This is a genomic window from Wolbachia endosymbiont (group A) of Pherbina coryleti, from assembly GCF_964026875.1.
GTDB classification, from domain to species: domain Bacteria; phylum Pseudomonadota; class Alphaproteobacteria; order Rickettsiales; family Anaplasmataceae; genus Wolbachia; species Wolbachia pipientis.
In genome coordinates this window covers 346,029-461,371 of sequence record NZ_OZ034706.1, presented here as the reverse complement: position 1 = coordinate 461,371, position 115,343 = coordinate 346,029, and the positions used below count along the sequence as shown (strand labels likewise).

At 34.9% G+C, this 115,343-nt stretch carries 105 protein-coding genes, 2 tRNA genes, 2 rRNA genes and 8 pseudogenes (1 of these 117 only partly in view); 68 read left to right on the top strand and 49 right to left on the bottom strand.

The window, feature by feature from the left end; genetic code table 11:
* From AAGD87_RS02340 to AAGD87_RS02330, 3 genes are all read right to left on the bottom strand, one after another.
* Positions 1–7,266, bottom strand: partial view of an ankyrin repeat domain-containing protein gene (locus tag AAGD87_RS02340; protein WP_341817711.1) — the 5' portion only. Its footprint begins 513 nt before the window's first position; only the first 7,266 of its 7,779 coding nucleotides appear in the window; it begins with the start codon at positions 7,264–7,266; its stop codon lies beyond the left edge, outside the window.
* A 60-nt stretch (positions 7,267–7,326) separates the two neighbouring features.
* Positions 7,327–8,526: an OTU domain-containing protein gene (locus tag AAGD87_RS02335; protein WP_341817710.1), complete on the bottom strand. Its 1,200-nt coding sequence runs from the start codon at positions 8,524–8,526 to the stop codon at positions 7,327–7,329.
* Between the two features lie 188 nt (positions 8,527–8,714).
* Complete coding sequence (locus AAGD87_RS02330; protein ID WP_264376371.1) at positions 8,715–9,971, bottom strand: hypothetical protein; 1,257 nt, start codon at positions 9,969–9,971, stop codon at positions 8,715–8,717.
* A gap of 650 nt (positions 9,972–10,621) precedes the next feature.
* Here AAGD87_RS02330 and AAGD87_RS02325 point away from each other — a divergent pair.
* The 4 genes and pseudogenes from AAGD87_RS02325 to AAGD87_RS02310 all read left to right on the top strand — a co-directional run bounded on the left by AAGD87_RS02325 (position 10,622) and on the right by AAGD87_RS02310 (position 17,873).
* A pseudogene (locus AAGD87_RS02325) lies at positions 10,622–11,931 on the top strand (IS4 family transposase).
* A 256-nt stretch (positions 11,932–12,187) separates the two neighbouring features.
* Positions 12,188–13,915, top strand: coding sequence for an ankyrin repeat domain-containing protein (locus AAGD87_RS02320; RefSeq protein WP_236515005.1), 1,728 nt, complete (start codon positions 12,188–12,190; stop codon positions 13,913–13,915).
* A 68-nt stretch (positions 13,916–13,983) separates the two neighbouring features.
* Positions 13,984–16,419, top strand: a complete 2,436-nt coding sequence (locus AAGD87_RS02315) for an ankyrin repeat domain-containing protein (RefSeq protein WP_341817709.1) — start codon at positions 13,984–13,986, stop codon at positions 16,417–16,419.
* A gap of 125 nt (positions 16,420–16,544) precedes the next feature.
* Positions 16,545–17,873 (top strand): IS4-like element ISWosp9 family transposase, encoded by a 1,329-nt coding sequence (locus AAGD87_RS02310; RefSeq protein WP_155969615.1) that lies wholly within the window; start codon positions 16,545–16,547, stop codon positions 17,871–17,873.
* A gap of 36 nt (positions 17,874–17,909) precedes the next feature.
* Here AAGD87_RS02310 and rmuC read toward each other — a convergent pair whose 3' ends face one another.
* The 6 genes from rmuC to AAGD87_RS02285 all read right to left on the bottom strand — a co-directional run bounded on the left by rmuC (position 17,910) and on the right by AAGD87_RS02285 (position 21,534).
* A complete protein-coding gene (gene rmuC, locus AAGD87_RS02305; protein WP_151807714.1) occupies positions 17,910–19,241 on the bottom strand; it encodes a DNA recombination protein RmuC in 1,332 nt (443 codons plus the stop codon).
* Positions 19,242–19,497: 256 nt separating this feature from the next.
* On the bottom strand, positions 19,498–19,668 hold the full coding sequence (locus tag AAGD87_RS07780; protein ID WP_080717647.1) for a DDE-type integrase/transposase/recombinase: 171 nt from the start codon (positions 19,666–19,668) through the stop codon (positions 19,498–19,500).
* A 255-nt stretch (positions 19,669–19,923) separates the two neighbouring features.
* A complete protein-coding gene (locus AAGD87_RS02300; RefSeq protein WP_080717648.1) occupies positions 19,924–20,070 on the bottom strand; it encodes an IS3 family transposase in 147 nt (48 codons plus the stop codon).
* 59 nt (positions 20,071–20,129) lie between these two features.
* Complete coding sequence (locus AAGD87_RS02295; RefSeq protein ID WP_259349141.1) at positions 20,130–20,264, bottom strand: hypothetical protein; 135 nt, start codon at positions 20,262–20,264, stop codon at positions 20,130–20,132.
* The gene (locus AAGD87_RS02290) at positions 20,261–20,395 is read right to left on the bottom strand and encodes an IS3 family transposase (RefSeq protein ID WP_007548354.1); all 135 of its coding nucleotides are present in this window, start codon (positions 20,393–20,395) and stop codon (positions 20,261–20,263) included. Before AAGD87_RS02290 ends, AAGD87_RS02295 begins: the two co-directional genes overlap by 4 nt.
* 209 nt (positions 20,396–20,604) lie before the next feature.
* Complete coding sequence (locus AAGD87_RS02285) at positions 20,605–21,534, bottom strand: AEC family transporter (protein ID WP_141456821.1); 930 nt, start codon at positions 21,532–21,534, stop codon at positions 20,605–20,607.
* A gap of 463 nt (positions 21,535–21,997) precedes the next feature.
* Here AAGD87_RS02285 and AAGD87_RS02280 point away from each other — a divergent pair, with 463 nt between their 5' ends.
* Positions 21,998–23,161, top strand: coding sequence for a multidrug effflux MFS transporter (locus AAGD87_RS02280; protein WP_341817708.1), 1,164 nt, complete (start codon positions 21,998–22,000; stop codon positions 23,159–23,161).
* A gap of 54 nt (positions 23,162–23,215) precedes the next feature.
* On the opposite strand, the gene prfA is transcribed toward AAGD87_RS02280, so the two are convergent.
* The gene (prfA, locus tag AAGD87_RS02275) at positions 23,216–24,268 is read right to left on the bottom strand and encodes a peptide chain release factor 1 (RefSeq protein ID WP_341817707.1); all 1,053 of its coding nucleotides are present in this window, start codon (positions 24,266–24,268) and stop codon (positions 23,216–23,218) included.
* A gap of 98 nt (positions 24,269–24,366) precedes the next feature.
* On the opposite strand from prfA, the gene yihA reads away from it, so the two are divergent.
* The 4 genes from yihA to AAGD87_RS02255 all read left to right on the top strand — a co-directional run bounded on the left by yihA (position 24,367) and on the right by AAGD87_RS02255 (position 27,448).
* Positions 24,367–24,960 carry a ribosome biogenesis GTP-binding protein YihA/YsxC gene (yihA, locus tag AAGD87_RS02270; RefSeq protein WP_151807719.1) on the top strand — a complete coding sequence of 198 codons (594 nt, stop codon included), beginning with the start codon at positions 24,367–24,369 and terminating at the stop codon, positions 24,958–24,960.
* A gap of 4 nt (positions 24,961–24,964) precedes the next feature.
* A complete protein-coding gene (gene argB, locus AAGD87_RS02265; RefSeq protein WP_182309211.1) occupies positions 24,965–25,876 on the top strand; it encodes an acetylglutamate kinase in 912 nt (303 codons plus the stop codon).
* A 414-nt stretch (positions 25,877–26,290) separates the two neighbouring features.
* Complete coding sequence (gene dut / locus AAGD87_RS02260) at positions 26,291–26,752, top strand: dUTP diphosphatase (protein ID WP_006279458.1); 462 nt, start codon at positions 26,291–26,293, stop codon at positions 26,750–26,752.
* A gap of 78 nt (positions 26,753–26,830) precedes the next feature.
* Positions 26,831–27,448 carry a hypothetical protein gene (locus AAGD87_RS02255; protein ID WP_231115830.1) on the top strand — a complete coding sequence of 206 codons (618 nt, stop codon included), beginning with the start codon at positions 26,831–26,833 and terminating at the stop codon, positions 27,446–27,448.
* A gap of 237 nt (positions 27,449–27,685) precedes the next feature.
* On the opposite strand, the gene AAGD87_RS02250 is transcribed toward AAGD87_RS02255, so the two are convergent.
* The 8 genes from AAGD87_RS02250 to yidC all read right to left on the bottom strand — a co-directional run bounded on the left by AAGD87_RS02250 (position 27,686) and on the right by yidC (position 32,514).
* Positions 27,686–28,159: a transposase gene (locus AAGD87_RS02250; RefSeq protein ID WP_250296353.1), complete on the bottom strand. Its 474-nt coding sequence runs from the start codon at positions 28,157–28,159 to the stop codon at positions 27,686–27,688.
* Positions 28,160–28,374: 215 nt separating this feature from the next.
* A complete protein-coding gene (locus tag AAGD87_RS02245; RefSeq protein WP_264339149.1) occupies positions 28,375–28,611 on the bottom strand; it encodes a transposase in 237 nt (78 codons plus the stop codon).
* Between the two features lie 207 nt (positions 28,612–28,818).
* Complete coding sequence (locus AAGD87_RS02240; protein WP_338481864.1) at positions 28,819–29,211, bottom strand: transposase; 393 nt, start codon at positions 29,209–29,211, stop codon at positions 28,819–28,821.
* Positions 29,212–29,230: 19 nt separating this feature from the next.
* On the bottom strand, positions 29,231–29,431 hold the full coding sequence (locus AAGD87_RS02235; RefSeq protein ID WP_010082383.1) for a hypothetical protein: 201 nt from the start codon (positions 29,429–29,431) through the stop codon (positions 29,231–29,233).
* Entirely contained in the window at positions 29,415–29,744 is a 330-nt protein-coding gene (locus AAGD87_RS02230; protein ID WP_007548762.1) for a transposase, read from the bottom strand. Before AAGD87_RS02230 ends, AAGD87_RS02235 begins: the two co-directional genes overlap by 17 nt.
* A 172-nt stretch (positions 29,745–29,916) precedes the next feature.
* The gene (nusB, locus tag AAGD87_RS02225) at positions 29,917–30,399 is read right to left on the bottom strand and encodes a transcription antitermination factor NusB (RefSeq protein ID WP_341817706.1); all 483 of its coding nucleotides are present in this window, start codon (positions 30,397–30,399) and stop codon (positions 29,917–29,919) included.
* Positions 30,399–30,827, bottom strand: a complete 429-nt coding sequence (locus AAGD87_RS02220; RefSeq protein ID WP_341817705.1) for a 6,7-dimethyl-8-ribityllumazine synthase — start codon at positions 30,825–30,827, stop codon at positions 30,399–30,401. Before AAGD87_RS02220 ends, nusB begins: the two co-directional genes overlap by 1 nt.
* Positions 30,805–32,514, bottom strand: a complete 1,710-nt coding sequence (gene yidC, locus AAGD87_RS02215) for a membrane protein insertase YidC (protein ID WP_341817704.1) — start codon at positions 32,512–32,514, stop codon at positions 30,805–30,807. Before yidC ends, AAGD87_RS02220 begins: the two co-directional genes overlap by 23 nt.
* Positions 32,515–32,648: 134 nt before the next feature.
* Here yidC and AAGD87_RS02210 point away from each other — a divergent pair, with 134 nt between their 5' ends.
* Positions 32,649–33,164 carry a TIGR02281 family clan AA aspartic protease gene (locus tag AAGD87_RS02210; protein WP_006279648.1) on the top strand — a complete coding sequence of 172 codons (516 nt, stop codon included), beginning with the start codon at positions 32,649–32,651 and terminating at the stop codon, positions 33,162–33,164.
* Between the two features lie 6 nt (positions 33,165–33,170).
* Here AAGD87_RS02210 and secF read toward each other — a convergent pair whose 3' ends face one another.
* The 5 genes and pseudogenes from secF to AAGD87_RS02185 form a co-directional block, all read right to left on the bottom strand.
* Positions 33,171–34,046 (bottom strand): protein translocase subunit SecF, encoded by an 876-nt coding sequence (secF, locus tag AAGD87_RS02205; RefSeq protein ID WP_264339180.1) that lies wholly within the window; start codon positions 34,044–34,046, stop codon positions 33,171–33,173.
* Between the two features lie 200 nt (positions 34,047–34,246).
* On the bottom strand, positions 34,247–35,149 hold the full coding sequence (locus AAGD87_RS02200; protein ID WP_341817703.1) for a hypothetical protein: 903 nt from the start codon (positions 35,147–35,149) through the stop codon (positions 34,247–34,249).
* 183 nt (positions 35,150–35,332) lie between these two features.
* Positions 35,333–36,642, bottom strand: a pseudogene (locus AAGD87_RS02195) (IS4 family transposase).
* A 57-nt stretch (positions 36,643–36,699) separates the two neighbouring features.
* A complete protein-coding gene (locus tag AAGD87_RS02190; protein WP_341817702.1) occupies positions 36,700–37,608 on the bottom strand; it encodes a hypothetical protein in 909 nt (302 codons plus the stop codon).
* A gap of 173 nt (positions 37,609–37,781) precedes the next feature.
* Entirely contained in the window at positions 37,782–39,785 is a 2,004-nt protein-coding gene (locus AAGD87_RS02185; protein ID WP_341817701.1) for a heme lyase CcmF/NrfE family subunit, read from the bottom strand.
* 22 nt (positions 39,786–39,807) lie between these two features.
* Here AAGD87_RS02185 and AAGD87_RS02180 point away from each other — a divergent pair, with 22 nt between their 5' ends.
* The 13 genes and pseudogenes from AAGD87_RS02180 (at position 39,808) to AAGD87_RS02115 (ending at position 58,283) form a co-directional block, all read left to right on the top strand.
* Complete coding sequence (locus AAGD87_RS02180) at positions 39,808–39,996, top strand: hypothetical protein (protein WP_022626229.1); 189 nt, start codon at positions 39,808–39,810, stop codon at positions 39,994–39,996.
* Positions 39,997–40,076: 80 nt separating this feature from the next.
* Positions 40,077–40,820 (top strand): hypothetical protein, encoded by a 744-nt coding sequence (locus tag AAGD87_RS02175; RefSeq protein WP_341817700.1) that lies wholly within the window; start codon positions 40,077–40,079, stop codon positions 40,818–40,820.
* A 20-nt stretch (positions 40,821–40,840) separates the two neighbouring features.
* Positions 40,841–41,416 carry a hypothetical protein gene (locus AAGD87_RS02170; RefSeq protein ID WP_341817699.1) on the top strand — a complete coding sequence of 192 codons (576 nt, stop codon included), beginning with the start codon at positions 40,841–40,843 and terminating at the stop codon, positions 41,414–41,416.
* Positions 41,417–41,530: 114 nt separating this feature from the next.
* Positions 41,531–42,856 carry a dihydroorotase gene (locus AAGD87_RS02165; RefSeq protein WP_264339174.1) on the top strand — a complete coding sequence of 442 codons (1,326 nt, stop codon included), beginning with the start codon at positions 41,531–41,533 and terminating at the stop codon, positions 42,854–42,856.
* A 198-nt stretch (positions 42,857–43,054) separates the two neighbouring features.
* On the top strand, positions 43,055–44,239 hold the full coding sequence (locus AAGD87_RS02160) for a dicarboxylate/amino acid:cation symporter (protein ID WP_155968759.1): 1,185 nt from the start codon (positions 43,055–43,057) through the stop codon (positions 44,237–44,239).
* Between the two features lie 3 nt (positions 44,240–44,242).
* The gene (gene pyrE / locus AAGD87_RS02155; protein ID WP_006279657.1) at positions 44,243–44,839 is read left to right on the top strand and encodes an orotate phosphoribosyltransferase; all 597 of its coding nucleotides are present in this window, start codon (positions 44,243–44,245) and stop codon (positions 44,837–44,839) included.
* Positions 44,840–44,944: 105 nt separating this feature from the next.
* On the top strand, positions 44,945–46,774 hold the full coding sequence (gene typA, locus AAGD87_RS02150) for a translational GTPase TypA (RefSeq protein WP_265023827.1): 1,830 nt from the start codon (positions 44,945–44,947) through the stop codon (positions 46,772–46,774).
* 62 nt (positions 46,775–46,836) lie between these two features.
* A pseudogene (locus AAGD87_RS02145) lies at positions 46,837–47,082 on the top strand (PD-(D/E)XK nuclease family transposase); the annotation flags it as partial.
* Positions 47,083–48,051: 969 nt separating this feature from the next.
* The gene (gene clpB / locus AAGD87_RS02140) at positions 48,052–50,613 is read left to right on the top strand and encodes an ATP-dependent chaperone ClpB (RefSeq protein WP_264339172.1); all 2,562 of its coding nucleotides are present in this window, start codon (positions 48,052–48,054) and stop codon (positions 50,611–50,613) included.
* A 27-nt stretch (positions 50,614–50,640) separates the two neighbouring features.
* Positions 50,641–55,383 (top strand): NAD-glutamate dehydrogenase, encoded by a 4,743-nt coding sequence (locus AAGD87_RS02135; protein ID WP_341817794.1) that lies wholly within the window; start codon positions 50,641–50,643, stop codon positions 55,381–55,383.
* A 4-nt stretch (positions 55,384–55,387) separates the two neighbouring features.
* Positions 55,388–55,684 carry a hypothetical protein gene (locus AAGD87_RS02130; protein WP_010082258.1) on the top strand — a complete coding sequence of 99 codons (297 nt, stop codon included), beginning with the start codon at positions 55,388–55,390 and terminating at the stop codon, positions 55,682–55,684.
* Positions 55,656–57,038, top strand: coding sequence for a PleD family two-component system response regulator (locus AAGD87_RS02125; RefSeq protein ID WP_264339171.1), 1,383 nt, complete (start codon positions 55,656–55,658; stop codon positions 57,036–57,038). The genes AAGD87_RS02130 and AAGD87_RS02125 overlap by 29 nt, the downstream gene beginning before the upstream one ends.
* A 281-nt stretch (positions 57,039–57,319) precedes the next feature.
* Positions 57,320–58,283: pseudogene (locus AAGD87_RS02115) on the top strand (IS630 family transposase).
* Here the strand turns inward: AAGD87_RS02115 and AAGD87_RS02110 are convergent.
* The 4 genes from AAGD87_RS02110 to AAGD87_RS02095 form a co-directional block, all read right to left on the bottom strand.
* Entirely contained in the window at positions 58,278–58,442 is a 165-nt protein-coding gene (locus AAGD87_RS02110) for a hypothetical protein (protein ID WP_341817698.1), read from the bottom strand. The pseudogene AAGD87_RS02115 and the gene AAGD87_RS02110 sit on opposite strands and share 6 nt — an antisense overlap.
* Positions 58,443–58,586: 144 nt before the next feature.
* Positions 58,587–59,309, bottom strand: a complete 723-nt coding sequence (gene recO / locus AAGD87_RS02105) for a DNA repair protein RecO (protein WP_065094880.1) — start codon at positions 59,307–59,309, stop codon at positions 58,587–58,589.
* A 66-nt stretch (positions 59,310–59,375) separates the two neighbouring features.
* Positions 59,376–59,516 carry a hypothetical protein gene (locus tag AAGD87_RS02100; RefSeq protein WP_007548500.1) on the bottom strand — a complete coding sequence of 47 codons (141 nt, stop codon included), beginning with the start codon at positions 59,514–59,516 and terminating at the stop codon, positions 59,376–59,378.
* Positions 59,516–60,547: a YhcG family protein gene (locus tag AAGD87_RS02095; protein WP_341817697.1), complete on the bottom strand. Its 1,032-nt coding sequence runs from the start codon at positions 60,545–60,547 to the stop codon at positions 59,516–59,518. The genes AAGD87_RS02100 and AAGD87_RS02095 overlap by 1 nt, the downstream gene beginning before the upstream one ends.
* Before the next feature lie 172 nt (positions 60,548–60,719).
* Between AAGD87_RS02095 and AAGD87_RS02090 the strand changes: the two genes are divergently transcribed.
* From AAGD87_RS02090 to AAGD87_RS02075, 4 genes are all read left to right on the top strand, one after another.
* A complete protein-coding gene (locus AAGD87_RS02090) occupies positions 60,720–61,340 on the top strand; it encodes a hypothetical protein (RefSeq protein ID WP_264339167.1) in 621 nt (206 codons plus the stop codon).
* Between the two features lie 202 nt (positions 61,341–61,542).
* Complete coding sequence (locus tag AAGD87_RS02085; protein WP_007548762.1) at positions 61,543–61,872, top strand: transposase; 330 nt, start codon at positions 61,543–61,545, stop codon at positions 61,870–61,872.
* Complete coding sequence (locus tag AAGD87_RS02080) at positions 61,856–62,056, top strand: hypothetical protein (RefSeq protein WP_010082383.1); 201 nt, start codon at positions 61,856–61,858, stop codon at positions 62,054–62,056. Before AAGD87_RS02085 ends, AAGD87_RS02080 begins: the two co-directional genes overlap by 17 nt.
* Before the next feature lie 19 nt (positions 62,057–62,075).
* On the top strand, positions 62,076–62,468 hold the full coding sequence (locus tag AAGD87_RS02075; protein WP_338481864.1) for a transposase: 393 nt from the start codon (positions 62,076–62,078) through the stop codon (positions 62,466–62,468).
* Positions 62,469–62,769: 301 nt separating this feature from the next.
* Here the strand turns inward: AAGD87_RS02075 and AAGD87_RS02070 are convergent, their stop codons facing one another.
* A complete protein-coding gene (locus AAGD87_RS02070) occupies positions 62,770–63,108 on the bottom strand; it encodes an outer membrane protein assembly factor BamE (RefSeq protein ID WP_006279908.1) in 339 nt (112 codons plus the stop codon).
* A 131-nt stretch (positions 63,109–63,239) separates the two neighbouring features.
* Between AAGD87_RS02070 and AAGD87_RS02065 the strand changes: the two genes are divergently transcribed.
* From AAGD87_RS02065 to tsaB, 3 genes are all read left to right on the top strand, one after another.
* Complete coding sequence (locus tag AAGD87_RS02065) at positions 63,240–64,229, top strand: ribonucleotide-diphosphate reductase subunit beta (protein WP_155969016.1); 990 nt, start codon at positions 63,240–63,242, stop codon at positions 64,227–64,229.
* Between the two features lie 138 nt (positions 64,230–64,367).
* On the top strand, positions 64,368–65,498 hold the full coding sequence (locus tag AAGD87_RS02060; protein WP_264339318.1) for a dicarboxylate/amino acid:cation symporter: 1,131 nt from the start codon (positions 64,368–64,370) through the stop codon (positions 65,496–65,498).
* Positions 65,498–66,082, top strand: a complete 585-nt coding sequence (gene tsaB, locus AAGD87_RS02055; RefSeq protein WP_155969018.1) for a tRNA (adenosine(37)-N6)-threonylcarbamoyltransferase complex dimerization subunit type 1 TsaB — start codon at positions 65,498–65,500, stop codon at positions 66,080–66,082. The genes AAGD87_RS02060 and tsaB overlap by 1 nt, the downstream gene beginning before the upstream one ends.
* Here tsaB and AAGD87_RS02050 read toward each other — a convergent pair.
* Positions 66,077–66,700 carry a hypothetical protein gene (locus tag AAGD87_RS02050; protein ID WP_341817696.1) on the bottom strand — a complete coding sequence of 208 codons (624 nt, stop codon included), beginning with the start codon at positions 66,698–66,700 and terminating at the stop codon, positions 66,077–66,079. The two genes, tsaB and AAGD87_RS02050, sit on opposite strands and share 6 nt — an antisense overlap.
* Before the next feature lie 280 nt (positions 66,701–66,980).
* Here AAGD87_RS02050 and AAGD87_RS02045 point away from each other — a divergent pair, with 280 nt between their 5' ends.
* The 5 genes from AAGD87_RS02045 (at position 66,981) to AAGD87_RS07775 (ending at position 68,694) form a co-directional block, all read left to right on the top strand.
* Positions 66,981–67,691, top strand: coding sequence for a class II aldolase/adducin family protein (locus AAGD87_RS02045; protein ID WP_155969022.1), 711 nt, complete (start codon positions 66,981–66,983; stop codon positions 67,689–67,691).
* Positions 67,692–67,796: 105 nt separating this feature from the next.
* Positions 67,797–67,931, top strand: a complete 135-nt coding sequence (locus tag AAGD87_RS02040; protein ID WP_007548354.1) for an IS3 family transposase — start codon at positions 67,797–67,799, stop codon at positions 67,929–67,931.
* Positions 67,928–68,062 carry a hypothetical protein gene (locus AAGD87_RS02035; RefSeq protein WP_259349141.1) on the top strand — a complete coding sequence of 45 codons (135 nt, stop codon included), beginning with the start codon at positions 67,928–67,930 and terminating at the stop codon, positions 68,060–68,062. Before AAGD87_RS02040 ends, AAGD87_RS02035 begins: the two co-directional genes overlap by 4 nt.
* A gap of 59 nt (positions 68,063–68,121) precedes the next feature.
* The gene (locus AAGD87_RS02030) at positions 68,122–68,268 is read left to right on the top strand and encodes an IS3 family transposase (protein ID WP_080717648.1); all 147 of its coding nucleotides are present in this window, start codon (positions 68,122–68,124) and stop codon (positions 68,266–68,268) included.
* A gap of 255 nt (positions 68,269–68,523) precedes the next feature.
* Positions 68,524–68,694, top strand: coding sequence for a DDE-type integrase/transposase/recombinase (locus AAGD87_RS07775; protein WP_080717647.1), 171 nt, complete (start codon positions 68,524–68,526; stop codon positions 68,692–68,694).
* A 176-nt stretch (positions 68,695–68,870) separates the two neighbouring features.
* Here AAGD87_RS07775 and AAGD87_RS02025 read toward each other — a convergent pair whose 3' ends face one another.
* The 4 genes from AAGD87_RS02025 to pstC form a co-directional block, all read right to left on the bottom strand.
* Positions 68,871–69,050 carry an ankyrin repeat domain-containing protein gene (locus AAGD87_RS02025; protein ID WP_238514246.1) on the bottom strand — a complete coding sequence of 60 codons (180 nt, stop codon included), beginning with the start codon at positions 69,048–69,050 and terminating at the stop codon, positions 68,871–68,873.
* Positions 69,051–69,476: 426 nt separating this feature from the next.
* Positions 69,477–69,821 (bottom strand): F0F1 ATP synthase subunit epsilon, encoded by a 345-nt coding sequence (locus AAGD87_RS02020; RefSeq protein ID WP_006279902.1) that lies wholly within the window; start codon positions 69,819–69,821, stop codon positions 69,477–69,479.
* Positions 69,822–69,833: 12 nt separating this feature from the next.
* Entirely contained in the window at positions 69,834–71,261 is a 1,428-nt protein-coding gene (gene atpD / locus AAGD87_RS02015) for a F0F1 ATP synthase subunit beta (protein ID WP_264339588.1), read from the bottom strand.
* 101 nt (positions 71,262–71,362) lie between these two features.
* On the bottom strand, positions 71,363–72,451 hold the full coding sequence (gene pstC / locus AAGD87_RS02010; protein ID WP_038199744.1) for a phosphate ABC transporter permease subunit PstC: 1,089 nt from the start codon (positions 72,449–72,451) through the stop codon (positions 71,363–71,365).
* A gap of 107 nt (positions 72,452–72,558) precedes the next feature.
* Between pstC and rpmH the strand changes: the two genes are divergently transcribed.
* The 3 genes and pseudogenes from rpmH to AAGD87_RS01995 all read left to right on the top strand — a co-directional run bounded on the left by rpmH (position 72,559) and on the right by AAGD87_RS01995 (position 73,385).
* Entirely contained in the window at positions 72,559–72,693 is a 135-nt protein-coding gene (rpmH, locus tag AAGD87_RS02005; protein ID WP_006279898.1) for a 50S ribosomal protein L34, read from the top strand.
* Between the two features lie 67 nt (positions 72,694–72,760).
* A pseudogene (rnpA, locus tag AAGD87_RS02000) lies at positions 72,761–73,036 on the top strand (ribonuclease P protein component); the annotation flags it as partial.
* 85 nt (positions 73,037–73,121) lie between these two features.
* Positions 73,122–73,385, top strand: a complete 264-nt coding sequence (locus AAGD87_RS01995; protein ID WP_077188558.1) for a hypothetical protein — start codon at positions 73,122–73,124, stop codon at positions 73,383–73,385.
* Positions 73,386–73,470: 85 nt separating this feature from the next.
* Here AAGD87_RS01995 and rrf read toward each other — a convergent pair.
* Positions 73,471–73,577: ribosomal RNA gene (gene rrf, locus AAGD87_RS01990) — 5S ribosomal RNA — on the bottom strand.
* Between the two features lie 66 nt (positions 73,578–73,643).
* Positions 73,644–76,409, bottom strand: a 23S ribosomal RNA gene (locus AAGD87_RS01985).
* Positions 76,410–76,744: 335 nt separating this feature from the next.
* Between AAGD87_RS01985 and AAGD87_RS01980 the strand changes: the two genes are divergently transcribed.
* The 3 genes from AAGD87_RS01980 to guaA all read left to right on the top strand — a co-directional run bounded on the left by AAGD87_RS01980 (position 76,745) and on the right by guaA (position 82,225).
* Positions 76,745–77,821: a methyltransferase domain-containing protein gene (locus AAGD87_RS01980; protein ID WP_341817695.1), complete on the top strand. Its 1,077-nt coding sequence runs from the start codon at positions 76,745–76,747 to the stop codon at positions 77,819–77,821.
* 58 nt (positions 77,822–77,879) lie between these two features.
* Positions 77,880–79,664, top strand: a complete 1,785-nt coding sequence (locus tag AAGD87_RS01975; protein ID WP_341817694.1) for a ribonucleoside-diphosphate reductase subunit alpha — start codon at positions 77,880–77,882, stop codon at positions 79,662–79,664.
* A gap of 998 nt (positions 79,665–80,662) precedes the next feature.
* Positions 80,663–82,225: a glutamine-hydrolyzing GMP synthase gene (guaA, locus tag AAGD87_RS01970; RefSeq protein ID WP_341817693.1), complete on the top strand. Its 1,563-nt coding sequence runs from the start codon at positions 80,663–80,665 to the stop codon at positions 82,223–82,225.
* Between the two features lie 326 nt (positions 82,226–82,551).
* On the opposite strand, the gene AAGD87_RS01965 is transcribed toward guaA, so the two are convergent.
* Positions 82,552–83,235 (bottom strand): TerC family protein, encoded by a 684-nt coding sequence (locus AAGD87_RS01965; protein WP_341817692.1) that lies wholly within the window; start codon positions 83,233–83,235, stop codon positions 82,552–82,554.
* A 397-nt stretch (positions 83,236–83,632) separates the two neighbouring features.
* Here AAGD87_RS01965 and AAGD87_RS01960 point away from each other — a divergent pair, with 397 nt between their 5' ends.
* From AAGD87_RS01960 to AAGD87_RS01930, 7 genes are all read left to right on the top strand, one after another.
* On the top strand, positions 83,633–83,815 hold the full coding sequence (locus tag AAGD87_RS01960; protein ID WP_006279522.1) for a hypothetical protein: 183 nt from the start codon (positions 83,633–83,635) through the stop codon (positions 83,813–83,815).
* 185 nt (positions 83,816–84,000) lie between these two features.
* Entirely contained in the window at positions 84,001–84,816 is an 816-nt protein-coding gene (locus AAGD87_RS01955; RefSeq protein ID WP_264339309.1) for an ankyrin repeat domain-containing protein, read from the top strand.
* A 275-nt stretch (positions 84,817–85,091) separates the two neighbouring features.
* On the top strand, positions 85,092–87,602 hold the full coding sequence (mutS, locus tag AAGD87_RS01950; protein WP_341817793.1) for a DNA mismatch repair protein MutS: 2,511 nt from the start codon (positions 85,092–85,094) through the stop codon (positions 87,600–87,602).
* 703 nt (positions 87,603–88,305) lie between these two features.
* Positions 88,306–88,440, top strand: a complete 135-nt coding sequence (locus AAGD87_RS01945; RefSeq protein WP_010962423.1) for a hypothetical protein — start codon at positions 88,306–88,308, stop codon at positions 88,438–88,440.
* Positions 88,441–88,477: 37 nt separating this feature from the next.
* Positions 88,478–89,656: a ribonuclease D gene (locus tag AAGD87_RS01940; RefSeq protein WP_264339586.1), complete on the top strand. Its 1,179-nt coding sequence runs from the start codon at positions 88,478–88,480 to the stop codon at positions 89,654–89,656.
* Positions 89,657–89,951: 295 nt separating this feature from the next.
* A complete protein-coding gene (gene coaE / locus AAGD87_RS01935) occupies positions 89,952–90,539 on the top strand; it encodes a dephospho-CoA kinase (protein WP_264329792.1) in 588 nt (195 codons plus the stop codon).
* Positions 90,540–90,888: 349 nt separating this feature from the next.
* Positions 90,889–92,292: an NAD(P)H-dependent flavin oxidoreductase gene (locus AAGD87_RS01930; RefSeq protein WP_341817691.1), complete on the top strand. Its 1,404-nt coding sequence runs from the start codon at positions 90,889–90,891 to the stop codon at positions 92,290–92,292.
* Positions 92,293–92,424: 132 nt separating this feature from the next.
* Here the strand turns inward: AAGD87_RS01930 and AAGD87_RS07770 are convergent, their stop codons facing one another.
* From AAGD87_RS07770 to AAGD87_RS01905, 6 genes are all read right to left on the bottom strand, one after another.
* On the bottom strand, positions 92,425–92,652 hold the full coding sequence (locus AAGD87_RS07770; protein WP_410541885.1) for an IS3 family transposase: 228 nt from the start codon (positions 92,650–92,652) through the stop codon (positions 92,425–92,427).
* The gene (locus AAGD87_RS07765) at positions 92,645–92,806 is read right to left on the bottom strand and encodes a DDE-type integrase/transposase/recombinase (protein ID WP_010082071.1); all 162 of its coding nucleotides are present in this window, start codon (positions 92,804–92,806) and stop codon (positions 92,645–92,647) included. The genes AAGD87_RS07770 and AAGD87_RS07765 overlap by 8 nt, the downstream gene beginning before the upstream one ends.
* Before the next feature lie 3 nt (positions 92,807–92,809).
* On the bottom strand, positions 92,810–93,157 hold the full coding sequence (locus AAGD87_RS01920; protein WP_082246251.1) for an IS3 family transposase: 348 nt from the start codon (positions 93,155–93,157) through the stop codon (positions 92,810–92,812).
* A 71-nt stretch (positions 93,158–93,228) separates the two neighbouring features.
* The gene (locus AAGD87_RS01915; protein WP_007548709.1) at positions 93,229–93,522 is read right to left on the bottom strand and encodes a transposase; all 294 of its coding nucleotides are present in this window, start codon (positions 93,520–93,522) and stop codon (positions 93,229–93,231) included.
* Positions 93,523–93,692: 170 nt separating this feature from the next.
* Positions 93,693–94,865: a porin gene (locus AAGD87_RS01910; protein ID WP_141456814.1), complete on the bottom strand. Its 1,173-nt coding sequence runs from the start codon at positions 94,863–94,865 to the stop codon at positions 93,693–93,695.
* A 62-nt stretch (positions 94,866–94,927) separates the two neighbouring features.
* The gene (locus AAGD87_RS01905) at positions 94,928–95,743 is read right to left on the bottom strand and encodes a hypothetical protein (protein ID WP_338481429.1); all 816 of its coding nucleotides are present in this window, start codon (positions 95,741–95,743) and stop codon (positions 94,928–94,930) included.
* Positions 95,744–95,976: 233 nt separating this feature from the next.
* Here AAGD87_RS01905 and AAGD87_RS01900 point away from each other — a divergent pair, with 233 nt between their 5' ends.
* Complete coding sequence (locus AAGD87_RS01900) at positions 95,977–96,762, top strand: enoyl-ACP reductase (protein WP_182309896.1); 786 nt, start codon at positions 95,977–95,979, stop codon at positions 96,760–96,762.
* Between the two features lie 16 nt (positions 96,763–96,778).
* Here AAGD87_RS01900 and secD read toward each other — a convergent pair whose 3' ends face one another.
* The gene (secD, locus tag AAGD87_RS01895) at positions 96,779–98,134 is read right to left on the bottom strand and encodes a protein translocase subunit SecD (protein WP_264329758.1); all 1,356 of its coding nucleotides are present in this window, start codon (positions 98,132–98,134) and stop codon (positions 96,779–96,781) included.
* On the opposite strand from secD, the gene AAGD87_RS01890 reads away from it, so the two are divergent.
* Positions 98,121–98,402: a hypothetical protein gene (locus tag AAGD87_RS01890; protein ID WP_039964338.1), complete on the top strand. Its 282-nt coding sequence runs from the start codon at positions 98,121–98,123 to the stop codon at positions 98,400–98,402. The genes secD and AAGD87_RS01890 overlap by 14 nt on opposite strands.
* A gap of 129 nt (positions 98,403–98,531) precedes the next feature.
* Here AAGD87_RS01890 and AAGD87_RS07760 read toward each other — a convergent pair whose 3' ends face one another.
* From AAGD87_RS07760 to rsmA, 5 genes are all read right to left on the bottom strand, one after another.
* On the bottom strand, positions 98,532–98,702 hold the full coding sequence (locus tag AAGD87_RS07760) for a DDE-type integrase/transposase/recombinase (RefSeq protein ID WP_080717647.1): 171 nt from the start codon (positions 98,700–98,702) through the stop codon (positions 98,532–98,534).
* Positions 98,703–99,267: 565 nt separating this feature from the next.
* The gene (locus AAGD87_RS01885; RefSeq protein ID WP_007548509.1) at positions 99,268–99,402 is read right to left on the bottom strand and encodes a hypothetical protein; all 135 of its coding nucleotides are present in this window, start codon (positions 99,400–99,402) and stop codon (positions 99,268–99,270) included.
* Positions 99,399–99,533, bottom strand: a complete 135-nt coding sequence (locus AAGD87_RS01880) for an IS3 family transposase (protein ID WP_007548354.1) — start codon at positions 99,531–99,533, stop codon at positions 99,399–99,401. The genes AAGD87_RS01885 and AAGD87_RS01880 overlap by 4 nt, the downstream gene beginning before the upstream one ends.
* Positions 99,534–99,596: 63 nt before the next feature.
* Entirely contained in the window at positions 99,597–101,090 is a 1,494-nt protein-coding gene (gene guaB / locus AAGD87_RS01875; RefSeq protein ID WP_341817689.1) for an IMP dehydrogenase, read from the bottom strand.
* 116 nt (positions 101,091–101,206) lie between these two features.
* Complete coding sequence (gene rsmA / locus AAGD87_RS01870) at positions 101,207–102,019, bottom strand: 16S rRNA (adenine(1518)-N(6)/adenine(1519)-N(6))-dimethyltransferase RsmA (protein WP_264339302.1); 813 nt, start codon at positions 102,017–102,019, stop codon at positions 101,207–101,209.
* Positions 102,020–102,097: 78 nt separating this feature from the next.
* On the opposite strand from rsmA, the gene AAGD87_RS01865 reads away from it, so the two are divergent.
* Both AAGD87_RS01865 and AAGD87_RS01860 read left to right on the top strand, forming a co-directional pair.
* Positions 102,098–102,170 (top strand) — tRNA-Thr (locus tag AAGD87_RS01865).
* Between the two features lie 24 nt (positions 102,171–102,194).
* A complete protein-coding gene (locus AAGD87_RS01860) occupies positions 102,195–102,923 on the top strand; it encodes a triosephosphate isomerase (RefSeq protein ID WP_182309892.1) in 729 nt (242 codons plus the stop codon).
* A 74-nt stretch (positions 102,924–102,997) separates the two neighbouring features.
* On the opposite strand, the gene dprA is transcribed toward AAGD87_RS01860, so the two are convergent.
* Complete coding sequence (gene dprA, locus AAGD87_RS01855) at positions 102,998–104,086, bottom strand: DNA-processing protein DprA (RefSeq protein WP_264339300.1); 1,089 nt, start codon at positions 104,084–104,086, stop codon at positions 102,998–103,000.
* Positions 104,087–104,147: 61 nt separating this feature from the next.
* Between dprA and AAGD87_RS01850 the strand changes: the two genes are divergently transcribed.
* The 16 genes and pseudogenes from AAGD87_RS01850 to metK all read left to right on the top strand — a co-directional run bounded on the left by AAGD87_RS01850 (position 104,148) and on the right by metK (position 115,248).
* Complete coding sequence (locus AAGD87_RS01850; RefSeq protein ID WP_010082601.1) at positions 104,148–104,522, top strand: ferredoxin family protein; 375 nt, start codon at positions 104,148–104,150, stop codon at positions 104,520–104,522.
* Between the two features lie 364 nt (positions 104,523–104,886).
* Complete coding sequence (locus tag AAGD87_RS01845; RefSeq protein WP_007548762.1) at positions 104,887–105,216, top strand: transposase; 330 nt, start codon at positions 104,887–104,889, stop codon at positions 105,214–105,216.
* Entirely contained in the window at positions 105,200–105,400 is a 201-nt protein-coding gene (locus AAGD87_RS01840) for a hypothetical protein (RefSeq protein ID WP_010082383.1), read from the top strand. Before AAGD87_RS01845 ends, AAGD87_RS01840 begins: the two co-directional genes overlap by 17 nt.
* 19 nt (positions 105,401–105,419) lie before the next feature.
* On the top strand, positions 105,420–105,827 hold the full coding sequence (locus AAGD87_RS01835) for a transposase (protein ID WP_007548764.1): 408 nt from the start codon (positions 105,420–105,422) through the stop codon (positions 105,825–105,827).
* 270 nt (positions 105,828–106,097) lie between these two features.
* Positions 106,098–107,043, top strand: a pseudogene (locus tag AAGD87_RS01830) (D-alanine--D-alanine ligase).
* A complete protein-coding gene (locus tag AAGD87_RS01825; protein WP_341817688.1) occupies positions 107,024–107,782 on the top strand; it encodes a cell division protein FtsQ/DivIB in 759 nt (252 codons plus the stop codon). Before AAGD87_RS01830 ends, AAGD87_RS01825 begins: the two are co-directional and overlap by 20 nt.
* Before the next feature lie 833 nt (positions 107,783–108,615).
* Positions 108,616–109,722, top strand: a complete 1,107-nt coding sequence (locus AAGD87_RS01820; protein ID WP_010082605.1) for a D-alanyl-D-alanine carboxypeptidase family protein — start codon at positions 108,616–108,618, stop codon at positions 109,720–109,722.
* A gap of 114 nt (positions 109,723–109,836) precedes the next feature.
* Complete coding sequence (locus AAGD87_RS01815; protein ID WP_341817687.1) at positions 109,837–110,136, top strand: DMT family transporter; 300 nt, start codon at positions 109,837–109,839, stop codon at positions 110,134–110,136.
* A gap of 15 nt (positions 110,137–110,151) precedes the next feature.
* Positions 110,152–110,496, top strand: a complete 345-nt coding sequence (locus AAGD87_RS01810) for a multidrug efflux SMR transporter (protein WP_341817686.1) — start codon at positions 110,152–110,154, stop codon at positions 110,494–110,496.
* Between the two features lie 266 nt (positions 110,497–110,762).
* A pseudogene (locus AAGD87_RS07755) lies at positions 110,763–110,893 on the top strand (IS4 family transposase); the annotation flags it as partial.
* Positions 110,894–110,955: 62 nt separating this feature from the next.
* Positions 110,956–111,815 (top strand): IS630 family transposase gene (locus AAGD87_RS01805; protein ID WP_264705388.1). Its coding sequence is split into 2 segments (ribosomal slippage): positions 110,956–111,280 and positions 111,280–111,815, totalling 861 coding nucleotides; the frame shifts between segments, so codons are not numbered across the junction.
* A gap of 27 nt (positions 111,816–111,842) precedes the next feature.
* Positions 111,843–112,434: pseudogene (locus AAGD87_RS01800) on the top strand (transposase); the annotation flags it as partial.
* A 915-nt stretch (positions 112,435–113,349) separates the two neighbouring features.
* On the top strand, positions 113,350–113,652 hold the full coding sequence (gene rplU / locus AAGD87_RS01795) for a 50S ribosomal protein L21 (protein WP_006279565.1): 303 nt from the start codon (positions 113,350–113,352) through the stop codon (positions 113,650–113,652).
* 10 nt (positions 113,653–113,662) lie between these two features.
* Positions 113,663–113,932 carry a 50S ribosomal protein L27 gene (gene rpmA, locus AAGD87_RS01790; RefSeq protein WP_006279564.1) on the top strand — a complete coding sequence of 90 codons (270 nt, stop codon included), beginning with the start codon at positions 113,663–113,665 and terminating at the stop codon, positions 113,930–113,932.
* Positions 113,933–113,941: 9 nt separating this feature from the next.
* Positions 113,942–114,018, top strand: a tRNA-Ile gene (locus tag AAGD87_RS01785).
* Between the two features lie 57 nt (positions 114,019–114,075).
* Positions 114,076–115,248 carry a methionine adenosyltransferase gene (gene metK / locus AAGD87_RS01780; protein WP_341817685.1) on the top strand — a complete coding sequence of 391 codons (1,173 nt, stop codon included), beginning with the start codon at positions 114,076–114,078 and terminating at the stop codon, positions 115,246–115,248.
* The last annotated feature ends 95 nt before the right edge of the window (positions 115,249–115,343 follow it).

Here is a 115,343-nt window from a genome sequence, read left to right as displayed (position 1 = left end):
CCTTCTAATCAATAAGTCAAATAAAGTTATTGTACCATTAAAGTCAACCTGTGATAGATAGTGATCTCCCATTTCTAATATTGTATTTCTATCCTTAGGCTTAAATTTAACAGGTGCTTGCCTTTCACACATTCGTTTTAGATTTGCATTTACATAATCGACGTTGTCTCGAAAGAAACCTCCATTTTCTTGTCTTTTATCTGTACCATCAGATGGTAGTGTGGTACCTGTGAAACTACTATTACTTATCGACGCTTTGGCAAATTGCCCATCAACTTGTGATAATGAACTTGCAGTCCCCTCAGATTTAGAACTCAATAATCTACCTACAGAGCTTTTCACCCGACTAAATAAATCATTTATCCATGAAGATGGTTTTGCGCCACTGCTTGTTGCTATCTGAGGTTGGTCTATAGCAAGGGGTTTGCGTGATAAGTTATGAGAATTGTGATCTCCATGGTGATGACGGCGTTTGCGTTCTCCTCTTCCTCCCCTGAGCTTTTTTTCTAAGTATTCCACAATATTATTGTGCCCCTTGTCTTTCGCAATATCTAGCGGTGTTTTACCGTAATTACCTTTAGCACCAAGATTAGCATGAGCATCGACAAGAACTTTTACTATATCAGGACTGTTGGTATCAGCACCATAATGTAAAGGTGTCCAATTGTCTTTGTCTTCAGCGTTAACATTTGCACCACGATTAAGAAGTAATTTGACTACATCTATCCTGTAGTTTTCAACCGCTCCATGCAATGGAGTTGCTTGATATTCTCCGTTTTTAGCTTCAATATTAGCACCGTTATCAAGAAGGAGTTTAACTAGGTTTAAATCACCGATTTCAGCAGCTGAATACAGTAGTGTATTACCGTTCTTGTCATTGGTATCAATGTTAGCACCCTGAGCAATAAGACCTTTAGCTTCATTAAAACCACCGCTTTCCACAATAGTCAACAATTTTCTATCTAATTGTACTTGCTTCAAAATTCCTGCTATATCTAGGTAACCTTTTCGAGTAGCCAAATCTAAAGATGTTTGGTTATAAATATCTCTAACTTCAATATCAGCACCTCTGCCAAGAAGGAGTTCGACTGTATTTAATTTGTTTCCTTGTATAGCTACATGCAATGGTGTCCAACCATTATTGGTTATATTATTAATACCGCTAATATCCTTGTCTAAAAGAAACTTAACTATTTCAAGACTACTACTGTACTGGGCAGCTACATGTAATGGTGTATTACCATACACATCTTTAGCATTAATATTAGCATTGTTATTGAAGAGAAACTCAACTACACTAAGTTTATCACGAGAAGCAGCAAAGTGTAAAAGCGTCCAACCGTACATGTCTTTAGCATTAATATTAGCCTTCTGATTAATAAGATCTTTAACTTCATTAAGACCTGCATCTTGCACTGCAGCTAACAATTTTTTATCTAATTCCGTTTGCTTTAGAAACTCTGCTACATTTGTGTCATTCTCTTGAGCAGCTAAGTCTAAAGGTGTTTTACTATCCTTATCTTTAACACTGATATCAGCTCCTTTGTTCACAAGAAATTTTACCACATCTAAAGCATTGTAATATACAGCATAGTGTAGAGGTGTCCAATCACTACTGTCTTTAGTATTAATCATAGTTTCTTTATCTGAAAGAAATTGAAATATATCATTAAATAGACTCATATTACCATTGTAAACGGCATAGTGCACGGTAGTCCAGCTTGTTGAGAATTTATCTTTATCTGCAACGTCATCTTGATTTCTTTCAGCAGTTTTATCAAGGAAAAGATTAACTATATCCCACTTGCCATTTTTAGCAGCATATTGTAGCGGTGTATAACCGAACTTATCTTTTTCATTTATGAGAGACTTTAATCTTTCTCTTTGGCGAACTGCTTTTACTAGTTCATCAGGTTCTGAATACAAATTATCTTCAAAATTCATACTTTCAATTTTACCTATAAGAAACCTAATAGAACGCAATTTGCCTTCTTGAGCAGCAACATGAAAAAGTGTTTGGCCATCGTTATTTTTAGCTTCAATGTTAGCTTCGCACCCAGCCTTCTTTTGGCAAATCTCTGAAGCTTTATTAATCAGACCTTGTATTTCTGCTATATCAGACAAACTAAACCTGTCTAATCTCCGGATTATTATTGGTTCTAACCCTAAATCGAATTCCAATGTAGAAATCCTATAAGACTCAGAATTATTCCAATTTTTTACATTGATTACATGGTTAGATACTTCGTCGGAAAACACCAAATCTGTATTACTACTGGAAACCCTAATCTGATCTGGAGTAATATCTTTTAATATCACTACTCCTATGCGTTCTTCATCTTGCCCCACCGAAGTTAAAGTGCCATCTTGATTATGTGTGATACTGATAGACTTAGTGAAATCTATAACATATTCTTTTATAATTTTTTCATAATCATTCTTAAGTTTATCTTGATAGTCCATTATTCCATCAACCTCTTGCTGTAAACCTAAATATGGAAAAAAATTACCATTGTTCCACAGAAGAAAATTAACATCTCTCCATTTACTTTGGTCATTATAAAAATCTTCTACTCTAATAATAAAAGGAATCTCACCTTCTCTTGTTAATAAGAGATCATCTTCATCTTTATATTTCTCGATATCTTCAAGATTAGAATCAATCACTAAATGATCACCTTCAAAATCCTTAGGCAACAAAAACATATTCTGAGTCTGTGTGGCATGGAAAAAGGGAGATAATTTGCCACTTTCTACGGAAGAGCCAGCACATGACATTGATTGTACATAAGGAATAAAGGTTTCTCCTTTACTGTTCATAACCATAAGGTGCCTATAGCTGTTACCCTTAAGATAATTTCTTACTTGAACATGAGTATTACTATAGTTTAAATGCAAGTTACACTGTTGAATTGAAAACTCCTCAGGAACTTCTGGCATAACCAACATATCTAATTTTTTATCACCTGAGTTATTATCAATAATAATCTCTCTTTTCTCTGTGTTGCTATCAATAACATACATATCACTTCCATTTCCACCTCTAGCAAACATACTCCTTTGGTCAAAATTTATTATATCTTCTCCTGAAGAACCAAATACCATATGTTGGAATTCGCTATTGCTTTGTAGTTTTGCTCTAACAACACCAAAGACTTTATAGTCCTTATTATTAATGAGTATTTCCTTGTAATGATTTTCTGCAGCATCAAAGCTATCAAGAGAATGTTCTGTATGTAACTCGAACGAGTTAATTTTTGTAATGGATGATTCTAGTTTCTCAATTTTAGGAATAATATTACTACCATTTTTATCTATCAGCATAAAATTAGGTTGATTACTGCCTTGCTTAATATAATTTTTAATATCAAGGGTATATTGATTACCTTGACCCAGCCCTATTTTTAAAGATAAAGTATTATTAGTCGAGAAATAAGATATTTCATCACAATCATCTAGCAGATTAGTTTCCGGAAAGATTACAGTTCCCGTTCCTTTTACATCAATTTCTGAATATAAATCTTTAGCCTCGTAATCTGTGGTTTTTATATAAAAGGTATAATCATTTTCTGCACCTGTAACTTTAGTGTATGGCGCAATAGCTACTTTTTTACAATTATCAACTGTATCCTTCTCATTTTTGCTCAAACCTCCACCACTATTTATAAAGACGTCACGATTATCGTTTCTAGTAAGGCGCCTAGAATTATATGTACATAAAACATTATCTGTCTTATTTTGCCTTCCAATATAGCTATACCTGAAAGCATCGACATTGCTATCAACATAATCATTGATCAATCGATGAAGATTTGTTGTTAACCTTAAAAGACCGGGAGCGTTAGGTCTAAAACGATAGTCAATTTTTGCTTGTACAAAGTCGTATTCTGTTGATTGACTTAGGTCAAGTATATTAGTAGCATTACTTCCACCAATAATTTTACCCGAAAAACCTCCAGGTTTCACAAGAATAAATTTGTTAACAGTATTATTACCACCAGTTATTCCTGTGTTTCCTCTAAAAATCAAGAAGTAGTTATTTAATGTATTACTTCCAACAATGGTACCTTCATCTATGCTTTCTAAATTATAAAGAATTATTGTACCATTTTGCATTCTTCTTCTATCAGCAATAACCATTGTATTTTCACAGTGATGCACAGCTGTTGGAACTGATTTTTTAATACCTTTTTCATAAATTTCGCTAGTGACTTGTGGTAAGCAAATCATCGTAGCATTTTGAATTGGGTCAGGTATAACACGTGAAAGGTTTGTTGTATCAGCATCTGTTCTATTCATTAGAATCTTTCCATACCCTGCATGAAGAGATGGCGTGTCGCTATCCACCCCAAAACCAACTCCATAGGCAACTACATCATTAGGGCTATCACTTAAAGCTTTCCAGGCTCTTTTAGCTTGACTATTAACCATATTATTTCTGGCTGCAAGGTGTTCCAGATCATATGGCATAGATGAAAGTAAAAGCGTATGCAAAAAGATATCGAAATTCTCACCATGAGTTGTATCATACTTCTTTTCATACTCTATAATATTGCTAATACCACTATAAACTCCATGAGTTACCATGAGTCCAAATCCAACTCCAATACCAACTCCAGGCAGACTAGCTGCTGTAAGAGCAACACCAGAAACAAATGACACACCAGAAAAGGCTATAGAAGCTATATTATCTCTTATCTCCTTTTCTCCACATGGATTATTACTATCTTCTCTATTTTTACAGTCTACAAGGTTATTTGCTGATATGCCTATATCAATAATATCAAATATACCAGCTATAGCTCCTGCCGTGCCTTTCGCTATTTTACTTCCAAATTTTACTCCTGCAACTTGAACAACAAATTTTGTCTGCTTACCTAAAGTACCCGGTATAATCCTTCCTACAACTTTTTCAGCTGATGTTACAACTTTTGGAGCAATTTTAACCATTACATTCTCAATTGGTTGAGACGCAAAAGACCATCCTATTCCACCTAGATTTAATCCACAATCCGTTGCTGTTCCATCCTTGCAAGATACAATAGCACCATGAATTCCTCTTATTAATTGTATTCCACCTGCAGCATTCATTAATCTGCTTTTTAATTTCGGGTTTTTTGTTAAATCACTGTTTTGCTGTAAAACGTCACCATATAAATCCTTGATACGCTCATTCTGAATATAGCGCTCATACCCTTGGTCTCCAATCACCTTATCAACTAAATATTTATAGTCACCCTCAATATTTTTGTTTCCAATAAACTCTATTAGCTGAGCATTTTTCCCTTCATCTTGACTGCTTTTAACATAAGTTAGGAACTTTTCACTATCAATTATAACCTTACCTACATTATTTTTATCTACCCTTCCTTTACTAAACTTTTCCACATCATCCTTTGAAAATAAACATTTAATACTTCTCTTCTTTCTATTGCTTTGCTTTGCACAGCCATTAAGATTTAACTTATTCAAAGATTGTGTTGCTTCACCAGTAGGCAGCATATGAACTGAACTATGAACTACTTCAACAGGAATAAATCCTTCCTTGGTTGTCCTACTTGTTAAAATAAGTTTATTCGGATTATTAGATCCTTTATCGAAAACAACACCGATAAATTTTACCTCATCACCATCTGTAAGTGTTTTATAGGTAACACCTTCTTTGTACTCTTCATTTATTTGATCATTTGCTTCCCTCAATAAAGCTTGAGCCCCTTTACCCTGCCTTGATGCCTTAAGTTCTAACCCTATTGGAGTGTACTCCTCAGCATTTCCACCTTGAGCCACAAACTTAATACCATGAACTAGCATGTCAATACGTTCCCCTCTACCAGTTTGAAACTCAGTTAAAACTAATGCTCTAGTTTCTGGTGATTCCTGTAATTTTAAGTCACTATAATAACTAAACACTCCATTCAATATTCCCTGGAAATGAGCTTCTTTATTAACGAGACTCTTAAAAGGAAAGATTCCTTCTCCAATTTTTTCTAATAATCTACTATATCCTCTTATTGATAAGGATTGGATATCTAGTGCTTTATCAAATGTTTCTTTTAACTCATTAGGATAAGTAACTTCTTTAAAAGTACCTTGAAATCTATTATCTCCGTTGTTGTACTCTTGTAAAGAATTGTATTTTTCAGCCCAAATAGTAAGATATCTTTTAAAATCTGACTTGTATCTAGTATCAAAATTAAGACTTAATTCGATTATTTCCCTATTCCCTATTTCTCTATTTAATCTATCAAGAGGAAGAACTTCATTCAGCCCGTTCAAAACATCTTTTCTGTTAGCTTCAACAATATTCATCACATAAACCAACTTCTCTGTATTTTCTGGAATGAGCACCATTGTTACAACTGCATGGCTTGCATCAAGGTTAGCTGACAGTCTTTCTCTGGCTCTTTGAGCTGCCGGACGTCCAAGCCTACGAAGATTAGGATGCACTTCAGTAGGTATATTGTCTCCATAGATAAAAATATACTTTTTTAAACTTGTTCCTGAATCTTCACTTAATAATAATGATTGCCCTAGTAAAAACCTACTAAAATAATGATTATCTCCCTTCTCTGATGTACCAGGAAACGTATGATAAATACGTTCCATATTATCTTTTATCTGTTCTTTTAATTCTCTTTTACCAATCTCTTGCGTATCCCAATCATCAGAGGATTTTAACATATCTTGAAAAAGAGGAATTATTTCTTCTCCACGATTTGATACTTTAATATCAGAGATAGGAGATGGATTATCAAGATTGACACCAACACATAAAATGTCATCTGCAGTGGTTAGAACTCGCTGAATATTTGGTTGAAAGCCTTGTGCATACTTTTCTGCTTGCTGCAAAGCCTTATCTGGAGTAGCATTAGAACCTGCTCCCGCTTTTAATTCAATAATAATGGGAATAGAATCCAATGCACGATCAGGACCACGAGCCAGCAAGATAATATCTGCATAACCCCTTCCTGCAAATTGCTCTGGGTAAACTCTAAGATTATACCTATAGTGGAAATTCATGAAAACGCCTACCATAAATCCATGATGTGCTGCTTCACGTGCACTATTATCATAGACTACTGATCCTACATACTCAGAATGAACGTTATTAATTTTTTCAAGAACTTTTTTTAAAGACCTGCTAACTGTTTGCGCATCAGAATCAGATAGCTTCGCTATATCACCTTCCGGATTATTCCATATTCCTTTTTCTATTTCATAAAATTCCTTGCTAGTAGCAGAATCAAGTATCTCTTTAGCTTCCATATTAACAAAAATATCACCCTTTCCTTTATAGATCTGTACTAATCTAGATTTTATTCTATCTTAAATTTCATTCTTAATATTTAGGATCTCATTCTCAACATCCCGATCTCTAATCTTACTCCTATCTATATTCTTTCTTAATATGTTCTCCAACTCATTAACAGTAAACTGATGGCCACGCTTACCTTCTGAAATGGAAAATAAATCTATATTATTAATAGCATCTTCAGCATTTCCAATTTGACCATTTTTAACAATAGCTACTTTTAAAGTTTTTGAAGTATCAAAACTAAAATAAATCTTTTTAATATTTAACTTTTCTGCAATTTTTATATCTGGCAAAGTAGAAAAGCTCCCTAGGAAGAAGTGTGTAAAAAATCCTGCTTTTTCTACAGAGTGTAAATAAGATGGAATCTGATCCACAAATGACTGAAATCTCGGTTCAAAAGATTTAAAATCCTCATCTTGCTGGCTTATACCAACTTCTTTACTTGCTTCCTCTATCAATAACTGTATTAACTCAAAGTCTTGTGGTCTTACTTTACCCATGACTCTTTTTAAGCCTTTTGCAAGCTCTTTATCATTATCAATAATATTCCTTTCAAGACCAAAATTATAATGGTTTCGTTTACCTGGTGCACCAACATGAAATAACTGTATTTGAGTATTTCCATTACCATATTGAGTTTCAACCTCACCAGAAACACTAATCGTTGCGCTAAGCATTCCACTCATTGCTCTTATTTCAGGTTCACCTCCCCAAGTATCAGGGTTCCTCATGTTTTCCAAGTAACGCTCAAAATCACCTTCAACAAAATCTCTGAACTCATTTCTATAAGAACTTATGTGATCAACTACTCGATTACGAAATACGTTTCTTACTAAATTTGCAAATGTATCATCATAATTCGCAGCACCTAAATTCCGAACCAAACCTCTAATATGATCTAAATTTTGGGTTACAGTTCCATCATTTCCAAATAGTACTTCATACCTTTGTCGAAATAAAGCATCGTCGTTTCTGACGGGTATTAAGTAAGCCATAGTAACAGACCAAAATAAGCAACTACCGTCTCCTGGAACATCGATTCTCTTAACCTGACTTCCACTTTCGGAATCAACATCAGATCTACGATAACGCTTAAGTTGATAAAATTCTTTAGCTTGCTCTATATATTGTATTTGATCCGATAATTCGGTAATCTTTGAATTAACGCCTTCTTTTTTTAGGTGATCTGTTAGATATTGTGTCTTAAACATAAAGCCCCCTTCATTACATTATACCAAATCCACTATTTATTATCAGAGATATCAACAATATAAGCTATTTTTACCTGCATACTAACTTGGATATATAACATTTATATTATAATGCAACGCCTTTTTGACAGAAGCTAAAGTAGTAACAAGAAACCATCACCTGTTTTATAGAATTGCCTTATAATACCTTAATTGCCCAACCCTAATTGCTCACATGCTTTGCTTAATTTAACCTCAGTCAAGCTAGTAAACCCTTCAGCTGTAGACTTACCGTATGATAAAAATTTATTTAATGAATCAATATCTCTTTGCTCTAACACAGATCGTATATACTCCGCTTGCCTAGAATCCATAAATTCTTTAATTTGATCAGAATTAGCCTTATCTAATATTGCCCATACCGGTTCCATGTAATTTTGATTTACCCAAGGTACTAATAAACTTGTAACAAGAAAGCAAGATCTATTACAAACTTCTTCCTTCAGCACATAAGTACGATGGCTATCAAATCCCTCCTTTCTCCACATATGCATGAAAAGCTTTGCACCTTCACCAGCATAATATGAGCTGTTTTCTGTTTTTATATAGTGTAGCCAGACAAGATATTTATCTTCTGAAACATTACTTGGTTTCAAATAGTCAAACAATGCTTGAAATTGATCAAAGCGAAGTGCACCCTGTAGTGTATTCAAACTACCATAATAACCATTTTCAGCTAAGTCTCTTTTTAGAAGTTCTGGATATTTATCAGGACTTATTTGACTAAAATAAAACTCGAATATTTCAGGATAACTATTACAACGGTTCCCTGCTACATATACTGCTGTCTTCATCAAGATTTCATCCTTTTTCTGTTCGCTCATCTCACTTTCAGGTAATGATTTTATTTTATTCCAGAAGAATTCCACTGCCTGCTCTTGCTTAAGACTCACAGCACATTTAAGCCCGTACTCATATGGATGACAGCCATCTAAATTTAGTTTAGAGATGTAACCACTAACAAAATGTGACCAAAAAACTATTAAAAGGTTGCCTCCTAGAGTCTTAACTAAGTGACCATACTCCAACAGACTGCTCTTACCTTGAGCTGATAGTTTATTTTTTCTCTCTTCAAATAGAGCAATAATATCTTCTTCCAGGCAATAACGACAGGCAATCTCATATCTTTTATCAGTACTAAAAGGACTATTTGAATTTTGCACAATCAATTTTTTACCTACCATTTGCCTATCAAGCTTAACTCCGTGTAAATTGTCTACTTTTTTCCAACAATCCTCGCTAGACAATACCTGTGCAAGAAAATTACGTCCTTTCTTGCCACTTTTTTGGTGCAGACGCCAATTTGCATAGCACCAGCGTTCAATTTGAAAAAGCTTAGATGCTCTATGGGGATCATCCTCTTTAATAGACGAAAACAAAACTTTTGGAATATCTGAACGCAACATAGCCACTACCTTAATTAATTAGATTATCAATTACATTTTAAGTATAGTATTCTATCTTTAAAACTTGTCAATCATTATTGTAGAAAATTTTCTAACCCAAAGTAGTTTTAGGCAAAAGTCTCTTAAGAAGGTCGGTACGGGATTTTTCTTTACCTTCAAATTCTGTTTTCATTATGAGTTTGCCTTAAATTCCTCCTTAAGAAAATTAGTATTAATCTAACAACGTATTTTACTAATAGCTTAAATAATATAGCCATTTTCAGTGCTCAAAACCAGGGACGGTGAGAACAATTTTTCTTGGAATCAGTTGGTCTACCAAGTGTACCGTTCGAACTTTTCTTTATAGTGATTCTACTATATCCTAAAACCAGCTATATTAGCCTACTTTTACTACATTTACATACGAACTAACTTACCTAACTTTGTTGCAAAGATTGCAAGTTCCTATTTTCATAACCCTACTTTTACGTAGCTTGTTCTCACAAAGATACGATCTTTTTGGGATCTTTGAAGAAGTATAGCTCTTTTTACAATAATCCGAACAGACCGTAATATGCTACCATACGCGTCAAGTTAAGGAAATAAAGGTATGAAAGAGATAGAATAATAAGGTATAAGTTCTCCCAGATATACTTTTAGTGAGAGAACCAATGAATAAAATAACTTGCTTATCAAAAAAGCTCAAAGAATTTTTTAATGAAAAAGCAGAGAAAATCTCAATTACAACAAGGTTTATAAAAAGAAAGAGAAAGCTAAAAGGTTCATCATTCGTAAAAGCCATGGTCTTGGGTAATATAGGAGTTGATAATTGTAGCGTAGAAACAATGTGTCAATTACTAAACGAGGACTCGATAGATATAACAAAACAAGGTTTGGATTTTAGATTTACTGAAGAAGCAGTGGAATTTATGAAAAGGATGTATAATGAATCTGTGATTCTCTTTAAAAATATCTTGCAAGTTGATTGCAAAATCTTACAGCAATTTAATAGTGTTAAATTATTGGACAGTAGCTATATTACTCTACCTAACAGTATGGAAGAGATGTATAAAGGTTATGGTACTAGCTACAGTGGCTATGAAAGCAATACTAAGTCTGGAATAAAGTTACAATTAGTTTTCGACTACATGAATCAGATAATAGACCAACTTAATTTAACGGAGGGGGTAAGATCAGACCAGGGATATAGGAAACATTTAAGTAATATATTAAGCAATGATTTGCTAATATCTGATCTCGGTTATTTTGTGCCAAGTTCTTTTAAACAAATCAATGAAATAGGAGCTTATTTCATAAGTCGTCGATACCAACATATATGATGTAGAAACAAATCAAAAAATGGAGTTATTAGAATGTTGAGAGGATAAGTTATTTTTAGAAAACGAGGTATTGTTAGGAAAAGAAGCAAAAATTAGAGTAAGAATTATATGTCAGAAACTAACTGAAGAACAGTCTATGGGCAGAAGAAGGAAAGCTAATAGATTAGCAAGATCGCAGATCCTCTAAAAGAAATCAAAAATTGTTGAACTGGTCAATATTTATAACTAATGTTCCAGAAAATAAAATTAGTGCTGAGCAAGTATTAACGATTTACAGAGTAAGGTGGCAAATTGAGTTATTATTTAAATTGTATAAAAGCCATATCAGGCTTGATAAGCTAAAAGGAAAGCCATGCAGAGTATTATGTGAACTATATGCTAAATTGTGCGCAATTCTTATATTTCACGGCATAGTTGGTTGCACAGAAGTGAAAAAGAATACAGAACTTAGCTTAACAAAGGCATTTATTGAGCTAAAAAGGCGGGTTAGAGAGTTATTTTTAGTATTAACCAAAATTAATAGTTTAAAAGCATTTCTTAAAAAACTCACTATAACTTGGTCGCGATTTTCATTAAAAGACAAACGTAGAAGGGCTAGAGTATCCACTTTAACCTCTCTAAATTTGCTCACAATCTCTTAACTTGACGCGTATGGTAATATGCTACTGGCCTGCTATAGCCATAAACACATATCTTATCGCATTCGGACTATTATAAGAAAGGCTATAAATAATTGAAATCTTTGTAATACTTGGTTGCAATGTTTTTTAGAGACAAAAGGTATTTTCCTATATCTGAATACAATAAATTTGTAATTCTGAAAAAAATATAAAACTATTGCTAATTATAATAATTGTGTAATAATTAAAACATAAGTTTTTAAGTTAAGGTAGTGTCGTGGGTAATCAATTGGAAGAAGTATCTAGTCCAATAAATATTCAAGCAGATTTAGAAGAGAACAGTATGGTTGATGGAATAGAAAAGCGGTCAAAAGAACAAGGTTTTTATGCAACACAGACCATACCAATTTATCAAGTTAATCAAAATATTACGTATTCATATTTAGCTACGCTCGATAGTCACTTAAAAACAGATGAGCATTGTGTACACGAAAGTAATATACATACTGACTTACTTAATTTTGCTTTTCATGGTTCCTTAGAGAAAGTTCAAGATCTATTAAACAAAGGAGCTAGTGTTGAGATAAAAGACAACAATGGTAACACGCCTTTGCATCTTGCTGCTGGCAGGGGCCACTTCGTAATCGTTGGAACCCTGTTAAAAAAAGGAGCTACTGTTGAGGTAATAAACAATGAAGAAGCTACTCCGCTGCATATCGCTGTTCAGATGGGTCACTTAAACGTAATTCAAGTTCTACTAGATAATGGTGCTGATGTTGATGCGCAAAAAGATAATGGTGACACTGCCTTACATATTGCTGCTAAAGCAGGCCACTTAGAAGTAGTTCAAGTTCTATTAGGAAAAGGGGCTAGTGTTGAGGCACGAAACAAAGAAGGATGCACTGCTCTTCATTCTGCTACTGAAATGGGTAAATTAAAAGTGGTTGAGTACTTTATAAGTGAAGAAAAAATCAATATTAACCAAGCAACCTATGATAATGACACTCCTTTGCATATTGCCGCTGAAATGTGTCACTTAGATGTAGTTCAATTTCTGTTAGAAAAAGGAGCCAGTGTTGAGGCACGAAACAACGAAGACTGTACTGCTTTGCATATTGCTGCTAGCGAGGACCACTTAGAAATAGTTAAAGCTCTATTGGGCCAAATGAATAATGCTGACATACGAAAGAATAGTTTCAAATGTGTATTGCATATTGCTGCTCGAGAGGGTTACTTAAAAATCGTTAAAGCTCTATTAGACAAAGGTACTGATATTAATGCAACAAACTATGAAGGCGATACTGCTTTAAATGAAGCTGCTGGATGTAGTCATTTGGAAGTAGTTCAATTTCTGTTAGAAAAAGGAGCTAGTTTTGAAGCACGAAACGAAGAAGGATGCACTGCTTTGCATATTGCTTGTGAGGTGGGCTGTTTAGGCATAGTTAAAGCTCTGTTAGAAAAGGGATCTGATGTTAATGTAGTAAGCGAAAAAAATGGCGATACTCCATTACATGAATCTGCTAGAATGAATTGCTACGATATAGTTGAATATCTTGTAGAGGAAGAAAAGGCTACTATTGATGTAAAAAACTTTAGAGGTGAGACTCCTTCCGATTTGGCAGATTCTAATGGTTACAAAGATATAGTTAAGTATCTTAGTCTTCGAGTAAGGGAGTGTCCCAAAACCTCGGGAAGTCTGGCTGATGATAAAAATGTGATACAGTATCAAAAAGTGACAGAAAATAAACACCTAACTATAACTAATAGAGCAATAAAGACCAGTTTCTGTGTAGGGATAATGACCATGTTGACAAGTGTGGCTATTGGATGTACTGCTATTCATCTTAGTTTATCAATATCAGCTACTGCTGCATTGATTGTTGGGGCCATTGCTGGTGGCATTACATATGCAGTATTAAAGCCTAATAGTAGGCTAAATGAATGTGAAGTGAATAGGCAAAGCTTACCTCAAATGCCTAAGGACGAATGTTGCATGTCATATTAGTTCTTGCATTTTATGTCATGCGTGTGAAAATGGTGTGTAGTATTTTTAACCGAGGTGGAGTTATGGAATTGAATAAATTGCAGGAAGTATTAAATTCTGCTAACGCTGATGTTGGTTTCAGTAAGAGTAATGTAGTTAGTAAAATAGAAGAGAGATTAAAGCAAGTAGATCCAGGTACATTGTGCCAATTAAGTTTTGCTGTTTTAAAAAACAACAAACAAATGGTAGAAACCCTTATAAAAGGAGGAGCTGATGTTAACACAATTGATGCGTACAATCGTGATCCATTATATTATGCTATCTCACAAGGGAACACAAGAATGGTAGAGATCCTAATAAAAAATGGAGCAAGTGTTAATAAGAAGTATAATGACGGAAGCACTCCTCTACATCATGCTGTCTTGAGCCAAAAAATAAAAATAGTAGAGTATCTTATAAACAATGGAGCTGATGTTAATGCGTTAGATGAAAAACGGCGCACTCCATTATACTTAGCTGGACGAAGTACAAAAATGGTCTCGATTCTCATGAAGAAGGGGGCATTACCTTTACTGGAAAACAGAGATATTGAATTTTTAAAGGATCTAGCTAAACGCATTAAAGATGATAATACAGAGTATTTAAAGGAGGTAAAGGTAGAACAGAAGGAGGGGCGGGTAGATGATAAGTATGAGTCAATTAAATACTCGTTGCTGCTTAGTGATAACAGCTCTTTGACCTCTATTATTAAAAGGGAAAAATTCAAAAATTTAATATCTGATTGGTCTTTCAACGTACCTGATTTAAAAGATAACCAAAAAAATTTGAATAAGGCACTGTTAAATCTTCTTACAGACTTTCCATTTTGTGACATTACAAGGTTTGAGGACTTTTTACACGATAACAAAGGTGATGATCTAAAAGCTGTTCTCAATCTTCAAAGGGGAGAATCCAAATTGACAATACTACATGTAATACAAGGTATGGAGTATTTAGCAGTGGAAAAAGACATAGGTTGTGCAGTTAGTGCATTTATGACTTTACTTTTAAAATCTGGTGCTGATCCTAACATAGTTAACAGTGAAGGGCAAACACCTTTGCACTATGCTGCTTATTATAATACTTTAAATATACCTTTGCTTCTGAAAAAAGGAGCACGTGGTCAAACTGACAGACAAGGAAAAACTCCTCTAGACATTGTAATTATTAACAAAAAACCTTTTGAAGTGAATCTTTTAGAACAGATCTTTTTAACTCAGGAGCAATTGGAAGCAAAAAATGATTTAGAAGGTATTTGCGGTCATAGCTTTAACACTAATCGACTAAGAAAGTTTTTCAATCAGCACAAAGGAAATGAAGGTCTTAAAGAGATTCTCAATCTTCGTGATTGCGAAGGAAAGTCTCGAGTTTTTCAAAAGATTAGGGAGGCTTGTTATGGTAATGAAACTCATTTCAAAGAAGCAAAAAAGTTGCTGCTAGAAGCAGGAGCGATTGATTACGAAGAGTGGAAGGACAAAAAACGTTTGCCTAAGCTTAGAACTCTATGGGATGATTTAATATTAGATCAGTCGGAAAAGTTGAAAATATTTTTGGGTAGGGTAAATAAATCCAAAGATATAGATGAGTTAAAACGCGTTGTAAACGAAGCTATAGAACTTGGGGTAAGGCTGAACTTTCCTAACCAGGGTAGTATATACGGAAAGGTATATGAAAAGGAATATAGTTTTACAGATTTTGTGATAAGAAAGATTAGTGAATTAAGAAAGAGTTCCGAAGGTTCAAGGAATATAGAGGTTGCTAGTGGTATAGTATGTCAATTGATATCAAAAGGGGCAATTTTGTACAACATAAGCAGTATATATGTAATTGACGAACTGGAAGAGTTTGAAAGCCACAAAGCTAATATGAAAAACGCTTATGCAGATTATGAGAATCGTGCTTTAGATTTCATAACAATCGTTCAAAGCGCAACAAGTGGTAAGGTAAGAGACGTAAAAATCGACAACTCTACTCTCTGTCTTGAATATTCACAGGATAGTAAAGTAGATGTTGCAAAGATTACAAATGGAGCAAGGGGTTTAGGTATCACTCAGGAAGGTGTACAATACGGAAGAAATATAATAAAGATAGGTAAGAGTGAGGTAGAAATTATAACGGAAAACGCTATAAGGAATTATGTAGGCCTAGCAGATGGTAGTAATATAGTATTGACTTTCGATACTGGCTTGGGAGAGTTGGAAGTGAGATTATACCCTGATAAGCAAAATCTAATAAAGGTAGAAGTAGAAGATCAAGAAAAGTGGAAAAAATTACAGAATTGTGAGGAACGAATAGGGGAAAAATGTTTGCTTGGTGGGTGTTCAGTACGTGATGCTATTGAACGAGGTTTTTTTACTAGATCTGGAGAGTTGATTCGTTCTGAAACAATTAATCAATCTGATGCAACAAAAGTGGACTCTTGGACAAAGCGCGAAAAAATGAGAAAAGCTTCAAGTCTTGAAGAAACAGTAGGCCGTTTTCTATAATGAAGTGAGGGAGTGTTAAATAAACCATACGCGTCAAGTTAAGGAAAAGTGTAAGTAAAGTTGATAGAGTGAAGGAAAATAATAAGGTATAAATTCTCTTGGATATATGAATGAGAGAACTTACAATGGACAGAATAGCTTGCTTATCAAAAGACCTCAATGAATTCTTTAATGAAAAAGCAGACGAAATATCAATTGCAGTAGGTTTTATAAAAAGAAAGAGAAAACTTAATGGCTCATCATTCATAAAAGCTATGGTTTTTGGTAACATAGGAGTTGATGATTGCAGCATAGAAACAATGTGCCAATTGCTAAATGAAGACTCGATAGAAATTACAAAACAGGGTTTAGATTTTAGGTTTAGTGAAGAAGCAGTTGAGTTCATGAAAAAAATGTATAACGAAGCTTTGTGTTTATTTAAAAAAAGTCTACAGATTGATTGCAAAATTTTACAGCAATTTGGAAGCGTTAAATTATTGGATAGCAGCTACATTAGCCTGCCCAGTAGCATGGAAGATATGTACAAAGGATATGGCAGTAGCTATAGAGATTGTGAGAATAATACCAAATCAGGAATAAAGCTACAGTTAGTCTTTGATTACCTGAATCAAGCGCTAGATAAGTTAAATTTTATGGAAGGAATAAGGTCGGATCAAGGTTATAGGGATTATCTGAACGGTTTATCAGCCAATGATTTGCTAATATTTGACTTGGGCTACTTTGTGCCTAGTTCTTTTAAACAGATTGATGAAGCAGGTGCATATTTTGTTAGTCGTTATAAGTCTGATACCAATATATATGATATAGAAACAAATCAAAAAATAGAGCTATTGGAGTATTTAGAAGGTCAATTATCTTCAGAAAAAGAAGTATTATTAGGAAAGGAAGTAAAAATTAAGGTAAGAATTATATGTCAAAAGCTAACTGAAGAACAGTCTATGGCTAGAAGAAGAAAGGCTAATAAATTAGCAAAGTCACATGGATATACATCTTCTCAAAAGAATCAAAAGTTATTAGATTGGTCAATATTTATAACTAATGTTCCAGAGAGTAAAATTAATGCTGAACAAATATTGACGGTTTATAGAGTAAGATGGCAAATCGAATTACTATTTAAACTATATAAAAGTCATATCAATCTTGATAAACTAAAAGGAAAGACAAATCCATTTAGAGTATTGTGCGAGCTATACGCAAAATTATGTGCTATTCTCGTATTTCACGAAATGGTTGGCTGTGTAAAACTAAAAAAGAACACGGAGCTCAGTTTAACAAAGGCATTTATTGAATTGAAAAGGCGGGTTAGAGAGCTCTTTTTGATATTAAACAATATTGTCAATAATTTAAAAATTTTTCTAAAAAAGCTTACTATAATCTGGTCAAAGTTTTCTTTGAAAGACAGATATAGGAAGACCAGGGTATCTACTTTAAGCTCTCTACATTCCTTAACTTGACGCGTATGGTTTATTTAACACTCCCTGTTAAGATGCCTAATCTACTTTCAGCTCCTCAGTATGTAAACTGCGTGGTAAAGACTCTAATTCCTTTGCAGCACTTAAACTTTTATTTTTTGCATGTATACCAAGCTTATTGAATTCTCGAGCAGCAGGAAACACCCTTGCTTCAAGAGAGCCAGCAGTTTTATTATAATGATCAACAGCACTTTTTAAGCTCCTGCGCAAATTATCAAAGTTTTCACCCATTGTGCAAATGCGCTCATATAAAATATGACCTAGTTCACTGATTTTCTTTGCGTTTTCAGCTATCATCTCTTGCTTCCATCCATACGCTATTGCTCTCAGCAACGCAATTAGAGTGATCGGTGTTGCAATGATCACTTTTTTTTCCACTCCAATCTCTATCAAAGCAGGCTCATATTCCAGTGCTGCGCTAAAAACCCCCTCCCCTGTTAAGAAAAGCACCACAAGTTCTGGCGTATTTTCAAATTGATTCCAATACTCTTTTTTACCCAAATCATTTATGTGTTTTTTTATTGCCAGGGAATGGTTCTTTAATTTCTCCTTTTGTATTTGCAAATCATTTTGTGATATAGCATCCATGTAAGAATCAAGCGGCACTTTAGCATCTATTATTATTTGCTTTCCAGATGGCATTTTGATTATTAAATCAGGACGCAATAAATTATCCTCGTTTTTATCAATCACTGACGGCTGAGTAAAAAAATCGCAATACTCAATCATTCCTGCCATTTCTACCACTCTTTTGAGTTGCATTTCACCCCATTTGCCCCTAATGTGAGGTTTCCTCAGGGCATTAGCAAGGTTGGAAGTTTGGTTCATCAGCGCTCCAATTTGCTCCTTTAAACCTTCATAGGCCCCTACCCTCTCCTTTTCTAGCTCACGTATTTCATTATCGAATTTTTCTAATTTTTCTTTTATTGGAGTTACAACTTCGTTGATCGTTGCTTGTCTTTTTTTGAAATCGCTTTCCGTTTCTTTTAATTTACTATCGATTACTTCCTTTGCTAAGTTCAGAAAATTATTGTTATTTGTTTGCAAAGCATCAAGAGAGAGCGCTTTAAAAGTGTTTGTTAATCTCTCCTCTGCTTTTGTTAGTAATTCTATTTCCTTTTTCTTTTCCTCACGTTCTTTTTGCAGAGTTACTTCAAGTTCTGCTTTTTTGACCCTTAAATCAACTATTTCTTCATTCTTCGTAAGCAAAGTTTGCTTTGTTTCTTGAAGTTCTTGCTCTAATTTACATAAATTACCCTCAAGGTTTGCTTTCTTTTCGCTCAGTTTTTTTACGATAATGTAGAAAAATAGTAATAGAGAGACAACCAGAGCTATAGAATTGAAAAGCATCAGAATAAAAAAGCTGTATTTACAATTCTATATGATTTTTGTGTGTATAAGAAAGAAAAAAGGAGCACCTAAAGAGGTGACCTTACCCAGAAAAAGTAGAGAGAAAGTTAAGACGTTTTTATCATGAGAATAAATTGTGCAGGAATGCAATAGTTAATAGTAGAATGTCTACGTTATTTGTTATAAAAGATTTCTATGTATTCAAATATGGCAGTTCTGGTTTGTTGAGCGAGAAGTATCAATAAGCAGCTCCCTTTTAAGTGAACTTTTCTGCAACAGAGTTATCGTAACAACAGCCCTTATGGCTCATGCTGGAAATGATGTTTTTTGTATTCAATAGAAATTGGTAATTTTGAGAGGTATACTGTGACCCTTGATCGCTATGTAACAGCAGATTTTTATCGGGTTTGCGTTTATCAACGGCCATCAATAAAGAATCTATAACTAATTATCATGTTACTCATTAACCACCATGCGTGAATATAGGTCAATTATTGCCGCCAACAACCTTCTTTAGTTTTTATGTAGGTAATCCCAAACTTTATTTGGCTGATCAGTAGTAAAATTTTGATCCAATGTGTTCGGAGCCACAACTCGGTTGCTTATTTGCTGTTTTTTATTTTTGAACCTTCGTCTAAGCTTGGCTTTAATGCCATTTTCTTGCATAACACTTTGTACTGTTTTAATTTTTGCCTAAAGCTTTTAATTCAGCGTGAATTTTAGGGGCTCCATATCTGCATTTAGAAGCTTGATGTATTTTTTGAATATCTGCTAGAAGCCCTTCTTTTGCTAATTCTTTACTGCTTTTTTCCTTAGCAACCCATACCACCAGTACAAAACCCTACATAGTTCCTGTGTTTTATAGCAATTTCTATATAAAAGAATACTTTACTCTTTTTCTTTGCCCAGGGCTTTTTTTAAAATGTCTCTTTCTCTTGTTAGTTCTTTTTTTAGATCAAATCTTTCTTTGTCATAAGGAGCCTTTGCCTGGAAATGCGTATGCTCCAGACATTTTTCCATCATATTTTCTTACTTAACATACTGCCATCTATACCTAGATCTTTTGCTATTTTTGTACTTGCTTGACCTGTTTCTTTAACCAGCTTAACAGCTTCTAATTTGAATTCTGCTGTATATTCTCTTCTATTTGTCATATTTTGAAAAAACGTTTTATTTTACTCCAAAAACGTTTTAACTTTCTCTCTACTTTTTCTGGGTAAGGTCAATTTACCGCCGCGGCGCTAACTAGTAGCGGGATGACGGGTTACCAAATTGTAGAAGTTGCTTTAGCTATAAATTCAAGTTTTATCAATGTCTTGTGTTGTTACCCAAATAATGGTTGTGCAAGCGCTTAATTTTTTGATCAAAAAGGAACAAGTTTAGTAAAAAATAATGATATTATTAGTGGAACATAAAACAGTCCCACTGCAGTACTGATTAGAAGCAACAGAGTAGCTTTATCTGGTTGATAATTCAAAATATTAGCAAGTATTATACTGGACCCAGAAACTGGAATAATAGCCAGCAACATCAGTGCTTTATATATGCTCTCATCGTATATACCTATAACATGCTTGTCTAAAAGGACAATTCCTAAAACAAACAGTGGCCAGAATACGTACTTTGCTGTAATAGTGATCAAAGCAAGCTTCCAATCTATTTTAAAGCTTGCAATATTCGCAATGCTCACTCCAAGTAGCACCATTCCTAATGTGACAAAAGTACTTCTAATGTTCATCATAACATCTGTTAAAAAAGTAGGTATTTGTATATCGTATATACTTAAAAAGAAGCCCAGAACCATCGCATAAAGCGAAGGAAGTTTGAACAACTTTAATATGCATTCTTTTGCGGTATAAATACCATTTGCAGCTATGTAAAATCCTAAGCTGTTTTCAAATAGCGCCATTCCTATATAACAAACAACATATACAGATACTGAATCTTCATCAAATAAAGCCATGGCAATCGGCAGGCCAAAATAACCCATACTTGTGCTACCCGAGCTAAATGCTAATATGTTTCTCGTGTTATCCTTAAATAAAAAAGAAGAAAGATAATACACTGATAAGGACATAGTGCTACCTATAAACCATATCAAAATCGGCAGAGAAATTACTTTTAAATTAACTTCTGTATGAGAAACTCCATATAAAATCACTATTGGATTAGCTATATAAAAGAGTATTTGAGATATAGTGTTTCTATCAATTTTAAGACATTTTCCTGCTAAATAACCAATAAATATCGTAATATAAATAGGTAATATTTTTAGGAAAAGAGTAAAGAACATACTAGCCTATTGTGATACTTTTGACTGATAAAGTAATATTAGATCTTAAGGTATTGTAAAAGTAAACAAAATTTATTTTCCAATTTATCCAGCTCATAGTTAATTAAATTAGTGCCAAAATTTGTTTTTACATAGGACTTAAGAATGACATTTTTATGATAAAATTATGTTAAGTTTCTATAAAGCTTCTTGCATATTTTTAAATAATGACATATTTACTAAAAATTAAACTGCTTGTAGTAATTTAGACGAACTGTTGAAAAAGTAAGAGGAAATAAGTAAAGTTAGGACAGAGAGTAAGAGCTTTAACATAGTTGTCATATTTTTCTCAATTAACTCTGGTGTCCAATTTATCCACCACCTCTTTACGTGAGGTGTTTCTAACCATTTTAATAACAGTAAAAAATGTTCTTCTTTCAACGCTTTAAATGTGATATTTTTATTCATTAATTGAAAATCTCAAATGTTACTACCATTTCTATTAATCCTGTCTCTAATTGCCAAGTTCATTGAAATTGACATTTCCGTACCTAGTTTTCCTGATATGGTGCGCTATTTTAACGTATCAGAAGGAACAATTCAATTAACTATTGCTTATAATTTTTTAGGCTTTTGCATAGGAGGGTTGTTTTTCGGTCCATTGTCTGAATGCTACGGCAGAAGGAGAATTATGATCATAGGTAACACTTTGTTATTAATCGGCGCTGTTGGTTGTGTTTTTGCACCGTCGATTTTTTGGCTTTTAATCTCTCGCTTTGTTCAGGGCATTGGTGTCAGCACATCTGTAGTTGTGTTTGCAATCGTTGCAGACAGCTATAAAGGTGACGAAGCGGTGAAATTTATTGGAATCATGAATTCTGTTCTTACAGTTGTCATGGCAATTGCGCCAGTGTTAGGCAGTTTCATCAATGAAATTGTAGGATGGCGTGGTAATTATGCAACTGTTGCAATACTTTGTTTGATCTCTTGGGTTTTGCTGCTTTTAGCGTTACCAGAAACAAAAAAGGACCGCGATATTTTCAGTTTGAAAAAAACGATGAAAGATTACAGAAAACTACTATCTAATCCGAGGTTTGTTACGTTGTCTTTGATGTCAAGCCTCTTTTCTGCTGCTTATATGTCATTCATCACTTGTGGACCTTTTCTGTATATGAAGACTTTTGGTTTATCTAGCACTATTTATGCACTACATCAAGGTGCAATAGTTGGGTGCTTCTCACTCATCAGTCTATTTGCTGGCAAAATCTTGCAGAAACTTGGAGCAATAAAGTGTGTAATTTCTGGTACGAGCGTGGGTGCTATTGGGTCTCTATTGCTTGTAATATTCAGTATAATTGTACCCCACTCTTTCTACTTAGTAACACTGTCTATGATTATTTTTTCTATCGGTTGTGCAATTTTCCAGCCAGTGATTTTTAATGCATCAATAAATGTTTTCCCTGAAATTAAAGGCACAGCTTCTTCTGCAGTCTCGTTCATTAGAGCTTTTATCATGGCTATTTTTATCGGCTTAACAAGCTACATTTACAATGGTCAAACAATTAGTGTAGCTGTTCTTGTTTTATCCGCGATAATACTAGAACTTGTTTTTACTGTCTATCTATTGCGTTTAAAAGATCCTATGTAATTAATAAAGATATTCCATTGTAGGCTGCTAACTTTCCCCTGCCAATCTTTCTGCTTAATTACGTGAGATTAATGCCTCAATAAATTCATCTAGTTCGCCTTCTTTGATAATCTGCTCTAGCCGATGTGAAGTTAGATTAATTCTGTGGTCTGTTATTCTTGATTGTGGGAAATTATATGTTCTTATGCGCTCGGAACGATCACCAGAGCCAATCTGACTTTTCCTCATTGTTGACCTTTCCATTTCTTTTTTTTGTCTTTCAATTTCGTATAGCCTTGCCCTCAATACTTTGAGCGCTTTAGCTTTATTTTTATGCTGCGATTTTTCATCTTGCTGTATCACAACTATCCCTGTTGGCAAGTGGGTGACCCTTACTGCGCTGTCAGTTGTATTCACTGATTGCCCTCCAGGACCACTGGATCTATAAACATCTATTCGTAAGTCTTTTTCTTCTATTTTAAAGTCAACTTCTTCTACTTCAGGTAATATCGCAACAGTAGCGGCAGAGGTATGCAACCTTCCTGAGGATTCAGTTTCTGGCACTCTCTGTACTCTGTGCACCCCTGATTCAAATTTCAACCTTGCAAAAACTTCTGTTCCATTAATGAGTGCAGAAGCTTCCTTATAGCCACCTATACCTGTATTAGAAATGCTTATTGGCTCGAACTTCCAATTTCTTCTTTCTGCATATTTTTGATACATACGAAATAACATTGCTGCAAATAATGCTGCTTCTTCTCCGCCTGTACCTGCTCTAATTTCTAATATTGCATTTCTTGAGTCATCTTCATCTTTGGGCAATAATGCTAACTTTAATTTTGCTTTTATTTTTGGTAATAATACCTTGTGCTTTTCGAAAAATTCTTCTTTTGCTAACTCTTTTATATCACCTTCGCTGTTTTCATCTTTCATTATTTCTTCTAAGTCTGAAATTTCCTCTTTCAGCGTGTTATATTCATCAATTATCTTGATTATTGGCCTGAGCTCAGAGTATTCCTTTGAAAGGGTAATGAATTCTTTTTGACTTAAATTGGTAGGATTTTCCAAATTCCTCTCTATATCATTAAATTTTTTCTTTAAGTCTTGTAAATTATTTTCCATATCCATATAGCACAGATCTAGCTAAGTAATATATACTGAAATAAAAAATTTCTTATATCAAGCAATAACACTATAATATACCTACTACCTTCTAGTTGAATATAATGGCAAAACAGATAACATCAAACTGCAATTTCATATTTGGAGCTTCGGACATAAAATCATTACCAAATGAGTCGGCTCCAGAGATTGCGTTTGCTGGTAGATCAAATGTAGGAAAATCCAGTCTGATTAACTTACTGATAAACAGCAAAAAAGCTGCCAGAGTTTCCTCTAAACCTGGATGCACTAGACAAATAAATTTTTACTCTATGTACAATGATAAGTTCAGGCTTGTTGACCTACCAGGGTATGGTTATTCTCATGCAGGTAAGGAGGAAATTATACAATATTTAAACTTAATTGAGTATTATCTAATTCAAAGAAGAAATCTAAGAAGAGTGTTTGTGTTGATAGATAGCAAGGTAGGATTAAAAGAAATAGACAAAGACTTCATTTATTGGTTAATATATAATAACATTAACTTTAACGTTGTGCTAACAAAAATAGATAAAGTAAGTCAAAAAAGCTTAGGTGCTGTTATAGAAGATATTCAAAGATGGATTAATAATGAGAATGTGTCAATTCATCAAATGAGCATCCGTGTTAAGCATAAAATAACCAAGGTAAGAGATGAGTTTTTCAAGTTTACAAGATAAAAAAATGAAGAGTAGTGAATTCTTAAAGGGTGAGGTATCATTTGAACAAAAAGCAGAAATATTATTTGAAGTGCTATCTAATATACCTAGCTTTGTAGGCGAGACTTTTGTCATTAAATGCGGTGGTACAATAATCTTAGATGAAACACTATTTAACACTTTTGTGCATAATGTTGTCTTGTTGAAGCAGCTTGGTATAAATCCGGTAATAATTCATGACGGAGAATATGAAATTAACTCGGTGTTAAAAGTGCTGGGTATGGACAGTAAATTTGTGAATGGTATCAGACTTACAGACAGAGACACTATGAAAATCATTGAAATGGCACTGTGTGGCTCAGTTAATAAAAAAATTGTTCAGCATATAAATTCTGCTGGTGGTTCAGCTATTGGATTATGTGGAAAAGATGGTAACTTAATTAAAGCCGAAAAAATAACCGCTACGCTTAGAGAAGATAGATCAAATAATATCGAAAAGATATTAGACATGGGGTTCATCGGTAGACCCACTGAAATCAATCCTGATATATTATTTTTTATTGAAGAATCAGATTTTATACCAGTTATTGCACCAATTGGTCATGGAAAAGATGGGGAAACATATCATATTGATGCCGATAGCACTGCAAGCGCAATCGCAATCGCAGTTTCTGCATCTAAAATGATAATCTTGAGTGACACAGATGAAGAAATAGATAAAATTGGTGGCAGGAAGATATCTGTTAAAAATTTAAATGCATCGATTGATTGTGGGAAAATTAAAGGGGAAAAATTTATTGAAAGGCTTATGGCATACGTTAAAATGGCGGAGGAATGTGCTGGAGTTGTTCACATAGTTGATGGTAGAATACCTAACATTATGCTTGATTTATTTACTGAGAGTAATTCAAGCATATCGATTGTGAGTGATTTATAGCTATACTGCTTGCAACTACACGAATACCAAGAGGGTGTCATTCAAGTAGCTGACACTGGAATGACAGCAATCTACGTCATACCGCGATTCATTCGCGGTATCTCTAGATCCCGCTAACAAGTAGCGGGATGACGGTTGTCAGGGTGTCATCCCAGCGCCCTTATGATGTCATCCCAGTGCCCAGACACTGGGATCCAGAAGACTTAATTTCAACCAAGTGGCTGCATAATAAGGACTAGATTCCAGACTGGAATGACATCATAGAGGCACTGGGATGACAAAAAAAGGAGCACTGAACTTGTCAAGGAATTTTATGGCCTAGCGTCACGCGCTGGAATGACATCATTTACATTTATCACTTTTGCAGATACAATTTACATGCTATAATTGAGTCTTCATAGATGGTAAATTGGAGTGCAAAGAAGTAAAATTAAAGTAGAAATAAAAAGATTATCACATGGAGAAGACTTGTCTCTTCCATGTTATGCAACTACGCAGAGTGCTGGCATGGATCTTTATGCTGCATTGAATGATTCTGCTGTTTTAAATCCACTTGAAAGATTACTTGTTCCAACTGGAATTGTGATTGCAATACCAAACGGTTTTGAGGGGCAAATCCGCCCACGTTCTGGTCTTGCTGCAAAACATGGAATCACTGTCTTAAATTCTCCGGGTACTATAGACTCTGATTATCGAGGTGAAGTTAAAATTTGTCTAATTAATCTAAGTAATCAGCCATACGAAATAAAAAGAGGAGATAGAATCGCACAAATCCTTATTTCTCCTGTATCTCAGGTAATTTGGGATGACAGAGAAGAATTCTGCGCAGAAGAAACCGGTCGCAATGCAGGGGGCTTTGGCTCAAGCGGCAGGTAGCTTACGAAAAAGCTTAACTATGACAGTTCTTTTATACACAATTTAAGCATATTAATATTTTATTAAATGAAGTCGTTTATGCTAACTTTCAAAAATCATTGTGGCCAGCTCCACAAAGCAAACACTGTATTTGTTGCATTTACTGCTATATACGTTATAGGTGGATTAGCAATACTTTCAACACCGCTTTGGAGGCCTTCAACTTGCAAGCTAGCAGCTTTTGCAGCTACACCACTTGGAATGGGCGTTTTAGCATTTGTTGCTGCTGCGCTGACTTATTTAGCAATATATGCTATCAGCAAAAATAACGAAATATCTGAGTTGAAAGCTCTGAAGGTTATTAAGGATGGGTTGCTAGTAACAAAAGACGCATTTAGGGAAATTGCAAGGAATAACCAAGTTAAAGATGAAGAAGGTAAGGTAGAAAAGGATAAATATTATATAGACTTCAGCTTAGAAGGCAAGAACTACCGTATTATTGTTGATATTAATCAGCTTACCAGTATACTAGGCAATACTTTACTCTTCAAGATAGGTTCACTAAAAGAGAAAAACGATGAAGGTAAGTTCGAGGCAGTAAATGAAACAAAGTGGAATAAAACATTAGGTTTAGACAAAGATGGTGCTAAAGAGGTTAACACTTATTTAGGCTCACCTATTGTTGAACAAGCTGCTAAAGGAAAAGTACCAGACTAGACAGCTAAGTATAAAAGAGGTAGATTAAGTCTGCCTCTTTGTTTTTTTGATTTTCAGTGTTACGCGCATAACTGCATGGATGTTGCGATTCTCAAGGCAACGTATCTGTTTAGATGCATGGCTAATGCTGAAACAAAAATTCCAGTGTTCCCTTTCTTGTCATCCAAGTAGCTGACACTGGGATGGCTTTGTTGCATCACACTTTATGAGATGGTGATTTATGGTAAATTCATGTAACTATCTCAAATTTAGCCATACCAATATCAGTGAATTTATTAAGCAAATAGCATTTAGTTCTTTTTCTCGATTTATCTCAGATTTATTCCTAAAACTAAATCCGAATATTTGCTTTAATCTTGAGAAAAACCCTTCAATATAAGATCTTTTCCCATAATTTACTTCTTTTTTCCATTCTTTCATGCCATCTTCACCGTATAATTTTATTAACCTAATAGCAGCATTCCTGTCAGACATATAATCTATTTCTGGATGTTCTGCCGCATTGTTTATTGGTGGAATTTTTGTCTTTATATCATATTCGTTACACAACTTATAAAACTTGTGCCTATCACATGCTCTATCTGCATATAGTGCTTTTATGGCATGCTGAAAATCAACTTCTTTTAGCAAATCACAAGCTCCATAGTGATCAGAGTAGACACCGTTACTGTATTTTACAGCTATGGCTTTTTTGTTGTTTATATTCAACATTACGTGCAATTTTCTCGTTTGCTCATAGCCACGATATTTTCTGTCAGTGCTATTTTCCTTGCTGTGTGTTGTTGTATATACTAATTCCTGTACTGTCTATAGCAATTTCGATATCTTCCATATTATTTTCTGCAATCATTTATCTTAATATTAAGTTTCTTAAACCTTCTTGATGCTTGTGAATAGCTGATAACTGCCAAATCTCTTCCTATTTGTTACAAATACCCTTTTATAAACCCGACTGTTTGTCTTAAACCAATTCTAAAGAAACTGACGATTATATGCACCAAAATCACAACTTTATCACTATAAATATAGTTGCCGCCCTGCATTTTTGGACAATTCTCGTACCAATTTTCTATGGCGTCATTGATATAACAAAAAATGCTTCCTCTTTCTTGGAGAAATTTGTTATATTCATGGCAGTTACTGACTCTCATTTTTTGTGGCATATTTTTTCTTCAACAGTTAAATGGCTATTTATAATGAATTTTGTCAGTAACTGCCAGTTCTTTTCACTTGAGCGATGCAACAAAGCCCACTGGGATCCAGCTTTTGATCGAAAATGTTGTATAGTGCACAATCAATTTTTCTGGATTCCAGTGGGCTTTGTTGCATCGCTCTTCGGATAGTAGGTAACGCACAATAAATTTATGAAGCTATCTCAAATTTAGCCATACCAATATCAGTGAACTTATTGAGCAAATAGCATTTAGTTCCTTCTCTCTATTTGTCTCAGATTTATTCCTAAAACTAAACCCGAATGTTTGTTTCAGTCGCGAGAAAAAACTTTCTATATAAGATCTTTTTCCGTAGTTTGTTTGCCTTTTCCACCTCTTCATTCCATCTTCGCTGCATGATTTTATTAGTCTAATTGCAGCATTTCTCTCAGCCATATAGTCTAACTTTGGATGCTCTGCTGCGTTGTTTTTCGGAGGAATTTTCGTTTTTATACCATATTGATTACACAGCTTATAGAGCTTTTCTCTGTCATATGCCCTATCTGCATATAGTACTTTTATGACATACTGAAAATCGACTTCTTTTAGCAAATCACAAGCTCCATAGTGATCAGCCGTTACTGTATTTTACAGCTATGGCTTTTTTGCTGTTTGTATTCAACATTACATGCAATTTTCTTGTCTGTTCATAGCTGCGATACTTTCTATCTTCGCTATTTTCTTTGCTATGACCAGGAGTGTTGTTGTATATACTAATTCCTGTACTGTCTATAGCAATTTCGATATCTTCCATATTATTTTCTGCAATCATTGATCTTAATATTGAGTTTCTTAAACCTTCTTGATGATTGTGAATAGCTGATAACTTGCAAATTTTTCCCAATTTGCTCAAGGTATCCTGCTATAAACCCAACTGTTTGCCTCAGGCCTATTCTAAATAAACAAGTTATTATGTGCACCAAAATTACAACTTTATCGCTATAAATATTGTTGCCACCTGGTATTTTTGGACCATTCTCGTACCACTTTTCTATGGCTTCGTTGATATAATGAAAAATATTTCCTCTTTTTTCTAGAAATTTGTTATATTCGCTATGGTTACTGACCCTCATTTTTTGTGGCATATTTTTTCTTTCAAGGTTAAATGGCTATTTTATAATGAATTTTGTCAGTAGCCACCAGATTTTTTCAGTTGCTATGCAACAAAGCCATTCCAGTGTCAAGCACTGGGATCTGGTAGACAATGTTCATACAGCAGCTACTCGGATGACACCTTGTGCTTGCTGGCTACAATTGCTAAGGATTTTTATTTAATTTAACTGCATCTTTTGCCTTATCCAATAACCCATTAATAAAACCTATTTCGCTTGGTTTATCAAGTAAATCAGATGCAATGTTAGTATATTCATTAATGACAACTGGAACTGGCGTATCACAATTAGCTAACTCACATATTGCAACACGCAAAATAGATAAGCTTATAAGATTTAACCGTGAAAGGGACCAACTTGGGTGTAAATAAGACTCTATTATTTTATCATATTCTTCACTGCTTTTTATAACCTTATATAACAAGTTTTCTAAGAACTGATGTTCAAATTCTTCACATTCAAATATATCTTTCAACTTATTTATGTAGTCCTCAAGCTCACAATTTTCCAGTTTAAAAGTGCTTTTGTTGTAACCTACGAAAATATTTGAATAAGCAATTTGTACAGCAAGAAATCTTGCCGTGCTTCTTTTTATGCGCCACTTTTTATCTACTGGTTTTTCCTCCATTATTTTAATTTATTGTGTAAATCTATCATACGCAAAACAGTTGAGGCTGCATGGCCACCAACGTTCTTTTTGTTTTTATCAGCTCTAACTAGTGCTTTATCTTTGCTGTCAGCGGTAATTACACCCATACCAAGGGGTATTGCATAATGCATAACAACCTCATTTAAGCCTTCAATTACTCCTTTACAAACATATTGATAATGATCGGTTTCACCGCGAATTACGCACCCAAGAGCTAAATAACCATCATAATTAGTATGCCCACTCTTGACTGCAAAAAGAATTGTAGCTGGTATCTCAAATGTACCAGGAACCTCAATTACATCGTAACTGGCATTACTGCCTTTTAATTTATCAATTGCACCTTCAAGCAAAAGGTTCGCTATTTCAGTATAATAAATCGAATTAACTATTAGTATTCTCGACATTTACTACCACTTTTTTTGTTAAAAACAACTTTATTAATGACTGTTGAATTAGAGTTATAATATTACTAAATATCCAATATATTACCAGGCCGGCAGGAAAAGAAGAAAAAATAAAGACAGAAATGTAAGGTAAAAACTTCATAACATTTACTTGAATATCATCTTTACTGGTTTGATCTTTCTCACTTAGCTTCTGCTGAATTATCATGGTGGCACCGAAAATTATAGGTAAAATGCCTATAGAAATAGGAAAGTTATAATTAAACAACCCAAATAATGTAAAGATGTTCGTTGGGTCAGGAGCTGAAAGATCCTTAATCCATAAAAAAAAAGGAGCATGCCTCATCTCTATAGTAACAAATAATACTTTATATAGAGCAAAAAATACCGGTATTTGTATTAGCATGGGAAAAATGCTCGACATTGGATTTACGTTGTTTCTCTTAAACAATGCAATTGTCTCTTTATGCTGCTTTAAGCTGTCATTTTTATACAACTCTTTTATACGAGTTAATTCAGGCTGCAGGCTTTTTACCTTAAACATCGAAATATATGATCTATTAGATAAGGAAAGCATCAAAAGTTTGATTACTAAAGTCAGCAATAATATTGCTAAGCCAAAATTTTTTAAAACGAAGTTAAAATATTCAAGCAGTAAAAACACTGGTTTAGTTATAAAGTAAAGAACACCAAAATCTACAGCTTTATCAAACAGGGGTATATTGAGAGTGTCCTTATAAGAATCCAGTAAATTCAACTTTTTTGCTCCAGCAAAAAAATAATTCACATTAGAAACGCTTGCACCAGGAAGTATGCTCTTGTAAGGTTTGACAAAATCTACTTGGAATTTATCAGTATTATTAACGTTTGTGTGTTTAATGCTTACATTTATTTTATCAGATTTTTCAGGTATGATGGCTGTGAGCCAGTATTTATCAGCAAAACCAAGCCAATTTTTTTCACTCGTGCTTGCTTTTATTAAATGTTTTTTGGAAATATCCTTATATGTCCACTCCTCTAGTTTATTATCAAATGCACCCAGTACTCCTTCATGGGATATCCAATAAGATTCGTTGATATTGTCACGTTTACGGTTAATTTTACCATAAGGAACCAAAACTACATTATCCTTTGTATTATTTTCAACAACTTGCTCAACTTTAAACATGTAATTATCGTCGAGGTTAATTTTCATTCTAAATAAAATGCCATTCTCATTGTCCCAAGATAAATTGACCTCTTTTTGATTAAGTTTATCTGCTCGCCAGACTGCTTTAGAATCTGGAACTTTAATCTTGTTACTCGGATCGAGCCACCCAAATTCTGCAAAATATACATCTTTTGATTCTGCAGGTGACAGTAACACCACTTGTGGAGAAGAAGAACTCGGTTCTAAGTGGTAATTAGTTAAAATTAAGTCATCAAACCTTGCACCTTTCAGAGAAATTGATCCTTTAATCATGTTATTGGTTAAACTAACCCTCTGTTCTCGAGTAGAATTAATAATTTCAGAACGATTTTGGTGTATTATAGGAGCAAGGTCGTTAAAAGATTCGATATGTTCAATATTTTCAATCAATGGCTGATTTTGGTTTGTACTAAAAAAATTATCATAAATAATACGCCAAGACACCATGATTAACATGGAAAGGATAGCTGCCAAAATTAAACTTTTTGCTTCTGACATGAAATTAAATCAAACATATCTTCTTAAAGTGTATACTAAATATTGTACTAAAACAATGAAATTTACTTATTTTTAATAATAACTTTTAACGCTGATCTTTAAAATTTATTTTAATAGCTTCAAATTTTAACAATATGAACGCGGTGAAAAATCTAGTTATTTGGTTGCTAATAATAGCCACTACTGCAATGCTTATTGATTCACAAAGGGACAAACTAAGCGACAGATTTCTCAGTACTTTTTTACCATATAAAGGAAGAATTCAAAATAGCGGTCAGAATAGTGGAAGTATTGAATTTACAAAGTCATATGATGGACACTTTTATATTCAGGCTCAAGTCAATGATCGCAATATAACGTTTTTGCTTGATACTGGAGCAACCGATATTGTTCTATCACAAAAAGACGCATTACATGTTGGTATTAACTTACAAAATGTTCAGGATTTTAAAATATATGAAACTGCGAAAGGTCAAATAAAAGCTGGAGTGGTTCAAATACCTCAAGTTAAAATAGGAAATTTTTTGATTAATGATGTACAGGCAAGCGTTAACACTCATTCTATGTCTCATTCACTACTTGGAATGAGCTTTTTAAGGTATTTTCATTTCACTATAAGAGATAATAAGTTGATATTATACCGCGACTAAACACTTCTACAATCTACTTATCAAAGCTCTGTAGGTCAATATAGGAGCAGAAATAAATATTGCAGAACAAGTGCCAATCAAAATACCAAAAAAAATGATCAAGCTGAAGTCTCTCACTGCATCTGTGCAGATTAATACCAAAGGAAGAGCAGCAAGAAGGGTTGTACCAGAAGTTAATATAGTGCGAAATAATGTAGCGTTGATACTTGCATCTACTACCTCACTCATCCGCCCACTTTTACCACTCCTGCGATACTCTCGAATCCGATCATATATAATTACTGAGTTATTGATTGAATAACCAATGACAGTGAGGAGAGCTGCAACTGATGAAATATTAAACTCAATGCCAGTTAGGCTAATAAAACCAACAGTTAAAATCACGTCATGAATCAGTGCTGTTATTCCACTGAATCCACATTGCCAATTAAATCTAAACCAAACGTAAAAAAATATTCCAACAATCGCGATCAACATGGATAACATTCCTTCAAATATTTGTGTTGAGCTTATTTGTGGGCCAACATAGTCTATTTTACGATAGCTTATTGAGCTACCTAGCTTTTCTTCTAGTATGCTTTTTATCTTTTTGATTTTATCTTCATCTCCTTCATCTTTAAAACGCATGACTAAATTATCACCCGCTTTTGAACTCTGCACTGTAAAACCATTTTCTTTTAATGCATCGAGAATAGAGTGATTCTCATCTGAAGATTTTATCTCTATCAAAATTCCGCCTGCAAAGTCTATGCCTAAGTTCACTCCACGCAGTACAACAATGAGCATTGAAAAGATGATAAGAATAATGCTAACGAGTGCTGTCAAATTTCTATATTTACTAAACTTGATATTGAGGTTATCTGGAATGAGTCTAAGTGCCATGCTATTTACTTAAACTTGAATTTTATATACTTTTCAAAAAATTCACTAGTTTATTCTGTGATTGTTTGATTATGTCAATTTTTCCATCAGTTAATTCTTGTCTGTCAATTAAGTTCTATCTAGCTTGCATACTACCATTTTGAAGTACATTACAAAAGCGAAATACTGCCAATTTGGCCCATCATTTTATCTCTGCAAGCTTATCCCCCCCTTGCTATGTTAGCAACGCAACCTAAGCTAGGTTCCTTCATAGCAGTGTTAGGTACACTGCCATATCTTTCAAAACTTTCATGCTCTATAGCTTCCTCAACACTTTTTCCTCCTAAAAGACAGTTTTCCCCTAAACTTTTTCCCCTATTTTTTAACTCATTAAGCCTTGCTCTGTTTTCCCCATCAATCTCCACTTTTATTTTATTGCTGCCTTTCTCACTAGGACTTAGATAAATACTTATCTCTCCTACCTCAGTAGCAAAAGACATTTCAATACCACCTTTTGAGACATCCATGTAATTTCTTTTTCCCCCTATTTCTTCTACATTTTCAACTCTTACTATACTTTCTCCAATTTTGAGTATGCCAACTCTTAAATTTAAGTCTTTGGCTTTTTCATTGTTTAGGATTTCTGCAACTTCAACAATACTATCTTGCGAATATTCTATACAAAAATATCCATTATCCTTGTCTACTCCTAATACATTTTGAGTCTGCTTGCTTTTGTTTACAATACTTTCATATGCTAAATTATTAAGTCCTAAAATATTTTTATTCCTTTGACTTAAAATCTCTTTTTCTCTGTAAATACAATTTACATAATCATCGTACCTTTCTTTAGTAAATTTATTTAAAGTTGCACCCTCCGATATTACTTGTAATATCTTTTTCTCCTCTAGAAGTCTAGAATTCTCAGTAGAATCGACCCAATATAGTTCTTGTGTTGTATTAATTATACAGTCTACAAAGGACTCGCCGTCTCTATATGGAAAAGTGAACATAATTCTTTGTTCCAGTGCTTGGCTTATAACTTCATCAAGTCTCCCTTTCAACTCCTCAATATCATCTTCACATAGACCAACTTCATGTGAACTACTAAGGATTTTGTCCATTTCTTGCCAAATATTTTCATACTTCTCCCTTTCTGCTTTATTCAGTTCTATTTGGGCTAAAAAAAAAGAATCTTTTTTTCTTATTATGTTTGTGTTTTCATCATGAAAACTTAGATGACTGTAGCGTTCACCACAATCTGTATCATAATGACCAACATTATCATCACCACCATACGCGTCAAGTTAAGAGATTGTGAGCAAATTTAGAGAGGTTAAAGTGGATACTCTAGCCCTTCTACGTTTGTCTTTTAATGAAAATCGCGACCAAGTTATAGTGAGTTTTTTAAGAAATGCTTTTAAACTATTAATTTTGGTTAATACTAAAAATAACTCTCTAACCCGCCTTTTTAGCTCAATAAATGCCTTTGTTAAGCTAAGTTCTGTATTCTTTTTCACTTCTGTGCAACCAACTATGCCGTGAAATATAAGAATTGCGCACAATTTAGCATATAGTTCACATAATACTCTGCATGGCTTTCCTTTTAGCTTATCAAGCCTGATATGGCTTTTATACAATTTAAATAATAACTCAATTTGCCACCTTACTCTGTAAATCGTTAATACTTGCTCAGCACTAATTTTATTTTCTGGAACATTAGTTATAAATATTGACCAGTTCAACAATTTTTGATTTCTTTTAGAGGATCTGCGATCTTGCTAATCTATTAGCTTTCCTTCTTCTGCCCATAGACTGTTCTTCAGTTAGTTTCTGACATATAATTCTTACTCTAATTTTTGCTTCTTTTCCTAACAATACCTCGTTTTCTAAAAATAACTTATCCTCTCAACATTCTAATAACTCCATTTTTTGATTTGTTTCTACATCATATATGTTGGTATCGACGACTTATGAAATAAGCTCCTATTTCATTGATTTGTTTAAAAGAACTTGGCACAAAATAACCGAGATCAGATATTAGCAAATCATTGCTTAATATATTACTTAAATGTTTCCTATATCCCTGGTCTGATCTTACCCCCTCCGTTAAATTAAGTTGGTCTATTATCTGATTCATGTAGTCGAAAACTAATTGTAACTTTATTCCAGACTTAGTATTGCTTTCATAGCCACTGTAGCTAGTACCATAACCTTTATACATCTCTTCCATACTGTTAGGTAGAGTAATATAGCTACTGTCCAATAATTTAACACTATTAAATTGCTGTAAGATTTTGCAATCAACTTGCAAGATATTTTTAAAGAGAATCACAGATTCATTATACATCCTTTTCATAAATTCCACTGCTTCTTCAGTAAATCTAAAATCCAAACCTTGTTTTGTTATATCTATCGAGTCCTCGTTTAGTAATTGACACATTGTTTCTACGCTACAATTATCAACTCCTATATTACCCAAGACCATGGCTTTTACGAATGATGAACCTTTTAGCTTTCTCTTTCTTTTTATAAACCTTGTTGTAATTGAGATTTTCTCTGCTTTTTCATTAAAAAATTCTTTGAGCTTTTTTGATAAGCAAGTTATTTTATTCATTGGTTCTCTCACTAAAAGTATATCTGGGAGAACTTATACCTTATTATTCTATCTCTTTCATACCTTTATTTCCTTAACTTGACGCGTATGATCATCACCACAGTCCGAACTGTCTTCTGAGTTCCCATCACTATCTGACCAATTGTTAACTTTCGGAAATTCTGAGCTTTTCTGTTCACCTTCAAAAGTCTGATTACTACCACCAGCGCCCTTTGTCAAATTTTCTTTACTTTCACAAGAACCATCTGAACCATAGCCCTCATTCCCTTTTGGATCTGAATCATCTGGATTACAATCAGAAGTTATTTCTGTATCTTCAGAAATCTGTTGATTATCACTTTCACCTAACAAACCACCATTTGTTGGATTACATACATTTTCTGTATATTTTTGATTATTTTGTGCTTCTATTTTCCTCTTCTTGTACAACGGTTCAAACTGATCAATTTCAATCGATCGTACTCGTTTCCTTGAAGGAAAGTCCTCTGGAATCTGATCCTCATCGTCAGAATTGTGACCTGAATCACAAATTACATGATCATTGCAGGTAGAATTATGCTCTACTGAATCAGTACTTTCAAAAATTTGTGGATTATTACTCACGTCTGGCAAATCACCTGATAAACCAGTCTGATGATGATTTTCACCTGCCCAACCATCAGTTGGTGTTGGAATGCATATTCCTGTATATCTTTGGCTATCAAGAGAATCATTAGTTAATTGTACTGCTGTATAAGTTGTCCGGTCATCCTCATCATCGGAACTAATACCTGAATCATGGCCATCACCTTCTTCAATCTTTTGAGTTTCTATATCGTGTTCATTTATTTCGCTCGACGAATCATAGTTGGAAGGGTTATACTGTTGATTAGGACGTTTAAAAATTTGATGCCAATCGCTGTAAGGCTCCTTAAAATCGAAAGCAGTGCGTATAGCTTTTTCCTTGTCTGATACCCCACCATTCATATTGTATAACCATTACTCACTAATCCCTTAGTGAATATCGTAATATATAGGTCTGTCAATAAAAAAATATAACTTTCTTTGGTTCTAACCTTTGCAAATCAGTATCTATAGCCCGGTAATTTCTCATATATTGCACTCTGGACCTAGGAGCGTTGTTAATAAATCCACGACAGCTAGACAACCTTCGCCCGTTTACTAAAAGGAAAAGCAGCAAAGAGCGAACCAAAAGCGATAAGAAAGGATCCAAGCCAGATTATAGACATTCCAGGTTTATAGTGCACTTTGGCTGCGATTTTGCTCTTACTCTTATCAATCTCTCCAATTACAACATAAATATCAGAAAATAAATTGTGGTAGATACTGCTTTCAACATTTTTCTGACCTTCCACAAGGTAAAATCTATATTCAGGGGTCATCTCACCTAATATCTTATTATTCAGCAAATTCCTGATATCCATTGTACCCCTCACTGCATGGAAATTTTTTTCTTTTATTAGCTCAATATTTCGTAAAGTAACTTTAAATTTATTGACTGTTATGCTATCCCCTATTTTTAAGTAATTTTCTTTTTTCTCCTGCAAACCAACCGAATATGCTATACCAAGCACTAGAATTGCCACTCCAGCATGAGCTGCCATCATTGCATAGTAGGATTTAGAAACTTTTCTTGCTAATAAAATTGATTCACCAAATGCTACCTTAAATAAACAAATTCTTTTACTGTATGCTTCTAAAACAAAGATTAATAATGCTATGGAGATAGTAATTGATAGCACAATTATTAGCTCCATGTGAAAAATAAACGGCAAAATAGCTGCAGCACTACAAAATGAAAATCTATATTCACGGAATATTGGCAATAGACTATTTCCCTGCCAACTGCAGTATTGCCCAATTATCGTGAGGGCTAGAATAGCCAGTGCAATAGGGTTAAATAAGGAATTATAGTATGGTGCTCCAACTGAAATTAATTCACCGGTTAAATATTCGAGCACTGTAGGGTATAAAGTGCCAACGAACACAATGAAAAAGGCAGTGATGAATAATAAATTGTTCATCAGCATCATCGTAAGGCGTGAAAAGAATCTTCTACCCTCTGTCACTTGAGTAGCAGGTTTCTTTTCAGATTCCAGTGTCAAGCATTGGAATGACATCGCAGACGTGTGATTTTTTCTCGTAAATACTACAAATATTACTAAGCTACTGACTGTAATTACACCAAGTAGAGCTAATATATATAGTCCATATCTTGGATCATCTGCAAACGTGTGCACTGAGGTAAGTATTCCTGAGCGGACTAGAAATGTTCCAGTCACACTCAATATAAAAGTTGTAAGCGTAAGTAAAATAGCAAAGTTCCTTAAAACATTGAAATTTCGCACCACGAGCAACAAATGTGTCAGCGCTACTGCAATTAGCCACGGCATCAAAGAAACGTTTTCCACTGGATCCCAAAACCAAAATCCACCCCACCCAAGTTCGCGATATGCCCACCAGCTACCTAAGCTGATGCCCAAAGTGAGCAGCGACCAAGAAATAAGTACCCAAGGCCTGACAATTTTAGCCCAAACATTTCCTTCAGTATTTAAAATTAATCCAGCTATAGAGAGCGAAAAAGGAACGCTAAATCCAAGGTACCCCAAATATAATATCGGTGGATGAATAGCAAGGCCTATATCCTGCAATATCGGATTAAAACCCAATCCATCTGTTTCAATGCCTGGCATTTTAGTGAAGGGGCTGGATTCAATTAAAGTGAACAGCAAAAAACAAAAGCAAATCAGCCCATGAGTGATAAGAGATATTTTTTTTAATTTACTACCATTAGTTCGTTCTGGTGTCATTCCAGTGCTTGACACTGGAATCCAGTTTTTATTACACTGCCATTTGATGTACTCATTTGCAATTAAATTGTCTGGATCCCAGTGTCTGGGCACTGGGATGACAGAAGAAGAGACTGGGATGACAGAGGGGGAAACTGGGATGACAGAAGGTATATAAATATCCATTAGTAATAAATACATGACAAGCACTAAGGTCCAAAGCAACATGGACCCTTCTTTGTTTCCCCAAACACCACAAATCTTGTAGATCAAAGGTTTTGTTGTGTGTGAGTGGTAGTATACGTTTTCAAGTGAAAAATCATTTGTAATGTGGCAGTAGATCAAAATAGCCATTGACACTGATACACAAAAAAATATGGCAGTGGTAATAAACCGACAAGAACTAAGCGGTAAAAACAAATATGTCAAAGACAATAAGCAGGCTAGCAATAGCAATATATTCCCAAGTTCAGGCATAAAAAATTATAGTTTTTATATAAACAATATTACTGATGACAAGTTAGAAGTTAAAGTGTTAATTGATGCTAGCATAATGCTCCCGTAGTTAGCTGTGCTAGTATTAATTAAAAATTAAATATTAAATCTTTATACTTTTATAGATAGCGTTAATATTGAGGTAACATTGTGGGTACAACTAAGATTAGTAAATTTCCATTCAATATAAAAGGTAAAGTGGCAAAACAACATGCCGAACCAATAATCGAAAAAAATCTCTATACTATTTTAGGATTCAAAGATATAGAAGATTTTGAAAATAAGACAAGTAAGCTTGTTAATAAAAAAGTTTGGCAATCATTTGTTGACTGCTTTGCAAAAGAAATAGATTATGCAGCAACCGAAAAAGTTGTAAAAAGCATCGTTTGTAACATTGCAAAGAGTGATCGCGGTGATGCTTTTACCAAAACTGAACATCTCATATTAAATGAAAAACAAGATAATAAAAAGAGAGAAAAAGCGATTAGAAAAGCTATTAGTATTTTGAGAAAAATCAATCCAGAAAAAGCCTTTAATGAACTTTCAGTAATAAAAAAACAAGCTGAAGATTTTTTACAAACCGATTTTTGTAAAGCACAGAGTAAATCACTTCAAGGATTTGCTCCCTCTGGTGGACAGCTCTTTGCGGAAACTCTGAAATATATAGAAACACTAGAAAGATTATCCGAAGTAAAAAAAGAAGGGCTAGTTAAAGATTTCTTGTTAAATCATGTTAGTTCATTGAATAAAAAGTATCCTAAATCACAAGGTATAGCTCTTTTTACAATAATCCGAACAGACCGTAATATGCTACTGGCCTGCTATAGCCATAAACACATATCTTATCGCATTCGGACTATTATAAGAAAGGCTATAAAAGGGAAGATGCTATAACAATACTATCAAGTGATGAGTTGAAGAATTTTTACAATAAAGGTGTAGAAGAAGGAATATTACAACCAATGGCATCTTACAAAGAATGTAGAAACCTGTATGACAAAATGAACCAGATAAAAAATGAATCCAAAAGTATAATTAAAAGAGAAGAACGGGAAGAAAATTCGAAGAAAATAGATAAGTCGATAGTCAGCGCGATTAATGACATAAAAAAACATAGAGAAGCAATCCTTAACTGTAAAGACTTTCAAAGTTCTTACATAAAAGAGAAAAAAGAACATCCATTTAGAGGCAACGCATGTCAAAAAATGATTGATATATATCAAGAGAGAATTGTTGGATATCAGGAGAAAATTCGTCAAAACTTAAACCAAATAAAAGCGATATTAAAAAGTGCGCCGCAAGAAATGGATGAAGAATTAGAGGAAATAATCGATGGTATACATGAAGCAAAACAGTTCGATGAAGATTTTGATTCAGCTTTAATTTGTTTATCGAACATGCAGAATGAGCCAGATATTCAACTGGAAAATCCTCCAACAGAGCTAAGAGTTTCACACATTAACGTTAAAACTAAGCTAATTAGGTTATAAGGGCGGGATTTTTGGGATAATTTTAATTCAAGACAGCTCTTAGTCTGTGTTTTAATTTGGTTGTGTTTTATTAAAAAAACTTTAGATTTATTGCATAATTGATACTCAAATATAATGACTCAAACTTGGAATTTGTTGCAAACAGGGCAAAAGGAAGGCTATAAAATTGCGTATACTAATGCTCGTATTATCGACCCAGAAACTAAACTTGATATAAAAGGTTCGCTATTGACTGAAGGGGATAAAATTGTTGATTTTGGCGAATCATTATTTTCAACAAGTGGAGTTGATGAAACAATAGACTGTAAAGGGCTTGTTCTAATGCCAGGCCTTATTGACATTCACGTACATTTTCGTGAACCAGGCCAGGAACATAAAGAAACTATATATACAGGCAGCAAATCTGCAGCTGCGGGGGGAGTTACAACTGTAGTTTGTCAGCCAAACACTGTTCCAGCAATTGATAGCGTTATTTTGGCTAAATATTTGAAATATAGAGCACTTGAAACTTCACATGTAAACGTTGAATTTTACGCTAAAATCACCACTTCGGAAGAACACCTGACTGAAATGGCACTTTTAAAGGAAGCAGGTGCGGTTGGGTTCACCGATGATGGCATGCCAGTTATGAACCCAATGATTATGAGACAGGCGCTGCTTTATTCAAGTATGCTGAATGTTCCTATTGCTCAACATGCAGAAGATTTAAATTTATCAGCAGGTGGTGCAATCAACGAAGGTAAAATTTCTGAAGAATTGGGAGTAAAGGGGATCTTAAGTGCGTCAGAATCGGTTATGGTAAGTCGCGATATACTGCTCATGAAAGATATGGAGAATGTGCACTACCATATTCTACATGTCTCTTCAAAAGATTCACTTGATGCTATTAAACGTGCAAAAGATTTGGGATTAAATGTTACGTGCGAAGTAACCCCTCATCACTTCACTTTGACTGAAGATATAGTAAAACAACATGGGGCAATTGCAAAAATGAACCCGCCACTTCGCACTGAAGAAGATCGTTTAGCTATGGTTGAAGGTTTAAAGACAGGTGTGATTGATTGCATTGCAACCGATCATGCTCCGCATGATCGTAGTTCTAAAGATCTGCCACTTGAAAATGCTGCATTTGGTATTGTTGGTCTTGAAACAATGCTGCCCCTTTCACTTGAACTCTATCACAGTGGGCAAATGGGTCTACTTGATGTGCTCGCAAAATTGACATATAAGCCTGCAGATATAATACACATACCACGTGGTCGTATACAAAAAAACCTTGCTGCAGACTTAATTTTAGTTGACCTCAATCATGAATGGGAAATTAAAACTGACAACTTTGCTAGTAAATCAAAGAATTCTCCTTTCGATGGTCGCAAAGTAAAAGGACACGTAGTACGTACTGTTGTGTCCGGCAAAACTATATACTCGCAGAAGAGTTAGTTATCATATCTTATCTATTCCAATTTGTTATCACCAGAATGGGCTAAGTGCACCTAAATTTAAATTAAGAAATCTTACACTGTCTCCGAATAAACACATCCTCTTATCTTTCCCTAATCTGTAAAGTTATTTTGTCTATCAATCTGATTCCAAAACAGCAAAATTATTGTATAATGTTACTTTGAAGTTTTATTTTCAATGCACAAGTTTGCAATACTTTTTTCTATACTGCTTGCAATAGTTGCTTACTACCTAAACAATGAAATCATATTTGAAATAGCAAAGCTATTTAGTGATATCTTTATCAGCTTGCTCAAATTAATAAGCTTACCTCTGGTTTTTTTATCCATAGTTTCCACAATTTCCGGGCTCAAAGACTCAATTGAAATCAAAGTCTTAGTTAAGAAAACACTATTTTATACTCTGCTTACAACTATTATAGCTGCGTTTGTTGCATTATCGTTTTATTTGTTAATAGATCCAGCAAGAAAAAATTTCATAAGTAATACAATAGGGAGTATTAACAGCAATAACCACAGTTATTTTTCATATTTAAAATCACTCATTCCTTCTAATTTTGTGCAAGTTTTTCTTGAAAATAATATGATTGGTAGCATATTAATCGCTTTTTTGATGGGTGGAGCTATTGTTTCACTTTCAAAAGAAAAGCAGGATATATTACATCAAATATTCTCTGCACTTTTTGATACGCTACTTAAAATTGCTCAGGGGTTACTAAAATTCATTCCGCTTGCTGTGTGGTCCTTTATCACATGTTTTTTGCATGAATTAAAAGGCGGTAGTGAGTTCTACAATCTTTTATGGTATTTTGTTTGCATAATGTCTGCAAATTTTGTGCAGGCATTTCTGATTTTACCGCTATTTATGTGGTATAAAGGCATATCACCAATTCAAACGCTGAAAGGGGTTATGCCAGCACTCACACTTGCGTTTTTTTCTAAATCATCCAGTGCAACATTGCCAACAACTATAGAATGTGTGCAGAACAAGCTAAAGGTGCCAAAGAAATTATCGTCTTTTATTTTACCAATATGCACAACAATTAACATGAATGCATGTGCTGCATTTATACTAATCACTGTAATGTTTGTTGCAGAAATGAACGGATACGTATTTTCCTTAAGCGAAATGTTGATATGGATTTTTTTAGCTACAGGGGCTGCAATTGGTAACGCTGGAGTGCCGATGGGGTGCTATTTTATGGCAACCAGTTATCTCATGTCGATGAATGTTCCTCTGCATATTATGGGACTGATTTTGCCTATTTATACAATCATCGATATGTTTGAAACTGCAATAAATGTGTGGTCTGATGTTTGTATCACTCAGATAATTAATAAAGAATGTAATAGTGAAACTTAAAAAATGATATTAGACGAAAATAACCTAATAATAAAAGAATTTAAAGAAGCAGAAGCAATTTTGCATGGGCATTTTGTTTTATCATCCGGGCTGCATAGTGACACATACATACAGTGTGCGAAGATTTTTGAAAATCCAAGCAGAGCCATGAAAGTTTGCGCATTATTAGCAGATAAAATAAAAAAAGAATTAAATAGCTCCATAGATTTAATATTATCTCCTGCAATTGGTGGAATAATTGTGGGTTATGAGATTGGCAGGCAGCTTGGAATAAAGACAATGTTTTGCGAGCGCGTTAATGGTAAGTTTGAATTACGCCGTGGATTTAAGATCAAAAAGGGTGAGAAAATATTGCTCATTGAAGATGTAATAACCACAGGTAAATCTTCACTTGAAGCAGTGGAATGTGCAGAAGGGGAAGGAGGTAAAGTTGTTGCTGAAGCTTCTTTGATAAAGAGAAATAGTGAAACGAAACTGCCTTTTCCTGTCATATCTTTGATTGAACTGAACATCAAAAACTACAGCGAGGAAGAACTTCCAAGTGAATTAAAACAACTACCCATAACAAAACCTGGGAGTAGGGAATATTTAACAAAGTAATCCTATAATATCTTGGAAACACAGCATTTATACACAGCTTTAGTTATTTACTCCAAGTGTATTTTATGTATACTTATTACTAAATTAATTTTGAAATGATAGAAAATGAACGAATTTAAATCGATCCGAAATATAGCAATAATCGCACACGTTGACCACGGTAAAACTACTTTACTTGATAACATGTTAAAACAAAGTGGCACATTCCGCGAGAATCAAGAAGTTCAAGAACGAGTGATGGATAGTGGTGATCAAGAGCGTGAACGCGGAATTACAATACTTGCAAAATGTACATCAATAATGTGGGGCGATGAAAAGATCAATATTATTGACACGCCAGGGCACGCGGACTTTGGTGGGGAAGTGGAAAGGGTATTGTGCATGGCAGATGGTGTGTTGCTGCTGGTTGACGCTGCAGAAGGTCCCATGCCACAAACAAAATTTGTGCTCTCAAAAGCACTAAAAGCAAATTTGAAGCCAATTGTGATAATCAATAAGGTCGACCGACCAGACAGCAGAATTGATGAAGTATTAAATGAAATATATGAGTTATTTTTTAACCTTGATGCAACCAACGAGCAGCTAGATTTTCCAGTGTTGTATGCTTCAGGTAGAAATGGCTGGTGTGCTAAGGAGCTTTCTGATGAAAGAAAAGATTTAAGCCCATTATTTTCAACGGTTATAGATTATATAAAACCTCCTGTTTATAATCAAAATGCACCTTTTGCTATGTTGGTCACTCTACTTGAGTCTGATAAGTTTCTTGGCAGAATATTGACAGGAAAGGTTTATCAGGGCATTGCAAAAGTCAATTCAGATCTTAAGGTGCTTGACCTCGATGGCAAAGTAATTGAACGAGGAAGATTAACTAAGTTGCTCTCATTTTCTGGCTTGAAACGCATTCCAGTAGAACAAGCTGTGGCGGGAGACATAATTGCAATTGCAGGACTTGAGGAAGCTTCGGTTTCAGATACTATAGCAGCACCAGAAGTTACAACTGCAGTAAGCTCAACTCCAGTTGATCCGCCAACAATGGCGATTACTCTGAGCGTTAATGATTCACCTTTTGCTGGGCAAGAAGGTACAAAGCTTACTTCAACTGCTATAAAGGATCGTTTATATGCGGAAGCAGAAACAAATGTTGCAATTACTGTGACTTTGGCACCAAGCGGTGAAGCATTTGAAGTAGGTGGGCGTGGTGAGTTACAGCTTGGAGTGTTAATTGAAAATATGAGGAGAGAAGGTTTTGAGCTTTCGGTATCACGCCCTCGCGTGTTATTTAAAGAAGAAGGCGGTAAAAAACTTGAACCTATAGAGGAAGTAGTAATTGATGTAGATGATGAATATAGTGGAATCATCATGGAAAAACTCAGCTTCCGTAAAGGTGAAGTAACTGACATGAGACCTTCTGGTAATGGCAGGACAAGATTAACGTTTTTAGTGCCATCAAGAGGATTAATCGGTTATCAAGGAGAGTTTTTAACTGATTCTCGTGGCACAGGCATAATTAACCGTTTATTTCACAGTTATGCTCCACATAGAGGTCCAATTTCTGGAAGGCGCAATGGAGTTTTAATTTCTACAGATAAGGGTGAGGCTGTGGCATATGCAATTTTCAATTTGCAAGACAGGGGAATTATGTTTATTAAGCCACAGGATAAGGTATATTGTGGCATGGTTGTCGGCCAGCATAGCCGTGACAATGATTTGGAGATAAATGTGTTAAAGGGTAAGCAATTAACAAACGTAAGAGCTTCAGGTAGTGATGAAGCTATAAAGCTCACTCCACCAAAGATAATGACACTGGAGGATATGATAGCGTATATAGATGATGATGAATTGGTGGAAGTAACTCCAAAATCTATACGTTTACGCAAGAAATTCCTTGATCCAAATGAACGTAAGCGTGCAGGAAGGGCAAAGAATAAGGAGTAATCAGAGGTTGAACATTTGCGAAAAATAGTGTATAATTATTCGTCTCCTAATTGTATTTAATTATGGCCTTTTCGAAATTTCTCGATCCAAAAAACAATTTCGCGTTCAAGAGAATATTTGGCACTGAGAAAAATAAAGATATTCTCATTCACTTTCTCAATGATATATTGGGCTTCGCTGGCAAAGATGAAATAGAAGAAATAGAATTTCTCAGCACTATCATGGATGCTGAGATTGCCTCTAAAAAACAAAGTATTGTTGATGTTTTCTGTACTGATTCTGCTGGAACCCAGCTAATTATTGAAATGGTGCGACCTGAAAGTCTTCGGTCATATTGTTTAAAAGGAGAGGAATTCCTTCAGAAAGAAACTAAAAGAGTTCTAAAACTTATTAAACCAGATGTTTTGCCATCTGAGTCTACGCATCAGTGCGAATCGGGTAACCGGTTGGTGCCAAGCGATGCGGACAATGAACCTCCTCTTGAAAAAGAAGATGCTCAATCGTGAAAGGAGCATAAACTACAAGCATCATGTGGTTGGAGAGCTAGGCTTAGTGGTATGGTGAACGTAAGTGAAGCTTCATAAGTATCGTAACGATTAAAGAGCTAAAGATGCTGATAAGCTCCGACCAAAAGGTAATGTGACATTTTTCATTTCTGGATGTACGCAAATCACCGGTATAGAGAAGTCACCTAACCCACTGTTGTATGACAGAAGGAACAGGGTAAGCCTGTATTTCCGCCTATATGGCAAGCAAACCGCAAGGAACGCTGATGAAAATGCAGGTAAAGGATAATGGAGAAAGCGAATGCCATTTTGTAACGAAATGTATAGAATTTGTAACATTAATTCGCGTGAAAACGAGCAGATTTCCATTTGGTCCCTCGTGACAAGAAACTTTGTTAACCACTTGAGGTAGAGAAGCAGATGACCTTACCCACAGAAATGATGAAGAAATTAGGAATATTTTTTACAAAAAGGACAATACTAACAAAAGAACTTTATTCTATTTAAAATATAAAGTTACAATAAATTTTCCTGTCATCTCCAAATAAATTACATTAACTTAGTATTGTATATTGTTAATAACTTAAATAATACAACCATTTTCAGCAACAAAAACCAAAGGTCTTGAGATACAAGATATTTGTATGGTTACTATGATAGTTCCTTTTTTAAGAAAGTTTTAAATTTCATACTTAACAATAAGCAACTTTAGGTTTAAATTTATGAAATCAGTTGTTATATACATCAGCAAATACGAATTTAACTGGTGTTATGGACTTAAATAAATTTACCGAAAAAGCAAAAAGTCTAATTCAAAGTGCTCAGATGAAAGCGTTGGGAGCTGGGCATCAGATTTTTATGCCTGAGCATTTACTAAAAGTGATGCTTGAAGATGAATCAGGTTTAGTTCAGGATTTGATAAACGCTTGTGGTGGAAATGTGCAGAGTATTTCCGATGCTGTGGATAGTGCAATAAAAAAGTTGCCAGTAATTGAAGGTCCAGGAAGTGGTGGCCTTCAACTTTCAAGAGAAATAGCAAAAGTTTTTGAAGATTCAATTGGTATTGCAAAGAGAAATAAAGATTCATTTGTTGCTGTCGAGCGTTTACTGCAGGGCCTCACTGCACAAAAAGATGATACTGTAGGCAAAATTCTGGCAGAGAATGGTGTGACTCCACAAAAACTGAACTCAGTTGTTGCAGAAATGAGAAAGGGCAGCAGTGCGGACTCGCCAAACAGTGAGGAAAAATTAAATGCGGCAAAGAAATATACAAAAGATGTTACAGAGCTTGCTATGCAAGGAAAGCTTGATCCTGTAATTGGTCGTGATGAAGAGATCAGAAGAACTATGCAGGTATCACTGAGGCGGACAAAAAATAATCCAGTGCTGATCGGTGAACCTGGTGTTGGAAAAACTGCAATAGTTGAGGGGCTTGCAAATAGAATTGTTGCAAACGATGTACCACTTGGTTTGCATGATGCAAAGGTCTTAGCTTTGGATCTTGGAGCACTAATTGCTGGCACTAAGTTTAGAGGAGAATTTGAAGAAAGGTTAAAAGCAGTTATTAATGAGCTTTCGAGAGCGGAGGGAAAAGTTATCTTGTTTATAGATGAGCTTCATACTTTAGTTGAAGCAGGAGCAACAAGTGGTGCAATGGATGCCTCGAATCTGCTAAAGCCTGCTCTTGCGCGTGGAGAAATTCGCTGTATAGGAGCCACAACTTTAGATGAATATCGTCAGCATATAGAAAAAGATCCTGCACTTGCAAGGCGTTTCCAGCCCGTGTTTATTTCTCAACCAACTGAAACTGATACCATTTCAATACTCAGGGGTTTGAAGGAAAGATATGAGGTGCATCATGGTATAAGAATTACAGACGGTGCAATAATTGCTGCTGCAACGTTGTCCAATAGATATATAACAGATAGGTTTTTACCTGATAAAGCAATTGATTTGATTGATGAAGCAGCAAGTAGGGTGAGAATTGAAATGGATAGCAAGCCTGAAGTTATTGATGAACTTGAGAGAAAGGTTATACAGCTAAAGATTGAAGCAGAGGCTTTAAAAAAAGAAAGTGATGAAAATTCTAAACAGCGTTTAAAAAAGATAAATGAAGAGATCGAAAATCTAAACAGTAAATTTGCTGACTTGAACAGCAAATGGCAGATGGAAAAGAATAAAATAGCTAGAATACAAGAAACAGCCGAAAAATTAGATAACGCTAGAAAAGAGCTGGAATTGGCTCAGCGGAGTGGAAATTTAGGAAAAGCAGGAGAGCTGATGTATGGTGTGATCCCTCAGCTTGAGAATGAATTAAAAAATCAGGAAAAGGTTACTGATAGTTTCTTAAAGAAAGAAGTGACTGGAGATGATATTGCAAACATTGTTTCAAAGTGGACAGGAATTCCAGTTGATAATATGATGCATAGTGAAAAGGAAAAACTCCTTAACATGGAGAATGAAATAGGAAGAAGAGTAATAGGGCAGAAAGATGCAATAGAAGCGATAAGTAATGCAGTTAGGCGCTCCCGCTCTGGGGTGCAAGATACTAATCGACCTTTTGGTTCATTCTTATTCTTAGGCTCAACCGGGGTTGGTAAAACCGAACTTGCGAAAGCCTTAGCTGAATTTCTGTTTGACGATCAATCAGCGCTTCTGCGTTTTGATATGTCAGAATATATGGAAAAACATTCTGTTTCAAAGCTAATTGGCGCGCCTCCAGGGTATGTTGGCTATGAACAAGGTGGCAGATTAACTGAAGCGGTAAGAAGAAGGCCATATCAGGTTATTCTGTTTGATGAAATCGAGAAAGCAAATCCAGATATATTTAATCTATTGCTACAGATCTTGGATGAGGGGAGACTCACTGATAGTCATGGTAAATTAATTGATTTTCGCAACACCATACTGATTTTAACTTCTAACCTTGGCGCTGAGATAATGCTAAAAGGGAATGTTGATTCTGTAAGAAATGAAGTGATGCAAATAGTTAAATCAACATTTCGTCCAGAATTTTTAAACAGGCTGGATGAAATTATTATATTTCACAGTTTAACCAGAGATGACATCTATAAAATTATAGATGTTCAATTTTCTTATTTACAAAAAACACTTGCTAAGCGTAAACTGAGTATAAGTTTGTCGCAGGAAGCTAAAGAACTAATAGCACAAACTGGCTATGACCCTGAATATGGAGCAAGGCCCTTAAAAAGGGTTATACAAGAGTGTATTCAAAATAATTTAGCTAAATTAGTTTTATCAGGGGAAGTAGTAGAAAATGATGAGCTAATAGTGTACGCTCTTGATAATGAAATCTTAGTTAAAAAGGTTTAAGTTCACTGTGTATTTTTGTTAAAAAAAATGTGTATAGATCATAATGTTGACACTGAGTCTTTATTTAAGCTAGCTGATCAAGAAAATCAGCAAGATAAAGAAAAAATTAAAAAATTCATTAAGTATTTTTATAGTTTTGTTTATAAAAGCGACCTAAAAGCCAATGATAAGTTTTTGCTATATATTGTAAACGATGCTTACAATTTTGTTTCTCAAAAAGAGAAAGATGAAAGTAAGTTAGTAGTAAGCAATATAGATGATATACCAGGAATAGAAGGCGATTTTACCACGATTAAGATAACAAACGATGATATGCCATTTTTGGTTGATTCTGTTATTGCAACTATTAAATCGCACGATTTAACCATATGCTATTACAGCAACAGCATAATTAACATTAAAAGAAAAGATGGCCTAATAGACGAGATTTACTCTTTGGAAGAAAGCAATGGAGTCAAAGAGTCAGTCATATATGTAATTATCAAAGGTATAAGTGACAGCTTTGTTGATACATTAAAAGAATCTCTACAGAAAACGCTGAAAGCGGTTAATTGCGTTGTGAAAGATTGGCACTTAATGCTCAAGAAACTTGATGAGGCAAGTCTTTCTGTCATCCCAGCTGGGATCCAGGAAAAGGACACGTGGATTCCAGTGTCACGCACTGGAATGACACCAGACCGAAATCAAGAGCAAAAAGATTTTCTAGTTTGGTTAAAGAATAATAATTTTGTATTTCTAGGTTATCAAGAATATATTGCTGGTAAAGATGAAAAACTCGTCTGTGATGGCAAAAAGGACCTTGGCCTGATGAGAGTAGGTCAAAGTACGTTGATTCCTTCTGCAAACCTTGATTCCCTATACATATTGAGATCAGATCTAATCTCAATAGTCCATCGGCGTACATACATGAATTGTATAGGAGTAAAAGAATTTGATGACCAGGGTAATGTAGTAAAGGAACGGCGTTTTTTCGGGCTATTTACTTCTGTAGCGGAGGTCCAAGATATTCGAACTATTCCAATAATAAAAGATAAAGTTAAAGTTATAGAAAAAAATGCAGGATTTGTAACCGGGGGCCACAACAATAAAGCTTTGATTTCTATTTTGCAAGTGTTCTCTTGTGATGAATTATTCCAATCAAATGAAGACGAATTATTTAAAATTTGCATTTCGATCATGTCTCTTGCGATTAGGCCAAGGGTCAGATTATTTTTAAGAAGAGTCGGGGATTTTATTAGTTGCATAGTGCTGATACCGATGCGTTATGCTAGCGCTAGGCTAATGTTCAAGATACGTGACATATTGAAGGATGAGACAAGTGCAGGAAGTTCAGATATTTATAACAATCACATTATCAATGAATATGATTTGATGAAATTGCATGTAGTGCTAAAGACCAAAAATGCTAGCGTTCTTGATGATGAAGTTTTGCGTATCGAAAACAAATTAAGAAACATTACAGAAAAGTGGGAAGATCGTTTTATAGACAATTTATACAATACTTTTAGCACTGTTGAGGATATATTCATCCGTTATTGCAAGGCATTTCCAATAAGCTATCAAGAGAGTTTCGAACCTCATGACGCATATTACGATATGAAAAAATTGGAGATAGTGAGGAAGAAAGGAGTTAGCGAGGTCGATTTAAGACTTACTCGTGATAATCTTAATTATCAATTAAAGGTTTATACTCCAAACAATGGAGGCCTTGAATTATCGAAGATATTAAGGATCACTAAGAATTTGGGAGCTAAAATTCTATCTCATAATGGCTATTACATAGAAATTAACGGTGGAATATGGATACACCATTTTGTGTTGTCAAGAGTCGATGAATTAATAGACAACATTACTCTAAAAGAGCAATTTGAAATAACACTTGCGAAAGTGTTTAGCAAGGAAATTAAAAATGACTATTTCAATAGTTTGATCATTATTGCTGGGCTCAAGTGGAAGGAAGTGATTCTGATTAGAGCGCTAAGTGCCTATCTAAAGCAGACGTCATTTAACTACAACCCAGAATATATCCAAAAGGTAGTCTCAGAGTATCCAAAAGTAGTAAAGTATTTGATACAACTATTTCATGCAAGATTTGATCCTAACATAGACATTGATAGAGCAGAAACTACAGAAATTGTCAGAGAAAAAATTGAGGAACTTCTAAAAGAGATCAGCAATGTTTCACATGATTACGTTTTGCGCTCGATATTTAACTTGATAATGGCTATTTTAAGGACCAGTTATTATCAAGATAATAAACCCTACTTATCCATAAAATTTGACTCAAGTAAAGTGAATGGTTTGCCTGATCCTCGTCCGTATCGTGAATTATATATTTATTCAAACCTTTTTGAGGGAATACATCTAAGAGGAGGGAAATTAGCCCGTGGTGGCTTAAGGTGGTCGGATAGGACGGAAGATTTTCGCACTGAAGTTTTGGGGCTCATGAAAGCTCAGATGACAAAAAATGCGGTTATTGTCCCTGTTGGCGCAAAGGGTGGGTTTGTAATTAAGCAAGTTTATAAAGACAAAGATACTTTAAGAGAGAAAAGTGTTGAGTGCTATAAGAGTTTTATTAGAGGAATGCTTGATATTACTGATAACGTGGTTGATGGTGAAATAATTCCACCAGAGAATGTGATTAGGTATGATGAAGACGATCCATACTTGGTAGTTGCAGCAGATAAAGGCACTGCTTCATTTTCTGATTATGCCAACCAGATAGCCTCTGAATACAATTTTTGGCTTGGCGATGCATTTGCATCTGGTGGATCAGCAGGTTATGATCACAAAAAAATGGGTATTACAGCCAAAGGTGCATGGATTGCAGCACAGAGGCATTTTTGGAAAATGAATAAGGATATTTACCAGGATGCAACTGTTATTGGAATTGGGGATATGGCTGGCGACTTATTTGGAAATGGTATGCTGCTTTCAAAAAATATACATTTAATCGGCGCATTTAACCATATGCATATTTTTGTTGACCCAAACCCTGATGCAAAAAAGAGTTTCACAGAGCGTAAACGTCTCTTTGAGTTACCATTTTCAACTTGGATGGATTATAATAAAGATTTGATTTCTAAGGGTGGAGGAGTATTTGAGCGTAGCAGTAAGCAAGTAAACATTTCTCAAGAAATAAAAAAGTGCTTTGATATAACAGAAGATATGCTACCTCCAAGTGATTTGATTAGATATCTATTGAAAGCAAAAGTGGACTTCATATGGAATGGAGGAATCGGCACGTTTGTTAAGGCAAAGAGTGAAAATCATAGCATGGTCGGTGACAAAGCAAACGATGAGTTAAGAGTGAATGGTAAAGATATTAGAGCTTCTATGTTTATAGAGGGTGGAAATCTTGGTTGTACACAGTTTGGAAGAATAGAATATGCTGAAAAAGGTGGATATATCAATGCAGACTTTGTTGATAATTCAGCCGGAGTGATATGTTCGGACCTTGAAGTTAACATTAAGATTGCATTTGTTTCAGCTATGAAAGCAGGGGGTATTTCTTTAGAAAAAAGGAATGAAATACTGGCAAGTATGGTGGATGAAGTTGCATCCAAAGTGCTTGAGAACCACAACAAAATTGAAACAAAAGCATTACTTCTTGAGTGTTTGCAAGCTAAAGAGAGATTGGAGCAGCACCACAGGTTACTGCTCAGTTTAGAAAAATCTGGGCTGTTAAACCGAAGCGTAGAATTTCTTCCAACTGAAGAAGAGATAGCAAGGATGTTAACTGGTGCAGAAGGTTTCAGTTCTCCTCAGCTCTCTGTTCTAATGTCTTATGCTAGAACAGCAATAAAAAATGAAATTATACATTCCGATCTGTCTGAAAAAGATCTTATATCTCATGACTACTTGCTAGGTTATTTTCCTAAAAAGATGGTAACAAAGTTTAAGGATTTCATATTAAAACACCAACTTCGTAGAGAAATTATCTCTACTTGCATTGCAAATGATGTAGTGAATAGAATGGGCTGTATATTCATCAATAATTTGGCTGAGAACACTGGAATTAAGATACAAGAAGCGGTTAACATATATATTGTTGTTAACCACCTGTATGATTTAAACAGCCTGTGGCAGAAAATTGATGAATTGGATGGAAAAATTGATGTTAACTCATACTTACAAATAGTGAGGAACGTGCAGAAATTTATTGGCAGAGTATCATTTTGGCTAGTGAAAAATCTTGGCAAGCTTAGCTTTGTAGAATTGGATGATGTTACAAAATTTAAAGATGCAATTGAAACTTTAGGCCAGAACTTAACTGATGTTTTAGATGAACACCTATTAAAGATCTATAGCCATGGATCAACTTCTTTAGTAGAACTTAATATAAATAAAGATCTAGCAAAAAAAGTTGCTGATCTATGCGTTCTTGCTTATGCACTGGACATTATATCTGTTGCTGAACAGACATCTTTGTCCATTCTTGATGCTGGTAAAATATACTTTGAGTTAAAGTCGCTGTTAAGATTCGATCTGATTAGAACAATTGCCATCAAGATGAAAAGCCGCTCTTCTTATTGGGATCGCAGCTTAGTTAATGATTTATTGGACGATTTAAGCAATTACCATCACAAGCTAGCTGTTAAAGTCATAAAAGCTACTGATAACCCCGAAGATAAGGTTCAAACCTGGGCTTGTGATGATAAGGACTACATAGAACGTTATAATAGTTTTTTAGATGAGATGGTTGCTTCTAAACTTGATTTAAGCAAATTAATATTTATAATCAGAAGGATTAAAGTACTTGCTTCATAGGAAAATGTTCAATATAGGTCTTTCAGAAATTTTAGTTGTAGCTTTAGTGAGCATAATTGTTCTTGATAAAAATAAGGTACCTGTATTTATTGATTTTATTAAGACTATATATAGGTATTTTACAATTGTAAGGTTAAAAGCCAGAAGGTTATTGAAGGATGCCGGAATTGAAGACTTATATAAAGAGTGTAATACTGAGAAAGTAAATTACATAGTTGGTAAAAATGGTAAGCTTTATCCTACTTACGATATAGATAATACATCTAAAGATAATGACAGCGAAGATTCTGGTAGTAGATGATGTACTATCTAATGTCAAGCTTTTAGAAGCTCGACTAAAAGCAGAGTACTATACGGTTATCGTAGCTCATGATGGTGAAGAAGCTATAGATTTAGTAGCAAAGCAGCAGCCTGATATTATATTACTTGATATCATGATGCCAAAGATGAATGGCTTTGAAGTTTGTAAGGAGCTAAAGAGTGATCCCTTGACAACCCATATTCCAATAATTATGGTAACTGCGCTGCATGATACTCATGATAGAGTGCAAGGTATTAATGCTGGCGCGGATGATTTTCTGACTAAACCAATAAACGAAACTGCTTTATCTGCACGAATTAAGTCTCTCACACGCTTAAAGATGATTATCGATGAATTGCGTTTGAGAGGAGAAACTAACGCTGAGATTGGTGGAGTCGCAGGAAACAGTATTATGGATTATTCCAATCAGATTTTTGATGCTAACATACTTGTTATAGATGAGGATGTTCATCAAGCAGAGCAGATATATAATATATTAAAGCAACGCTTTAGGTCAATTAAAATACTGAGTGATCCAATGGAAGCATTGAAGGTTGGTATTGAGAATGGTTACGACCTGATCATTTCTGATATGCAATTTTCAAAAACTGACGGCTTGCGTTTGTGTTCTGAGTTTCGTAGTAAGGTGGAAACACGTTATACACCAATTCTGATTCTTTCTGAGGATTATGATAAAAACAATTTAGTAAAAGCACTTGATGTAGGTGCTAATGATTATTTAACAGTACCTTTGGATGAGGGTGAGCTAATAGCAAGGGTTAATTCGCAAGTAAAACGCAAAAGATATCAAGATGCCTTGAGAATGAATTTATTTAATAATGCGGAAATGTCTATAAAGGACCCATTAACTAACTGTTATAATAGAAGATATTTTGATGCACACTTAAGAAACATTGTTAAGGACTCTGTGGAAAAGGATAGAAGGTTGTCTCTTATGATACTTGATATAGACTATTTTAAGATAGTGAATGACAGTTTTGGGCATAGTGCTGGAGATGAACTTTTAAAGCAAATACAGAAAAGAATTTCTGAAAATATCAGAGTGACAGATTTACTAGCTAGGTTTGGTGGTGAGGAGTTTGTTGTTGTAATGCCAGATACCAATGTATCAGATGCGTATACTATTGCGGAGAGAATACGAAAAATTATTGCTAAAGAACCTTTTGTACTTGCGGATAAAAATACAACCCATAATGTAACTGTGAGCATTGGAATTGCAGAAATGCAAGGATCTGACTTTGATGATATTAAAAAATTTATAGTACGTGCCGACAAATATTTATATAAAGCAAAAAACAGTGGTAGAAATAGAGTGGTTACTGGCTATAGCTAAAGTGGCTTAAGTTTACCGACAACCGTCATTCCGCTACTCGTTAGCGGAATCTATGCTGAGATACCGCGCACAACTGTACGAACGTTGTAGTTTGGAAGCAATTCCCACCAGTGGGATGTCATCCCAGTGCCCAGACACTGGGATCCAGCTTCTATGCAACTTAATTAAAAACGTTTGTTTTAGCGTAAGACAACTACCTTTAGCTCATCAGCTCAGTTATAGCTCTTTCCATAAAAGTCCGGATGTGATAGGATAAGGGTAGATGATGATAAGGAGGTTGAATGCCAGCAGCATATAGTTATGATTTAAGAAAAAAAGCAATGGAAGCGCTAGACGAAGGAGAAAGCAGAGAAACAGTGGCAGCAAGATTTAAGATTGGACGAACTATAGCTCTTTTTACAATAATCCGAACAGACCGTAATATGCTACTGGCCTGCTATAGCCATAAACACATATCTTATCGCATTCGGACTATTATAAGAAAGGCTATACTTTATGGGAGTGGCAGCAAAGAAGAAAAGAAACAGGAGACTTTCAATCAAAAAAACTTGGAAATGGGGGTTACAATCACAAAATTACCGACTGGGATACCTTTGCCAAATTTGCCAGAGAACACGGAGGAAAGACTCTATCGGAAATGGCTAAACTTTGGAACAACGTTAGTATCCAAACGATCTATCGAGCCCTTAAAAAAATTGGATTTACGCGCAAAAAAAGACATATGGATACAAGGAAAGAAACGAAGAAAAACGTGCTGAATTTTTGAAAATTATAGCGACAAAAGAACCTAAAAACTTAGTGTATATAGATGAGTCTGGCATTGATAACACCGAAGACTACCCCTACGGATATTGCCAGAAAGGACAGCGGTTTTATGCCTTAAAATCTGGAAAGAAAACTCAACGAATCAGTATGGTTGCAGCCTTAAGTGGAAGAAAGATAGTTGTTCCGTTAACCTTTGAAGGCCACTGTAATATGGATGTTTTTAATGGATGGTTTGAGCAATTTTTGACACCGATCTTGGAACCTGGACAGACTGTCATTCTTGACAATGCTACTTTTCATAAGTCTGATAAGATTATCGAGCTTGCTAAAGGGGTTGGTGCAGAAATTTTGTATCTGCCGCCTTATTCTCCAGATTTCAACAAAATTGAGCATCATTGGTTTGCTATAAAAAACAGAGCCAGGAAAAACATTCCTCTATTCGAATCCTTTCGTCGTGCTGTTGATTCTGCCTTCCTATGACCTGTTCGGACTATTATGAGAAATGCTATATAAGCAAAATTTCTGGATTCCAGTGTCAAGCACTGGAATGACACCATTTGCTGTGCAATTTATAGCCTTTCTTATAATAGTCCGAATGCGATAAGATATGTGTTTATGGCTATAGCAGGCCAGTAGCATATTACGGTCTGTTCGGATTATTGTAAAAAGAGCTATACCTTCAAAAATGAATGTTTGTACAGCTATGGAATGAATCGCGGTATGACGTGTTGCTTGGGTTAGCTATAGATTTCTGAAATGATTTCAAAAAAATGATAACTAAGATTAAAGCGACAACATGAGGTTTCTCAGCTCTGGAAATTTCACGTTTAACTGCAAAAATAGATACTTATTTAAAAAATATCCTGTGACTTTCAGTCCTAACTGAAATTCTTGGAATGAGTAGCTGTTTTGTAGGGTATTATTGTATACATCATGCAACATTTGTGGAAAAGGTAGGAGTTTATCTGCATAATAATCTCCTACTTTTTTTGACACTGCTCTACCAGTTTTTGGAGAAATAAATTGCAGATTTTCCTTAACACCTGTTACAGCGCATTTGGATAAGTCTAACTTGAATCCCAATTGCGTAAGAAGCAGAAGCTCTAAGTTAAGATAATGGCTTTGCCAAGACTGATTGTTGTGTTTAATTACATCGATGAAATATCGAAAATTGTCATACAGCATGGCACAGGGTTCACTTTCTGGAAGCACTTTTTCTAAAATAGAGGAGAAAGAAACAATAGTAATGCTTTTTAACCTATCTTGAAAGAAATGATGGAATGGAGATTCGATTAATTCGCACTTAAAAAAACCTAGATTTTCAGGTAACTTAGCACTCCATTCTGCATGTAATAGATTACTTATCTGAAACTTATAATTGCTATTGTTTGTTAGCTTAGTTAATCCCCTGCGCTTTCCATGATTTTTTGTAAACAGAGAAAGAATTAAGTTTTTATCGCCGTATTTTTTAGCAGCTATAATGATGCCTTCATCTTTCCATCTCATTTAGAGTGTATTGACCGTATGATATATAGGATAGTGCACCTAGAGCGTGTAATCCATAAAAATCACTTACTCCGTTACTGTTTGCTTCCAAAGTTTCAAGGCTATGAGAGAGTAAGTTATTGGCTGCCACTCTTCTTCCTGAGCCTGATGCATTTCATACTGAGCTTTTGGTTTGCTAAATAATTGTTTGAATGATTTTAGTAACATTACTTTTCCTCGTCTGAAATTTTGGATAATTCAGCTTCTAATTCTTCTATCGTCGGTAAAGCTGTTTTTATGTTCTCTGGTAGATTTTCAGTTATTCGATATTCTGCTAGCCCTATTGGCTTGTTCATGTCTCGGAGTGTATATTTAGCAAGTACATCGTCTTTAGATTTACATAAGATTAACCCTATAGAAGGTTGATCTGTCGAGTGCTTCAGTAAATCATCAACTGCAGAAAGATAAAAATTCATTTTACCAGCATATTCCGGCTTAAAATCCTTATCTTTTAGTTCAATCACTACGAAGCAACGTAACTTTAAATGATAGAATAATAAATCAATATAAAAGTCTTTATTACCAACATCTAAATGAAATTGTCTACCAACAAATGCAAATCCTTCACCGAGTTCTAACAGAAATTTTTCCATATGCCCTACGAGTCCTTTTTCTACTTCTCTTTCATGAGCATCCTTACCTATACTTAAAAAATCAAAAATATACGGATCTTTTAATGTGTAATGTGCTAGATCGGATTGTGGAGATGGTAATTTTTCTTTAAAATTAGTTATTGCTTTTCCTTGACGTTTATGTAGTCCAAGTTCTATCTGCATCACCATAATGTTACGTGACCAGCCATGTTCAATAGCTTTTTTTACATAAAATAATCTTATTTCATGACTTTCTATTTTTTCCAAAAGAGTGATATTGTGATACCAAGTTAATTGTGCAAGAGGCTCCTGCACAAATTCAACATCAGGATATTCTTCGGCAAACTTACGCATATACTTCAGATTTCTCATGCTAAAGCCTTTCATTTCTGGAAATGTACTTCTCAAATCCTTACTTAATTGATCAATTACCTTAGCTCCCCAGCCGTGTTCTCTTTGCCGTTTTAAGATTTCTGTTCCAATATAATGGTAGAGCAAGATAAGCTTACTATTTACTGCAAGCGCTGCCTTATAACGGCTTGTTGCAATACGATCTTTCAACTGCTCTAAAAATTCTGTATATTCTTTTGCTATAATTCTTGTCATAGGATTCCTTTTAATCCATTATACAATTCCTTTGTCTGTCGAGAAGACAATCTTTCGCTTGCCTGCAACTTTGAAGGGATTCCTTATTTACTTCAAACTTGTCCATCAACTAAAATATATTGACTTTACGTGCAATATTAGCTTTAAACCAGTAAAACAAGCTGCTTAACATATGCGTTTTTTCTATTCTAATTATATTCTTTTTTTGTCTTTATGTTGTTTTTTGCTTTTTTCGTTATCTTCAACAAAAGCCCAAACGAATGATACGTTAGCTGTTCCTATACCACAAAGGAAAAAAGAAATAGTTGAGCACACTGTTGTAGCACAACCGAGGCAAATTATCGAAATGCAAGAAGAAGTCATTATTAACGAGGGTAAAGAATTCATTCCTGTTCCAAAAAGAAAAAAAAGTGTAGAGAAGAAACTAAGAAGGGATGTCAGAGAGGCAAAGAATGAAATAGGAAACGAAAAAAGCGTTGAGAGCAAAAAGGATGAATTAGTTGTAACAGAAATTATTAACTCTATAAGAGAAAAGCTCACAAAATGCTGGAGCATTCCTGAAAGCATAGCTTACAAAGAAAATTTTAATATAAAAATTAACTTATTGTTATCCAGTCAAGGCGAGATAATTATGGCGGATGTAGCAGACAGTGATTCCTATCGAAATAATCCACTTTTCAGGTCGATAGCAGATAATGCAATGCGTGCAGTATATAAATGTAGCCCATTGACCGGCTTGCCTACTCAGCACCACCACATTTGGCGTGAAGTAACACTAGATTTTATTCTATAGCTAAAGTAATTCTATAATTTAATAAGCCCACTGTATCCGTTCAGGATAGCAGCAAGACCATAGAGTAAAAGTGAGTTTACAACAAATGGTGTCATCCCAGTGCTTGACACTGGGATGGCTTTGTTGCATAGCAACTGAAAAAATTTGGTGGCTACTGACAAAATTCATTATAAAATAGCCATTTAACCTTGAAAGAAAAAATATGCCACAAAAAATGAGGGTCAGTAACCATAGCGAATATAACAAATTTCTAGAAAAAAGAGGAAATATTTTTCATTATATCAACGAAGCCATAGAAAAGTGGTACGAGAATGGTCCAAAAATACCAGGTGGCAACAATATTTATAGCGATAAAGTTGTAATTTTGGTGCACATAATAACTTGTTTATTTAGAATAGGCCTGAGGCAAACAGTTGGGTTTATAGCAGGATACCTTGAGCAAATTGGGAAAAATTTGCAAGTTATCAGCTATTCACAATCATCAAGAAGGTTTAAGAAACTCAATATTAAGATCAATGATTGCAGAAAATAATATGGAAGATATCGAAATTGCTATAGACAGTACAGGAATTAGTATATACAACAACACTCCTGGTCATAGCAAAGAAAATAGCGAAGATAGAAAGTATCGCAGCTATGAACAGACAAGAAAATTGCATGTAATGTTGAATACAAACAGCAAAAAAGCCATAGCTGTAAAATACAGTAACGGCTGATCACTATGGAGCTTGTGATTTGCTAAAAGAAGTCGATTTTCAGTATGTCATAAAAGTACTATATGCAGATAGGGCATATGACAGAGAAAAGCTCTATAAGCTGTGTAATCAATATGGTATAAAAACGAAAATTCCTCCGAAAAACAACGCAGCAGAGCATCCAAAGTTAGACTATATGGCTGAGAGAAATGCTGCAATTAGACTAATAAAATCATGCAGCGAAGATGGAATGAAGAGGTGGAAAAGGCAAACAAACTACGGAAAAAGATCTTATATAGAAAGTTTTTTCTCGCGACTGAAACAAACATTCGGGTTTAGTTTTAGGAATAAATCTGAGACAAATAGAGAGAAGGAACTAAATGCTATTTGCTCAATAAGTTCACTGATATTGGTATGGCTAAATTTGAGATAGCTTCATAAATTTATTGTGCGTTACCTACTATCCGAAGAGCGATGCAACAAAGCCCACTGGGATCCAGTTTTCTTTACAAATTCACCAAAAGTGCTTCATTCTATAACGCAAAACCCATACTTACCAAACCCAATGCATTACTTGCAATTAAGTTTCCTGGATCCAAGTAGTCTGGGCACTGCCGTCATAAAGGAACTAGTGTCAGCTACTTTCATGACACCCTTCTGGTAGGCCCAAATCGCAATGTTCGTACAGTTATGGAATGAACCGCGGTATGACGTAGGAAGATCTGAGCAAACTTTCAATCAGAAACAGCCAAAGATCTCTCTAAGATGTCAGTTTCTTTTGTATCTTCAACTTTACCGTCCTGGTCGAATGAAATTTGCAGAGACTTACTACTATACTTCCTTTTTCCTAAAAAATTGGCTTGTTTAATTTTATATGAGACATAGTACCAAACATTGTCATCGAACTTTGATACTAATGTTGGTGATCCTAAAGTGTGAACCACTTTTTCTTTATCGTCACCTACTTTTATCTTGCTCCACAATTCAACACTAATGCCAGGAGCTCCGTGATTGTGAATAGTGTGAGTGCAGCTCACTGTAAATAATAAAATAAAAGATATTAATACTCGCATTTCTGTTGATAAATTACTTGAAGCTATAATACACTAATAAATTATCTGCCGTCAAATTTCAAAAAAGTTAAATTGACTGATTCTCAATATCACTTAATATAATATTTACTTTAGAAAATAATAGGTGTCTTATGTCATTGTTAGAAGCAGATCCAATATACAAACCTTTTAATTACCCTTGGGCGTATGATGCGTGGCTGCAGCAACAAAGAATCCATTGGATACCTGAGGAAGTTCCGCTTGCTGATGACGTAAAGGATTGGAAAACTAAACTTTCAAGTGTAGAAAAAAATCTACTAACCCAGATCTTTAGATTTTTTACTCAGGCAGACATTGAAGTAAATAACTGCTACATGAGGCATTATTCAAATATATTTAAGCCAACGGAAATATGCATGATGCTTGCAAGCTTTTCCAATATGGAAACTATACACATTGCAGCTTATTCTTATCTTTTAGACACAATTGGCATGCCAGAAAGCGAGTATCAAGCATTCTTAAAGTATGATGCTATGAGAAAGAAGTATGAATACATGTTAGAATTCGAGGAAAGCAAAAAACACGATAAAAAACATGTAGCTAAAACTCTAGCGGTGTTTGGTGCATTTACCGAGGGGTTGCAGTTATTCGCATCATTTGCAATTTTGCTCAATTTTCAACGCTTTGGAAAAATGAAAGGCATGGGACAAATAATTGCCTGGTCAGCCCGTGATGAAACTTTGCACACCAATTCAATTATCATGTTGTTTAATACATTTATTAAAGAGAATAATGAAATTTGGGACGACGAGTTTAAAGAGGAATTATATTCTGCATGCCGCACTATTGTTGAGCTTGAGGATGAGTTTATAAAGCTTGCTTTTAATTTCGGAGACGTTGAAGGACTATCTGCAGAAGAAGTGCGCAATTACATACGCTACGTAGCAAACAGACGGTTAATGCAATTAGGTCTTGAGTCCATATATGATGTTAATGATAATCCTATTCCGTGGCTTGATGAAATACTAAATGGCGTGGAACATACGAATTTCTTTGAAAATAGAGTAACAGAGTATAGCCGTGCAGCAACTCAAGGCACATGGGAGGAGGCTTTTACTGAAAACGACACGAATAATAAGTGAGTGCTAATTTCACTCTTCTTTGTCATTCCAGTGTCAGCTACTTTCATTACGTCATTTGCTGTGCAGTTTAGACAGTTTTGCTTTACTTAACAACTAACTTACCATATATATGTCCATAGGACATTGGTATATAAGAACGTGCTACAACTATTAATCTTACTCACGGTCATCACTTCAGTTGCATTCTTTGGTCATTTAGTTCCAATGGAAGCAAAAACCTTCTTGTACTCAACGAGCCTGAGTATAAAAGAGGTTTTGCTATTTATAATGCCTTTTATTATTTTTGCGTTAATCTTTAGCAGTGTTAACAATCTTAAGCAGTCAGCTATAAAGTTCATATTGTTACTTATTATAATGATCTTCTTGTCAAATCTGGCTTCAAGTTTAATAGCTTATTCTGTTGGGCATTTTATCATACAAAACACTCATTCAATACAAGATATAACGTATGAAGAAACAATTGTTCCCTTATGGTCGTTTAGGCTGCCTGCATTGCTTTCTAATTTTTATGCCCTTGCCTGTGGATTTGTGTCCAGCATAGTAGTGTCCACACTGCTACCCAAGAAAAGCAAAGAGCTTTCGAACAAAATGTTAGATTTAACTCTCTTTCTTTTGAAGACGTTTTTGACGCCGATTATTCCAATATTTGTACTTGGGCTTGCTTTAAAAATGCAGCATGATCAAGTTTTATCTATAATATTTAAGGATTACTCAATAATTTTCATTATTATAGCATCTGCAACCTACCTTTATGTTTTCCTCTTATATGGAGCAGCAAATTCATTCAAGATCACAAGCTGGATAGCTAGTATAGGCAATATGATACCGGCATTTATTACTGCAATGAGCACAATGTCTAGTAATGCAACTATGCCACTTACTCTTGAAGGAAGCAAAAAAAATGTAAAGCAACCTGACATAGCATCGTCTGTTGTACCAATAACTGCTAGCTTTCATTTAGTAGGTGATTGCTTTTTTATCATAATATTATCAATGATAATTGCCTCCGGTTATTCATTGTTCACAATAGATTATGTAACTTTTCTTCTCTATTTTTTGTTATTTAAGTTTGCTATCGTGGCAGTGCCGGCAGGAGGAATTATGGTAATGCTACCTATTCTTGAGAAATATCTCAAATTCTCTCCAGAAATGCTTTCGTTAATTACAGCATTGTATATAGTGTTTGATCCAATAATCACTTCAGCAAATGTTATGGGTAATGGTGCCTTTACTATAATATTTTCAAAACTCTATGATAAGCTTAAGTAATGTCTATTTTAGCGATTGATACTGTAGGTATTGGTAGTTCAATAGCAATAGTTGATTATGATGGTAACTGTTTTGTAGAGCACAATTCCACCAGCAATAGTCATGCAGAATCATTTTTTCAAATACTAAGTACTTTATTTGATAAGCACAACTATAATTATGATAAAATAGATCATTTGGCGGTAGTAGTTGGACCAGGAAGTTTCACTGGAATTAGAGTTGGTATATCAGCTGCACAAGGTATAAATCTTGCTACAAATAAGCCGTTATACGGGGTTAGTGCGCTGGAAGTTCAAGCCTACGCAATATCTTTGCTTTGTGCAAATAGCAAAAAAAATATCAGAGCTATAATCAAAAATGCTCAAGGGTTTTATACACAGTTATTTGATTTCAATTTATTGCCGCTGTCTGGTCCAACTGCAGCATGTGACCCTGGTTACGCTACAAGCAGTACACATATGGATTGCAATTTAAATGCTAGCCATGCAGGGCTATTAGTTCATTATAGACTGAAGAACAAGCAAAAATTAAATGAAGTTGAAGCTCTATATTTAAATGAGCCTCAGTATATGAAATTGCTATAGACTATTTTTTTGCATACACGCAATTTGGCTAAGCTTGTGCATCTGGTTTACTATCTCTTGAGCTACTTCTTTTATACTCATATTTGAATTTTCTATCTCTATAGCACTCGGTGGTGTAAATAAATTGTTAATCCTACATTGCTCTATCATGCTATTTAGATTAATCACCTTCCTATTTTTTCTTTGCCTTTTTAATGCAATACGCTTTTGTAATGTCGGTAGATCACACCTAAGTACCACAGGAAGGATTTCTGTGTTCATTTTTTTACTAAGCCTTACTATTGAATCATACATCCTCATGTTCTGGTCATTATTTTCCATCAACTCATCAATAAATATGTAATTTTTTGAGTGAATCGGATAATTTTCTATTACCTGAAGCATAATTTGCATAATGCCATATATTCTATCTTGAACTTCTTTAGGTATTTGATCACGTTCAAAGACACCATCGTATATAGAGCAAGCTTGAACATTGTTATAGAACTTGCTATTTACAATTAATGCGTCTATCATATTAGATAATTCTATTGCTGTGGAAAGTTTACCACTTCCCGAAAGACCAGAGAGATATATGAAAAATTCTGCTGGCTGTTTTTTTGTGTTAATATTTACCATATTATTTTCAATCTTGAAACTTACATTTATAATAACATAAAAATGAAGCTTTAAAACATATGAAATATTATATAGAAAATTATTTTTGTAGTTAAGATATTATGTGATTTAAAAACATAAATTCTGTATATAAACTCTATAATAACGATAACTATTTTTAAGCAAGCTACAACACAAAAGTGTTTGGTATTCAGAAAGCAAGACAGAGTGGCATAGACTTATTAGTTTACTACAAGTCTCTTTTCGCGTATAAACCTTCAGAAGATTCTAACAGAGGATTGTGTTGTTAACAAAGAGCAGAGTAAAAAGGGATCTAGTCTATGCCTATCAGATTTTGTCCTACCTTAAGTTCGATGATCATACATATACTCACCTTTCAGTGCGTTCTGAAGATCAAAAGTCGTTTTATATTTATCCGTTTGGTATGCGTTTTGATGAAGTAGATGAACGTTCGTTAATGAAAGTATCATTTGATGGAGATGTAATTGAAGGCAAAGAATATCAATATAATAGAACTGGCTATATAATTCATGGTTTTGTTTATCAAGCAAGGAAAGATATTCAAGCAATTTTTCACTTGCATACACCTTCTATTGTAGCGGTTTCTTCTCTCAAAGATGGGCTGCTTCCTATAAGTCAATGGGCACTGCACTTTTACAATAAAATCTCTTACCATAATTATAATTCCCTAGCACTTAGCGATACAGAAGGAAAGAGGTTAATAGCTGATCTGAAAGAAAATTTTGTCATGTTAATGCGTAATCATGGATCTATAACGTGTGGTCGGACTATACAAGAAGCAATGTTCTACACATATCATTTAGAACGAGCGTGCAAAACTCAATGTTTAACGTTAGCAATGAATAAGGAGTTATCAATTCCAAGTGAAGAAATTTGCTCAAAAGCTGTAAAGGATCTCCTATCTTTTGAAAGCAATCTTGGTGAGAGGGATTGGCACGCATGGGTTAGACTAATTAAAAGTAAGTTGTAAGAGACTTTCGCACTACTATCTGTCATCCAAGTAGTGACCTTACCCAGAAAAAGTAGAGAGAAAGTTAAGACGTTTTTGGAGTAAAATAAAACGTTTTTTCAAAATATGACAAATAGAAGAGAATATACAGCAGAATTCAAATTAGAAGCTGTTAAGCTGGTTAAAGAAACAGGTCAAGCAAGTACAAAAATAGCAAAAGATCTAGGTATAGATGGCAGTATGTTAAGTAAGAAAATATGATGGAAAAATGTCTGGAGCATACGCATTTCCAGGCAAAGGCTCCTTATGACAAAGAAAGATTTGATCTAAAAAAAGAACTAACAAGAGAAAGAGACATTTTAAAAAAAGCCCTGGGCAAAGAAAAAGAGTAAAGTATTCTTTTATATAGAAATTGCTATAAAACACAGGAACTATGTAGGGTTTTGTACTGGTGGTATGGGTTGCTAAGGAAAAAAGCAGTAAAGAATTAGCAAAAGAAGGGCTTCTAGCAGATATTCAAAAAATACATCAAGCTTCTAAATGCAGATATGGAGCCCCTAAAATTCACGCTGAATTAAAAGCTTTAGGCAAAAATTAAAACAGTACAAAGTGTTATGCAAGAAAATGGCATTAAAGCCAAGCTTAGACGAAGGTTCAAAAATAAAAAACAGCAAATAAGCAACCGAGTTGTGGCTCCGAACACATTGGATCAAAATTTTACTACTGATCAGCCAAATAAAGTTTGGGATTACCTACATAAAAACTAAAGAAGGTTGTTGGCGGCAATAATTGACCTATATTCACGCATGGTGGTTAATGAGTAACATGATAATTAGTTATAGATTCTTTATTGATGGCCGTTGATAAACGCAAACCCGATAAAAATCTGCTGTTACATAGCGATCAAGGGTCACAGTATACCTCTCAAAATTACCAATTTCTATTGAATACAAAAAACATCATTTCCAGCATGAGCCATAAGGGCTGTTGTTACGATAACTCTGTTGCAGAAAAGTTCACTTAAAAGGGAGCTGCTTATTGATACTTCTCGCTCAACAAACCAGAACTGCCATATTTGAATACATAGAAATCTTTTATAACAAATAACGTAGACATTCTACTATTAACTATTGCATTCCTGCACAATTTATTCTCATGATAAAAACGTCTTAACTTTCTCTCTACTTTTTCTGGGTAAGGTCAATTTGGGTCTGCACCATTTTTGAGTAATAGTTTTACTTCTTGTGCATTACCATCTTCTACAGCTAGGAATAATTGTTCTTCCTGTGTTTTTACGCGTGTTTCCACATTAGATATAAAAAATAACAATACTAAACATGCAATACCAATAATGCTAATATATTTTATAATTTTTCTCATAAGATATTTTACAATGCTTCTAATAATATTAGATATCATCTATAAAATTAAAAAATCCATGAAAGGGGATGAAAATATGTAAAAAAGTATTATTGATTAATTAAAAACAGATTTTGATTTGATAATACTAATAAAATCGATTTATCTTAAATTTACGTTGATTTTTACCTGTTATTTTTTGTAGTTTATCCAACGTAAATTCCAGGTAAAACAAAGTCGTTATCTCCAACCGTTACAACCAACTCTCCTTCTTTAATTTTTATTTGATTAGGTGTATGGTCCCATACCATCACACTCTGGGATCATACACCTAAAGTACTCCGACACTGGGATGACACCCCGGGGTTTCTGGGATGACAAAAAAGAGCCCCCTGAGCAAAAATCTTATAGCCACTTGAATGATAATTGACTTTTTGCCTAAAATAACTAAGAAAGAAACTTCTCATCAAGATAACTTAAATATATACTAATTCTCTTATTTTTAAACGATTTCTCATCATGAATTGCACGATCAAAAACCTGAATTTGACTTGTTATAATGCTACAATTATTATTTGCAACTTCTAATACGCCACTATCAATTACAACCTTCTTTTCTGTTTGGTTACTCATTTTAACAGTAATCATACCAGGCAATAAATAAATTAAGTAAGGAGCATGGTGAGCTAAAATCATAAGCTCCCCTTCGAGCCCAGTTACTGAAAGAGAAACCACTCCACTGAATGAAATTTGATCATCAGGAGAGAAAAATTGCACTTTAAAAGTATTCATAATCTTTAACTTTTATTTAGCTTCAGCTTGTATTAATTCAGCCTTTTTTATTGCTTCATCTATATTCCCCACCATATAAAAAGCAGCCTCTGGTAAGTGATCATATTTGCCTTCAACAATCCCTTTAAAACTGGAAACAGTATCAGAAAGTGAAACAAATTTACCAGGCATGCCAGTAAATATTTCTGCAACGTGAAAAGGTTGAGAAAGAAATTTCTGAATCTTACGAGCCCTATCAACAATAATTTTATCTTCATCAGATAGCTCATCCATACCAAGTATTGCGATAATATCTTGCAGTGATTTATAAGTTTGCAATATACGTTTCACCTCAGAAGCTACATTATAATGTTCTTCACCAATGATTTCAGCAGATAAAGACTGAGAAGTTGAATCAAGTGGATCAACAGCAGGGTATATTCCCATTTCAGCTATTTGCCTTGACAACACTGTGGTTGCATCAAGGTGAGAGAATGTAGTTGCTGGGGCTGGATCAGTCAAATCGTCCGCAGGAACATATATAGCTTGCACAGAAGTAATAGAGCCAGAAGTTGTTGAAGCTATTCTTTCTTGCATTGCACCCATATCAGTTGCAAGGGTTGGCTGATAACCAACAGCTGACGGTATTCTTCCAAGTAAAGCAGAAATTTCAGAACCAGCTTGTGTAAATCTAAAGATATTATCCACAAAAAATAGAACATCTTGATTTTCCTTATCACGGAAATATTCTGCCATAGTAAGTGCTGTTAAAGCAACTCTAGCCCTTGCTCCAGGAGGCTCATTCATCTGACCATAAACCAAAACAGCTTGAGATTTTTCATGCTCATTTATATTTATTACATTTGAAGTGATCATCTCGTGATAAAGATCGTTACCTTCACGCGTTCTCTCCCCTACCCCGGCAAACACAGAAAATCCTTTATGAGCTTTTGCTATATTATTAATTAATTCCATTATTAGGACTGTTTTACCAACACCGGCTCCACCAAATAAGCCAATTTTTCCTCCTTTAAGATAAGGTGCAAGAAGATCTATAACTTTTATTCCCGTAACTAAAACTTCTTCCTGTATTCTCTGTTCAGTAAAACTTGGAGGTGCTCTGTGTATAGGCTCTAAGTTATACTTTCCCTTCAGTGGACCACACTCATCTATAAGCTCTCCAACAACATTAAAAATCCTTCCTAAAGTTGAACGCCCAATTGGCACCGATATTGGTGCACCTGTATCAACAAATTCATCCCCCCTTGACATGCCATCTGTGCTATCCATAGCAATACAACGAACTATATTGTCACCTATATGCTGCGAAACTTCTAAAACCAGCTCCTTATCCTTATATTTTAGTTTGCTTTTTAAAGCATTAAATATTTTAGGCAATTCACCTTCAAATTTTATATCAACAACTGCTTGAGTTACCTTAATCGCTCTACCTATATTCATCTCTTTATTTTTATCACCTAACACTATAATTCCATAAAAGAACTTCTAAAGAAAATAAATTTTATATTATTAATAGAAATTTTGCAACATTAAAACGCTTACTAGTTACGCTTCATTACAAACAATGCAAATGCATTTAATAGCCAAGTAATAATAAACAATACTAAACTAAGCGCATAAGCAGCAAGAGTTTGTACACTATTGAAATCCTGATCTCCGGTAAGTAATGTAGCGATCTGCACGGTAATGGTAGTAACTGAATTAAGAGGGTTAAAAGTCAAATTTGCGTTGATTCCCACAGCCATTAGCACAATCATTGTTTCACCTATCACTCTTGAAATTGACAATAAAATTGCACTTAAAATTGTAGGCATTGCATAAGGTATTGTTATATGCCATATAGTTTCCGCTGGAGTTGCACCAAGTGCCATGAAGCCATAACGCAAGCTTTTTGGAACAGATCTTATGGCATCTTCGAGTAAAGAAATAATAAAAGGAAGAATCATTATCCCAATCGATAAACCGGCAACTAAGGCACTTTCTGAGTGTATACTTAAACCAAAAAAATTTGCTACCTGCTTTATAAAGAAAGACAAAAACACAACCGCGAAATATCCATATACAACCGTAGGAATAGCAGACAAAACTTGCAAAGTTGTATTAACAATATAACGCACTTTCTCACTCGCATATTCACTAATATATATTGCAGAAAATAAACCAAGCGGAACGACAACTAACATTGCTATAATAGTTATAAGTAATGTACCAACTAAAAGCGGCGCTATACCAAAACATCCTATCTTCTCTTCATTGATAGTGACTACATTGTGGCCCCATTTCAAGCAAAACAAGAATTCTGAAATAGCTACTTTATTAAAAAAACTAATGGATTGAATAAAAATAGACAGCATTATAAATAAAGTGATAAAAAATGATATGGCCAAAGCCACAAATAACGAAAGTTTTATTATCTTATTTCTTTTATTTTTAAAGATAAAAGCAAGCATGAAAAAAAGTAACGCTATAGAAATAAAAGTTACAAAACAATTATTATAGAATACTAACAACCAAGTTAGCATCCATACACAACTAAGATATAGATAAGATTTAACCTTATTTACTTCTTGAAACCTACTAAAACAAAATAAAAGGATTAGTAAGACAGGTATGACTATCACCGAATTCATTCTTCCATGCATCAAATTTTATTCTACGAAAATGTCATACAAGTTCACCATTATTTGACAATAAAGTAAAACAATTTAAAATAAATAATTATATTAATATAAAAACAATGAAGAGAACATTTCAACCAAAAAATTTGATAAGAAAGCGCAGACACGGATTTCGTTCACGTATGGCAACAAGAGCTGGAAGAAAAATCCTTAATAGGCGCCGTTCATTAGGGTGTAACAAATTATGCGCATAGTAAGTATAAAAAAAAAGATTTTTCTTCTGCTTTCAAAAATAAGTTAGCACTCAACAGTCTTTTTTATCGTGGGCTTTATATATCACTGTACGCTATAAAAGAAAGAGAACCTGAAAAGTACATTCATACTATTAGAGTAGGTCTGGCTATCAGTAAAAAAACCGGAAAAGCAGCAAAAAGAAATAAAATAAAAAGGCAACTACGAATGCTTGCTAAAATTAGCATTTTAAATATAAGTAATATAGGGCACTACTACATAATACTAACTCATAGAAACATTATGCAAGCAAGTTATAAAAATTTACAAAAAGATCTAACTATTTGCTTAAAAAAGATAAAATAAAAAAAATCTCAATTAAGGTATTTACAACTATATTTTTTATGATAATATAGGTAAAATTTTTAAAAATAGTTAATGGGTGTGGTGAATGGTAGAGCATATAAAAGAGGTAAATAACACAGGCTTTGGTCAGATGTATCAATTCTTATTTCTTCCTAAAGGAACAGGAACAGATTGGAGGTCAGCATTTCGCCAACAAGAAGAATTATTTAAAAAAGTGGGAGGTAATGTAATATTACCAGAAATCAGTAATTCTCCTTCAAAAGGGAATCAATTAGGGGAAGTAGGAACAATGCTAAATAATGTAGAAAATGACCAAGAACATATAAGAAAAAAAAGATATCGTAGTTAAAGTAAAAACTTAAAGAATAGTAACAAAACAAGAAAGTTAAAATATAAGTATACCTACTGTCTAATTAACAAAGAAATTTTTATAAACTTGGCGGCGACCTACTCTCCCTTTTCAAGTACCATCAGCGCTAAAAAGTTTCACTTCCGAGTTCGAGATGAGATCGGGTGGTTCATTTTTGCTATAGCCACCAAGTCAATAAAAATTTCTAACTTAACAATTTTAACTTAATATTTAACACTGCATACACACATATAGAAAGCAAATAAATCAATCAGGCTATTAGTACTAGTTAGCTTCACATGTTACCATGCTTCCACACCTAGCCTATCAACGTGGTAGTCTTCCACGGCCTTAATTGGGAAATCTTTTTGAAGAGGGTTTCTTGCTTATATGCTTTCAGCAATTATCCCATCTATACATAGCCACCCAGCGATGCTATTGGCATAACAGCTGGTACACCAGAGGTATATCCATCTCGGTCCTCTCGTACTAGAGTCAGACCTTCTCAAATTTCCTTCACCCACGGCAGATAGAAACCGAACTGTCTCACGACGTTCTAAACCCAACTCACGTATCACTTTAATCGGCGAACAGCCGAACCCTTGGGACCTTCTTCAGCCCCAGGATGTGATGAGTCGACATCGAGGTGCCAAACGGTGTCGTCGCTATGAACGCTCGAACACCATCAGCCTGTTATCCCCGGCGTACCTTTTATCCGTTGAGCGATGACCCTTCCATACAGAATCACCGGATCACTATGACCGACTTTCGTCTCTGCTTGGCTTGTCAGCCTCGCAGTCAGGCAAGCTTATGCCATTATACTATCAAGCTGATTTCCGACCAGCTCTAGCTTACCTTCGCACGCCTCCGTTACTTTTTAGGAGGCGACCGCCCCAGTCAAACTACCCACCATACAATGTCCTAGTTCCAGATAATGAAACATAGTTAGATATCAAAAGTGTAAAGGGTGGTATCTCAAGGTTGACTCCATTATAGCTAGCGCCATAACTTCAAAGTCTCCCACCTATCCTGCACATCACACTTTTAATAGCAATGTAAAGCTATAGTAAAGGTGCACGGGGTCTCTTCGTCTAACCGCGGGTACCCCGCATCTGCACGGGGAATTCAATTTCGCTGAAGTGATGTTGGAGACAGTGGAGAAATCGTTACGCCATTCGTGCGGGTCGGAACTTACCCGACAAGGAATTTCGCTACCTTAGGACCGTCAGTGTTACGGCCGCCGTTTACTGGGGCTTCAATTCGGAGCTTGCACCCTTCCTATTAACCTTCCAGCACCGGGCAGGCGTCAGACCCTATACTTCCACTTACGTGTTTGCAGAGTCCTGTGTTTTTAGTAAACAGTCGCTACTCCCTATTTTGTGCCACCTACTCATAGTTGCCTAAAAGCAGGTTACCCTTCTTCCGAAGTTACAGGTATAATTTGCCGAGTTCCTTCAACATCATTCTTTCAACACCTTAGTATACTCTACTCATCCACCAGTGTCGGTTTGCGGTACGGCCTCATAAATATAAGTGCTATTTCCTGGAGCTTCTTTTAAGCATAGATCAATCCAATAAGATCTATACAAATACGAAACCCGTCACACTTAAGAGGTTTAGGAATATTAACCTAATTGCCATCGACTACTCCTTTACGGACTCGCCTTAGGAACCGACTAACCCTACGCAGATTAACTTAACGTAGGAACCCTTAGATTTTTGGTGAGAGTGTTTTTCACACTCTTTTACGCTACTTATGTCAGCATTCTCACTTCCGATATCTCCAGCAGTTTTCACAAACCACCTTCACAGACTTACGGAACGCTCCGCTACCGCGCCTATTGATCGAAATCAATAAGCACTCACATCTTCGGTATACAGCTTTAGCCCCGGTACATTTTCGGCGCAGAAAAACTTATTTAGACAAGTGAGCTGTTACGCTTTCTTTAAAGGATGGCTGCTTCCAAGCCAACCTCCTAGCTGTAATGGTTTTTCTACTTCCTTCCCCACTTAGCTGTAATTTTGGGACCTTAGATAGTGATCTGGGTTGTTTCCCTCTTCACCACGGACTTAGCACCCGTAGTGTGCCTGCTGTATAATTAATTGTTGGTATTCGGAGTTTAGTTAGATTTGGTAAGACGGTGAATCCCCCTAGTCTATCCAGTGCTCTACCCCCAACAACATACATACAACGCTCTACCTAAATAGATTTCGCGGAGAACCAGCTATTTCCAAGTTTGATTGGCCTTTCACCCCTAATCACAACTCATCCAATAATGTTGCAACATTAACTGGTTCGATCCTCCAGTGTGTTTTACCACACCTTCAATCTGGTCATGACTAGATCACTTGGTTTCGGGTCTAATCCATAAAACTAAAACGCCCTATTCAGACTTGCTTTCGCTACGCCTACACCTAACGGCTTAAGCTTGCTTCATAGATTAACTCGCTGACCCATTATGCAAAAGGTACGCTGTCACTCTAAATATCAATAAATTGATATAGAGCTCCAACTGTTTGTAAGCACTTGATTTCAGATTCTATTTCACTCCCCTCCCGGGGTTCTTTTCACCTTTCCCTCACGGTACTTGTTCACTATCGGTCGTTAAGGAGTATTTAGGCTTGGAGGATGGTCCCCCCATATTCAAACAGGATTTCACGTGCCCCGCTCTACTCAAGGATTTAAAAACTTTCTACTTATACAGGACTATCACCTTCTATGGTTACTATTTCCAGAGTATTCTAATTCTTATTCTTAAATCACTAGCCTTTTCCGCTTTCGCTCGTCACTACTAACAGAATCTCGGTTGATTTCTTTTCCTTTGGCTACTTAGATATTTCAGTTCACCAAGTTTGCTTTACATACTTAGTACGTAATAACTAGCTAAACTAGTTGGGTTTCCCCATTCGGAAATCTGCGGATCAAAATTTATTGACAATTCCCCACAGCTTATCGCAGCCTGCCACGTCCTTCATCGCCTCTTAACGCCAAGGCATCCATCAAGTGCTCTTAATAATTTATTTATCCGACTATATGCAGAATATGCAGAGTTAAATATTATTAAAATTGAATTGAGATTAAATTAATCTCTACCATAAAACTTGTCAAACATCTAAAAACTAAATTAATCTTTTATATGTTATAACCTAATAAATAATATGTCAACGCCTTTTTGCACAAAACATTTACTTATATTATCAACAACAATATACTAGCAATCCTAAACAGTATAATCTGAGAAATATGTGGTAAACTTATATATACAGTAAAAATTAATAAAAAAGATATTTTGTAAGATAAAATGTGTTAAAATCAATTGCCTAAAAATGATAATAAACATTCGGAGTATTTCTAACGTATGAAAAGTAATCTTTCTTTTATAAAAAACGTTGCTTTAAATTGTATGTCTAAGCTCATTGGCGTATTAAATATTAAGAAAGTAAAACACTTCATTGTGAATAAATATAATACTCTTCATAAAGAAATGACAGTGCTTCTTAAAAAATCTAAGAACCTGTTAAACATCAACATTGAAATCGGTTTATATCACTTTTATAAAGGTAGCATATCAGATGCAAAGTTACGATTTTGGTTAATTAGCATATTTTACCCCCATTTACCTATAGTCTGGTATAACATCGGAAGGTGTCATTTTGCGGTAGGGAATACTAACAAAGCTTATAATTATTTAACAAGGGCACTAAAATTAGATAATGACCACGAGGAGGCGTCTTACTATATAAAAAAAATGACAAACTCAGCGCCTATTACAGAATTGCCAAAAAACCTCATAAGACAATATTTTGATTACACAGGTGAATATTTTGTTGAGCATTGGTTGATTGCCAAACAATATAGAGGGCATGAACTTGTACACATGATAATTACAAAAATCTTCAACAACTCCACTTCTGAGCTCAATATACTCGACCTTGGTTGTGGAACTGGAATATGTGGTCATTTCTTGAAAATAAATAGTATTGGAAACCATATAACAGGAATTGACATTTCAAGTAGAATGCTAAATATCGCAAGAGGATGCTTTATAAAAGGTAAGCCTGTTTACAATGAATTAATACATATGGAAATGAAAGAGTTTCTTAAACAAGAGAAAAACCAGCAGTATGATGTAATTATCTTTGCTGAAGTGCTACATTATCTACATGACTTTCAAGAAGAGTTGGAATTAGCAAAAAGATCTACGAGCAAAAAAGGAGTTATTGTATGTTTAATAAGAAGAAAGGAAGGTGAAGGTATTGACTTTGTAAATAAAGGAGACTATTTTCGTCACTCAGAAAGTTATGTTCAACATGTTGCAAAAGAAATAAATATGCAAATAAGTTATATGAGTTACTGTAAAATATATGGCAGTCAGGTTGACGGTATCTTGTTTGCATTACAGCATCAACAAGAAAATCCGAAAAACCTAACTTAAAAATCGCTCAAAATGACTTTTAAGTATCTATATATAATAAAAGAATAAAAGGAACTTTATGAATAACATTACCATTAATTACGCAAAGGACAGCAAATTAACCGACTTTGGAAAAGCAGTTCTATCAGACAGGTATTTAATAGAAAATGAAAGTTATCAAGACCTCTTTGCACGTATTGCTAATTACTATTCTGATAATAAAGAACATGCGCAGCGTCTTTATGACTACATGAGCAACTTGTGGTTCATGCCTTCAACACCAATACTCAGCAATGGTGGCACTAAGAGAGGGTTACCTATCTCTTGCTTTCTTAATGAAACCGAAGACAGCTTGCAGGGAATAGTTGATCTATGGAACGAAAATGTTTGGCTTGCTGCACGTGGAGGAGGCATAGGTAGTTATTGGGGAAATTTACGCTCAATAGGCGAAAGCGTAAAGGGTAGCGGCAAAACATCAGGAATTGTTCCATTTATTGTAGTGCAAAATGCTCTAACGCTTGCAATTAGTCAGGGATCCCTAAGGCGAGGAAGTTCAGCAGTCTACCTTCCTGTATCTCATCCGGAGATAGAAGAGTTTCTAGATTTACGCAAGCCAACAGGCGGTGACCCAAATCGCAAAGCGTTAAATATACATCATGCTGTAACAGTAACAGATAAATTTATGCAGGCTGTTGAGAATGATCAAGAATGGAATTTAATAAGCCCTCACAACAATAAGGTTATTTCAACTGTAAAAGCGCGGGATATATGGATCAAAATATTAACAGCAAGAGTTGAAACTGGAGAACCTTACATTATTTTCCTTGATGCAACAAATAACAATAAGCCAGAATCTTACAAAAAGCTCAACTTAGACATCAAGATGTCAAATCTATGCAGTGAAATAACTTTAACCACAGGTTATGATCACCTGAATAAGTCACGCACTGCTGTGTGTTGTCTATCATCCGTAAACCTTGAGTACTACGAAGAATGGAAAGACAATAAACTCTTCATAGAAGATATAATGCGCTTTCTTGATAATGTATTGGAAGATTTCATAAATAAAGCACCGAATGAAATGCAGCGAGCAAAATATTCTGCAGCCAGAGAACGCAGTATTGGTCTTGGTGTGATGGGCTTTCACTCATTTTTACAAAGCAAAATGGTTCCTTTTGAATCAGTAACAGCACAACAATGGAATAAAAAAATATTTAAGTATTTACGCGAGCAAGCAGATATAGTTTCTAAAAAATTAGCAGAAGAAAAGGGAGCATGTTCTGATGCCAAAGAAGTTGATCTAATGGAAAGGTTTACACACAAACTCGCTATTGCTCCTACTGCCTCGATCTCCATTATTGCAGGTAATACCTCCCCTGGAATAGAACCATACGCAGCAAACGTATTCATACAAAAGACACTTACAGGCTCATTTGTAGTGCGAAATAAATTCTTGCAAAAACTATTAGCAGAAAAAAATCAAGACAATGATAAAATATGGTCTTCAATTTCAACAAACGAGGGTTCCGTTCAGCATTTAGATTTTCTTAGTGAGCATGAAAAATTGACATTTAAAACAGCGTACGAGCTTGACCAAAGATGGATTATAGAACATGCAAGTGATAGAACTTCGTATATTTGTCAATCTCAATCAGTAAATCTGTTCTTACCTGCCAACGTACATAAACGTTACTTGCACAAAATACACATGCTTGCTTGGAAAAAAGGATTGAAGAGCTTATATTACTGCAGATCACAATCAATGCAGAGAGCCGATAAGGTCTCGCATGACATATTCAAAAAAAGTGAAATATTGCAACAAAAAACAGATATTGACTACGATGAATGTCTGTCATGCCAATAGCGGCCTTACTCAAAAAAAGTAGAGAGAAAGTTAAGCAAATGGGTAAATAGACTTCTTGCATAACCATATAACGCACTTTTATTGGGAATAGAAACGAAAAAACTTTCTTGACAAACTCCGCCAGCTCCCTTATCATAAAACTGAAGCTATTTATTTATCTTTGCAATCTGTGCAGGTTAATGACAAAAAACTTAGGGTATTTGGCGTCTCATGTTTAATTTTTCGCACTACGTGCATCGCATGTCTTTAAAAATTTTTAGGTTTTTACCTATATAAGCCGAAACGCGCTTACAAAGCGTTTAAGACAGCAAAAAACGTCAAATTGACAAGGGAGAATTTGAATGCTAGCTACTACGGGGTTTCTTTGCCTTTTTTCCTGCTTAGTAAATTTCTTAAACACTTGCGGTGTAGGTTAGTTGCAAGTTAAAAGCAGCTAAATCGCTCTTAATCAAGCGTTTTAGAATAAAAAAAACGCCGATATTTTAGTACATAGTAAATAGCCAACCACCATGGGGCTTCTTTTGCCTTTTTTTTCACTTGGTAAATTTCTTAAACATTTATGGCTAAACGACAATCGTCATCCCGCTACTTGTTAGCGGGATCTATTGCCGAGATACCGCGAATGAATCGCGGTATGACGGTTCGCGGTGGCATGACGATAAAGTTTATACCTCGTCATCCCGCTGCTTGTTAGCGGGATCTCTTGTTAGCGGCTGAGATACCGCGAATGAATCGCGGTATGACGGTTCGCGGTGGTATGACGGTTCGTGGCAGCATGAAGATAATCCCGCTACTTGTTAGCGGCTGAGATACTGCGGCGGTATGACGTAGATTGCTGTCATTCCGCTAATAGTTAGCGCCGCAGCGGTATGGTGTAGGAAAATTAGCTATATAGCTAACTTGTACCACGCGTTAAAGCTTTTAAACAGGTCTTGGTTTACTTACTCCATTATTTTCTTTATTATCAGATATCATTTTAAATAATATGGAGGAGCAAATTGTCAGCAATTGCCATTATTGATTTTGGTTCACAGTTTACACAGCTTATCGCAAGACAAGTAAGAGGAATGGGTGTTTATTGTGAGATATTTCCAAGCAACATCAGTTTTGAAACAATATCAAAATTCAATGGGTTTATTCTCTCTGGAGGACCACAATCTGTAAATGATGATTGTTCTGAAACAAGTAGAGTAGTACATGAAATTATAAAACTTAATGAGGCAACAAGCGTTCCTATACTTGGAATATGCTATGGACAGCAACTCATTTGTCATTATTTTGGAGCAAAAGTAAAAGAGAGTTTCAAACAGGAGTTTGGTAGAACTAAAATCAAGATACTAAAAGAATCCCCCATTGTAAAGGATACCTGGGATGTTAATTCTGAAGTGGATGTATTAATGAACCATGCGGACAGTGTTGATACTATACCACAGGGATTTACTGTTATCGCATCAGGTGTGATAAATCAAACAATTGCAATGATTGTCAACGAACAGCGGAAGATTTACTGTACTCAGTTCCATCCTGAGGTTAAGCCCACAACAAATGGCAGTAAATTGCTCTCTAACTTCTTGGATATTGCAAATTGCAAAAGAGACTGGACAATGAAGTCGTTTATTGAGGAGCAAAAGGAAAAAATCAAAAATGTAGTAGGAGAGAAAAAAGTAATCGCTGCAGTAAGTGGTGGGGTTGATTCAAGCGTTGCAGCGGCTCTCACACATAAAGCTATAGGAAAACAATTGAACTGTATTTTTATCGATACTGGGTTGTTACGCAAGAACCAAACCATCGCTATGTTGAAAGAGATTCCGATAAATTACGTTGATAAATCAAATTTATTTTTGAGTAGGTTGAAGGGAATAACTGATCCAGAAGAAAAGCGAAAAATTATCGGTAACACTTTTATTGAAGTGTTTGAAGAAGAAGCAAAAAAAATAGGTGATGTGGATTTTTTGATGCAAGGTACCATCTACTCTGATGTAGTTGAGTCAGGGCATGGCTCAAACAACACTAGTACAATTAAGTCTCACCATAATGTTGGTGGGTTGCCAGAAAAGATGAACCTGAAGCTAGTGGAGCCTTTACGCTACCTCTTTAAAGATGAGGTAAGGCTACTTGGAAAAGAAATTGGGCTTTCAGATGAGATAATATTTCAACATCCATTTCCTGGACCTGGACTTGCAGTGAGGATTATAAGTGAAGTCGATGAAGAAAAGGTGCGAATATTGCAAGAAGTAGATGAAATATATATTAATACGATGAAAAATTACGATCTATATGATAAGATATGGCAAGCTTTTGCTGTATTATTACCAATAAAAACTGTAGGCGTTATGGGAGATGGTCGTACGTATGGATATGTTTGTGCTTTAAGGGCTGTAACATCATCTGATGGTATGACAGCCGATGCATTTCCATTTGAAGATAAGGATCAACACTTGCTAGTATTTTGGGATTTTTTACGCAATGTCGGCAGTATAATTGTTAATAATGTTCCCGGAGTAAATAGAGTTGTTTATGATATCACTTCTAAACCACCCGCAACTATTGAGTGGGAGTAAATCAAAAAGATCCCGCTGCTTGTTAGCTGGATCTAGAGATACCGCGAATGAATCGCGGTATGACGGTTCGCGGCAACATGACGATAACCTCGTCATCCCGCTACGTGTTAGCGGGATCTAGAGATACCGCGAATGAATCGCGGTATGACAGTTCGCGGCAACATGACGACAACCTCGTCATCCCGCTGCTTGTTAGCGGCTGAGATACCGCGAATGAATCGCGGTATGACGGTTAATTTTCTTTATTTTGCTTATATAGCTCTTTTTACAATAATCCGAACAGATCATAATATGCTACTGCTCTACCATAGCCATAAGCACATATCTTATCCTATTCGGACTATTGCGAGAAGTGCTATAATTTCCACAAGCAGTGCAAACATAAATGAAGAATACAAATATCCTTTTGGTAATTCTATATGAAATCCATGAAGTATGAGGTACACACCGACAAGTAAAATAAATAAAATGGCGATTATTTTTAACCCTGGGTTAGATTTGATTAACTGGGCGGTATAACTTGATAAAAACAGCATTGCTAGCATGGAAAATGTAAATGCTGTAGCAATTATTACCATGTTATAAGTTAGTGCTATAGCAGTTAATATCGAATCAACCGAAAAAACTAAATCTATTAATATAATTTGTAGCACAACTAAAAAAAATTTTGATTTAACGTTTGCTTTCTTTTTATTTTTCTTACATACAAAGATGTCATCCCGTAACTCCATAGAGCTCTTAACAATAAGGAATAATCCCCCTGCGATCATAAGTAAATCCCTTGCTGATGCAGTGTGAAATATAGGTTTTTGCATTGATAATATAGATGATGTAAAAAATAGTATTACAAAACGCATTAATAGTGCTAATCCAAGGCCCATAAGGCGCACTCTTTCTCTCAGCGCATTTGGTACCTTATCTATTGCTAGAGAAATAAAGATTAAATTGTCTACACTAAGTATAGTTTCAAGTAGTGTAAATGTCAGTAAAGTCCAAGCATCAGTTAGCATTTTTGTTTCAAATTCGGTTCTTCTTACTCTACAATAGATGTGTAAAAATTAAGTGACTTCACTCAGAAGTTTTATAGCAGTTCTCCAGAAAAACAGGATATATAAAGTTCAGCAGCTTCTTCTATTTTCGTTTTTGAGCAAAATCAATAATAAGAGAGTTTCTTATTTTCATGCACGCAAATAAGATAAAGCCTTATTTTCATTTTTAACTTTATTTGAAAATAATATATACTATAAAAATAGTGTGCTCGGTTGAATGAATGTATATTAAAGGATCACCATCAGGCAAAGTATTCGCTGGTTATCAGGCATTTATACCAAGCCCCTTGCCACCAAAATTTGAATGGGACAATGATTTAGTTAATAGTCTTTAAACCCTTACTTTACTATAAGGAAAGTGGTTGAAAACTTAGGTGTCGTATTTACAACAGCCCAAAGAGCAATCGTAAAGCTTGAAGATTTAGGCATCGTTTCACAAACTTCTCAAGGAAAGAGAGATCGGGTTTATTGTGCAACTGATATTTTGAATATTCTAGAAGAACCAACTAAGATTACAGAGAACTTCGATAGCACATTGTAGCTATTGTGATGAATAAATTCAGCAAACAGCAAGCTTAAAGAGTCTGATCCAATGGACATGCTGAACAAAAAGTAAGGAGCTCCTTTTGGAGGATTATATTAACTTATTAATTAATTGCTTGACTTTTAGCAGGATTTATTATATTATTTATTAATGAGTAATGCAATCAAACCAAGGAGGATAGCATGATAAATAATTTGGATTCAATAATTCTTGGAATAAAAGATGGTGAAAAGGCGATTGAAGATTTAAGGGTTGTTCTTAAAAAAAGAAAAGAAGAAGTTATTACTACACAGACATTTAATTACGCTTTACGATGCCCAAAAACTACAAAGGAAGCGATAGTACACGAAATTCTGCTTCATTTTATACAAAATCCTGGCGAGCAATCACTAGAACAAGTGATACAATGCTTAGATAGAGCAATACAATCTGGGATATATGCAAAAAACAACCCAATAAGAAATCTAGATGAAGAATTTCGTACTCATATAAACTTTAAAGATGAAGAGGGAAATACATTACTACATCATGCAGTTATAGGTAATAAAACTGAAGAAATAACCACCCTTCTTGTTACATATAGTGCAAATCCTTTGATACAAAACGCGGATAATAAAATTCCTTCAGATTTAGCTCAAGGAAAAACAAAAGAAGTGCTTATTAAAAGTATGAAAAAACAAGCTCATACGAAAAAAGAAAGCGCTATGATAGGCAGTTTAGTGCCTGGCATAATGATTGGTGGTTTTCTTGGTGTTGTACTTGGAGCTGGTGTGTATGTTGCAGTAAGTCTTTCTGGTGGTATGATACTAGGTGTAATGATAGCATCTGTTCTTGTTGCTAGTATAGCTGTTGGGCTGGCCATGTATTTTTTGAGTCAAGACTATGAACAGGCTAAAGCGATAGAAAAAACTATTAGCACTGTTAGCTCTGTTAGCTCTGAAATATCTGTTGGTGCTGCAAATGGTAAAAATGATAAAGAAGGGCAACAACTTACATAGAAAAAGCTATAGTATTTTTCAAACTAAATAATAAACCTTGTAATTAGGATATTCTGGATTCCAGCGTCACGCGCTGGAATGACAACTGCGTTTTTTGTTTTTTTGTCATCAAATACTCCTACTCTTTATGTCATCCAAGTGTCCTGACTACTTGGATCCAAGAAATTTAATTGTTTTAAATTTTTCCCTCTATACACCTATTTAAAATTTATGTTATCCACATGTGCAATATAATCTATAATAACGTTTATCAATACAATATATTAAAAAATATTATGAGCTTCGTAAAAGAAAAAAACACCCCTGTGATGGAGCAGTATTTGAACCTGAAAGCTCAATACAAGGATCATCTGCTATTTTATAGGCTAGGAGATTTTTATGAGTTGTTTTTCGATGATGCTATTAAAGCTGCGAAATTGCTGAATATAGTGCTCACTAAGAGAGGTAATTCGTGTGGGCAAGAAATACCAATGTGTGGAGTGCCAGCACACAGTAGTGAGTCTTACCTGCACAAGCTAATAGATTTAGGATTCAAAGTAGCAATCTGTGACCAATTAGAAACTGCTGATGAAGCAAAAAAGAGGGGCTATAAATCCATAGTAAAACGTGATGTAGTGCGAGTTGTAACTCCAGGTACAATTATAGAAGATTCACTACTGGAGGATAAAAGCAATAATTATCTCGCATCCATAGTTGAACAAAATGACGAATATGCTATTAGTTGGCTTGAATTATCGACGGGAAAATTTTTTCACACTTTAACGAGTTTGAAAGCTCTAGATAGTGATTTATTGCGTATATCACCAAGAGAATTATTAATTTCTGAAAAATTCATTGAGGACGAAAAAATTAGATCGATTTTAAAAAATTATAAAATATCAATTACACAACACGTACAGAGTTTTTTTGAGTATAGTAAATCTCACAGAACGTTATGCGAGTTTTATAAAATCAGGGAACTTGGGAGTATAGGAAATTTCAGCAAAGTAGAAATCATGGCGTGCGGTGCACTGCTTGAATATGTCAGAGTAACACAAAGGGGCTCCATTCCAAGGCTTGAATTCCCGAAAACCTATAAGCAACAAAATTTCATGCTTATTGATTCTTCAGCAAGGAGAAATCTTGAGTTATTCTCAACTCAATTTGGTGAAAAGAAAGGTTCACTAATTTCAGTTATTGATCACACAGTTACAGCTTCTGGTGGACGCCTGCTCAAACAAATGCTCGCTTCACCACTTGCTTGCTCCAAGGCAATCAATTTGAGGCTCAGCACCGCTCAATTTTTTGTAAATAATCATGATTCACGCAAAAAAATACGAGAGATATTATCTAACATTCCAGATATTGAAAGGTCTTTATCGCGCTTAATACTAGGGCGTGGTTCACCAAAGGATATGAACCTATTAAAAATAGGCCTAGGAAAAACTTTAGAGTTGTCTGAGTTTCTGTCTACCTTGCATAATTATTGTTTAAGTGAAAAATCAGAAATTAACTCTCAGATGTCATTCCAGTGCTTGACCGGAGAAAAGGAACCAGTGTCTACTACTCAGGTGATAAGTAGTGACGAGAGTGAACTCAGCACAATACATAAGAGCCTTGGCAATCATAAAGACTTATTTGAACTGTTAAATAGTGCTATACTCGATAATAACCTCAGTTCCGTGAAAGAAGGAGGATTTATTCACTCAAAATACAACTCAGAATTATCTGAGTTATCCTACATATTAAATAATAGTAATAAACTAATAACCAAACTCCGTGAATCTTATCGCGACCTAACTGGCATTGCCGCACTCAAAATATTACACAACAACATACTTGGTTATTACGTTGAAGTGTCGGCAAATCACAAAATAACTTCGGATATATTTATTCATAGGCAAAGCTTAGCAAATAGCATGCGCTACACTACTAATGAATTGAAAGAACTAGAAAATAAAATTCTTACGGCACGTGATGCTGCAATCGGCTTAGAAATGAAAATTTTTAGTGAACTGTGTAGTGAAGTTGCTAAAGAGTCTGAAAAAATTGCTCTTGCTGCAAATGCTTTGGCAAAACTTGATATTAGAACCGCATTTGCAGAGCTTGCAGTGCAAAATAATTACGTAAAACCCATTATTGATGACAGCAAAGAGTTCAATATCTGTAGCGGAAGACATCCAGTGGTTGAAGTTAACGATAAATTCATTGCAAATAGCATCAATTTAGCTGGTATACATCTAATTACTGGTCCTAATATGGCTGGAAAAAGCACTTTCTTGAGGCAAAACGCTCTCATTGCAATTTTAGCTCACATGGGGTCATTTGTGCCAGCAGAGAGTGCACATATTGGAGTGATTGACAAGATATTCAGCAGGGTTGGCGCAACGGATAATATAACAGCTGGTTATTCTACCTTCATGGTAGAGATGATCGAAACAGCAACGATAGTAAATCAGGCAACGGACCGTTCCTTGGTGATACTTGATGAAATTGGTAGGGGCACAGGGGTGTATGATGGATTATCTATTGCACAGGCGGTGATTGAACATATTCACAATGTAAATAAGTGCCGCGCCATTTTTGCAACTCATTATCATGAATTAACTAAAGTAAGCAAATACTTGAAGAACGTGAAATGTTTTTGTGTAAAAATAAGAGAGTGGAACGGAGAGGTTATCTTTCTACATGAAGTAATTGAAGGCATTGCAGATGAGTCATATGGAATACATGTAGCAAAACTTGCTGGTTTTCCTGATTCTGTTTTAAATAGAGCAAGTGAAGTGTTTGAGGAGCTGAAGGCTTGAATCATTATTATAAGTGAAGAATTACCTATACAATCGTGGTAGTAGCTATAGAAACGAAAAACTTACTTGACACCCTTCGCCAGCGCCCTTATCATGATAGTGAAGCTATTGTATTTGCTTTCGCCAATCTGCAGATTAAAAGGTAAGGATTACTTAATGTATCGGCGTCTTATGTTCAATTTTTTGCAGTATATAGATACTGTATGTCTTTACAAAACTTCATCTACGTCTAGATTTTTATCTAAATAAGCTGAACGCGCTTATAAAGCGTTACAAGACATCAAAAAATGCCAATACTCGACAGAGATAGTAAAAGACTAGCTAACTCGGGGATTCTTTGTCTTTTTTTCTGCTTAGTAAATTTCTTAAACATTTGCAGCGTAAGTTAGTTGCAATTAAAAGCAGCTTAATCTTGCTTGTCAAGAGTTTAAAACATAAAAAACGCCAATATTTTAAAGCGGATAATAACCCCAGGGCTTCTTTTGCCTTTTTTTTTATTCGGTAAATTTCTTAATATTTATAGCTAAACGACAATCGTCATCCCGCAGCGGGATCTAGAGATACCGCGGCGGTATGACGTAGGACTGCTGTCATCCCAGTGCTCCTTTTTTTGTCATCCCAGTCTGGGATCTATTTTGCATGTAACTCCAATTGTGTTTTGGCATAAAACGCGACGCGTATTAGACTTATTTGCAAGCAAAGCTTGCTAGATCCAAGTAGTCAGGGCACTGGGATGACAGGAGAAGGAAGCACTGGGATTGGGATGGAAAAGGCTATTTGTGTGATGCCAATGAGTGATAGAAAGTTCTGCAAGAAGTCATTAATTGCAAAAATTTAATATAAGTGGTAAAGTAGAACCACTGAATAAAAAACATATGTTAATTAATACAACGTCGGAGCTGGAGGACATATGTGAGGGTTTGATAGCAAAAAAGCCAAAATTTATAGCAGTTGACACGGAGTTCATTAGAAATAATTTAATCTACTACCCAAAATTATCGTTAATTCAAATTTCTTACGGAGAGAAGAGTTTTATTGTAGACGCATTAGTGCCAGAAATTGATTTATCATTCATTAAGAAAATAATGCTAAATCAGGGGATAACCAAAGTGTTTCATAGCTGCCGGCAGGATATAGAATCCTTACTCACTGTGTTTAAATGTATTCCCACTCCCATTTTTGATACCCAAGTTGCTGCTATGTTTTGTCATTATTATCATGACTTTATTGGTTACTCAAAAGTAGTGGAGCAATATCAAGGAATAGCACTGGATAAAATTAAAGCTAAAAATTCAGATTGGTTAAGGCGTCCGTTGTCCGAAGATCAGTTAGATTATGCAGTAAACGACGTGGTACACCTATATGACCTATACCAAATATTGTGCAATAAACTTGAAGAAAATAATAGGATGGGTTGGTTTCAAGAGGAGATGGAATCAATAGTTGATATAAATAAGTATTTACATAGCCCAAAAGATGCATGGAAGAGGATTAAATTTAATTATGAAGTAAATCCAAGATTGATACTAACTGTTAAAGCAGTTAGTGAGTGGCAAGAAACCTTAGCACAGCGCTATAATATGAACCGTAATAAAATAATCAATAATGCTGTAATAGCTGGTTTTATTGAAAAAAATATAGAGCATGTTGATGAGATTTTAGATGATCTCAAGAGGAATGCAAAAAATATAAAAGATGCGGATTTACTAGAGTTTGTGAATATTTTTAATGAAAATGAGAGAAATTGGATGCAGCAAAACAACACCTTATCGAGTAATTATGACAAATCTGTACTTGATATACTCTCAATTATTTTAGATAGTAAATGTAAAGAAAGTAACATATCAAGGAAATTAGTTTCTTCAAAAGATGAGTTAACCGGGTCAATATCTGGACAGACAGATAAATTATTCAAGGGATGGAGATATGATTTTTTTGGCAGGTCAGTTGAATCATTTTTGAACACAAGCTCAAAATTTGAGATTTCAGCAGTGAAATCCGCAAATAATATAACCAAAATTCAGAGTAATTTAGTGGAGAATAACTGTTGCTAAAGTAACTTAGATTTATCGACAATCGTCATCCCGCTACGTGTTAGTGGCTAAGAGATACCGCGGCGGTATGACGGTTAAGTAGGGTGTCATCCCAGTGCCTTGACTACTTCGATCCAGGAAAATTGATTGTGCACTATACAACATAAAAGCTGGATTCCAGACTGGAATGACACCACCTACAAATTGCAATGTTCGTATAGTTATGTGCTTGACACTGGGATCTAGAAAATCTAGTTAATATATATAGAGAAACCTTAGCTATAGTTTCGAAAGAAGTCTAATGTGTTTTTGTTATATGATTATAGGTCTAACAGGCGGAATTGGGGTAGGAAAGAGCTTTGTAACTAATTGCTTTCAAGAGTTTGGTGCTGCTGTATTTGATGCTGATTCTGTTGTACACCAACTTTATAAAGTGGATAAAAGCATAATAAGTTATGCAGAGAAAAATTTTCCTGGAGTGGTAGTAAATGGTGAAATAGATAGAACAGTACTGTCTAAATATTTCTTAGCCTACGATGAAAATTGGAAACAATTTCAATCTTTGGTTCACTCTGCTGTGCTGCGTGAATTAGAATTTTTTATTGCCAAGGAAAAAAAGATCGATAGAAAACTTTTAGTTTTAGATGTGCCACTTCTATTAGAAACAAAATTTTATTTATATTGCGACCTTATTGTTTTTGTTCATGCAGATAGCGTTGTGCAAGCTCAAAGACTTAACGAACGCAACATAGATAAAGAAAAGCTTAATCTAATCTCCGATGTTCAGTTATCTATTGAGGAGAAAAGGAAGATGAGTGACTTTATTATCGATACCAGTGTAAGCAAAGAGTATGTTTTTTCTCAAGTAAAAGATATAGTGGATTCATTAAACCTAAACACGTAGCTCTACGTCATACCGCCGCGGTATCTCTAGATCCCGCTAACAAGCAGCGGGATGACGGTTGTCAGGATCCCAGCAGCCTCCCTCCCCTGTCATCCAAGTAGCCCCCTATGGTGTCATCCCAGTGCCCAGACACTGGGATCCAGGAAAATTGATTGTGCACTATAGCAACATTTTTGATCAAAAACTGGATTCCAGTGTCAAGCACTGGAATGACACCCTTCCGATGGGAACTGCTCTCAAACTACAACAGCGTGAGTAGCTATAGAAGCTTTAATGATACAAGAAAAAATAAACAGCTATCATTTTTTCAGTAATTAAGTAAAATAGAGTGAAAGATTGCGAGGAAGTTTTGAAAAATAAGATAAAAAAGATAGTAATTTCAGGAAAGGAAGTGTGGCCAATCATCGAGGGCGGCAAAGGCATTGCAGTTAGTGATGGAAGATCAAGCGGAGCATTTGCTGCAGCAGATGCTGTGGGTACATTTTCTGGTGCAAATGCTAAGCTTATTGATGATAATGGCGAGTTAGTGCCACTAATTTATAAAGGCAAAACAAGAAATGAAAAGCATAGTGAATTGATTGAGTATAGTATTGAAGCTGGAATTAGTCAGGCAAGAATAGCAAATGAAATATCAAAAGGTCATGGAAGAATACACATGAATGTACTTTGGGAGATGGGAGCAGCAGAACGCGTGCTTCATGGCATATTGGAAAGAGCAAAAGGCTTAGTTCATGGTATTACCTGCGGTGCTGGTATGCCTTATAGGCTTGGGGAAATTGCAGCTAAATATCAGGTTTATTATTACCCTATTATCTCATCAGTGCGTGCTTTTAAAGCATTATGGAAACGTACTTACCAAAAAATATCTTCCTATTTGCTTGGTGGAGTAGTGTATGAAGATCCATGGCTTGCTGGAGGGCACAATGGACTGAGTAACAGTGAAGACCCAGAGCTACCACAGGCTCCATTTGAAAGAGTTGCAGAGCTTAGATCTTTCATGAACGAGATCGGTCTTTCAGAAACACCAATTGTTATGGCAGGAGGAGTGTGGCATTTGAAAGATTGGGAACATTGGTTTGACAATCTGCAAATTGGACCAATAGCTTTTCAGTTTGGCACTCGTCCACTTTTGACGAAAGAAAGCCCAATTTCTGCAGAGTGGAAAAAGAAGCTACTCACTTTAGAAGAAGGTGATGTATTTTTAAATAAATTCAGTCCAACAGGGTTTTATTCATCTGCGGTGAGGAATAATTTTATACGTGAGTTACAGGAACGAAAATTACATCAAGTAAATTTTTCAGAAAATGCCAGCGAAGAATCCAATAGTGAATTTGCAATGGGTAGCAGAGGTAGGAAGATCTACCTTACTGCAAAAGACAAAGAACTGGCAAATACATGGACTAAAGCAGGGTACACAGAAGCAATGAAAACCCCAGATTCAACTGTTATTTTTGTGACGCCAGATAAATTTAAACAAATAAGAGAAGATCAAATCAATTGTATGGGATGTTTGAGCCATTGTGTGTTTAGCAATTGGAAAGATCATGGTGACCATTCAACAGGACGAAAGCCAGATCCGCGTAGTTTTTGCATACAAAAAACACTGCAAAACGTTATACACGATGGTGATATTGAGAACGAACTCATGTTTTCCGGGCACAATGTGTACAAATTTAAGCAAGATCCATTTTATGAGAATGGCTACGTACCGGCAGTAAAAGAACTGGTGGAAAGGATATTGACTGGGTATTGAGTCAGTGACCTTACCCAGAAAAAGTGGAGAGAAAGTTTGGAATGTTTTTTACAAAAAGAATGATGCATCAAATTGTTCTGGAATGCAATAGTTATAGCTCTTTTTACAATAATCCGAACAGATCATAATATGCTACTGCTCTACCATAGCCATAAGCACATATCTTATCCTATTCGGACTATTGCGAGAAGTGCTATAATAGTGACGTTGTTTGTTATAAAAAATTTCTATGTATTCAAATATTGCAGTTCTAGTTTGTTGAGCAGAGTGTTGTGAAGTATCAATAAGTATTTCTCTTTTCAATGAGCTAAAGAAGCTTTCTGCAACAGAATTGTCGTAACAACAGCCTTTATTACTCATCTATATTCTTTACAGCTAAGAGATATTGATACCCTTGCGCAGTATATTGTGAACCTTGGTCACTGTGCAGCAGTAGATTTTTAACAGGTTTACGCCTATTAATGGCCATTAATAAAGAGTTCATAACCAATTGTTTATTTATTGCACTACTCATTAACTACCATACGTGAGAATTATTGCTGCCAAATATAGCCATCCCTCCTTGGTTTTGATGTAAGTAATCCCATACTTTATTTGGTTGATCAACAATAAAGTTTTGATCTAATATATTGGGAGCTACAGCTCTATTATCTGTTTGTTGTTTTTTAATTTTAAACTTTCTTCTCAGTATAGCCCTGATGTCATTTTTCTGCATAATACTTTGCACCGTTTTCAAATTGCAACTTTTACCCAAAGCCTTCAATTCAGCATGAATTTTAGGAGCTCCATATCTACATTTAGAAACTTGATATATTTTTTGAATAGCTTCGAGTAGCTCTTTATTTGCTGATTCTCTACTGCTTATTTTTCTTGTGGTCCACTTATAGTAGCCACTAGCAGAAAATCCTACATAATTCCTGTACTTTATAGCAGTTACTATATAAAAAAATATTTTACTCTTTTTGACTGGCCAGGGCTTTTTTTTAAATGTCTCTTTCCCTTGTTACTCTTGCTTTGTAAATCAAACCTCTCTTTGTCATAAGGTGCTACATCTGGAAATGCATTTGCCGCTGACTTTTTTTCGTTATATTTCTTCATCCATTTTCCTAATACACTATCCCTTATTCCTAGATCTCTTGCTACTTTTGCAACTGGTTGACCTACCTTTCTTTGTTCATTTGCCAGCTTAACAGCTTCCAATTTGAATTCTGCTGTATATTCTCTTACCATTTCTAATCCTCCAAAATTTTATTTTACCCAAAAAAACTCTTTTCTTTCTCTCCACTTTTTCTGGGTAAGGTCAGTTTACTGGCCTCTCCATGAGTGAGATTGAAAAATTAAGTGGAAATCTGTGAACGGTTACCTTGGATGACAGAAAAGAGTGTTGGAAGGAGGCAATATTAAAAACTTAATTTCAGTCCAGCCAAGAACACATAACCAGAGTTGTTATTTTCTATTTTAGGCTCTTTTGTACTAAACTTTACAATATCGAAATAGTATGAAGTACCTAAAAAAAGAGAATTTTCAAGACTTAAAGCATATGATGTTAACTCGTTTGTACCTTCGCCTGCAATATCCCTACCACTACTAAAATATGTTAAGCTCGATTTGTAAGAATCAGAACGGTAAGCGATACCTGCATTCATATAATACGTATTATTTGTTTCAGGATTACGCTTCTCACCAGATTTACCACCATTACCATACGAAAAAATGCAATCAAGATCGAACAATTTTAGCTTCAAACCAAAATTCCAGTGTAGTAATTGATTGCGGCATTCATAATTTTTAGAAGTCCCATCTGAGCAATCAGTTAAATTTTCTCTTGCAAATTCACCAGTTAAGGCAGTAGTAAAACCTATATCATCTGACAAGCTGTTTTTATAGGAAAGGCCAGCAGCAATTAAATTGCTGTACTGTAAGTTATTTTTTCCTGGAACATAACTGAATCCGAGTTGAAAGTTATAGATTTCAGGGGAGATGTAGTTAATTGATGATTGTTTTAACCCTAGTTCGAGTTCATTATAATCGCTATAAATATTGGGCTTGACCCAGAACACCTTGTCTTGATCATATCCAGGGTCACCATCCTTTTTATGATCACCGCGCAAATTTGCATAGTTTGTCCAATGACCATTTACTCCTCCAGCAGCTGCATAAATTTTTGAAGTGTTAATTAACATGCTCTGACCAACTAAACTTCTTTTACCATATTCAATTGATCCAAGTTCCTGGTTTTTTATGATAAAATACCATTCCTCCATGTCTAACTTTTCTATGTCTAACGCTTTTAGGTTTGCAATACCAGAAACCCCTGCCTTAACATTAACCCCCATTTGAGTATTTGGATAAACTTGCTGTAAATAAAGAAAGCGCAAGTATGAATAACTTGAAGTTTTATCCTTAGGCTTAGCATTGAAAGAATCTCTGTTGAAGGCGTAGCCGAATCTCAAATCTATTTTTCCGTCTAGTTCTGCATAAAATATTTCCTTATCCAAAATTGTTTTAGAGCTAGCACTATTCTGCAAAAACAATGATGAAAGCAGTGCTACCAGGTAGTACTTTAACTTCATAAATAAACTTAAATCTTTATAAAAATTTAAGTTTAAACTCAATATAAATAAAAAACAACTTTTCAGAAGGCACCGCTGGTAGATTTTGCTGCCTGTTTTTGAGCTATATTCCCATAAATTATTGATACACTTGGTAATTTTTGCATTAATAACTGCTTATTAATGGCAGAATGTATACGATTAATTATTTTAGATGTACTTTTTACATCGCAGTTAATCAAAACAAAAAGCACTTTATTCTCATCAATATACCCTAGAAAATCATCACTACGGCAATTTTTATAAAAATGTTCTATGATAACTTTCAGTGCATCATTTGTCTCGCTACAGCTACTATTTAAGCCAATTATTCCTATAGCTGCATTAATTTGATGTTGAAAGGCGAAATTCAATATAACGTATAACTCTAGAATAGTGGACTCATTGCCCGGTATATCGAATAAGTCATGGTTTTTATATTTCTTACCCATTAGATATTCATCTCTAAAGATTCCTAATTTATGGGACAAACTGATATCACGTATTAACAGCTCATAATTTATTTTATTACTGGCAAATTGTGCAGTGCGGAAAACTTTTACTTTTGTCCTGATATCTTCTCCTTTAGCATCAGTTAAGGAAAAATCTATCACTTTAGGTAATATATCAAGTAAATCGTGCCCATTTTCGGTATACTCTAAATAATTCTTCATGTCGTCAGCTGCTCTTGCACTTAAAATATTGATTAACGGCTTATTAAGTAAATTCCCTTCCTCGTATTTTAACAAATTCCTTGCGGCTTGATTGAGCCCTAAAATTAACACGTTTTTTTTCTTATTATCCTGACAAACAGATACCACAGCATCATCTTTTCTTCTTGCAGTTATGAAATCATCCATACTTTCATTCTATACAGCGTATTTATAAGTATAATAAGATTATATTAAGATTTACTTACTTATTGATATGCTTAATTAGGTATAGACAAAATGTCATACGGGATGGCTTTGTTGTAGAAGAATCAAGATTACTGTTTATAGACTTCAAGTTACTGCAAAAAATATTTTAAAACACAGTGATATCTTGACTTTACCTAGTTAATATTCCAAATTATAAAAAAACAGATAGTTCTATGACGACAAGTCTATTACAAGGCAAAAAGGGATTAATAACCGGAATAATAAATAAGAGATCAATAGCATACGGTATAGCAAAAACTCTCTCAGAGCACGGAGCAGAACTTGCAATCACCTACCAGAATGAAATAATAAAAGAAAAACTATCACCAATAGCAGATGAACTAAATGTGGAGCTAATATTACACTGCGACGTTTCAAATGAAAAAATCATAGATAACGCTTTCGAAATAATAGAGAAAAAATGGGGTACTCTTGACTTTTTGGTGCATGCAATAGCATTCTCCGATAAAAATGAGTTAGATGGTAAATATGTCAATACTTCACTGGATAACTTCCTCAATGCAATGCATATATCGTGCTATTCTTTCACTGCTTTAGCACAAAGAGCTGAAAAAATGATGTCAGGTGGTGGTAGTTTACTTACTTTATCTTATTATGGCGCTGAAAAAGTTATGCCAAATTATAACGTTATGGGTTTATGTAAAGCAGCACTTGAAGCAAGTGTAAAATATATAGCATGTGATCTCGGGCCACAAAATATCAGAGTAAATGCAATTTCCGCTGGTCCAATCAGAACTTTAGCATCTTCTGGAATAAGCGATTTTCACTTCATATCAGAATGGAATAGAAATAATTCTCCGCTCAGACGCAATGTTACAATAGAGGATGTTGGCAAGGCAGCGCTATACTTATTAAGCGATTTAAGTAGTGGCACTACTGGAGAAATTTTGCACGTCGATTCAGGATATAACGTTGTGGGAATGAAGGTGGTTGACTGAGATCTAAATCCTTAATTCAAAGCGCTAGTTCCTTCGGGTTCATACACAACTCTATCAGGAGTTTTGTGACTGTGATTGCAGAAAACATCGAACATAAAATTCCTATTGATAAAGTGACAGAAAAGCCTCTAATTGCTCCGCTGCCAATAATGAACATTATTCCTGCAGCAATTAATGTAGTGATATTTGAATCCAGTATTGTCTTTATAGCGTTTTTAAACCCTTCTTCAATAGCACGTTCCACTCTCTTGCCAGATTTTATTTCCTCACGAATTCGCTCAAATATTAAAACATTTGCATCCACCGCCATACCGACAGTGAGTGCAATACCGGCAATTCCAGGTAAAGTTAGAGTTGCTTCAAGCAGAGTGAGAATTGATAATATAAGAACTACATTAGAAAAAAGTGCAACAGAGGCCAATACACCTAATTTGCCGTAAGTGATGATTATAAATAAAGCCACGGCTATAATAGAGATTGTTGCTGCCATTTCCCCTGCCTTTATTGATTCTTCTCCAAGACTTGGGCCAATGTTTTTTTCTTCAATTATTTTAAGTGGTGCTGGCAGTGCTCCAGATTTTAAAAGTATTGCAAGTTCGCTTGCTTGTTTTTCAGTGAAATTACCGCTAATTTCTCCCTCTCCATTTAAAATTGGCTCACGTATTGTAGGTACTGTTAAGACTGTGTTATCCAGAACAATTGCAAAAGGTTTTCCCACATTTTCTTTAGTGATTTTTGCGAATCTTTTACTCGCTATGCTGTCAAATTTAAAATGCACTGTTGGTTTACCTAAGTGACCAAATCTAACTGATGCGTTAACCAGCGAATCACCACCTATTTCAGTTTTGCGGAATATTGGATAAGAATTACCTAAAGAATCCTTGAGCATGACAGTGGTTTCATGGTCTATATCCTGCACCTTGGCTATGTTAGTGTTTGCCAAATGAAAAGCTAGCTTAGCAGTTTTGCCAAGCAGAGATTTTATCTGCTTGGTATCTTCTACTCCAGGCACCTGCACTAATATTTTATTCTGCCCTTGTTTTTGAACGCTGACTTCCTTTGTGCCAAGTTTGTCCAAACGGCGCTGGACATTGTTTATTGATTCTGCAGCTACTTCACTGATCAAAGAATTTTTATAATGGGGTTTATACGAAATGAGAATTGAAGAATCTTTTCTATTTAGCTCTAAATTTGGATTTATCGCATTAATCAACACAGATGCTTTTTTATAATCATCAATATTATTTAAAGTTATAACGCTATTTTGTACGTTAGATTCAATATTTTTTGTTAGCAATGTCTCTTTTATTTCGTTAGCTAGCATGCTTAGCTTTTCCTTAAAATAGAAGTCTAAGTCTATGTTTAAAAGCAAAGATGCCCCTCCTTTCAGGTCAAGGCCTAAGTTTATTCTTTTTTTCGAAATAAAAAGCTTATTATCAAAGAAATTTGGCAGTGTTATGTATAAAGCAAATAAACAGATGCATAATACTGAAAAAGATTTGACTATAAGTCTGTTATACATAAGTTGTAGGTTTAAAATTGTAATAATTGATTGTAAGTTAAAAATAGATTTTTGTAAAATTCTCTATTTGACCTTACCCAGAAAAAGTAGAGAGAAAGTTAAGACGTTTTTATCATGAGAATAAATTGTGCAGGAATGCAATAGTTAATAGTAGAATGTCTACGTTATTTGTTATAAAAGATTTCTATGTATTCAAATATGGCAGTTCTGGTTTGTTGAGCGAGAAGTATCAATAAGCAGCTCCCTTTTAAGTGAACTTTTCTGCAACAGAGTTATCGTAACAACAGCCCTTATGGCTCATGCTGGAAATGATGTTTTTTGTATTCAATAGAAATTGGTAATTTTGAGAGGTATACTGTGACCCTTGATCGCTATGTAACAGCAGATTTTTATCGGGTTTGCGTTTATCAACGGCCATCAATAAAGAATCTATAACTAATTATCATGTTACTCATTAACCACCATGCGTGAATATAGGTCAATTATTGCCGCCAACAACCTTCTTTAGTTTTTATGTAGGTAATCCCAAACTTTATTTGGCTGATCAGTAGTAAAATTTTGATCCAATGTGTTCGGAGCCACAACTCGGTTGCTTATTTGCTGTTTTTTATTTTTGAACCTTCGTCTAAACTTGGCTTTAATGCCATTTTCTTGCATAACACTTTCTACTGTTTTAATTTTTGCCTAAAGCTTTTAATTCAGCGTGAATTTTAGGGGCTCCATATCTGCATTTATAGCACTTCTCGCAATAGTCCGAATAGGATAAGATATGTGCTTATGGCTATGGTAGAGCAGTAGCATATTATGATCTGTTCGGATTATTGTAAAAAGAGCTATAGAAGCTTGATGTATTTTTTGAATATCTGCTAGAAGCCCTTCTTTTGCTAATTCTTTACTGCTTTTTTCCTTAGCAACCCATACCACCAGTACAAAACCCTACATAGTTCCTGTGTTTTATAGCAATTTCTATATAAAAGAATACTTTACTCTTTTTCTTTGCCCAGGGCTTTTTTTAAGATGTCTCTTTCTCTTATTAGCTCTTTTTTTAGATCAAATCTTTCTTTGTCATAAGGAGCCTTTGCCTGGAAATGCGTATGCTCCAGACATTTTTCCATCATATTTTCTTACTTAACATACTACCATCTATACCTAGATCTTTTGCTATTTTTGTACTTGCTTGACCTGTTTCTTTAACCAGCTTAACAGCTTCTAATTTGAATTCTGCTGTATATTCTCTTCTATTTGTCATATTTTGAAAAAACGTTTTATTTTACTCCAAAAACGTTTTAACTTTCTCTCTACTTTTTCTGGACTACTCCGAATCGGTTGACAAATTGGACGTTTGATAAGCATAATTTGGAGCTTCTTGTGTAATGACTATATCATGAGCGTGACTCTCTCTTAATCCTGATGCAGTAATAGTAACAAATTTACAATTTTTTTTCATCTCTTCTATATTCCTATTACCAGTATACCCCATTGCAGCTTGCAATCCGCCAATCAATTGATGGATTACTCCTGAAGCTGGACCTTTGAATGGAACTCTTCCTTCCACTCCTTGTGGAACTAATTTGAGTTTTGAATCTTTATCTTGAAAATAACGGCTAGCTGAACCTCGTTTCATTGCACTAATAGATCCCATTCCTCGATAGCCTTTATATGCTCTGCCCTTATACATAATAATCTCACCTGGGCTTTCGTCAGTGCCAGCAAAAATCGAACCAATCATCACAGAGTCAGCACCAGCTGCAATAGCTTTTGCAACATCTCCTGAGTATTTTACCCCACCATCAGCAATTAGTCTGACGTTTCTTGCTCTACACGCCTCTGCAACATTCTTGATTGCAGAGAATTGTGGCACACCAACACCTGTAACTATTCTGGTTGTACAGATTGATCCTGGTCCTATTCCAACCTTCACTGCATCAACACCCGCATCAATCAACGCTTCAGCAGCCTCCTTTGTTGCAATGTTTCCGCCAATTAATTGCATATTAGGATACATCTTTTTTATTTCCCTAATGGTATTGATAACGTTTTCGGAATGACCGTGAGCAGTATCCACAACAACTACATCAACTTCTTCTCCGATCAAAGCTTCACATCTTTCTATACCATCTTTTTTACCAGTGCCAATTGCAGCGGCAACTCTTAGCCGCCCTTTACTGTCTTTACATGAATTTGGGTATCTATTGTATTTTTCAATGTCTTTAACCGTAATTAAACCTATACAACAAGAATTTTCATCTACGACCAAAAGCTTTTCTATTCTATTTTCATGCAACAATTTCATTGCTGAGGCACTATTCACTCCCTGCTCCCGCACTGTCACTAACTTATCTTTTGTCATCACTTCGGAAACTTTTACATTCATGTTCTGGTCTTCAATAAATCTCACATCTCGGTTAGTTAAAATTCCAACTAACTTGCGTTGATCGACTACAGGAATGCCAGAATAATTGTGCTCTCTCATTAATGAAATTGCTTCCGCAACTGTTTTATCCGGTGAAATCGTAATTGGGTTATACACGATCCAACTTTCATATTTTTTCACCCTTCTTACTTCTAAAACTTGTTCATCTATTGATAAATTCTTATGTATGCAACCTATCCCTCCATGTTGGGTAATAGCTATTGCAAAGTCCGATTCAGTAACAGTATCCATTGCAGAGGATATGAGAGGGATATTTAGTTCTATACTATTTGTTAAATAAGTTTTTGTATCTGCATCGCAAGGCAATATATTAGAATAGGCTGGCAAAAGAAGTATATCGTCAAACGAATAACAAGCTTCCATTTTTTTCATAGGCTTTATTTAAAGCTTATACGCCAATTAATTAAATTGCAATAGGCAAAATTAGCTAGGAGCCTTTAATTGTATAGCTCTAACTGTTTTTAGGAGATAGAAAAGCTATATGGTTGCTAATACATTTTATTGCAAAATAAGCATTCTACATTATTTGCCAGCAAACAAAACTGCTCAATAGTTAAGTTTTCTGGACGCTGGTTTCCGCTCAATTTAGCGTTTTCAAGGACAGTTTCAGCGTGGTTCGTTATATTTTGCAAGCTATTTCTCAGCATCTTTCTTCTTTGAGCAAAAACAGCACGTGTTAATTTTATTAAGGTTTCCAAGTTTACTACAAACTTTGGGGTAGGCAAAGGATTTACTGTAATTACTGAAGAATGTATTTTTGGTCTTGGAAAAAACTCTTTAGGTTCAATATCAAATTCCTTTTTTATATCACATAGTAACTGGCTTAGCACTGATAAGGAACCATAATCTTTAGAATTGGGTCTTGCCGTAATGCGATCTGCTACCTCTTTTTGAAACATTAATGTCAAGTTCGTAAAAAATTTTATATTATTTAACCACTTTAAAAATAACACTACCGAGATATTGTAAGGCAAGTTAGCAATAACTTTAACTGGGCGCTCTATCAGCTCTTCTTCTGTAACATGCAGTGCATCCGCTTCTATAATTCTATACTTTCCTTGATGCTCATTTAGCAGTTGGTCATGGTGTTTTACTAAATCTCTATCTTTTTCTATAGAAAGTAGAGACTTTGGATTATGCACCAATATTTCTCTTGTTAATGCACCATATCCAGGACCAATTTCAATGACATTAAAATTTTCCAGACTACCAGCTAAAGCGACGATTTTTTTTGTTATCTCACTCGATAAAATAAAATTTTGCCCTAGACTCTTTTTTGGCTTCAGTAAAAATTTTTTCATATTATTTTCATTATACAGTATTTTAAAAATTAGTTGACGAAAATTCATTGATAATTGTATATTATTAATGTGTTTAACGCCGGCTTAGCTCAATTGGTAGAGCAACTGACTTGTAATCAGTAGGTTGTCAGTTCAAGTCCGACAGCCGGCACTCTCACTCATATAAGTAAAGTTGATGTCCTTTTTAATAGTAGCAAATTGGAAAATGAATGGAATGCGTTCTTCATTTGTTGACTTTATAGGCAAACTTAACGACAAGAGCAACGAAATTACCTCTAAATTAGTAATTTGCCCTCCTTTTACGTCATTTCCAAGCAGTATAGAGTTGAACAATAATATTAATATAGGAGCACAGAATTGCCATCAGAAAAAGTCCGGTTCTTACACAGGTGAAATTAGCGCAGAAATGTTAAAAGAACTAGGGTGTACTTACGTAATACTGGGGCATTCTGAAAGGGCTAATGAAAAAGATAGTGAAATAAAACTTAAGTCCAAAACATCAATAGAATTAGGCTTACACCCAATTATCTGTGTAGGTGAAAATTCAGAAGATTATAAAAGTGGAAAAACAAATGAGGTAATAGAATATCAATGTAAAAACCGTTTGCCAACACATGGTAAATATACCGTAGCATATGAGCCAATATGGGCAATAGGTACAGGTCATATGCCAAATAATGATGCAATTACTGAGGTGATAGAGGTAATAAAATTGTGTACTGGTAAAAAACACATTATATATGGTGGTTCAGTTAGTTCAGAAAATATAGAAAATTTGTTAAATATTTCAAATTTATCAGGAGTTTTAATTGGCAGTGCAAGCTTAGATTTCGATCACTTTTATAAAATTATACAACAAGTTGAAAAAAAGTTTTCTCTTATCAATTCTAAAATCAGCAACTAAGAATCCTATGATAAATGTCATCATTCCAGTGTCAAGCATATATCTGTACGAACATCTAGTATAGCTAAAGTAATCTAGAAAATTAACGATATTTTATTCCCCGGTGAACGCTCTATTTTGTTTTCCAACTCTAGTTCCAAAAGAGCCATTAGAGCTATGTTGGTAGAAAGTCCGCTTGCTAATATAAGTTCATCTATATCAACAGGTACAGAGTTAATATGATCAACTATAACAGATTTTGCCTGTTGTAATTTTTCTTGTTTTTGGTTAACAAAATGGTGCTCAACATCAAATAGGTTTTTTTGCTGCGGAGGTAAACTAAACCTAATACTCTCTATTATGTCATCAGCGGATTCGATAAGCTTAGCACCGTTTTTAATTAAATAATTACTACCACTACAGCGTGAATCTAAAGGGAAACCAGAAACTGCAAACACCTCTCTCCCTTGATTTAAAGCAAAATCTGCTGTTATTAGAGAGCCAGAACGTTTCGATGCTTCAATCACTGCAACACCCAGCGATAGACCAGATATAATTCGATTCCTCTGAGGAAAATATTGAGGCTTTGGTTTAGTAGCAAATGGAAGCTCAGTAATTACTAACCCACCGTTCCCAGTGATTTTTTTGTATAGATCAAAATTCTCTTTTGGATACACCACATCAATTCCGCTTGCTGTAACAGCAATAGTGGGATGATTTTTGTATATTACACTGTTTGCTGCAGTATCGATTCCTTTTGCAAGTCCAGAAACAATAACAAAACCAGCTTCGCTTAAATCAAGTGCCAACTTATTGGCAAAATTTCTTCCATTCATTGAAGAGTTACGCCCACCGATTATTGCAATTATCTCACGGCTTAATAATGATATATCACCAAGCGCAGTTATTACAGGAGGACAACTAGAGATATTTCTTAAAAGATCAGGGTAATCTGGGTCACATGCGGGTATAATTTTAGCTCCAATTCTTTCTGCATTATTGATTTCTTCTCGTGCATCTTGAATGCCATACACCTTATTATTAGCCACCCTATTGAGATATTTCAACACCTCATCTAGCGATCCATGTGTTCTTAGTATACTAAAAAACTTTATTGGTCCTATAGTTCTAGCCAAGCTTAACCATACTTCTAATTCTTTGTTGTTCAATTTATTTATCTTCATAAAAGACTTGAATTTCTTATCAATTTAGTGTACCCAAGATAATACAAATATACAGTGTTTTATGACGCATTTTGTTACAGACAAATGCATAAAATGTAAATATACAGACTGCGTGGAAGTATGTCCCGTTGACTGCTTCTATGAAGGCAAAAACATGCTCGTGATTAACCCAGATGAATGTATTGATTGCGGAGTGTGCATACCTGAGTGTCCAGTAGATGCAATTGTAACTGATGATTCCATAAAAGATATTTTAGAACTAGATGAAGAGTTGCTGAGCAGCGAACAAAAAACTTTCAAGTTATTTTACGATATAAATGTAGAATACTCACAAAAGTGGCCAAATATCACAGCTAAAAAGCAACCCCTCTATACTGCAGAAGAGTATAAGGAAAAAAAGGATAAAACAGCTTATTTTGACGAAAATTTAGAGTAATATTAACAAAGAAAAAGATCAGACTCCTTGCATAACCATATGAAAAACTAGCAACTCACTCTTTTTTGTCATTCCAACGCGTGACGCACAATCGTACGAACATTGCAATTTGCAGGTGGCAGATGGTGTCATGCAAGTAGCTCTCCTTTGTCATCCGAGCCCCTATGATGTCATTCCAGTGCTCTGACTACTTGGATCCAGAAAAAAAGATGATGTCATCCAAGTAGCTGACATTGGTTCCTTTATGACGGTGTCATCCCAGTGCTTGACACTGGGATGGCTTTGTTGCATAGCAACTGAAAAAATCTGGTGGCTACTGACAAAATTCATTATAAAATAGCCATTTAACCTTGAAAGAAAAAATATGCCACAAAAAATGAGGGTCAGTAACCATAGCGAATATAACAAATTTCTAGAAAAAAGAGGAAATATTTTTCATTATATCAACGAAGCCATAGAAAAGTGGTACGAGAATGGTCCAAAAATACCAGGTGGCAACAATATTTATAGCGATAAAGTTGTAATTTTAGTGCACATAATAACTTGTTTATTTAGAATAGGCCTGAGGCAAACAGTTGGGTTTATAGCAGGATACCTTGAGCAAATTGGGAAAAATTTGCAAGTTATCAGCTATTCACAATCATCAAGAAGGTTTAAGAAACTCAATATTAAGATCAATGATTGCAGAAAATAATATGGAAGATATCGAAATTGCTATAGACAGTACAGGAATTAGTATATACAACAACACTCCTGGTCATAGCAAAGAAAATAGCGAAGATAGAAAGTATCGCAGCTATGAACAGACAAGAAAATTGCATGTAATGTTGAATACAAACAGCAAAAAAGCCATAGCTGTAAAATACAGTAACGGCTGATCACTATGGAGCTTGTGATTTGCTAAAAGAAGTCGATTTTCAGTATGTCATAAAAGTACTATATGCAGATAGGGCATATGACAGAGAAAAGCTCTATAAGCTGTGTAATCAATATGGTATAAAAACGAAAATTCCTCCGAAAAACAACGCAGCAGAGCATCCAAAGTTAGACTATATGGCTGAGAGAAATTCTGCAGTCAAGCTCATAAAGTCATATGATGAAGATGGTATAAAGAAGTGGAAAAAAGAGATGAGTTATGGAAAAAGATCTTATATAGAAAGTTTTTTCTCGCGACTGAAACAAACATTCGGGTTTAGTTTTAGGAATAAATCTGAGACAAATAGAGAGAAGGAACTACTTGTTAAATGCTATTTGCTCAATAAGTTCACTGATATTGGTATGGCTAAATTTGAGATAGCTTCATAAATTTATTGTGCGTTACCTACTATCCGAAGAGCGATGCAACAAAGCCCACTGGGATCCAGGAATTTTATTAAGTATAAAAGTAGCCGTTTTATGTTAAAATACAACGTTTTGATGATTATGAAAAAGCTGGATTTCAGACTGGAATGACACCACCTGCAAATTGCAATGTCTGTACAGTTGTGCATAGGATAGAGCTATAGAATTTTTCAAAGCGTTTTTTCTATTGAAGATAAGAGCATCTTTTATATATGCTATATAGTAAAACATAGAATGCCCATGATTCCAACTATAGCAATTTTAAGTGGTGGGTTTTCTTGTGAGAGAGAAGTATCGCTTATGAGTGGAAAAGCAGTAAAAAAGGCGCTTGATAGCCTTTCATATAATGCAATAGAAATAGATGTTGACAGCAACATTGCTGAAAAGCTTAAAAAAATTAATCCCCACCTTGCTTTTATCGCTCTGCATGGACCTTATGGTGAAGATGGCTGCATTCAAGGTTTACTGGAGATTTTAGGTATAAAATATACACACTCAGGAGTTATGGCTTCTGCTGTTGCTATGAATAAAGTGATGTCAAAGCATATATTTCGATCCCTTAGTATCGACACTCCAAAAGGTTATGTAATTAGCCGAGAAGATGTACTAAAAAATAATATTAAAATTGATTATCCGTACGTCTTAAAACCAATTAACGAAGGTTCAAGTATTGGAGTGCACATAATTTTCTCGCACGAGGATTACTTAGAACTGAAAGATAACAGTTCTACTATAATGGAAAAGATGATTATAGAAGAATACATTCCAGGTGTAGAGTTACATACTGCTGTATTGCTAAATGAAGCAATTGGCACTATAGAAATACGACCAAAAAATAAATTCTATGATTATGAAGCAAAGTATACAGATGGATTTGCAGAACATATATTTCCTGCTGAAATTCCTGACAATATATATAAAATGACCTTGGAACATGCACTGAAAATTCATCAATTTTTAGGATGCAAAACTATTTCCCGCTCAGATTTCCGTTATAATCCCAAAAATAACACTTTAAAAATGCTTGAGATTAATACACATCCTGGCTTTACTGAGTTATCATTAGTGCCAGAAATTGCAAAATTGGCAAAAGGAATCAATTTTAATGAATTAGTTAAAATTATTATTGAAGCAGCACAAAAATATTAGGGATTTAAGTCATGTTGAGCAATGTTACTAGAAGCCAAAGGAGTTTTTTGCGCAAGTGTGCCTTGGTTATTATCACAGCACTTTTTCTTACACTAATACTCTACAGCTCACTTGATAAAATAATAAATCGATTTAATTACTACTTTACTTGGTATAATGACTGCCTATCCATTTTATTACTCAGTAGTGGATTTTCAATCGACGAAGTAGTTGTGAGCGGCAATAAATTTACAAACAAAAAGGATATTCTAAGTTTGACAGATAGAACGCAACCTATCCTGTATATATCACTTTCAAAACTTGCCGGTAACATACAATCCGTAAGCAGATGGATAAAATACGTAAGAGTTCACAGAATTTTACCTAATACCCTACACATTAATATAGATGAACATAAACCGTTTGCTCTCTGGAAAGACAATAACAAGACCTCGGTAATTGATTTCGAAGGCAAAGTGATCGTAGATGACTATCCAGTAGATGATCTTGTTGTAATTACAGGACAAAACTCGTTATCAAACCTAGAATTTGTTAAAGATGTGTTAGAGAGTAAAACTCAATTAAGTGACCACATTTCCTCTTTTGCTTATATAGGGAATAGAAGATGGAATATCATATTTGATAACGGTTCCACAGTGAAACTGCCTGAAGATAATCCTTATAGTGCATGGGACTATTTAAACCACTTGCAAAATACAACTGATTTTACTTTCAGCGATTGGAGTATCATTGATATGCGTATTACTGATAAAATTTTTGTGAAGAGGTGATCTGCTGTAATCCAAGTAGCCCCTTTTCCTGTCATCCCAGTGCCCAGACACTGGAATCCCGCCGCGAACCGTCATACCGCGATTCATTCGCGGTATCTCTTAACATAGATCCCTTATTTAACCGCCATACCTTAACATAGATCCCGCTAACAAGTAGCGGGATGACGAGGTTATCGTCATGTCACCGCGAACCGTCATACCGTCACGAACCGTCATACCGCGATTCATTCGCGGTATCTCAGCCGCTAACAAGAGATCCCGCTAACACGTAGCGGGATGACGATTGTCGTTTAGCCACAAATATTTAAGAAATTTACCAAACGAAAAAAAAGGCAAAAGAAGCCCCGTGGTTGGCTAATTACTTACATTATACTTTCAAGTATGGCGTTTTTTTATTCTAAACACTTAATAACCGCGATTTAGCTACTTTTTAATGCAACTAACCTTTAGTCATAAATGTTTAAGAAATTTACTAAACAGAAAAAAAGGCAAAAGAAACCCTAGGGTAGCTAGTTATTCACTATCCATTTTTTAAGTTGGCGTTTTTTTATGTTTTAAATGCTTTATAAGCGCATTTTAGCTTATATTAGGTAAAAACCTAGAAATTTTATAAAGACATAAGGTGCACATAGTGCAAAAAATTAAACATGAGACGCCAGATACGTGAGTTTTTTTGTCATTTAATCTGTACGGAGAAGATAAATAAATAGCTTCAGTTTCATGATAAGGGGGCTGGCGAGGTTTGTCAAGGAATTTTTATGCAAGAGATCTATTGAAATGCCCCTGTAAAATTATACTATTAATTAGTACACTATAAATTTAAAATTATAGATATGTTAAGCAGATTGGTAATTTTGCTATTAGTTTTTATACTTCCTTTTTCTTCATACTCATACCAGTTTAGAACCAAAGCAAAGCAAGCAGTAGTCTTAGATTTAGCTTCAGACTCATTCATTTTTGACCATAATTCTGATGAAAAAATGGCCCCATCTTCAATGAGCAAGCTAATGACTTTATATATAGCCTTCGATTATCTAAAAGCTGGAATAATACACATGGAGGATAAATTTCGAGTAAGTAGAAAAGCGTGGGAAAGGAGAGGCTCTTCTATGTTTTTGAAAGAAGGTCAATCCGTTACGGTGAGGGAATTACTTGAAGGAATTACAATAGTCTCAGGCAATGATGCCTGCATAACACTAGCCGAGGGCATTGCAGGATCAGAAGAGAATTTTGTGGCTGAAATGAATGAAGTTGCACAAAATTTGAATCTGAATGACAGTCATTTTGTCAACTCAAGCGGGTGGCCAGATGAAGATCATTTTATGAACGCAAAAGACTTGGTAATGCTGGCAAAAAGGATTTTCACCGATTTTCCTGAATATTATGATTTATTTTCCGAACAATATTTGACATATAATGAAATTGTACAAAAGAATAAAAATCTTCTACTTTTTCACGATATTGGGGTTGATGGCTTAAAAACCGGTTATACAAATGCTGGTGGTTACGGCATTGTAGCATCTGCAAAACGAAATGATAGGAGAATTTTTGCTGTCGTAAATGGTTTAAACACTGAGAAAGAGCGAATAGAAGAAGCAAAAAGATTGATACAATATTCCTTAAATCATTTTAACACTAAGAAAATATTCGTTAAAGACAGCGTAGTTGAGGAAGTAAATGTTCTCTATGGAAAAGATAGAAAAGTGCCTATTACAGTTGCAAACGATGTTACCATAACTTACAACCGCAAATTGCATGACCAAATTAAGGTGCGTATTGAATATAAAGATATGATACCTGCACCCATTAAAAAAGGTCAAGAAGTGGGCAAAGTTTTTGTAGAAATACCAGGTATTGAGCAACAAACTACACCACTTTATGCAGCAAATGACGTGCAGGAATTGAATTTCGTAGAAAAGTTTTTTAGGATGTTGTTTTAAGTTTGATATTAAAGCAATTCCGAAAGAGAGATCTATTGCACTTTAGTGTAGTTTTAACTAACAATTTCTGTTACAATACAAGATTGAAATGTTACGAAAATGTGCTGGGTATATTTGTTGCTGTCTAGTATCCTAGAGATACTGTGGGCTGTAACACTAAAGTTTAGTAACAGTTTTACTAAAGTTGTGCCTTCGATTGCAACATTGGTAATTATGATCATTAGCATTTATTTTTTATCTCTTGCAGCATGCTTTCTACCTATTAGAGTATGCTATGCAGTTTCCTCTGGAATATGCACAATTGGAATAATTATAATTGGTGCAACCACTTTCACAGAGAATATTAATTTATCTCAAGTTTTATGTATCGTTTTAATTGTAATAGGAACCATAGGGCTAAAGCTCTCTATTTAAACCTAAAGTTTATGCATGAATTGGATATATTTACTCTTATCGTCACTAATTGAAGTGTTCTGGGTCATAACACTTAAGCATAGTTATGGATTTACTCATCTCGTACCATCAATAATTAGCATACTCTCCATGGCTCTTAGTACATATTTACTTTCGCTCGCTACACGTTCTATACCTATCGGAGTATGCTATGCAATTTGGACTGGAGTGGGCGCTATAGGAGCTTCGATACTTGGAGTTTACCTATTTGATGAACCAGTTAATTTATTCGAAGTAATATGCTTTATTTTAGTTACATTCGGGATTATAGGATTAAAATTGTTTGATACTGCAAAACAAACTGTTGATAAAATAGAATAAAAGATCCCACTGGGATGAAAGAAGCAGATACTCCATATTGTCATGCAAATTGGAATCCAGACTTTTTTCTATATAGCATGGTGAAGACGGGAAACCGTAACCGTTCACACAATGGCGTCAACTTAAGGAAAAATGTCAGAGATTGTGTATAAAATTTCTCTCCAAATTTTTTATCATTAAATTATCCAAAGAGTGCAAGGGACAGCACTTTTGTTTCTGTTTTATTTCAACAAAGAAGTCTAAAATGTGTCCTTTTTAGGTGAAATATGCAAAAAGGAAAAAACCTTATTCTACAAATTAAAAATATAATATACTCGAAAACTTTTCAGAAAATCCATTGTGTTGAGTTTTACACGAACAAGCTTTTTCGACAGTATTTTCTATGATTTTAAAGTTATAGCTCTTTCCATAAAAGTCCGGATGTGATAGGATAAGGGTAGATGATGATAAGGAGGTTGAATGCCAGCAGCATATAGTTATGATTTAAGAAAAAAAGCAATGGAAGCGCTAGACGAAGGAGAAAGCAGAGAAACAGTGGCAGCAAGATTTAAGATTGGACGAACTACTTTATGGGAGTGGCAGCAAAGAAGAAAAGAAACAGGAGACTTTCAATCAAAAAAACTTGGAAATGGGGGTTACAATCACAAAATTACCGACTGGGATACCTTTGCCAAATTTGCCAGAGAACACGGAGGAAAGACTCTATCGGAAATGGCTAAACTTTGGAACAACGTTAGTATCCAAACGATCTATCGAGCCCTTAAAAAAATTGGATTTACGCGCAAAAAAAGACATATGGATACAAGGAAAGAAACGAAGAAAAACGTGCTGAATTTTTGAAAATTATAGCGACAAAAGAACCTAAAAACTTAGTGTATATAGATGAGTCTGGCATTGATAACACCGAAGACTACCCCTACGGATATTGCCAGAAAGGACAGCGGTTTTATGCCTTAAAATCTGGAAAGAAAACTCAACGAATCAGTATGGTTGCAGCCTTAAGTGGAAGAAAGATAGTTGTTCCGTTAACCTTTGAAGGCCACTGTAATATGGATGTTTTTAATGGATGGTTTGAGCAATTTTTGACACCGATCTTGGAACCTGGACAGACTGTCATTCTTGACAATGCTACTTTTCATAAGTCTGATAAGATTATCGAGCTTGCTAAAGGGGTTGGTGCAGAAATTTTGTATCTGCCGCCTTATTCTCCAGATTTCAACAAAATTGAGCATCATTGGTTTGCTATAAAAAACAGAGCCAGGAAAAACATTCCTCTATTCGAATCCTTTCGTCGTGCTGTTGATTCTGCCTTCCTATGACCTGTTCGGACTATTATGAGAAATGCTATATTTTTAGAAAACGAGGTATTGTTAGGAAAAGAAGCAAAAATTAGAGTAAGAATTATATGTCAGAAACTAACTGAAGAACAGTCTATGGGCAGAAGAAGGAAAGCTAATAGATTAGCAAGATCGCAGATCCTCTAAAAGAAATCAAAAATTGTTGAACTGGTCAATATTTATAACTAATGTTCCAGAAAATAAAATTAGTGCTGAGCAAGTATTAACGATTTACAGAGTAAGGTGGCAAATTGAGTTATTATTTAAATTGTATAAAAGCCATATCAGGCTTGATAAGCTAAAAGGAAAGCCATGCAGAGTATTATGTGAACTATATGCTAAATTGTGCGCAATTCTTATATTTCACGGCATAGTTGGTTGCACAGAAGTGAAAAAGAATACAGAACTTAGCTTAACAAAGGCATTTATTGAGCTAAAAAGGCGGGTTAGAGAGTTATTTTTAGTATTAACCAAAATTAATAGTTTAAAAGCATTTCTTAAAAAACTCACTATAACTTGGTCGCGATTTTCATTAAAAGACAAACGTAGAAGGGCTAGAGTATCCACTTTAACCTCTCTAAATTTGCTCACAATCTCTTAACTTGACGCGTATGCTTATCATAACAGTGAAGCTATTGTATTTGCTTTCGCCAATCTGCAGATTAAAAGGTAAGGATTACTTAATGTATCGGCGTCTTATGTTTAATTTTTTGCAGTATATAGATACTGTATGTCTTTACAAAACTTCATCTACATCTAGATTTTTATCTAAATAAGCTGAACGCGCTTATAAAGCGTTACAAGACATCAAAAAATGCCAATACTCGACAGAGATAGTAAAAGACTAGCTAACTCGGGGGTTCTTTGTCTTTTTTTCTGCTTAGTAAATTTCCTAAACATTTGCAGCGTAGGTTAGTTGCAATTAAAAGCAGCTAAATTGCAGTGTTTAAGACTTAAAAAACGCCAATACTGAAAATAGACAATGACTAGGGTTTCTTTTGCCTTTTTTTTCATTTGGTAAATTCCTTAATGTTTATGGCTAAACGACAATCGTCATCCCGCTGCTTGTTAGCGGGATCTATTGCTGAGATACCGCGAATGAATCGCGGTATGACGGTTCGCGGCGGTATGACGTAGGACTGCTGTCATCCCAGTGCGTGACACTGGAATCCCAAAAAAGGATGATGTCATCCTAGTGCTCCTTTTTTTGTCATCCGAGTAGCTGACACTTGGATGACATCGTCATAAAGGAACCAGTGTCAGCTACTCGAATGACAGGAGAAGGGGCTACTTGCATGACGGTGTCGGTAAACTTAGAGCTATAATAACTATTTGCCTTTTTTCTGCTTAGGTTATGCAAGAAGTCTACTGTCTGAGAAAAGGTAGATAAAAGATGAAAACAGATAGAAGTATTTTAGTAGCTCAAAAAGAACGTTAAGTCATGCTTTTTATTTATATTGACAGCGTATATGACATCGTTTACGATTAAAGTTAATAACAATAATTTATATTTATCATGTTTGCAGTAATTGAGACTGGTGGAAAGCAATATTTAGTAAAAGAAGGTAGTATAATAAAGGTAGAGAAGTTAGAAGCTGAAGAAAAAAAAGAGGTGGAAATCAATAAGGTGATTTGTATTTCAAATAATGGCTTATCTTATTCATCTAATGCTACTGTTAAAGCTGAAGTGTTGGAGCAGTGCAGGGGGGAAAAAATTATAATCTTTAAGAAGAAAAGAAGAAAAAATTACCGTAGGAAAACTGGTCATAGGCAGTATATAACTGTTCTTCGTATAAATGAAATTAGTCTTCAAAAGTAAGAGGTAAGATATGGCAACTAAAAAATCAGGTGGTAGTTCCTGTAATGGTAGAGATTCAGCAGGTCGTAGGTTAGGAATAAAGAAGAATGGGAAGGTTATTCCTGGTAACATAATTGTGCGCCAAAGAGGCACAAAATTCCATCCTGGGAAGAATGTTGGTATAGGTAAAGATCATACGATTTTTGCTAAAATAGAAGGCTGGGTCAGCTTTAGAAGGTCAGCAAATAAAAAGACTTTTATTGATATCGTGCCTACAGATAATATGAAAGCTTCAGCTTGAATAAATCATGGGTCTGTAGCTCAGGTGGTTAGAGCGCACGCCTGATAAGCGTGAGGTCGGAGGTTCAACTCTTCCCAGACCCACCATTTAGTAGTTACTAACTGTGTTTTCTATAGCGGTTTTGATATTGTATAAGCAAAAACATGAGTTTATATAAAAATTTAGTAACCAGTGAATCAGTGGCGGCTGGTCATCCAGATAAAGTAGCAGATCAAATTTCAGATGCAATACTTGATGAGTACCTTTTTACTGATCCTTTTGCGCGAGCTGCAATAGAGACTTTAGTCACCAAAGATAACGTTATTATAGCTGGGGAAGTGTTTGGGCCTAACATCAAAAATAGCAGGATTGAAAGTATTGTACGGAATACAATAAAAGATATTGGTTACAAGCACGATGGGTTCCACTGGAGAAAAGTGAAAGTAAATATATTGCTGCATGAGCAATCAAATGACATTGCAATAGGGTTGGATCAAGGTGCTGGAGATCAGGGCATAATGTATGGCTATGCAACAACAGAGACAGAAAACCTTATGCCGGCACCCATTTTTTATGCACACTCGATTCTGAAAAATATCATGAGCGCAGTTAAAGAAGCAAAACTTGGTCCAGATGCAAAGTCACAAATCACTTTGGCATATGAGAATAACCTCCCGGTACGTGCTGAAAGTATTATTGTCTCAATACAGCACCCTGAGGATTTGGATCAATCAAAAGTAAAAGAAATAATTTACCCTTACATAGTTTCATCTTTACCTGAAGGATGGATGTGTCCTGAGGAAAATCTCTTAGTCAATCCAACTGGTAGATTTGTTATTGGTGGACCGGTTAGTGATTGTGGATTAACCGGACGAAAAATTATGGTTGATACTTATGGAGGTTATATTCCACACGGTGGAGGAGCGTTTTCCGGAAAAGATGCAACCAAAGTTGATAGATCTGCGGCTTATATGGCAAGATATCTTGCTAAAAATATTGTCTTTGCAGGTTTGGCTGAACGTTCTCTTGTGCAGCTTTCTTATGCAATTGGTGTATCAAAACCTACTTCATTCTATATTGATACATTTGGTGCGAATAAGGTAGAGGAAAGAGTAATTAAAAAGTTTATCGAGAATAATATAGATTTATCAACAAAAGGCATAATCAAGCATTTATCGCTTAATCATCCTATATATAAACGTACAGCCTGTTATGGACATTTTGGTAAACAGTCGGAAAGGGACGGTGGATTTTCTTGGGAAAACATGGACTTATCTGCTGATCTTTGTAGAGAATTCAATATAGAAGGTAATAGTAAAATTTCTTTAGATTGCTAAAATTTTTGATTTACAGCCCCATATTTATATACTAGCTTATTGTTAAAGCATAGCACGCTTTTTCATAATAATTATACCACATTAGTAATAATTTT

Excerpts from the sequence above, each read along its gene's own strand:
- AAGD87_RS02335 (WP_341817710.1), bottom strand. The coding sequence starts at position 8,526 with ATGTTTAAGACACAATATCTAACAGATCACCTAAAAAAAGAAGGCGTT.
- AAGD87_RS02330 (WP_264376371.1), bottom strand. The coding sequence starts at position 9,971 with ATGTTGCGTTCAGATATTCCAAAAGTTTTGTTTTCGTCTATTAAAGAG.
- AAGD87_RS02310 (WP_155969615.1), top strand. The coding sequence starts at position 16,545 with ATGGACAGAATAGCTTGCTTATCAAAAGACCTCAATGAATTCTTTAAT.
- rmuC (WP_151807714.1), bottom strand. The coding sequence starts at position 19,241 with ATGCTTTTCAATTCTATAGCTCTGGTTGTCTCTCTATTACTATTTTTC.
- AAGD87_RS07780 (WP_080717647.1), bottom strand. The coding sequence starts at position 19,668 with ATGGCCGTTGATAAACGCAAACCCGATAAAAATCTGCTGTTACATAGC.
- AAGD87_RS02295 (WP_259349141.1), bottom strand. The coding sequence starts at position 20,264 with ATGATGGAAAAATGTCTGGAGCATACGCATTTCCAGGCAAAGGCTCCT.
- AAGD87_RS02290 (WP_007548354.1), bottom strand. The coding sequence starts at position 20,395 with ATGACAAATAGAAGAGAATATACAGCAGAATTCAAATTAGAAGCTGTT.
- AAGD87_RS02285 (WP_141456821.1), bottom strand. The coding sequence starts at position 21,534 with ATGTTCTTTACTCTTTTCCTAAAAATATTACCTATTTATATTACGATA.
- AAGD87_RS02280 (WP_341817708.1), top strand. The coding sequence starts at position 21,998 with ATGTTACTACCATTTCTATTAATCCTGTCTCTAATTGCCAAGTTCATT.
- prfA (WP_341817707.1), bottom strand. The coding sequence starts at position 24,268 with ATGGATATGGAAAATAATTTACAAGACTTAAAGAAAAAATTTAATGAT.
- yihA (WP_151807719.1), top strand. The coding sequence starts at position 24,367 with ATGGCAAAACAGATAACATCAAACTGCAATTTCATATTTGGAGCTTCG.
- argB (WP_182309211.1), top strand. The coding sequence starts at position 24,965 with ATGAAGAGTAGTGAATTCTTAAAGGGTGAGGTATCATTTGAACAAAAA.
- AAGD87_RS02255 (WP_231115830.1), top strand. The coding sequence starts at position 26,831 with ATGCTAACTTTCAAAAATCATTGTGGCCAGCTCCACAAAGCAAACACT.
- AAGD87_RS02250 (WP_250296353.1), bottom strand. The coding sequence starts at position 28,159 with ATGTTGAATATAAACAACAAAAAAGCCATAGCTGTAAAATACAGTAAC.
- AAGD87_RS02245 (WP_264339149.1), bottom strand. The coding sequence starts at position 28,611 with ATGCCACAAAAAATGAGAGTCAGTAACTGCCATGAATATAACAAATTT.
- AAGD87_RS02235 (WP_010082383.1), bottom strand. The coding sequence starts at position 29,431 with ATGATTGCAGAAAATAATATGGAAGATATCGAAATTGCTATAGACAGT.
- AAGD87_RS02230 (WP_007548762.1), bottom strand. The coding sequence starts at position 29,744 with ATGCCACAAAAAATGAGGGTCAGTAACCATAGCGAATATAACAAATTT.
- nusB (WP_341817706.1), bottom strand. The coding sequence starts at position 30,399 with ATGGAGGAAAAACCAGTAGATAAAAAGTGGCGCATAAAAAGAAGCACG.
- AAGD87_RS02220 (WP_341817705.1), bottom strand. The coding sequence starts at position 30,827 with ATGTCGAGAATACTAATAGTTAATTCGATTTATTATACTGAAATAGCG.
- yidC (WP_341817704.1), bottom strand. The coding sequence starts at position 32,514 with ATGTCAGAAGCAAAAAGTTTAATTTTGGCAGCTATCCTTTCCATGTTA.
- AAGD87_RS02210 (WP_006279648.1), top strand. The coding sequence starts at position 32,649 with ATGAACGCGGTGAAAAATCTAGTTATTTGGTTGCTAATAATAGCCACT.
- secF (WP_264339180.1), bottom strand. The coding sequence starts at position 34,046 with ATGGCACTTAGACTCATTCCAGATAACCTCAATATCAAGTTTAGTAAA.
- AAGD87_RS02200 (WP_341817703.1), bottom strand. The coding sequence starts at position 35,149 with ATGGACAAAATCCTTAGTAGTTCACATGAAGTTGGTCTATGTGAAGAT.
- AAGD87_RS02190 (WP_341817702.1), bottom strand. The coding sequence starts at position 37,608 with ATGAATGGTGGGGTATCAGACAAGGAAAAAGCTATACGCACTGCTTTC.
- AAGD87_RS02185 (WP_341817701.1), bottom strand. The coding sequence starts at position 39,785 with ATGGCTATTTTGATCTACTGCCACATTACAAATGATTTTTCACTTGAA.
- AAGD87_RS02180 (WP_022626229.1), top strand. The coding sequence starts at position 39,808 with ATGGCAGTGGTAATAAACCGACAAGAACTAAGCGGTAAAAACAAATAT.
- AAGD87_RS02165 (WP_264339174.1), top strand. The coding sequence starts at position 41,531 with ATGACTCAAACTTGGAATTTGTTGCAAACAGGGCAAAAGGAAGGCTAT.
- AAGD87_RS02160 (WP_155968759.1), top strand. The coding sequence starts at position 43,055 with ATGCACAAGTTTGCAATACTTTTTTCTATACTGCTTGCAATAGTTGCT.
- pyrE (WP_006279657.1), top strand. The coding sequence starts at position 44,243 with ATGATATTAGACGAAAATAACCTAATAATAAAAGAATTTAAAGAAGCA.
- typA (WP_265023827.1), top strand. The coding sequence starts at position 44,945 with ATGAACGAATTTAAATCGATCCGAAATATAGCAATAATCGCACACGTT.
- clpB (WP_264339172.1), top strand. The coding sequence starts at position 48,052 with ATGGACTTAAATAAATTTACCGAAAAAGCAAAAAGTCTAATTCAAAGT.
- AAGD87_RS02135 (WP_341817794.1), top strand. The coding sequence starts at position 50,641 with ATGTGTATAGATCATAATGTTGACACTGAGTCTTTATTTAAGCTAGCT.
- AAGD87_RS02130 (WP_010082258.1), top strand. The coding sequence starts at position 55,388 with ATGTTCAATATAGGTCTTTCAGAAATTTTAGTTGTAGCTTTAGTGAGC.
- AAGD87_RS02125 (WP_264339171.1), top strand. The coding sequence starts at position 55,656 with ATGACAGCGAAGATTCTGGTAGTAGATGATGTACTATCTAATGTCAAG.
- AAGD87_RS02110 (WP_341817698.1), bottom strand. The coding sequence starts at position 58,442 with ATGCTACTGGCCTGCTATAGCCATAAACACATATCTTATCGCATTCGG.
- recO (WP_065094880.1), bottom strand. The coding sequence starts at position 59,309 with ATGAGATGGAAAGATGAAGGCATCATTATAGCTGCTAAAAAATACGGC.
- AAGD87_RS02100 (WP_007548500.1), bottom strand. The coding sequence starts at position 59,516 with ATGTTACTAAAATCATTCAAACAATTATTTAGCAAACCAAAAGCTCAG.
- AAGD87_RS02095 (WP_341817697.1), bottom strand. The coding sequence starts at position 60,547 with ATGACAAGAATTATAGCAAAAGAATATACAGAATTTTTAGAGCAGTTG.
- AAGD87_RS02090 (WP_264339167.1), top strand. The coding sequence starts at position 60,720 with ATGCGTTTTTTCTATTCTAATTATATTCTTTTTTTGTCTTTATGTTGT.
- AAGD87_RS02085 (WP_007548762.1), top strand. The coding sequence starts at position 61,543 with ATGCCACAAAAAATGAGGGTCAGTAACCATAGCGAATATAACAAATTT.
- AAGD87_RS02080 (WP_010082383.1), top strand. The coding sequence starts at position 61,856 with ATGATTGCAGAAAATAATATGGAAGATATCGAAATTGCTATAGACAGT.
- AAGD87_RS02070 (WP_006279908.1), bottom strand. The coding sequence starts at position 63,108 with ATGCGAGTATTAATATCTTTTATTTTATTATTTACAGTGAGCTGCACT.
- AAGD87_RS02065 (WP_155969016.1), top strand. The coding sequence starts at position 63,240 with ATGTCATTGTTAGAAGCAGATCCAATATACAAACCTTTTAATTACCCT.
- tsaB (WP_155969018.1), top strand. The coding sequence starts at position 65,498 with ATGTCTATTTTAGCGATTGATACTGTAGGTATTGGTAGTTCAATAGCA.
- AAGD87_RS02050 (WP_341817696.1), bottom strand. The coding sequence starts at position 66,700 with ATGGTAAATATTAACACAAAAAAACAGCCAGCAGAATTTTTCATATAT.
- AAGD87_RS02040 (WP_007548354.1), top strand. The coding sequence starts at position 67,797 with ATGACAAATAGAAGAGAATATACAGCAGAATTCAAATTAGAAGCTGTT.
- AAGD87_RS02035 (WP_259349141.1), top strand. The coding sequence starts at position 67,928 with ATGATGGAAAAATGTCTGGAGCATACGCATTTCCAGGCAAAGGCTCCT.
- AAGD87_RS07775 (WP_080717647.1), top strand. The coding sequence starts at position 68,524 with ATGGCCGTTGATAAACGCAAACCCGATAAAAATCTGCTGTTACATAGC.
- AAGD87_RS02025 (WP_238514246.1), bottom strand. The coding sequence starts at position 69,050 with ATGAGAAAAATTATAAAATATATTAGCATTATTGGTATTGCATGTTTA.
- AAGD87_RS02020 (WP_006279902.1), bottom strand. The coding sequence starts at position 69,821 with ATGAATACTTTTAAAGTGCAATTTTTCTCTCCTGATGATCAAATTTCA.
- atpD (WP_264339588.1), bottom strand. The coding sequence starts at position 71,261 with ATGAATATAGGTAGAGCGATTAAGGTAACTCAAGCAGTTGTTGATATA.
- pstC (WP_038199744.1), bottom strand. The coding sequence starts at position 72,451 with ATGAATTCGGTGATAGTCATACCTGTCTTACTAATCCTTTTATTTTGT.
- rpmH (WP_006279898.1), top strand. The coding sequence starts at position 72,559 with ATGAAGAGAACATTTCAACCAAAAAATTTGATAAGAAAGCGCAGACAC.
- AAGD87_RS01995 (WP_077188558.1), top strand. The coding sequence starts at position 73,122 with ATGGTAGAGCATATAAAAGAGGTAAATAACACAGGCTTTGGTCAGATG.
- AAGD87_RS01980 (WP_341817695.1), top strand. The coding sequence starts at position 76,745 with ATGAAAAGTAATCTTTCTTTTATAAAAAACGTTGCTTTAAATTGTATG.
- AAGD87_RS01975 (WP_341817694.1), top strand. The coding sequence starts at position 77,880 with ATGAATAACATTACCATTAATTACGCAAAGGACAGCAAATTAACCGAC.
- AAGD87_RS01965 (WP_341817692.1), bottom strand. The coding sequence starts at position 83,235 with ATGCTAACTGATGCTTGGACTTTACTGACATTTACACTACTTGAAACT.
- AAGD87_RS01955 (WP_264339309.1), top strand. The coding sequence starts at position 84,001 with ATGATAAATAATTTGGATTCAATAATTCTTGGAATAAAAGATGGTGAA.
- mutS (WP_341817793.1), top strand. The coding sequence starts at position 85,092 with ATGAGCTTCGTAAAAGAAAAAAACACCCCTGTGATGGAGCAGTATTTG.
- AAGD87_RS01940 (WP_264339586.1), top strand. The coding sequence starts at position 88,478 with ATGTTAATTAATACAACGTCGGAGCTGGAGGACATATGTGAGGGTTTG.
- coaE (WP_264329792.1), top strand. The coding sequence starts at position 89,952 with ATGATTATAGGTCTAACAGGCGGAATTGGGGTAGGAAAGAGCTTTGTA.
- AAGD87_RS07770 (WP_410541885.1), bottom strand. The coding sequence starts at position 92,652 with ATGAGTAATAAAGGCTGTTGTTACGACAATTCTGTTGCAGAAAGCTTC.
- AAGD87_RS07765 (WP_010082071.1), bottom strand. The coding sequence starts at position 92,806 with ATGAGTAGTGCAATAAATAAACAATTGGTTATGAACTCTTTATTAATG.
- AAGD87_RS01915 (WP_007548709.1), bottom strand. The coding sequence starts at position 93,522 with ATGGTAAGAGAATATACAGCAGAATTCAAATTGGAAGCTGTTAAGCTG.
- AAGD87_RS01910 (WP_141456814.1), bottom strand. The coding sequence starts at position 94,865 with ATGAAGTTAAAGTACTACCTGGTAGCACTGCTTTCATCATTGTTTTTG.
- AAGD87_RS01905 (WP_338481429.1), bottom strand. The coding sequence starts at position 95,743 with ATGGATGATTTCATAACTGCAAGAAGAAAAGATGATGCTGTGGTATCT.
- AAGD87_RS01900 (WP_182309896.1), top strand. The coding sequence starts at position 95,977 with ATGACGACAAGTCTATTACAAGGCAAAAAGGGATTAATAACCGGAATA.
- AAGD87_RS01890 (WP_039964338.1), top strand. The coding sequence starts at position 98,121 with ATGTTTAAAAGCAAAGATGCCCCTCCTTTCAGGTCAAGGCCTAAGTTT.
- AAGD87_RS07760 (WP_080717647.1), bottom strand. The coding sequence starts at position 98,702 with ATGGCCGTTGATAAACGCAAACCCGATAAAAATCTGCTGTTACATAGC.
- AAGD87_RS01885 (WP_007548509.1), bottom strand. The coding sequence starts at position 99,402 with ATGATGGAAAAATGTCTGGAGCATACGCATTTCCAGGCAAAGGCTCCT.
- AAGD87_RS01880 (WP_007548354.1), bottom strand. The coding sequence starts at position 99,533 with ATGACAAATAGAAGAGAATATACAGCAGAATTCAAATTAGAAGCTGTT.
- guaB (WP_341817689.1), bottom strand. The coding sequence starts at position 101,090 with ATGAAAAAAATGGAAGCTTGTTATTCGTTTGACGATATACTTCTTTTG.
- rsmA (WP_264339302.1), bottom strand. The coding sequence starts at position 102,019 with ATGAAAAAATTTTTACTGAAGCCAAAAAAGAGTCTAGGGCAAAATTTT.
- AAGD87_RS01860 (WP_182309892.1), top strand. The coding sequence starts at position 102,195 with ATGTCCTTTTTAATAGTAGCAAATTGGAAAATGAATGGAATGCGTTCT.
- dprA (WP_264339300.1), bottom strand. The coding sequence starts at position 104,086 with ATGAAGATAAATAAATTGAACAACAAAGAATTAGAAGTATGGTTAAGC.
- AAGD87_RS01850 (WP_010082601.1), top strand. The coding sequence starts at position 104,148 with ATGACGCATTTTGTTACAGACAAATGCATAAAATGTAAATATACAGAC.
- AAGD87_RS01845 (WP_007548762.1), top strand. The coding sequence starts at position 104,887 with ATGCCACAAAAAATGAGGGTCAGTAACCATAGCGAATATAACAAATTT.
- AAGD87_RS01840 (WP_010082383.1), top strand. The coding sequence starts at position 105,200 with ATGATTGCAGAAAATAATATGGAAGATATCGAAATTGCTATAGACAGT.
- AAGD87_RS01825 (WP_341817688.1), top strand. The coding sequence starts at position 107,024 with ATGTTGAGCAATGTTACTAGAAGCCAAAGGAGTTTTTTGCGCAAGTGT.
- AAGD87_RS01820 (WP_010082605.1), top strand. The coding sequence starts at position 108,616 with ATGTTAAGCAGATTGGTAATTTTGCTATTAGTTTTTATACTTCCTTTT.
- AAGD87_RS01810 (WP_341817686.1), top strand. The coding sequence starts at position 110,152 with ATGAATTGGATATATTTACTCTTATCGTCACTAATTGAAGTGTTCTGG.
- rplU (WP_006279565.1), top strand. The coding sequence starts at position 113,350 with ATGTTTGCAGTAATTGAGACTGGTGGAAAGCAATATTTAGTAAAAGAA.
- rpmA (WP_006279564.1), top strand. The coding sequence starts at position 113,663 with ATGGCAACTAAAAAATCAGGTGGTAGTTCCTGTAATGGTAGAGATTCA.
- metK (WP_341817685.1), top strand. The coding sequence starts at position 114,076 with ATGAGTTTATATAAAAATTTAGTAACCAGTGAATCAGTGGCGGCTGGT.